The organism is Rhizobium sp. Leaf341 (assembly GCF_001424325.1).
Lineage (GTDB): Bacteria > Pseudomonadota > Alphaproteobacteria > Rhizobiales > Rhizobiaceae > Ferranicluibacter.
This window is the reverse complement of sequence record NZ_LMPE01000015.1, coordinates 617581-732923: the sequence shown is the minus strand read 5'-3', so window position 1 is coordinate 732923 and position 115343 is coordinate 617581. Positions and strand designations below refer to the sequence as shown.

The 115343-nt window shown below is 63.4% G+C and carries 98 protein-coding genes and 1 tRNA gene (2 of these 99 only partly in view); 49 read left to right on the top strand and 50 right to left on the bottom strand.

Going from position 1 to position 115343, the window contains the following annotated elements; translation table 11 throughout:
• On the bottom strand, positions 1 to 1266 hold the 5' portion of the coding sequence (locus tag ASG03_RS18110) for a methyl-accepting chemotaxis protein (RefSeq protein WP_062694945.1). The gene continues 534 nt to the left of window position 1, outside the view; the window shows 1266 of its 1800 coding nt (coding positions 1-1266); its start codon is at positions 1264 to 1266; its stop codon lies beyond the left edge, outside the window.
• A 415-nt stretch (positions 1267 to 1681) separates the two neighbouring features.
• Between ASG03_RS18110 and ASG03_RS18105 the strand changes: the two genes are divergently transcribed.
• From ASG03_RS18105 to ASG03_RS18095, 3 genes are all read left to right on the top strand, one after another.
• Positions 1682 to 3499 (top strand): methyl-accepting chemotaxis protein, encoded by a 1818-nt coding sequence (locus tag ASG03_RS18105; RefSeq protein WP_062694943.1) that lies wholly within the window; start codon positions 1682 to 1684, stop codon positions 3497 to 3499.
• Positions 3500 to 3729: 230 nt separating this feature from the next.
• Positions 3730 to 4464 (top strand): helix-turn-helix transcriptional regulator, encoded by a 735-nt coding sequence (locus ASG03_RS18100; RefSeq protein WP_062694939.1) that lies wholly within the window; start codon positions 3730 to 3732, stop codon positions 4462 to 4464.
• A gap of 413 nt (positions 4465 to 4877) precedes the next feature.
• Positions 4878 to 6599 (top strand): methyl-accepting chemotaxis protein, encoded by a 1722-nt coding sequence (locus tag ASG03_RS18095; protein ID WP_244475303.1) that lies wholly within the window; start codon positions 4878 to 4880, stop codon positions 6597 to 6599.
• 149 nt (positions 6600 to 6748) lie between these two features.
• Here ASG03_RS18095 and ASG03_RS21570 read toward each other — a convergent pair whose 3' ends face one another.
• On the bottom strand, positions 6749 to 6973 hold the full coding sequence (locus ASG03_RS21570; protein ID WP_156381863.1) for a hypothetical protein: 225 nt from the start codon (positions 6971 to 6973) through the stop codon (positions 6749 to 6751).
• A 320-nt stretch (positions 6974 to 7293) separates the two neighbouring features.
• A complete protein-coding gene (locus tag ASG03_RS18090) occupies positions 7294 to 7725 on the bottom strand; it encodes a hypothetical protein (protein WP_062694935.1) in 432 nt (143 codons plus the stop codon).
• 551 nt (positions 7726 to 8276) lie between these two features.
• Here ASG03_RS18090 and ASG03_RS18085 point away from each other — a divergent pair.
• The 5 genes from ASG03_RS18085 (at position 8277) to ASG03_RS18065 (ending at position 16858) form a co-directional block, all read left to right on the top strand.
• Positions 8277 to 9071, top strand: coding sequence for a COG4705 family protein (locus ASG03_RS18085; protein WP_244475302.1), 795 nt, complete (start codon positions 8277 to 8279; stop codon positions 9069 to 9071).
• Positions 9072 to 9565: 494 nt separating this feature from the next.
• Positions 9566 to 10711 carry an NAD-dependent epimerase/dehydratase family protein gene (locus tag ASG03_RS18080; RefSeq protein WP_062694933.1) on the top strand — a complete coding sequence of 382 codons (1146 nt, stop codon included), beginning with the start codon at positions 9566 to 9568 and terminating at the stop codon, positions 10709 to 10711.
• 125 nt (positions 10712 to 10836) lie between these two features.
• Complete coding sequence (locus ASG03_RS18075; RefSeq protein ID WP_062694931.1) at positions 10837 to 13104, top strand: hypothetical protein; 2268 nt, start codon at positions 10837 to 10839, stop codon at positions 13102 to 13104.
• Positions 13101 to 14639 (top strand): hypothetical protein, encoded by a 1539-nt coding sequence (locus ASG03_RS18070; RefSeq protein ID WP_062694929.1) that lies wholly within the window; start codon positions 13101 to 13103, stop codon positions 14637 to 14639. The genes ASG03_RS18075 and ASG03_RS18070 overlap by 4 nt, the downstream gene beginning before the upstream one ends.
• Positions 14636 to 16858 (top strand): glycosyltransferase family protein, encoded by a 2223-nt coding sequence (locus ASG03_RS18065; RefSeq protein ID WP_062694926.1) that lies wholly within the window; start codon positions 14636 to 14638, stop codon positions 16856 to 16858. Before ASG03_RS18070 ends, ASG03_RS18065 begins: the two co-directional genes overlap by 4 nt.
• A 418-nt stretch (positions 16859 to 17276) precedes the next feature.
• On the opposite strand, the gene ASG03_RS18060 is transcribed toward ASG03_RS18065, so the two are convergent.
• Positions 17277 to 17353 (bottom strand) — tRNA-Arg (locus tag ASG03_RS18060).
• A 216-nt stretch (positions 17354 to 17569) separates the two neighbouring features.
• Between ASG03_RS18060 and ASG03_RS18055 the strand changes: the two genes are divergently transcribed.
• Positions 17570 to 18268 (top strand): SDR family oxidoreductase, encoded by a 699-nt coding sequence (locus ASG03_RS18055; protein ID WP_062694924.1) that lies wholly within the window; start codon positions 17570 to 17572, stop codon positions 18266 to 18268.
• A gap of 70 nt (positions 18269 to 18338) precedes the next feature.
• A complete protein-coding gene (locus ASG03_RS18050) occupies positions 18339 to 19892 on the top strand; it encodes a cryptochrome/photolyase family protein (protein ID WP_062695316.1) in 1554 nt (517 codons plus the stop codon).
• Positions 19893 to 19922: 30 nt separating this feature from the next.
• Here ASG03_RS18050 and iolG read toward each other — a convergent pair whose 3' ends face one another.
• The gene (gene iolG / locus ASG03_RS18045; RefSeq protein ID WP_062694922.1) at positions 19923 to 20918 is read right to left on the bottom strand and encodes an inositol 2-dehydrogenase; all 996 of its coding nucleotides are present in this window, start codon (positions 20916 to 20918) and stop codon (positions 19923 to 19925) included.
• 334 nt (positions 20919 to 21252) lie between these two features.
• Between iolG and ASG03_RS18040 the strand changes: the two genes are divergently transcribed.
• On the top strand, positions 21253 to 21537 hold the full coding sequence (locus tag ASG03_RS18040) for a hypothetical protein (protein ID WP_062476358.1): 285 nt from the start codon (positions 21253 to 21255) through the stop codon (positions 21535 to 21537).
• A 21-nt stretch (positions 21538 to 21558) separates the two neighbouring features.
• Here ASG03_RS18040 and ASG03_RS18035 read toward each other — a convergent pair whose 3' ends face one another.
• Entirely contained in the window at positions 21559 to 22083 is a 525-nt protein-coding gene (locus tag ASG03_RS18035; RefSeq protein ID WP_062694919.1) for a hypothetical protein, read from the bottom strand.
• 109 nt (positions 22084 to 22192) lie between these two features.
• On the bottom strand, positions 22193 to 23170 hold the full coding sequence (locus tag ASG03_RS18030; protein ID WP_062476352.1) for a LysR family transcriptional regulator: 978 nt from the start codon (positions 23168 to 23170) through the stop codon (positions 22193 to 22195).
• 278 nt (positions 23171 to 23448) lie between these two features.
• Here ASG03_RS18030 and chvE point away from each other — a divergent pair, with 278 nt between their 5' ends.
• The 4 genes from chvE to araD1 all read left to right on the top strand — a co-directional run bounded on the left by chvE (position 23449) and on the right by araD1 (position 28464).
• Positions 23449 to 24516 (top strand): multiple monosaccharide ABC transporter substrate-binding protein, encoded by a 1068-nt coding sequence (chvE, locus tag ASG03_RS18025; protein ID WP_062476349.1) that lies wholly within the window; start codon positions 23449 to 23451, stop codon positions 24514 to 24516.
• Positions 24517 to 24633: 117 nt separating this feature from the next.
• Positions 24634 to 26169: a multiple monosaccharide ABC transporter ATP-binding protein gene (mmsA, locus tag ASG03_RS18020; protein ID WP_062694917.1), complete on the top strand. Its 1536-nt coding sequence runs from the start codon at positions 24634 to 24636 to the stop codon at positions 26167 to 26169.
• Positions 26169 to 27377 carry a multiple monosaccharide ABC transporter permease gene (mmsB, locus tag ASG03_RS18015; protein WP_062476341.1) on the top strand — a complete coding sequence of 403 codons (1209 nt, stop codon included), beginning with the start codon at positions 26169 to 26171 and terminating at the stop codon, positions 27375 to 27377. The genes mmsA and mmsB overlap by 1 nt, the downstream gene beginning before the upstream one ends.
• Before the next feature lie 97 nt (positions 27378 to 27474).
• Entirely contained in the window at positions 27475 to 28464 is a 990-nt protein-coding gene (gene araD1 / locus ASG03_RS18010; protein WP_062695314.1) for an AraD1 family protein, read from the top strand.
• 152 nt (positions 28465 to 28616) lie between these two features.
• Here araD1 and ASG03_RS18005 read toward each other — a convergent pair whose 3' ends face one another.
• The 5 genes from ASG03_RS18005 to mnmD form a co-directional block, all read right to left on the bottom strand.
• The gene (locus tag ASG03_RS18005; RefSeq protein WP_062694915.1) at positions 28617 to 29447 is read right to left on the bottom strand and encodes a transglutaminase family protein; all 831 of its coding nucleotides are present in this window, start codon (positions 29445 to 29447) and stop codon (positions 28617 to 28619) included.
• A gap of 19 nt (positions 29448 to 29466) precedes the next feature.
• Positions 29467 to 30405, bottom strand: coding sequence for an alpha-E domain-containing protein (locus ASG03_RS18000; RefSeq protein WP_062476333.1), 939 nt, complete (start codon positions 30403 to 30405; stop codon positions 29467 to 29469).
• Positions 30406 to 30410: 5 nt separating this feature from the next.
• A complete protein-coding gene (locus ASG03_RS17995) occupies positions 30411 to 31805 on the bottom strand; it encodes a circularly permuted type 2 ATP-grasp protein (protein WP_082475868.1) in 1395 nt (464 codons plus the stop codon).
• Positions 31806 to 32113: 308 nt separating this feature from the next.
• Positions 32114 to 33658 carry a DEAD/DEAH box helicase gene (locus ASG03_RS17990; protein ID WP_062695312.1) on the bottom strand — a complete coding sequence of 515 codons (1545 nt, stop codon included), beginning with the start codon at positions 33656 to 33658 and terminating at the stop codon, positions 32114 to 32116.
• Positions 33659 to 33956: 298 nt separating this feature from the next.
• Positions 33957 to 34709: a tRNA (5-methylaminomethyl-2-thiouridine)(34)-methyltransferase MnmD gene (mnmD, locus tag ASG03_RS17985; RefSeq protein WP_062695310.1), complete on the bottom strand. Its 753-nt coding sequence runs from the start codon at positions 34707 to 34709 to the stop codon at positions 33957 to 33959.
• A gap of 38 nt (positions 34710 to 34747) precedes the next feature.
• Here mnmD and ASG03_RS17980 point away from each other — a divergent pair, with 38 nt between their 5' ends.
• On the top strand, positions 34748 to 35935 hold the full coding sequence (locus ASG03_RS17980) for an NAD(P)/FAD-dependent oxidoreductase (RefSeq protein ID WP_062694914.1): 1188 nt from the start codon (positions 34748 to 34750) through the stop codon (positions 35933 to 35935).
• 131 nt (positions 35936 to 36066) lie between these two features.
• On the opposite strand, the gene ASG03_RS17975 is transcribed toward ASG03_RS17980, so the two are convergent.
• The gene (locus ASG03_RS17975; protein WP_062477075.1) at positions 36067 to 36456 is read right to left on the bottom strand and encodes a PRC-barrel domain-containing protein; all 390 of its coding nucleotides are present in this window, start codon (positions 36454 to 36456) and stop codon (positions 36067 to 36069) included.
• A 184-nt stretch (positions 36457 to 36640) separates the two neighbouring features.
• Here ASG03_RS17975 and ASG03_RS17970 point away from each other — a divergent pair, with 184 nt between their 5' ends.
• The 5 genes from ASG03_RS17970 (at position 36641) to uraH (ending at position 40073) form a co-directional block, all read left to right on the top strand.
• Positions 36641 to 37447, top strand: a complete 807-nt coding sequence (locus tag ASG03_RS17970) for a DUF1045 domain-containing protein (RefSeq protein ID WP_062694912.1) — start codon at positions 36641 to 36643, stop codon at positions 37445 to 37447.
• A 139-nt stretch (positions 37448 to 37586) separates the two neighbouring features.
• On the top strand, positions 37587 to 38513 hold the full coding sequence (puuE, locus tag ASG03_RS17965) for an allantoinase PuuE (RefSeq protein WP_062694910.1): 927 nt from the start codon (positions 37587 to 37589) through the stop codon (positions 38511 to 38513).
• Positions 38510 to 39064, top strand: coding sequence for a 2-oxo-4-hydroxy-4-carboxy-5-ureidoimidazoline decarboxylase (gene uraD / locus ASG03_RS17960; protein WP_443216630.1), 555 nt, complete (start codon positions 38510 to 38512; stop codon positions 39062 to 39064). Before puuE ends, uraD begins: the two co-directional genes overlap by 4 nt.
• Positions 39061 to 39564, top strand: coding sequence for an ureidoglycolate lyase (locus ASG03_RS17955; RefSeq protein WP_062476314.1), 504 nt, complete (start codon positions 39061 to 39063; stop codon positions 39562 to 39564). The genes uraD and ASG03_RS17955 overlap by 4 nt, the downstream gene beginning before the upstream one ends.
• Positions 39565 to 39710: 146 nt before the next feature.
• The gene (gene uraH, locus ASG03_RS17950) at positions 39711 to 40073 is read left to right on the top strand and encodes a hydroxyisourate hydrolase (protein ID WP_062476312.1); all 363 of its coding nucleotides are present in this window, start codon (positions 39711 to 39713) and stop codon (positions 40071 to 40073) included.
• Here uraH and ASG03_RS17945 read toward each other — a convergent pair.
• From ASG03_RS17945 to xdhA, 7 genes are all read right to left on the bottom strand, one after another.
• Positions 40058 to 41212 (bottom strand): alpha-hydroxy acid oxidase, encoded by a 1155-nt coding sequence (locus ASG03_RS17945; protein ID WP_062694906.1) that lies wholly within the window; start codon positions 41210 to 41212, stop codon positions 40058 to 40060. The two genes, uraH and ASG03_RS17945, sit on opposite strands and share 16 nt — an antisense overlap.
• Positions 41213 to 41304: 92 nt before the next feature.
• Entirely contained in the window at positions 41305 to 42615 is a 1311-nt protein-coding gene (gene guaD, locus ASG03_RS17940) for a guanine deaminase (RefSeq protein ID WP_062694904.1), read from the bottom strand.
• Positions 42612 to 43850 (bottom strand): urate hydroxylase PuuD, encoded by a 1239-nt coding sequence (locus ASG03_RS17935; RefSeq protein WP_062694902.1) that lies wholly within the window; start codon positions 43848 to 43850, stop codon positions 42612 to 42614. The genes guaD and ASG03_RS17935 overlap by 4 nt, the downstream gene beginning before the upstream one ends.
• A 336-nt stretch (positions 43851 to 44186) precedes the next feature.
• On the bottom strand, positions 44187 to 45086 hold the full coding sequence (locus ASG03_RS17930; RefSeq protein ID WP_062694900.1) for a LysR substrate-binding domain-containing protein: 900 nt from the start codon (positions 45084 to 45086) through the stop codon (positions 44187 to 44189).
• Positions 45087 to 45372: 286 nt separating this feature from the next.
• Positions 45373 to 46206 (bottom strand): xanthine dehydrogenase accessory protein XdhC, encoded by an 834-nt coding sequence (xdhC, locus tag ASG03_RS17925; protein WP_062694898.1) that lies wholly within the window; start codon positions 46204 to 46206, stop codon positions 45373 to 45375.
• Entirely contained in the window at positions 46203 to 48542 is a 2340-nt protein-coding gene (gene xdhB, locus ASG03_RS17920; RefSeq protein ID WP_062694896.1) for a xanthine dehydrogenase molybdopterin binding subunit, read from the bottom strand. Before xdhB ends, xdhC begins: the two co-directional genes overlap by 4 nt.
• Before the next feature lie 127 nt (positions 48543 to 48669).
• The gene (gene xdhA, locus ASG03_RS17915) at positions 48670 to 50166 is read right to left on the bottom strand and encodes a xanthine dehydrogenase small subunit (protein WP_062694894.1); all 1497 of its coding nucleotides are present in this window, start codon (positions 50164 to 50166) and stop codon (positions 48670 to 48672) included.
• 254 nt (positions 50167 to 50420) lie between these two features.
• Here xdhA and ASG03_RS17910 point away from each other — a divergent pair, with 254 nt between their 5' ends.
• From ASG03_RS17910 to bacA, 4 genes are all read left to right on the top strand, one after another.
• Positions 50421 to 51479, top strand: coding sequence for an LLM class flavin-dependent oxidoreductase (locus ASG03_RS17910; RefSeq protein WP_062694892.1), 1059 nt, complete (start codon positions 50421 to 50423; stop codon positions 51477 to 51479).
• Between the two features lie 212 nt (positions 51480 to 51691).
• A complete protein-coding gene (gene map / locus ASG03_RS17905; protein WP_062694890.1) occupies positions 51692 to 52441 on the top strand; it encodes a type I methionyl aminopeptidase in 750 nt (249 codons plus the stop codon).
• Positions 52441 to 53640: a YbfB/YjiJ family MFS transporter gene (locus ASG03_RS17900; RefSeq protein ID WP_244475301.1), complete on the top strand. Its 1200-nt coding sequence runs from the start codon at positions 52441 to 52443 to the stop codon at positions 53638 to 53640. Before map ends, ASG03_RS17900 begins: the two co-directional genes overlap by 1 nt.
• A 130-nt stretch (positions 53641 to 53770) precedes the next feature.
• A complete protein-coding gene (gene bacA / locus ASG03_RS17895) occupies positions 53771 to 55045 on the top strand; it encodes a bacteroid development protein BacA (protein ID WP_062694886.1) in 1275 nt (424 codons plus the stop codon).
• A 25-nt stretch (positions 55046 to 55070) separates the two neighbouring features.
• Here the strand turns inward: bacA and ASG03_RS17890 are convergent, their stop codons facing one another.
• Positions 55071 to 56102 carry a polysaccharide deacetylase gene (locus tag ASG03_RS17890; RefSeq protein ID WP_443216637.1) on the bottom strand — a complete coding sequence of 344 codons (1032 nt, stop codon included), beginning with the start codon at positions 56100 to 56102 and terminating at the stop codon, positions 55071 to 55073.
• Between the two features lie 380 nt (positions 56103 to 56482).
• On the opposite strand from ASG03_RS17890, the gene ASG03_RS17885 reads away from it, so the two are divergent.
• Together ASG03_RS17885 and der are read left to right on the top strand one after the other, a co-directional pair.
• Positions 56483 to 57145: a tetratricopeptide repeat protein gene (locus ASG03_RS17885; RefSeq protein WP_062694884.1), complete on the top strand. Its 663-nt coding sequence runs from the start codon at positions 56483 to 56485 to the stop codon at positions 57143 to 57145.
• Between the two features lie 329 nt (positions 57146 to 57474).
• The gene (der, locus tag ASG03_RS17880) at positions 57475 to 58893 is read left to right on the top strand and encodes a ribosome biogenesis GTPase Der (protein ID WP_062694882.1); all 1419 of its coding nucleotides are present in this window, start codon (positions 57475 to 57477) and stop codon (positions 58891 to 58893) included.
• A 71-nt stretch (positions 58894 to 58964) separates the two neighbouring features.
• On the opposite strand, the gene ASG03_RS17875 is transcribed toward der, so the two are convergent.
• Positions 58965 to 59891, bottom strand: coding sequence for a sugar kinase (locus ASG03_RS17875; protein WP_062694880.1), 927 nt, complete (start codon positions 59889 to 59891; stop codon positions 58965 to 58967).
• A 206-nt stretch (positions 59892 to 60097) separates the two neighbouring features.
• Between ASG03_RS17875 and bglA the strand changes: the two genes are divergently transcribed.
• Positions 60098 to 61750, top strand: a complete 1653-nt coding sequence (bglA, locus tag ASG03_RS17870) for a beta-galactosidase BglA (protein WP_062695307.1) — start codon at positions 60098 to 60100, stop codon at positions 61748 to 61750.
• A gap of 292 nt (positions 61751 to 62042) precedes the next feature.
• Here bglA and ade read toward each other — a convergent pair whose 3' ends face one another.
• The 9 genes from ade to ASG03_RS17825 all read right to left on the bottom strand — a co-directional run bounded on the left by ade (position 62043) and on the right by ASG03_RS17825 (position 71782).
• On the bottom strand, positions 62043 to 63740 hold the full coding sequence (gene ade, locus ASG03_RS17865) for an adenine deaminase (RefSeq protein WP_062694878.1): 1698 nt from the start codon (positions 63738 to 63740) through the stop codon (positions 62043 to 62045).
• A gap of 170 nt (positions 63741 to 63910) precedes the next feature.
• A complete protein-coding gene (locus ASG03_RS17860) occupies positions 63911 to 64639 on the bottom strand; it encodes an esterase family protein (RefSeq protein ID WP_062694876.1) in 729 nt (242 codons plus the stop codon).
• Positions 64636 to 65601 (bottom strand): acetylxylan esterase, encoded by a 966-nt coding sequence (locus ASG03_RS17855; RefSeq protein WP_062694874.1) that lies wholly within the window; start codon positions 65599 to 65601, stop codon positions 64636 to 64638. Before ASG03_RS17855 ends, ASG03_RS17860 begins: the two co-directional genes overlap by 4 nt.
• Before the next feature lie 172 nt (positions 65602 to 65773).
• Positions 65774 to 67102 (bottom strand): aspartate aminotransferase family protein, encoded by a 1329-nt coding sequence (locus tag ASG03_RS17850; RefSeq protein ID WP_062695305.1) that lies wholly within the window; start codon positions 67100 to 67102, stop codon positions 65774 to 65776.
• A gap of 364 nt (positions 67103 to 67466) precedes the next feature.
• The gene (locus tag ASG03_RS17845) at positions 67467 to 67808 is read right to left on the bottom strand and encodes an ArsR/SmtB family transcription factor (protein WP_062476261.1); all 342 of its coding nucleotides are present in this window, start codon (positions 67806 to 67808) and stop codon (positions 67467 to 67469) included.
• Between the two features lie 120 nt (positions 67809 to 67928).
• Positions 67929 to 68669: a HugZ family pyridoxamine 5'-phosphate oxidase gene (locus ASG03_RS17840; RefSeq protein WP_062694872.1), complete on the bottom strand. Its 741-nt coding sequence runs from the start codon at positions 68667 to 68669 to the stop codon at positions 67929 to 67931.
• Between the two features lie 94 nt (positions 68670 to 68763).
• On the bottom strand, positions 68764 to 69813 hold the full coding sequence (gene choV / locus ASG03_RS17835; protein ID WP_062694870.1) for a choline ABC transporter ATP-binding protein: 1050 nt from the start codon (positions 69811 to 69813) through the stop codon (positions 68764 to 68766).
• Positions 69810 to 70655, bottom strand: coding sequence for a choline ABC transporter permease subunit (gene choW / locus ASG03_RS17830; RefSeq protein WP_062694869.1), 846 nt, complete (start codon positions 70653 to 70655; stop codon positions 69810 to 69812). Before choW ends, choV begins: the two co-directional genes overlap by 4 nt.
• Before the next feature lie 170 nt (positions 70656 to 70825).
• Positions 70826 to 71782, bottom strand: a complete 957-nt coding sequence (locus ASG03_RS17825; protein WP_062694867.1) for a choline ABC transporter substrate-binding protein — start codon at positions 71780 to 71782, stop codon at positions 70826 to 70828.
• Positions 71783 to 72178: 396 nt separating this feature from the next.
• Between ASG03_RS17825 and ASG03_RS17820 the strand changes: the two genes are divergently transcribed.
• The 3 genes from ASG03_RS17820 to ASG03_RS17810 all read left to right on the top strand — a co-directional run bounded on the left by ASG03_RS17820 (position 72179) and on the right by ASG03_RS17810 (position 74498).
• Positions 72179 to 72760 (top strand): thymidine kinase, encoded by a 582-nt coding sequence (locus ASG03_RS17820; RefSeq protein ID WP_062601113.1) that lies wholly within the window; start codon positions 72179 to 72181, stop codon positions 72758 to 72760.
• 85 nt (positions 72761 to 72845) lie between these two features.
• Positions 72846 to 73244, top strand: a complete 399-nt coding sequence (locus tag ASG03_RS17815; protein ID WP_062694865.1) for a c-type cytochrome — start codon at positions 72846 to 72848, stop codon at positions 73242 to 73244.
• A gap of 120 nt (positions 73245 to 73364) precedes the next feature.
• The gene (locus tag ASG03_RS17810; RefSeq protein WP_062476242.1) at positions 73365 to 74498 is read left to right on the top strand and encodes a DUF2333 family protein; all 1134 of its coding nucleotides are present in this window, start codon (positions 73365 to 73367) and stop codon (positions 74496 to 74498) included.
• A gap of 9 nt (positions 74499 to 74507) precedes the next feature.
• On the opposite strand, the gene ASG03_RS17805 is transcribed toward ASG03_RS17810, so the two are convergent.
• Positions 74508 to 75563 (bottom strand): extensin-like domain-containing protein, encoded by a 1056-nt coding sequence (locus tag ASG03_RS17805; RefSeq protein ID WP_062694863.1) that lies wholly within the window; start codon positions 75561 to 75563, stop codon positions 74508 to 74510.
• 351 nt (positions 75564 to 75914) lie between these two features.
• Between ASG03_RS17805 and ASG03_RS17800 the strand changes: the two genes are divergently transcribed.
• The 3 genes from ASG03_RS17800 (at position 75915) to queF (ending at position 79798) form a co-directional block, all read left to right on the top strand.
• On the top strand, positions 75915 to 78104 hold the full coding sequence (locus ASG03_RS17800) for an anthranilate synthase (RefSeq protein WP_062694861.1): 2190 nt from the start codon (positions 75915 to 75917) through the stop codon (positions 78102 to 78104).
• Positions 78105 to 78368: 264 nt separating this feature from the next.
• Positions 78369 to 79337, top strand: a complete 969-nt coding sequence (locus ASG03_RS17795) for a cation diffusion facilitator family transporter (RefSeq protein WP_062476231.1) — start codon at positions 78369 to 78371, stop codon at positions 79335 to 79337.
• On the top strand, positions 79334 to 79798 hold the full coding sequence (gene queF / locus ASG03_RS17790) for a preQ(1) synthase (protein WP_062476228.1): 465 nt from the start codon (positions 79334 to 79336) through the stop codon (positions 79796 to 79798). Before ASG03_RS17795 ends, queF begins: the two co-directional genes overlap by 4 nt.
• A 60-nt stretch (positions 79799 to 79858) precedes the next feature.
• Here queF and ASG03_RS17785 read toward each other — a convergent pair whose 3' ends face one another.
• Entirely contained in the window at positions 79859 to 80680 is an 822-nt protein-coding gene (locus tag ASG03_RS17785; protein ID WP_062694859.1) for a DUF2076 domain-containing protein, read from the bottom strand.
• A 205-nt stretch (positions 80681 to 80885) separates the two neighbouring features.
• Positions 80886 to 81470, bottom strand: coding sequence for a HupE/UreJ family protein (locus ASG03_RS17780; protein ID WP_062695303.1), 585 nt, complete (start codon positions 81468 to 81470; stop codon positions 80886 to 80888).
• Positions 81471 to 81742: 272 nt separating this feature from the next.
• Here ASG03_RS17780 and ASG03_RS17775 point away from each other — a divergent pair, with 272 nt between their 5' ends.
• The 3 genes from ASG03_RS17775 (at position 81743) to leuA (ending at position 84651) form a co-directional block, all read left to right on the top strand.
• Positions 81743 to 82324: an ATP-dependent Clp protease proteolytic subunit gene (locus tag ASG03_RS17775; RefSeq protein ID WP_062476226.1), complete on the top strand. Its 582-nt coding sequence runs from the start codon at positions 81743 to 81745 to the stop codon at positions 82322 to 82324.
• A gap of 280 nt (positions 82325 to 82604) precedes the next feature.
• On the top strand, positions 82605 to 82730 hold the full coding sequence (locus ASG03_RS22160) for a hypothetical protein (protein WP_274533663.1): 126 nt from the start codon (positions 82605 to 82607) through the stop codon (positions 82728 to 82730).
• Positions 82731 to 82941: 211 nt separating this feature from the next.
• Entirely contained in the window at positions 82942 to 84651 is a 1710-nt protein-coding gene (leuA, locus tag ASG03_RS17770; RefSeq protein WP_062695301.1) for a 2-isopropylmalate synthase, read from the top strand.
• A 144-nt stretch (positions 84652 to 84795) separates the two neighbouring features.
• Here the strand turns inward: leuA and ASG03_RS17765 are convergent, their stop codons facing one another.
• The 4 genes from ASG03_RS17765 to ASG03_RS17750 all read right to left on the bottom strand — a co-directional run bounded on the left by ASG03_RS17765 (position 84796) and on the right by ASG03_RS17750 (position 88277).
• Positions 84796 to 85623, bottom strand: coding sequence for an anti-sigma factor family protein (locus tag ASG03_RS17765; RefSeq protein ID WP_062476225.1), 828 nt, complete (start codon positions 85621 to 85623; stop codon positions 84796 to 84798).
• A 2-nt stretch (positions 85624 to 85625) separates the two neighbouring features.
• Positions 85626 to 86117, bottom strand: a complete 492-nt coding sequence (locus tag ASG03_RS17760) for an RNA polymerase sigma factor (protein WP_062694857.1) — start codon at positions 86115 to 86117, stop codon at positions 85626 to 85628.
• Between the two features lie 186 nt (positions 86118 to 86303).
• Positions 86304 to 87212, bottom strand: coding sequence for a metallophosphoesterase family protein (locus ASG03_RS17755; RefSeq protein WP_062694854.1), 909 nt, complete (start codon positions 87210 to 87212; stop codon positions 86304 to 86306).
• A 78-nt stretch (positions 87213 to 87290) separates the two neighbouring features.
• Positions 87291 to 88277 (bottom strand): glutathione S-transferase family protein, encoded by a 987-nt coding sequence (locus ASG03_RS17750; RefSeq protein ID WP_062694852.1) that lies wholly within the window; start codon positions 88275 to 88277, stop codon positions 87291 to 87293.
• Between the two features lie 269 nt (positions 88278 to 88546).
• On the opposite strand from ASG03_RS17750, the gene ASG03_RS17745 reads away from it, so the two are divergent.
• Both ASG03_RS17745 and ASG03_RS17740 read left to right on the top strand, forming a co-directional pair.
• A complete protein-coding gene (locus tag ASG03_RS17745; RefSeq protein ID WP_062477054.1) occupies positions 88547 to 89047 on the top strand; it encodes a GNAT family N-acetyltransferase in 501 nt (166 codons plus the stop codon).
• Between the two features lie 161 nt (positions 89048 to 89208).
• Positions 89209 to 90075: an alpha/beta fold hydrolase gene (locus ASG03_RS17740; protein ID WP_062476212.1), complete on the top strand. Its 867-nt coding sequence runs from the start codon at positions 89209 to 89211 to the stop codon at positions 90073 to 90075.
• Here ASG03_RS17740 and ASG03_RS17735 read toward each other — a convergent pair.
• From ASG03_RS17735 to ASG03_RS17720, 4 genes are read right to left on the bottom strand one after another with little or no spacing between them, the layout of a single operon-like run.
• The gene (locus tag ASG03_RS17735; RefSeq protein WP_062476210.1) at positions 90072 to 92153 is read right to left on the bottom strand and encodes a hypothetical protein; all 2082 of its coding nucleotides are present in this window, start codon (positions 92151 to 92153) and stop codon (positions 90072 to 90074) included. The two genes, ASG03_RS17740 and ASG03_RS17735, sit on opposite strands and share 4 nt — an antisense overlap.
• A 24-nt stretch (positions 92154 to 92177) precedes the next feature.
• Positions 92178 to 95078 (bottom strand): DUF4159 domain-containing protein, encoded by a 2901-nt coding sequence (locus ASG03_RS17730; protein ID WP_062694850.1) that lies wholly within the window; start codon positions 95076 to 95078, stop codon positions 92178 to 92180.
• Positions 95075 to 95998, bottom strand: coding sequence for a DUF58 domain-containing protein (locus tag ASG03_RS17725; protein WP_162241407.1), 924 nt, complete (start codon positions 95996 to 95998; stop codon positions 95075 to 95077). Before ASG03_RS17725 ends, ASG03_RS17730 begins: the two co-directional genes overlap by 4 nt.
• Before the next feature lie 4 nt (positions 95999 to 96002).
• Positions 96003 to 97016 carry an AAA family ATPase gene (locus ASG03_RS17720; RefSeq protein WP_062694848.1) on the bottom strand — a complete coding sequence of 338 codons (1014 nt, stop codon included), beginning with the start codon at positions 97014 to 97016 and terminating at the stop codon, positions 96003 to 96005.
• 192 nt (positions 97017 to 97208) lie between these two features.
• On the opposite strand from ASG03_RS17720, the gene ASG03_RS17715 reads away from it, so the two are divergent.
• The 3 genes from ASG03_RS17715 to ASG03_RS17705 are packed head-to-tail and all read left to right on the top strand — an operon-like array spanning position 97209 to position 99781.
• Positions 97209 to 97853, top strand: a complete 645-nt coding sequence (locus ASG03_RS17715; protein ID WP_062694846.1) for a DUF1285 domain-containing protein — start codon at positions 97209 to 97211, stop codon at positions 97851 to 97853.
• Between the two features lie 24 nt (positions 97854 to 97877).
• On the top strand, positions 97878 to 98525 hold the full coding sequence (locus ASG03_RS17710) for a CoA pyrophosphatase (protein WP_062476197.1): 648 nt from the start codon (positions 97878 to 97880) through the stop codon (positions 98523 to 98525).
• Positions 98522 to 99781, top strand: coding sequence for a CCA tRNA nucleotidyltransferase (locus ASG03_RS17705; protein ID WP_062694844.1), 1260 nt, complete (start codon positions 98522 to 98524; stop codon positions 99779 to 99781). The genes ASG03_RS17710 and ASG03_RS17705 overlap by 4 nt, the downstream gene beginning before the upstream one ends.
• A gap of 67 nt (positions 99782 to 99848) precedes the next feature.
• Here the strand turns inward: ASG03_RS17705 and ASG03_RS17700 are convergent, their stop codons facing one another.
• On the bottom strand, positions 99849 to 100034 hold the full coding sequence (locus ASG03_RS17700) for a DUF1059 domain-containing protein (RefSeq protein WP_062694843.1): 186 nt from the start codon (positions 100032 to 100034) through the stop codon (positions 99849 to 99851).
• Between the two features lie 190 nt (positions 100035 to 100224).
• On the opposite strand from ASG03_RS17700, the gene ASG03_RS17695 reads away from it, so the two are divergent.
• Both ASG03_RS17695 and ASG03_RS17690 read left to right on the top strand, forming a co-directional pair.
• A complete protein-coding gene (locus ASG03_RS17695; protein ID WP_062476188.1) occupies positions 100225 to 100692 on the top strand; it encodes a DUF4168 domain-containing protein in 468 nt (155 codons plus the stop codon).
• Between the two features lie 139 nt (positions 100693 to 100831).
• On the top strand, positions 100832 to 101377 hold the full coding sequence (locus tag ASG03_RS17690; RefSeq protein WP_062694841.1) for an adenine phosphoribosyltransferase: 546 nt from the start codon (positions 100832 to 100834) through the stop codon (positions 101375 to 101377).
• Positions 101378 to 101565: 188 nt separating this feature from the next.
• Here ASG03_RS17690 and ychF read toward each other — a convergent pair whose 3' ends face one another.
• Positions 101566 to 102669 carry a redox-regulated ATPase YchF gene (gene ychF, locus ASG03_RS17685; RefSeq protein ID WP_062476182.1) on the bottom strand — a complete coding sequence of 368 codons (1104 nt, stop codon included), beginning with the start codon at positions 102667 to 102669 and terminating at the stop codon, positions 101566 to 101568.
• A gap of 230 nt (positions 102670 to 102899) precedes the next feature.
• On the opposite strand from ychF, the gene clpS reads away from it, so the two are divergent.
• Positions 102900 to 103208 carry an ATP-dependent Clp protease adapter ClpS gene (gene clpS, locus ASG03_RS17680; RefSeq protein ID WP_062476179.1) on the top strand — a complete coding sequence of 103 codons (309 nt, stop codon included), beginning with the start codon at positions 102900 to 102902 and terminating at the stop codon, positions 103206 to 103208.
• A 55-nt stretch (positions 103209 to 103263) separates the two neighbouring features.
• On the opposite strand, the gene pth is transcribed toward clpS, so the two are convergent.
• From pth to ASG03_RS17660, 4 genes are all read right to left on the bottom strand, one after another.
• The gene (gene pth / locus ASG03_RS17675; RefSeq protein ID WP_062694839.1) at positions 103264 to 103980 is read right to left on the bottom strand and encodes an aminoacyl-tRNA hydrolase; all 717 of its coding nucleotides are present in this window, start codon (positions 103978 to 103980) and stop codon (positions 103264 to 103266) included.
• A gap of 127 nt (positions 103981 to 104107) precedes the next feature.
• Positions 104108 to 104896 carry a substrate-binding periplasmic protein gene (locus ASG03_RS17670; protein ID WP_062694837.1) on the bottom strand — a complete coding sequence of 263 codons (789 nt, stop codon included), beginning with the start codon at positions 104894 to 104896 and terminating at the stop codon, positions 104108 to 104110.
• Positions 104897 to 104960: 64 nt separating this feature from the next.
• On the bottom strand, positions 104961 to 107333 hold the full coding sequence (locus tag ASG03_RS17665) for a putative bifunctional diguanylate cyclase/phosphodiesterase (protein ID WP_062694835.1): 2373 nt from the start codon (positions 107331 to 107333) through the stop codon (positions 104961 to 104963).
• 220 nt (positions 107334 to 107553) lie between these two features.
• Positions 107554 to 108204 (bottom strand): 50S ribosomal protein L25/general stress protein Ctc, encoded by a 651-nt coding sequence (locus tag ASG03_RS17660; RefSeq protein WP_062476167.1) that lies wholly within the window; start codon positions 108202 to 108204, stop codon positions 107554 to 107556.
• A 255-nt stretch (positions 108205 to 108459) separates the two neighbouring features.
• Here ASG03_RS17660 and ASG03_RS17655 point away from each other — a divergent pair, with 255 nt between their 5' ends.
• The gene (locus ASG03_RS17655) at positions 108460 to 110556 is read left to right on the top strand and encodes a putative bifunctional diguanylate cyclase/phosphodiesterase (protein WP_082475832.1); all 2097 of its coding nucleotides are present in this window, start codon (positions 108460 to 108462) and stop codon (positions 110554 to 110556) included.
• Between the two features lie 7 nt (positions 110557 to 110563).
• On the opposite strand, the gene ASG03_RS17650 is transcribed toward ASG03_RS17655, so the two are convergent.
• Positions 110564 to 111763 carry a benzoate/H(+) symporter BenE family transporter gene (locus ASG03_RS17650; protein WP_062694833.1) on the bottom strand — a complete coding sequence of 400 codons (1200 nt, stop codon included), beginning with the start codon at positions 111761 to 111763 and terminating at the stop codon, positions 110564 to 110566.
• 210 nt (positions 111764 to 111973) lie between these two features.
• On the opposite strand from ASG03_RS17650, the gene ASG03_RS17645 reads away from it, so the two are divergent.
• From ASG03_RS17645 to ASG03_RS17635, 3 genes are all read left to right on the top strand, one after another.
• Complete coding sequence (locus ASG03_RS17645; protein WP_062476158.1) at positions 111974 to 112921, top strand: helix-turn-helix domain-containing protein; 948 nt, start codon at positions 111974 to 111976, stop codon at positions 112919 to 112921.
• A gap of 160 nt (positions 112922 to 113081) precedes the next feature.
• A complete protein-coding gene (gene adh / locus ASG03_RS17640; RefSeq protein ID WP_062694831.1) occupies positions 113082 to 114590 on the top strand; it encodes an aldehyde dehydrogenase in 1509 nt (502 codons plus the stop codon).
• A gap of 281 nt (positions 114591 to 114871) precedes the next feature.
• A complete protein-coding gene (locus tag ASG03_RS17635; RefSeq protein WP_443216627.1) occupies positions 114872 to 115267 on the top strand; it encodes a DUF779 domain-containing protein in 396 nt (131 codons plus the stop codon).
• Between the two features lie 12 nt (positions 115268 to 115279).
• Here ASG03_RS17635 and ASG03_RS17630 read toward each other — a convergent pair whose 3' ends face one another.
• On the bottom strand, positions 115280 to 115343 hold the final stretch of the coding sequence (locus ASG03_RS17630) for a hypothetical protein (protein WP_082475831.1). Its footprint extends 1781 nt past the window's final position; 64 of the gene's 1845 nt are visible here — the last part of the coding sequence; the start codon falls outside the window, past its right edge — the gene reads right to left on this strand; the stop codon is at positions 115280 to 115282.

The window sequence follows — 115343 nt, the reverse complement described above, 5'->3', positions numbered from 1 at the left end:
CTTGCCGGCATCCCCGGCACGGGCCGCCTCGACGCCGGCATTCAACGCCAGCAGATTGGTCTGAAAGGCGATCTCGTCAATCACCCCGATGATGCTGCCGATCTCGCCGGCCGATTGCTCGATCTTGCCCATGGCACGGACGGCTTCCTCGACGACGTGACCCGAATGCTCCGCGCTCTCCTTCGTCCGACGGACCAGGTCTCCGGCTTCCTCGGCGCGCTGGCTGGAATCGCTGACGGTGGTCGTGATCTCCTCGAGCGCGGCTGCCGTTTCCTCGACGGACGCCGCCTGTTGTTCGGTGCGACGCGACAGGTCGTTCGACGCCGACTGGATCTCCTGAGAGGCCGCGGCGATGGCGGCCGCATTTCCCGCGATCGATCCCATGGTCGTGCGCAACTTGGTGCAGGCGCCATTGAAGTCGGTCCGCAGCCGATCCAGTTCCGGCAGGAAGGGCGTTTCGATCGCCTTCGTCAGGTCTCCCTCCGACAGATGCTGCAGCGAGACCCCCAGTCGATCGACATTCTCGACGCGCGCGGTGACATCGGTTGCGTATTTCACGATCTTGTGCAGCTTGCCGTTCAGGTCGAAGATCGGATTGTAGGACGCCTGGATATAGATCTTCTTGCCGCCTTTGCCGAGGCGCAGGAATTCGCCGCTCCGGGGCTTGCCGTCTCCGAGCTGCGCCCAAAACTGCCGATAGGCGTCGCTTGCCGTAAAGGCCGGTTCGCAGAACATCGCGTGATGTTTGCCCTGGATTTCCGACAGCTGGTAGCCGAGCGTCTTCAGGAAATTTTCGTTGGCGGTGATGATGTCGCCCGTCACGGTGAATTCGATGACCGCCTGTACGTGAGACAGGGCCTCCAGCCGTCCGGCGTCTTCCGCGCTCTTCAATCGCTGCTCGGAGATATCGACGGCGAACTTGACGACCTTGACGGGTTTTCCACGGCGGAAGACGGGATTGTAGGACGCCTCGAGCCAGACTTCCTTGCCGCCTTTTCCGAGACGGCGGTACTGGCCGCGCTCGTTCTCGCCGCGTGCCAGCTTTGCCCAGAAGGCGTGGTAGGCGTTGCCGGAGGCTTCGTCGGGGCTGATGAACAGGCTGTGATGCTTGCCGACGAGTTCGGCATGTGCATAGCCGACCAGCTGGCAGAAGTTCTCGTTTGCCGTCAGAATGGTGCCGTCGAGCTTGAATTCGATGATGGCCTGGGATTTGCTCATGGCTTCAAGAATAGCTTTAGCATTTGCCCCGGAAGGAAAGCTCAACATTCATATCTCCAATGATTGACGGCCCGACCCGTAGATCAGGCATGGCCGCCGCATGCCGCTGCCTGATCTAAGAATTAGACATTAATTGCTTAGAAAGTATGAATATCTTGGTGGTCGCCTGTCGCGATCGCCTGCCGACAGAGCCTGCGGCGACGTGCCGACATGCAGGGCAGGGGCTCTGACCGCAGGACAGTTCCGGGTCGGGGTATCTGCTGCCCTCACGGCTTGTTCTACTGGGACCAACACAGCAACAAACGGATGCAACCGTCTGATTGCATTATATTAGTAATTCATTGTTTACGTGACCTTAATGCTTTCGTCGGATAACATGGAATGGCCGCGATGTGGGGCGGTTCCGTTGCGCTTCCCGCGTCATGATGGCGGGGCGGAGGCGCTTGTTCAGCACAGGTGTTTCGTGACGAGGCCATCTATTCGCACATCGCTTATCGCGATCTTCGCCGCTATTGCCGCCCTCACGGCGGTGTTTTCCGCCGTCACGCTGCAGTCGCTGTCCAAGACGCGCACGATTTCCGACAATGTCGTGACGGAAGTCTTTCCTGCCGTTTCCGCCGTCAAGGATATTCGCATCGAACTCGTGTCCATGCGGCTGGGCTACTTCCAATATCTTGCAGCTCTGACGCCGGAAGCAACGAAGAAGGCCGAGACGCTGCTCGGCGAGGCGCGGCTCCGCATCGCCCATTCCGTTGAGGTCTACACGCCCTATGTCGGTTCCGACATCGAGCGGGCGCTCTTGAAAAAGGTGACCGACAGCCTGGACGCCTACGGCAAGGCTGGCGACAACATGATCACGCTGGCCAAGGTCGGCAATTACCAGCAGGCCAACAACATGCTGGAGTCGATGGGGGAGATCATCGTTCCCGCCCAGACCGGCCTCGACGAACTGATTGCCGAGAACACGGCGCAGGTCACCGACGCAACGAAGCGGATGCATGACACGTCTGCCGAAGCGCGGATGATCACCTTCATCCTCATCGGTGTCGTCTCGACGCTCCTGATCGTGTCCACGCTTTACGTGCTGCGGGGCATTGCAAGTCCTATCCGCTCGATCACCACGGCAATGACCGGTCTGGCCAAGGGCGATACGGACAGCGCTATCCCGTATTCGCAGCGCACCGACGAAATCGGCCAGATGGCGGGTGCCGTCGAGGTCTTCCGTGCCGCGGCCGTTTCGAACAAGGATCTGCAGAGCCAGGCAGAAACCCTGCGCCGCGCGGCAGAGGCCGACCGTGAGCGTCTCGCAGCAGAAGCCGAACGTGCCGCCCAAGCCCGGCTCGATCAGGCGACCTCCAGCCTTGCAGACGGTCTGCGTCGTCTGGCGGCCGGCGATCTCTCGTTCCGGCTCGATGTTCCCTTCGCACCCGATTTCGAAGCCCTGCGCCACGATCTGAATGCGGCGGTGTCCCAGCTCAACGAAACGCTGGCAGCCGTTGCCGTTGCTGCCGACCAGATCGACAACGGGGCACGCGAAGTCAGCGAAAGCGCCAACGACCTGTCGCGTCGCACCGAGCAGCAAGCCGCCTCGCTGGAGGAAACCGCAGCGGCGCTCGACGAGATCACGGCGAATGTCGGCCAGTCCTCCATGCGCACCAACGAGGCGCGCGAAGTTGCGGTTCACGCCAACAAGAGTGCGTCGCGTTCGGGCGAAGTCGTGGCCGAAGCCGTCACGGCCATGGGTCGCATCGAGCATTCGTCCAGCCAGATCTCCTCGATCATCGGCGTGATCGACGAGATCGCGTTCCAGACGAACCTGCTGGCGCTCAATGCCGGCGTGGAAGCGGCCCGGGCAGGGGAGGCAGGTCGCGGTTTTGCGGTGGTTGCACAGGAAGTGCGCGAACTGGCGCAGCGATCGGCCAAGGCCGCCAAGGAAATCAAGGATCTGATCCGGAATTCGACGGCCGAAGTCGAAAACGGCGTGAAGCTGGTTCGCGATACGGGCGAGGTGCTGAAGACCATCGAGGCGCATGTCGTCGAGATCAACGGCCACATGGAAGCCATCGCCACCTCGGCGCGCGAACAGTCGACCGGCCTTGCCGAAGTCAACATCGCCGTCAACCAGATGGACCAGGTGACGCAGCAGAACGCCGCCATGGTCGAAGAAACCAGTGCCGCAGGCAGCACGCTGGCCACAGAGAGCGCACGTCTGCGCGAACTCATCTCCCACTTCACGCTGGCTGGCAACTCCTCACACGCCCATCAGCGTTACGCTGCCTGACCGCTAGCCGCGATCGCAGACCAGAACCGGCCGAACATGTTCGGCCGGTTTTGCCGTTTAAGGAAACCTTTCTCCCTCCCGTTTTTCTCCTGCCGTCTCGCCAGAGCCGGCCCAGACCGCCGGCGGCGCAGCCAGGAAACGCCGCGATGGACGATGACAGCGAATGCGGTTAAGGTTTTGTTCATATTCTACCACCAAAAGTGTGTTTATCCTGGAGTTGCGAGAGGCAAATGCTTGTAAGCCCACTTTCGATTATCGAGCCGAACGCGCTTGACGATTATGCCGACCTGAGATCCGTGCCCAAGCATCGGTTCTTCGGCCGGAACGACCTTGTCGACCGGTTCCGGCTGGCTGTGCCTTTCGATTACATCGTCATCAGCGGCCTCGACGTGGACCACTACCGGTTCGGGGCCGGCTTCTCCATCGACACGGATCTTCCGCCGGCCCTGTTGGAAACCTATGTCGCGGACAATCTTCGCTGCATCGATCCGTTCATACAGGCCAGCCGCAACGCGCGAACGGTGGTCGTCGAGCAGGACGTCTACGCACGCCACGAGCCGCCGCAACGCCTGCTCTATCTCCAGCGGACCTTCGGCGTCCACAATCGGACGCTGGTTCCCATCTTCCGCAATGACGTGGTCTATGGCGCGATCTGCTACACGCGGTCGACGCCTTTCACGGCGGCGGAAATCCGGTTTCTGGCGCTCGTTTCAGAGCTGATCCATACCGCGGTCACGAAACCGCTGATGGACCGCTTCGCCGCCGATCAGATCGGGTTGACCAAAGGTGAGCTCACATGCCTGGAAGCCGCCAGCCGAGGCCTGACGAGCGAGGCGATCGCCGTCGAGACCGGATTCCAGAATGACACGGTCAACAGCTACATCAAGTCGTCCGTCAAGAAGCTCGGCGCAACCAATCGGACGCAGGCGATCGTCGAGGCCTTGCGCCGGCGTCTGATCGCCTGACCATCATACCGACCCGCGTCCGGGACGGGTCCCATCGCGCAGCGATAGCATGCGGTTAACGCACCCGGCAGGTGCCGAAAAGCGATGGCTTCATCTTGCGCATTTAGGCCAAAATACATTCAAATCTTACCTACATTAAGAGACTTTTATGTCTTTTATCCTAATTTAGGCGCATGCACGATCTGATGTTGTCGGTGACTGCACTTCAGGCTGCAGTGGATCGATCATTCTATCTCATCCAGGCTTTTCGAGGGCGGAGCTTTGCCCGTCCCGAGACATGCCGGATTGTCGTGGTGGCTTTTTCATCCGGTCCGGCGGCGGCTCGAAGATCGACGTGATCCTCAGATGCAAAGGACTTCGGCATGAGATTTTCATTTTCCAGACGTCAGAACGCGGCTGCGACAATGGCGGCTATGAACAGATCGCAGGCAATCATCGAATTCGATATGATGGGCACGATTCTGGATGCGAATGCAAACTTCTGTAAGACCCTCGGCTATACCCTGCCCGAAATCATCGGCAAGAACCACCGCATGTTCGTCGATCCCGCAGAGGCCGCATCGCCAGCCTACAGCGCCTTCTGGGCCTCGCTGAGGGCCGGCGATTTCGATCAGCGCCAGTACAAGCGGATCGCAAAGGGTGGGCGGGATGTCTGGATCGAGGCCTCCTACAATCCGGTCTTCCGCGGTTCCAAGCCCTACAAGGTGGTCAAGTTCGCGACCGACATTACGGCCATCAGGCTGAAAGCCGTGGAGGATGCCAGCAAGCTTGCGGCGGTCTCGCGCGCCCAGGCCGTCATCGAATTCACGCCGCAAGGCAACGTCATCACCGCGAACGAAAATTTCCTGACGACGCTCGGCTACACGCTGCCTGAGATCCAGGGGCGTCACCACGCCATGTTCTGCGATGCCACCTATGCCGGCAGCGCCGATTATCGCGCCTTCTGGGACCGGCTTCGGGCCGGCGAATTCGTCGCCGAGGAGTTCAAGCGGATCGGCAAGGGGGGCAGGGAGGTCTTTATCCAGGCGTCCTACAATCCGATCTTCGCCGAGGACGGCCACGTCTTCAAGGTCGTCAAATTCGCCACCGACATTACCGGGCGCGTCGAGAACGTCCAGCGGCTGGCCAAGGGACTGCAACTGCTCGCGTCCGGTGATCTCTGCCATACGATCGATACGGCCTTCATCGTTTCGCTCGATCAGCTGCGGTCCGATTTCAACAGCGCGGCCGGCCGCCTGAAGTCGGCCATGGCCTCCGTCGGGGCCAATGCGGAAGCCATCGCCTCCGGCGCGAACGAGATGCGGTCAGCCGCCGACGATCTCGCCAAGCGCACGGAGCAGCAGGCGGCCTCCGTCGAGGAGACGGCCGCCGCTCTCGAGGAGATCACGCAGACGGTCGCCGACTCCAGCCGCAGAGCGGCCGAGGCGGGCAAGCTGGTGGCGGATACGCGGGCCAATGCGGAGCAGTCGGGGGAGGTGGTGAAGACGGCGATCGTTGCCATGGGGCAGATCGAGAGTTCGTCGCGCGAGATCTCGAATATCATCGGGGTCATCGACGACATTGCCTTCCAGACGAACCTGCTGGCGCTGAACGCCGGCGTCGAGGCAGCGCGGGCTGGGGAAGCCGGCAAGGGATTTGCCGTCGTCGCCCAGGAGGTTCGCGAGCTTGCCCAGCGCTCCGCCAAGGCCGCCAAGGAAATCAAGTCGCTCATCAACACATCGAGCGAGCAGGTCAAGACGGGCGTGGTGCTCGTCGGCCAAACCGGCAAGGCGCTGGAGGTCATCGTGGGGCAGGTTCACGAGATCAACATGAACGTCTCCGCCATCGTCGAGGGATCGCGGGAGCAAGCGACCGGGCTTGCGGAGATCAACACGGCGGTCAACACCATGGATCAGGGAACGCAGCGCAACGCCGCGCTGGTCGAAGAGTCGACGGCTGCCAGCCACGCGCTTGCGGGCGAGGCGGATGCCCTGTTCGCCCTGATCCGGCAGTTCAAGGTCGACGAACGGGGGAAACCTCACCGCGCCGCGCCGCCACCGGTGCGACATGCCAAAGCCGCCCGTGCAGCGGTCCGCGCCCCCACGCGCAGTGCCATCGGCGCAACGGCGCTTCAGGAGACATGGGAGGATTTCTGATGCCCGGGCCCGGTTCGGCCCGATAGCGCGAACGTCGGCGATCAGAGGCAGGAGAGCGGCGGCACAAGGGCGGCGACCGGGGCGGTTGGTCGCCGGGCCGGCATCTCGGCGCACGCATCCGGCCCGGCACGTCGGGCCGGGGCCGTGCGTCATGGCCGGGCGGTGCCGATCGCCAGAAGCTGGAGCCGGACGAACATCTGGTCGGCCTCCCGGATCCCCGACTGGTAGCCGTCGATGAGATCCATCAGGACCTGAAGATAAGCGCCGTCCGTTTCCGCTATGCCCTGGCCCTGGCACCAGATGTCGCGCACGGCCATGAGCGTCTCCAGCTCTTTCAGCTCGAGTGGTCGATCGTAGGGGTGATCTGACGACATCGGGGGTTGACCATAAAAAGGAGGATACGACACGACAGCCCGGAGCATGAAAACGTAAAGGCTCCTCTCCAAGGCCGACTCCATTTTTAGGGCGCTAACTTTAAGGATTCGTAAACTTGCACGAACGCAACCACCCCGTGAGGGGCGGGGATGGATAAGGCCACTGGCTCCTTGGACGCTTCGGATGGAACGTCGCTCGCGCCCGACGTGCATCGACACACACCACGCCGACTGCGGCGCGGCGCGAAGATCCGACATAAAAAAGCGCCCGCAGCTTCCGCTGGAGCGCTCGATGGGAGAGTGGGCCGGTTCTCTGGCGGTCAATCGTCCAGCGTGTGTGAGGACACGTTATGATCGTCCGTGTCATGTGACCGGTCGGATTTCTTTCCGGTCTTGGTCGTTTCCCGGGTTGAGGTCTTGCCCGTCTTTGCATCATCCTTGGCGTTCTTTGACGTCGTCTTGTCCGTTTTCCTGTCCGACTTGGCCGTGTCCTTGTTTGTGTTCTTGCTCTTGTCCCTGTCCTTGCCCGTGTCCTTGAGGGTCTTCTTGTCGGACTTTGCAGCCTCCTTGGCCGCATCGTTTGCGTCCTTGGATGCTTTTTTCCACGTCGATGCGCCGGTTGTGGACCTGGACTCCGTCTTTTCGCCCCGCTCCTTGGCCTGCGCGGCGCCTTGCAACGGTGCGGCAGCGCCGCCAAAAATGATACCGCCAGCAACGGCGATGGAAAAAAGTGCGCGCGTCAGTATTGCCATGTCTCATTCTCCGACATCGAGGTGTGCTCGGTAGAAACATAGCGGTCGCGCGCTAACGAGGGTTCGCCAGCAACATTAAGATTGTCGGCAATGCGAGAATTCCGTGTGGTGCGTAAGGTCCGTCCGTCGGTCGCTGCGCCTCGGCGTTGGTGGTAAGGCTGCCAACGCGTTGCCGTGCGTCCGCAAGAGCGACGCGACGTGGTTTCTGCGCGTGAGCCATGCGGCTTGCGGCTTACACGGTATGGATCACCCGGGGTCAGACACCGGACGATCGTTCCTTGCCGGATCGTTCCTTGCCGGACAGGGGTTCGACAGCATCTGCACGCAAAGTGTACGGGCGCAGGATGCGTGCCGATCGACGCCGTGGCAGACCCGGGAAACCGCGTCGGCCGCGGGGATCGCTCAGCACTCAGCGTCACCATGAAGGTGCCAGCCTCCTGTCTCCAAATGATAACTGCAGCCGACAAGGCATCGGATCGGATCGACCGACGGGTATGATCCGGGCGAATGCACCGCTGCATCGCCGACATCTCTAGATCCGAGACGGAACAATGAAACCCAGCACGCAGCGCATGCCCTCGACAACGCGGATTATCGGCAAGGTGGCGGCCGTTACTCTGGCCTTCTGGATCATGAAGATCCTTGCCACGACCCTCGGCGAAACCGCCGGCGACTTTCTCTCCATGACCCTGGACCTTGGCTACTATATCGGCTTCGCCATCACCTTCACGGCGCTCGCGATTGTTCTGTTCTTTCAGATCCGGGCGCCCCGCTACAATCCAGCCCTCTTCTGGCTGGCAATCGTGGCCACGACGACCGCCGGCACGGAAATATCCGACATGATGGACCGGTCGTTCGATCTCGGCTACGCCTGGGGTTCGGTGCTTCTCGTCACCGGCTTGATCGCCAGTTTGGCAGCCTGGTATGCCCGCGCCCGCAACCTCGCTGTCTACCCGATCCTGCGTCGTGACGTGGAGGTCTTGTTCTGGGTCGCCGTCGTGTTTTCCAACAGCTTGGGGACCGCGTTCGGTGATTTCCTCACCGACAATCTGGACCTCAGCTACCTGCAGGGGGCCTTGGTCACGGCCGCCATCATCGGTGCCGTCGTCGCCTGCCATGCCATGACCCGTCTCAACCACGTGCTCTTGTTCTGGATTGCCTTCATCTTCACGCGTCCTTTCGGCGCTACGTTCGGCGACCTCCTGACCAAACCCCTGGAACACGGCGGCATGAACCTTCCGCGCGGCGCGGCTTCGCTCGTCACGCTGGGCCTTCTCATCGCCGTGCTCGTCATTTCCACGATGTCTGCGTCACGGACACGCACGGAACTGGGCGCAGTCGGCTGACACCAACCACGGACAGGGCGGCTTCGGCCGCCCTTCTCCGATCCGGCAGGGGATCCCGGAGCGGTACCCGCCTTGTCGTGCCTGCACACAGTCTTCACGGAACTCCGAAGCCTCCCAAGCCTGTGCTGCAGCGGCTTGCCCGCTTCAATGACGCGGCATCCCGGCATGCTGGAGGCCGTTTGTGGATGCCGGCCGGCGCCAGCCTCAGCATGCATGCGGCCAGGAATTCACGCGCCCAGTGCCGCAGTTCACGCAGAGCGAGACAGAACCTCCGCCTGTGTGGGAAGCCGAAGTGATGGCGCAGGCGCACCATTTCAGCGCGTAGGCTGAAGCGTCATATAATTGGAATCATTGTAAAAAAACTGACATGACGCGCGCGTGTGGCAAGGCTTCTGCCGCGGAGATTGTAGTTTGACAATGCATAGGGCGTGTTCTAAACGAGCGGCTAACGGATCAGAAACGATCGTGTTACGAAGAGTTTAGAGGAAGCCGGCGTGCAAACTATATTAGTGACCGGTGGCGCCGGCTTTATCGGGTCGCATTTGGTACCCATCCTTCTCGGCCAAGGTTTTTCTGTTCGGGTGCTCGATACCCTCGCACCACAAATCCACGGAATGATCCCGGGTCACGGACTCGATTGGCTGGCCGATACGACCAATCTCGAGTTCGTGAGAGGGTCTGTCACAAATGAAGTCGACCTTCGCTCGGCACTAAATGGTGTTGATTCCGTTATTCATTTGGCGGCGGAAACCGGCACCGGGCAATCCATGTACGAAATCGATCGGTATTGCCGTGAGAACGTACAAGGCACTGCGTTGCTGGTTCATCTTCTTGCGAATGGCGCTGCTCCCTCGGTCCGTCGGGTGGTGCTTGCCTCCTCGCGTTCCGTCTATGGGGAGGGGGCCTATGTCTATTCGAACGACCAGAATGCTGCCCGCATAACGCCGCCTTCTCGCACCGCTGACGCGCTGCGGTCCGGGCAGTGGGAGCCTGTGTGCCAGGATACGGGTGCTGCCCTGACGGCGGTTCCAACGTGTGAAAATGATCGTACCGCTCCCGCTTCCGTGTACGCCGCAACGAAACTGGCCCAAGAAGATCTTGTCCGCATCGTCTGCGAGAGTGCCGGGCTGGGGTATGCGATCCTTCGCCTTCAGAACGTGTATGGCGAGGGGCAGTCGCTCAACAATCCCTACACCGGGATCCTCTCCATCTTCTCCACGCGTATCCGTCGTGGCCTCGAGTTGCCGATTTTCGAGGATGGACTCGAGAGTCGTGATTTCGTCCATGTCTCTGATGTTGCAGCTGCTTTTGCTAAAGCCGTCCAAACTCAGGTGCCCCCGAACTGCGTGATCAACGTGGGGTCCGGCGTGGCAACGTCCGTCCTCGACATAGCCAAGTCCCTGTGTCGGGCTTTTGGTGCAGAAGAGCGCGTGCGGGTAAGCGGACAGTTTCGACTGGGTGACATCAGGCACAACATGGCCGACGTAAGCAAGCTTCGCGATCATCTGGGCCTCGTCCCGGCCGTTCGATTGGAGCAGGGTTTGGCGCGCTTCGCCTCATGGGTTCTGGCGCAGCCCCTTCCAGAAGACCGCCTCGGTGAAGCAAACGAGGAGCTTATCAAGCGAAAAATGATGGGGTGATCTTCGTCCGTTCTACGGCTGCGTCAGCGGATTGTGATCGGGGACGCATTGGGGCCGCTGTTTGACGATGCAGGCATCGTCTCACTTCACGTCGATACATACTGGCCGAACACGTAGAGGGTAAGTTGAAGAAGCTGAAGAAATACTTGCGGCAGGCTTTATCGCTGATTTTCCCTTCGTTGAAGAGCAAGCCCCAGGCGGTCAAGAAAAAAGGCGTGAAAAAGGCGCCGAGAAGCGATGCAATCGTTGCGCCTGCGGTCGCCGAGATCAAGCCGAAGAAGCCGAAAGCTGCCGCTAACCCTGAACGCAAAAAGGTCAAGAAGCCTGCTGAGCCGCCGCGCTTTCAGCACGTGCCACCGTCGTTCCCGTTTCATCCGAACGATCTACCGTCTTCCTGGAACAGCGTTGACAGCGCGGACGGCAAAACGCTGCAGGTCCTGGAAATCCGTGGGCGCTCGCTCGGCGAACTGCGAGACGCGCCAGAGATAACGGGGAGACTTGAAGGCGTTTTGGAGCGTTTCGAGCGGCTTAGCTGGCTCAACTCGGTGGCGCTGCCCACAGAGGACGGTGATCACTTTCCGGCAGCATCCCCGGATAGGCTCCTGTTCGGTGCGAGCGCCTGTTTCGATTTGGCCGACCTCTGGTTCGTTGAGCGCGAAACGCTGCGATTGCGCGTGCTTCCGAAAGATCGCGGAGGCAAGACCTTTCAGATCGTACGCGGCTATCAGCGCGACCCCATCCGTGAAGATAGCGTGCGACAGTTGATGGAGCTGCCGGTTGCACCCGATGCGACCACGTTCATCGACGTAAAGCTTGCCAACCCTTATCTGCCGCTGCTGATTTCCGTTTGCGAGCAGGATGGCGAACTCGTCGAGCTGATCACTTTGCCGTTTCCGTCACTCTGCCGAGGTGGGCCACACTATGGCGAATTGCTGGCGAGGACGGGGAAGAAGGCTTATCTGGGCGCGCTCAGCGAGCTCGGTGCCATCTGGGTGCAGTCCGCGCTTCATTGCAACCCCGGTGCCAGGCTTAAAGCACTGAAGATCGATCTCCGTTCTGCCACGGGAACCGAGAGGATTTTTGCGCCTAATCTTCTCTATTGGTTGAAGAACGTCCTGGGGATTGAACTTCTCGCGTCTCATCTGCCGTCTGTCGAGAGCCAGACCGTGCGGAACTATATCCTTACGTCTCTTGGAATAGACCCGGATGCGACCGACTCTGTTGTCGGGGAGGGCGGGAAAGCCCTGCGCCTTTCTGTCGATTCCATACCGGCTGTCGAGGCCTTGATGTCGAACTGGAGGCACGGCCGGGCAAATGGCGAATCCGGTTTTGTCTTGGCATCGGTCCATGACAACATGCCGAAATGGCTTTTCCGTCCGCCAGAGCGCTTGCTTGGCTCTATAGAATCCTTGGAACGGGTAGCCCTCTTTCCAGAGTTCGAGTATTCGGATAGCGCGGTGCCCGGTACGGAAAGCATGCAGCCTGGGACCGCCGTGTCCGCAATTCGTTTCTGCCGCTTCGGCCCGGTCGATGACGTTTGCGCGCTCTATCCGACAATGTCGACGGGCCCAATTGCATCTTCGAGCGCCATGATCGATCGATCCGTTGCCGTGCCTGCGGCGACGGCGGTGTTGAACGCATGCGGTCATGCCACTGCGGCGATTGCCTGCCTCGAAGCCATCGCTCTGCAGCACGGCGTCCAAGATTTTAGCGTTCTGATCGCTGGTGATCTCGCTGATGCAGCGTTGATTGAGAGTCACCTGCAAAGGCGCTTTCCCGGGACGGGCCGATTTGTTGCGGCCGAAGACGGCGAAGGCAGCAACGCCGTACTCAACCGTTTGGCGGCCATGGTCGAAACCGACCTGCTGCTGATCCTGGCCGCACCGATCCTTCTGCATGACCGGCGTTCCATCGGGCGACTGGCGTCCCTCATGAGGATTGACGACGTCGCGTCCGCGAGTTGTTTCCTGATCGGCGAGCGGTCGTCCAGCAAGAACCCGATCAAGATGGAAACGGTGTTTACAGGTTGGTTCGGCGAGATCGGTTCGGATGGTCAGATCTCGTCGGTTACATCCGGCTTGGAGGGGGTCTTGCCCCTTCTGCCGCCGACATCCTGGCCGGTCGCTTCCAGTTCGGGTCGCCTGTTGATGGTTCGGACAAGGGAATGGCAGCAGTTTGGCGGCTTCGACGAGGCCGGCATGACGTTCTCCACGAGGTTCTGGTCGAACATGATTGGCATGGAGCGCTTTCACCTTCTCACCTCGAGCATCACCGCAAGTCTGCAGCCGCGGGATGATGAGCCGGCGGATGTTTTCTCGCTGGAGAGCGAATTTTTCTCTGACCTCCATCAGCTTCAGACGTCGTCTGTGCAGATCAGGAAACTTGTCGCATGAAGATCTGCATCGTTATTCCGTCCGAACGATACCTCAACAATGCGGGCGCAAGGATACGGTATCAGCGCTTGAGGGCGCCCCTGGTCGAAGCCGGGCATAAGGTCTCGGTATCGACGATCGAAGCCTTCAGGAAGCTCGATCATGATGTCTATCTCTTCAGTAAATGTTATGAGGCGACGTCTCTGATCATTGCACGGAGGGCTGCTCAGGCTGGCAAGATTGTCGGCGTCGATCTGTTCGACGACTACTTCAGTCAGTACGACAACGGTCAAACGCAGCGGTTCCGCAGCTGGTTGCAAGAGTTCGTGCCGAATGCCGATTTCGTTTTGTGCTCGACGCCTGCCTTCATTGACATTGTGCGCGATTACGATCCGAAGCTGCCTGTCCATATCATGGGGGACTCGTTCGATAGTTTCGATATCGAGAAGCTCAAGCGCCTGCTGAACGCCAAGCACAGCGATCTCTGGGCTACCAAAACACTCAGAGTGGCCTGGTACGGCCGCGGCGACAACGCCTTGTTCCCGGTGGGACTTGCAGATCTGGCCGCATTCGGTTCGCACTTGAGTGCGTTGCAGGATTACGGTTTCGCTGTTCGTCTGGAGGTCATGACGAACAGCGAAGCGATGACAGGCGATGCGCTGGCCTCGTTGGCGGCTGTCCCGGTACCCTTTGAAGTGCATGAATGGAGCGAGGCCGACGAACAAGCGCTGTTGGAGCGGTCCCATGTCGTGTTCCTGCCCGTTTCGGGACAAAGCTTCAGTATCGCCAAATCATTGAACCGGTGCACGACCGCATTTTCGTCCGGATGCCAGGTCCTGTCCGTCGGTTATCCCCTTTACGAGGTCTTTGATTCCGTCATCTACCGCGACGCGCGCACGCTTGGCGACGATCTGGCGTGCAAGCAGCCGCGTCTGCGATTGGAGACCTTGGAAAGACTTCAGCGTCTTCTTCATCTGCATGCGGACCCGGTTGCGGGAGCGAACAATCTGATCGCGTTTCTGGAGACGTTGGCGCCTAGCACAACGACCGAGTCACAGGAACCGCAGGAACCGCAGCAAGCGGCCCCTGTCATTCTGTTGAACGGCATTGCAAGTACGGGCTTGATCCACAAGTTCGTGCGTCGACAGAAGGGCCTCTCTGTCGCCAGTCCGTTTACGGTGACGAATGTCAACTACGACGTTCGCTTCGAATGGAATGCCGCGTGCACGGGACTCGACGTCCTGCTGTCCGAAAACGCGCGTGGTCACCTGGCGGAACCCTTCATGCCGATGGCTGTCGAACATGGGATGATCAATGAATTCCCGTTCTACAAAATAGCGCAGGAATCTCTCCCTGAACTTTCGCTTGATGTCGCATTCCTTGCAAAAAGCGCGTCCCCTTCCGGAAAATATGCCGCGTATCAGGATGTCATCAAGGTCATGAAGACCGTTCTACAAATGCTGTTTCCCCAGAGCGCCTGCGTTGTGGCCGAACTTTCCAAAGCTGCGCATCGTGCTGCCGTCGACAACCCAGTGGGGCCGCTCGAACTCCAATGATCAATGTTCCATCCGTCGTATTGATAGTTAATCTCGTTCAGGACGTCAGCGTTGCCCGGCCTCTGGCATTCATTGCCTCTCGGGATCTCGGGCTGAAGACCTGCTTCCTGTTGACCCAGGCTTTCGTCAAGAGAGACGGCAGTGGACGTTGGCGCGCGGAGATCGACGAGATCGCGAAGGCAACCGGCGCAGAGGTTCTGATCGTCGAGAGAGAGGCGCATGCCTTACAATACTTGCAGACCCGCTCCGGCATCATCTTCGCGCCCAGCGAATCGGGTCTTTCCGCTCACAAGATCGTGCATGACATCCTTCGTTCGGCGCCTGCGTCCTTTGTCACAGTAACGCTGCAGCATGGGTATGAATGCATCGGATTCCTGCAGAGCAAGGAGCACGATCTCGCCCACGGCAGCGAAAACGTCTTCGCTGCCGATATCATCTGCGGCTGGTGCGAGCCGCAAAGGCTGACGTCCCTGGTCCCGTCGCAACGAAGCAAGCTGTCCGTCACGGGGCCTACGTCCGTGCTCCAGAGAGCGCCACGTGAGGCGTCACTTGGCCGCGGGATCGTCTGCGAGAACTTGCATTCTGTCAGGTTCAATTCCGGGAACGGTTTCCGGGCAGATTTTGGCGAGCTGTTCGGCCAGTTCTGCGCAGAGCTCGCAACAAAAGAGCAAAGCGTGACACTTCGGCCTCATCCCGCCGGCCAGTACACGCTCAAAAACGGCATAACGCTGGCGCAGAATGTGATCATCAACAATGATCCGATCTACAAGGTCAATCTGAGCGGGTTTTCCTATGGCATTTCCGCGCCATCCTCGATCGTCATTGACATGGTTCTGGCAGGTATCCCGACCGCCGTCTGGGTTGACAAGGATGGTGCCCTCGACACCGATAACTATTCCGGCCTCGCCACGGTCAGTGACCTGTCGGACTGGCTTCAATTTGCCGAAGAGGCATCGGCCCATCCTGAACGCTTTCTCGAGCAGCAGAGACAGTTCATCAAGGATCAGAAGATGCTGGTGGAGCCGCGCGATGTCTATCGACGCTACGCTGACCTGATTTGGTCGGCAGCACGTCGGGCATCCCCGGGATTGAGCCGACCGCCGGCACCTCCCGAGCCGGAACGCCGGGTCTTGTTCGTTTCCAACAGCCATCTGCCGACCCTGCAGTTGAGCTTTGTCAAGCCGCTGAAGCCGTTGGTGGATGCAGGGAAAATTGCCAGCGAGTTCCTGACGGAACAGCATCTGAAGGACGCCTTCGGCAAGGATCTTCAGAGGCACGATGTCCGCGCCTGGCTCCTTGAAAAGTTATCGACGGTCGCACCCTCGATGATCGTGTTCTGCCGCTATAGTGGGCCCCATGCGGACCTGATCACAGAGTGGGCGCGGGAGCATGACATCCCGACGATGTTCCATATCGACGACGACCTGCTGAACATTCCCATGGACCTCGGCGCCTCGAAACACGCCTATCACAATGATCCCATGCGCGTCGGGACCGTTCGTCATCTGCTGAATGAAACAGACCTTGTCTACTGCTCCAATCCGAACCTGCGTGACCGGTTGTTCGAGCTCGGGGCTTCGGCTCCCTTGAAGAGCGGCAAGATCTACGCCTCCGGCCAGATCATCGTTCCGGCAACGGAGAAACCTGTCCGCAAGATAGGGTATATGGCGTCGGCGGATCACACGCACAATCTCGAGATGATCAGCGAGGCGCTCATATCCTTCCTCCGGGGTAACCCGGATGTCCGCTTCGAGCTGTTCGGATCCATTCCGCAACTGGGTGTTTTCGACGAGTTCGGCGATCGCGTTTCAAAGCAGCCGCCGATCAGCAACTACGATCAGTTCATGACTACGTTTGCGACGTTCGAATGGGATATCGGCATATGTCCGCTGGTCAAAACGCCATTCAACGTCGTCAAGTCGAACACGAAATGGGTCGAATACACATCTGTCGGTGCAGCCGTCATCGCAAGTGGGGGGACCATCTACGACGAATGCTGCGCTGACGGATGCGGTATTCTTGCAGGCAACGCCGATGAATGGCTGGCCGGACTGAACCGTCTGGCGACGGACCCGTCCTATCGGTTTGAACTTGTGCGAAATGCCCAACAAAAACTCGCGAATGAGTACACGACCGATAAATTGCGGGAGCAGGTGGTTTCCTTCTTCTCCGAAGCAGAAGCGAACAGGATCAAGCACGCCCGGCAAGCCGGGGCGTAACCGGGTCCAGACGGCAAGCTCGGCGGCATCGCCGGGTATCGAAGCCTTGAGCGCAAGCCGAAAGGTCATCGGTCAACACGGAGCAAGCCGCATGGCGAAGACGTCTTGGCGGACGTCTGACGTTTCCGTGTCGGATGGCGACGGAGAATAGTATCGCCCGTGCCTCGGCGAGAATTGCCGGATGGATCGACGCATTGCCGACAAGGCCGGCGTCCGGTGCGGACGACACGGCAATCATAGGCCGAGAATTTCACGTTGCAACGATGGCAGGAGCGCCGTGCAACGTGACCCGGATTTTCTCCCTTCACGCAGCCTTCTTGGCAAACAGCGATGTTGGCGTGTAACGGGTGCAGGCTTCAAGCCGGAAGGGCTCGTTCTCTGGAAACCCGTCCGCTCTCATGTGTCTTGTGAAGGCAAATGGCGCACCCGACAGGATTCGAACCTGTGACCTTTGGAATCGGAATCCAACACTCTATCCAGCTGAGCTACGGGTGCAGCAACCGGCGCTTGCCGGGTGGATGAGGGGTTCATAGCCCAGGTTCGGGCCGGCATCAATGGGCAAGAGAGGGATTGGTGGAAAATCCGCAACGCCCGGCGTGAAGCACAAGAGAGATCCGGTCTGGCGTTCGGGGCGTAGAGATTGCGGTTTCACGGGATGGACCGGTTGAGCCTGATCGGATGATCGGCCGGGCGTCGGGGCGGAGAGGGCGGATGCGGGGATTTGAGGCAGGATACCGGGCGGTGGTTCTCGGGGCGAGCGGCGGGATCGGCTCTGCTGTCCTGTCTGCTCTCGATGCGGATCCGAAATGCAGCGCGGCGGTCGGGCTCTCGCGGCGGGATGACGGGATGGATGTGACCGACGAGGCGTCGGTCGCGGCTGCGGCCCGGCGCATCGGCGACGCGATGGGAACGGTCGACCTCGTCTTTGATGCGACGGGCGCGCTCGAAATCGATGGACACGGTCCGGAGAAGACGATCCGGGCAATCGACCCGGCGGTGATGGCGCGGCAGTTTGCGGTCAATGCGATCGGGCCGGCGCTGCTGATCAAGCATTTTGCGCCCTTGCTGCCGCGGGATCGGCGCTGCCTGTTTGCAACCCTGTCCGCGCGTGTCGGGTCCATCGGCGACAACAGGCTCGGCGGCTGGATTTCCTATCGTTCGGCAAAGGCCGCGCTTAACCAGATCGTGCGCACCGCCGCGATCGAGATAGCGCGAACCGCGCCCCAGAGTGTCGTCGTTGCCCTGCATCCCGGTACCGTGGACACCGGGCTGACCTCCACCCATGGCAAGCACGCGGACAAGATGTCGCCGGCAGAGGCGGCCGCCGCGCTTCTCGCGGTTCTGTCCGATCTATCCCCCGCGCAGACCGGGCAGTTCCTCGCCTATGACGGGACGGCGATCCTGTGGTAGCGGCGCTCGTCGGCGCGGGACGGGGGCAGGCGGGGGTCGTTTCGCTTTGCGGGAGCATGCCATGGCGCCGATGAACGCAGAGAAGGTCCGCCATCTCATCGTCCTTCTCGGAGACCAGCTCTCGCCGGACATGACGAGCCTTGCCGACGCATCCGAAGACGACGTCGTGCTGATGTGCGAGATCATGGACGAGGCGCAGTATGTGCGGCATCATCCCAAGAAGATCGCATTCCTGTTTTCGGCCATGCGCCACTTCGCAGAGGAGCTCCGGGCGAAGGGATTGACGGTGCGCTATGTCCGTCTGGAGGACGAGGGCAATACCGGTTCGTTCACCGGAGAGGTCGGGCGTGCCGTGTCGGTGTTGCGGCCGGACAGCGTCCGGGTCACCGAGCCGGGCGAGTTCCGGGTCCTCGACATGATGACGGGCTGGCAGCGGGCGTTCAATCTTCCGGTCGAGATCCTCGACGATCAGAGATTTCTCTGCTCCCGAGCCGCATTTGCGGCCTTTGCCGGTGGGCGCCGACAGCTGCGGATGGAAACCTTCTACCGGGAGATGCGCGTCAAGACCGGCCTCCTGATGGAGGGGGATGCACCGGCGGGCGGGCGCTGGAACTTCGACGCCGACAACCGCAAGCCAGCGACGCTCGATCTGTTTTCTCAGCCGCGAAAGGGTTTCGAGCCGGATGCGATCACGCAGGAGGTGCTGGATCTGGTGGGTCGGCGTTTTGCGGCGCATTTCGGACGGCTCGAGGGGTTCGACTTCGCGGTGACCCGTCGTCAGGCGGAGACGCTGCGCGATCGGTTCATGGTCGATCACCTGCCGAGATTCGGGGAGCGGCAGGATGCGATGCTGTCCGGAGATCCCGTTCTCAGCCATTCGTTGCTGTCGTTCTACCTCAATGCCGGCCTGCTCGATCCGCTCGATCTCTGTCGTCGGGCGGAGGCGGCCTATCTTGCAGGCCATGCGCCGCTGAATGCGGTCGAAGGCTTCGTGCGCCAGATCATCGGCTGGCGCGAATATATCCGCGGCGTCTACTGGCTGAAGATGCCGCATTGCCGGGAGATGAATTTTCTGGAGGCGGATCGTGCCCTTCCGGATTTCTACTGGACGGCCGAGACGCGGATGGCCTGCCTGCGGCAGGTGATCTCGAAGACCCGCGACAATGCCTATGCCCACCATATCCAGCGGCTGATGATCACCGGAAACTTCGCGATGCTCGCCGGCGTGCGACCGCTTGAGATCCACCAGTGGTACCTGGAGGTGTATGCCGATGCCTATGAGTGGGTGGAACTGCCGAACGTGATCGGCATGAGCCAGTTTGCCGATGGCGGTTTCCTCGGCTCGAAACCTTATGCCGCTGGCGGCAACTACATCAACCGCATGTCGGACTACTGCGAAGGCTGCGCCTACGACGTGCGCAAGAAGACCGGAAAGGACGCGTGTCCGTTCAATGCGCTCTACTGGGATTTTCTGGCACGAAACGAGGACAAGCTGAAGGGCAATCACCGGCTGGGGCCGGTCTATGCCGCGTGGGGCCGCATGAGCCCGAAGCAGAAGGCGGAGACCCGGCAGAGCGCCCAGACGTTTCTTGCGGAACTGGACGCCCTGCCGAAAACCTATTGACGGTTATCCCGTCGGCAGGGACGTCGACGTTTAGATCTCGACGGCGACCTGGCGCTTTTCCTTGACGGACCGCAGCGCGGCTTCGGCCAGCGCCAGTGCCGCGAGACCGTCGGCACCCGACGGCGTGATCGCCGTGCCGGTCTCGATGGCCGAGATGAAGCTTGCGATCTCGTTGGCATAGGCCTGGGTGTAGCGCGTCATGAAGAAGTCGTGCAGCGGCGGACGGGTGTAGCCGTCGCCATTGGCGATCTCGATCGAGACGGCGCGCTGATTTTCGGCAGAGACGACGCCTTTGGAGCCGTGCACCTCGATCCGCTGGTCATAGCCATAGGTCGCGCGGCGCGAATTGGAGATGATCGCCTGCTTGCCGGTCGCCGTTTCCAGGATGACCGACACGCTGTCGTAATCGCCGGCCGTGCCGATATCGGGATCGACCAGCACGGCGGCGTGGGCCGTGACGATGGTCGGCTCTTCGCCGAGCAGAAAGCGGGCCATGTCGAAGTCGTGGATCGTCATGTCGCGGAAGATGCCGCCCGAGCGTTTGATGTAGTCCACGGGCGGCGCGCCGGGATCGCGCGAGATGATCGTGACCATTTCCACATCGCCGATGCGGCCGTCCTCGATCGCCTGGCGCACGGCCATGAAGTGCGGGTCGAACCGGCGGTTGAAGCCGACCATCAGCTTGCCGCCGGTGGCTGCGACCGTCTTCAGGCAGTCGCGAACGCGGCCGACGTCGAGATCGATCGGCTTCTCGCAGAAGATCGCCTTGCCGGCGCGGGCAAAACGCTCGATCAGGTCGGCATGGGTGTCGGTGGGGGTGCAGATGACGACGGCATCGATATCGTCCGCAGCTTCGATCGCCTCGATCGTGCGGACCTCGCAGCCATAGCCATCGGCAATGACCTGGGCGGCCGCAGGAAAGGCGTCGGCAACGGCGACGAGGCGCGCATGCGCGTCGGCGCTCACGGCCTTCGCATGGACCTTGCCGATACGGCCGGCACCGAGGAGACCAAATCTCACAGTCATGTTACCACTTTCGATAGAGCGGCCCGAAAGCCGGGGGACGCGGAATGTTACGCTCACTCCGCACAAGCGCCAGACGATCCGCCCGTGGCAGGCCGCAGGATGTCGAGACGGGACGGTACCGGCAATGTCGCGGTCTTTCCAGACGTCTCCGCGGGTCGACGCCGTCACCGGAACGAAAGGTTGATCTCTCCCGCCGTTTGGAATTTTTATTCCGTCGACCTTGGGCGCGTCAAGCGGGCGGTCTTGCGCTTTGAAGGTTTTTTGCGCATGTGCTGTGGGCAGGCTGCGCCAACCCCACCCACCTTCAGCGCGCGCGACCGCTCCAAGAGGCTGCATGCAGAAGTTCATCGATCCGGATCACCCTTTCTACCGCCCTCTCTGGAGGCGGTTGCTGATCGTGGGAAGCTGCGCGCTCTGGACCGCCGTCGAGTTCTGGAACGGCGCCACGACCTGGGGCATGATCTTTCTGGCGGTGACGGCCTATACCTCGGCAACGCTGATCGTGTTCTTCAAGCCGAAGGCGACGACCGAGGTGGTCGCACAGGAGACGGCGACGGACGCGGAGAAGCCTTTGTCGGCTACGTCAGAGAGATCGGCCCGCGACGAACCGTCCGCCTGATCGACGGACGTCCGGACCCTTTTATCGCGGCCGGCGCGCCGGCGTGCCGATCGGCCGTCCGCGCTTCATGCGGCGCATGGCCTCGTCCACCAGCATGTTGGCGATCGTCATGCGCGTGGTCGCCGCCTGCAGGTCTTCCGGCGCATGGCGATCGGGATGATTGCGGGTGGCAAAGGCGCGGCGTTTCTCGGCGAGCGTCGCCAGCGTATCGACGCTCGAGATGTCCAGATCCTCGGCCACGTCGGCCGGCGACAGCCGGTCGAGATATGCGGGTCGCTGTCTTGGTTGCGGCGGAGGGCTCGTGGAACTTTGGATCTGGATCTGGATCTGGGGCTGGGGTGGCGGCATCGGAGCAGGGTGCTGAACCTCCACCATATCGACATAGGCTTGCCGCACGGCATCGCCGGCCGTCGTCGGCTCGGTATCGAACGCAAAGCCCGCAGGGATGCCGCTGATGCCCGCATGCCGTGGCGTGGCGAGGGCGTCGGGCGGGTTTTCCGCGTCGAGCCGTTCGAGCACGGACTGGAAGAGCGATTTGCCGAACATGGCCGTTCCCGGAAAGGCTTTGGTTGCCGCAGGGCACGGCTGTCCTCATGCCGCCAGCCAAGCACGAGAAGGTTGCGCTGGCCTGTCCACGCGCGTCCAGTGCGGTCTGTCAGGCCTTCGCTTCCTGCAGGATCAGGTCGTGCAGCAGCTTTGCGCTGGGCGGAAGCTCGCGGCCGCGCGGCGTGATGAGGCTGTAGGGACGGATGGTGATGGCGAAATCGATCGGCAGGACGCGGATCTCGCCGATGGAACTGCCCCGGCCGGCCACCAGTTCGGCCACGTCCTTCGCGACCGGCGCGATCGCATTGGTGTTGCGAACGATGGAGAGCGTGAGGATGATCGATGAGGTGTTGATGGTCGTGCTCGGGAGCGGTACGCCGCTTGCCAGAAAGCTGTCCTCGACGGCACGGCGCAGCAGCGTGCCCGCCGGCTGGAAGACCCAATCATAGCCTGGCAGATCCTCGTGCACGATGACCGGCCTTTCGAGAAGAGGGTGTCCTTCGCGAACGATCAGGCACACATCCTCCGATCCGATCTCCACAAGATCGAACTTTCGCGGATCGATATCGTCGGGGATCCGGCCGATGACGAAGTCGTGCCGGGCGGCCATGAGTTCGCGAATGAGGACGTTGCTGTTCTCGATCTGGATGCTGATCTCGATGCCGGGATAGGCCGTCGTCACCTGATGCATGGCCGGCACGGCGAGATGCAGGGCAGGGCCGGTCACCGATCCCAGGGAGACCGACCCGCCGCGGCCCGTCTTCAGCTCGCCGATTTCGCGGGCAGTTTCCCGAAGCTCGAGGAAAATGGTGCGTGCACGCCGGGCGAGCGCCTTGCCGTAGGGGGTCAGTTCCACACCGCGCGCCACACGCTCGCAAAGCGGCGCACGCAAGATCGATTCGATATCGCCGAGCATGCGCGACGCGGCCGGTTGCGAGATCCCGAGAGCGTCGGCAGCGCCGCTGATCTGGCCCCTGTCCTCGATCGCCAGGATCAGATGCAGGTGCACAAGCTTCAGACCGGACTTGAAAACATTGCGTGCAGATGCGCCGACAGGTACAAGCCCTTGATTTTCCGTATCTTCCATGTGACGTGACTCTCCCGGCTCCCCGGGTGGATAAAAATCACATTCTTTTCATTATTTATACCAAATTAAATATGGGACTGATCGAATATTGTATTTGACAGTTATGGAGTTTGATTCCAGTTTGCCGCCATGTGCGCCGGCGCTTGCGGAGGTTAAGCCGGGGGGATTTCTTCATCCATTTTCCCTCCCGACCCGGGACAAAAGCTCGGGTGCGTCTAGCGCTGCACATATCGCGACGGTTCCAGGCCGGCGCGGTCAACACTCCAGGGAGAGACCGTATGAAACTGGTTACATCACTTCTGGCCGCTGCCGCCATCGGCGTCGCGTCCTTCGCATTCCCGGCGTTCGCGCAGGACAAGGGCACGGTTGGCATTTCCATGCCGACGAAGACGTCGACGCGCTGGATCTCGGACGGCGAGACCATGGAAAAGCTGTTCAAGGAAGCCGGCTATACCGCCGACCTGCAGTTTGCTGACGACGATATTCCGAACCAGCTCGCCCAGATCGAAAACATGGTCACCAAGGGTGCCAAGGTTCTCGTCATCGGCGCCATCGACGGCACGACGCTCTCCGACATTCTTGCCAAGGCGCACGAAGCCGGCGTGAAGGTCATCGCTTATGACCGCCTGATCCGCGACAGCGGCAACGTCGACTACTACGCGACGTTCGACAACTTCCAGGTTGGTGTTCTCCAGGCAACGACGCTCGTCAACGGCCTCAAGCTCGACAGCGCAACCGAGCCGAAGAACGTTGAGCTGTTCGGCGGTTCGCCGGACGACAACAACGCCTTCTTCTTCTACGACGGCGCAATGTCGGTTCTCCAGCCGCTGATCGACGCCAAGAAGATCGTCATCAAGTCCGGCCAGATGGGCATGGAACAGGTCGGTACGCTGCGTTGGGACGGTGCCGTTGCACAGGCCCGCATGGAAAACCTGCTGTCCTCGACCTACACCGACGCCAAGGTCGACGGCGTTCTCTCCCCCTATGACGGTCTCTCGATCGGCATCATCTCGGCCCTGAAGGGCGTTGGCTACGGCTCGGGCGACATGCCGATGCCGATCGTCACCGGCCAGGATGCCGAGCTGCCTTCGGTCAAGTCGATCATGGCTGGCGAACAGTACTCGACGATCTTCAAGGACACGCGTGAACTGGCCAAGGTTACCGTTGGCATGGTCGATGCCGTGATCAGCGGCAAGGAGCCCCAGATCAACGACACCAAGACCTACGACAACGGCGTCAAGGTCGTTCCGGCCTACCTGCTGAAGCCGGTTGCCGTCGACAAGACCAACGTCAAGGACGTTCTGGTCGGCGCCGGTTACTACACGGCCGAGCAGATCGACAACTAAGCGATCACGCTATCATGGGGTCCGCGATACCAGTCGCGGACCCTTTTGGCATATGAGGAGCTTGACCTCGGCCGGTCCCACCTCATCGCACGACGGACGGCCACTGGAACGCCTGACATGGACAATTACATTCTCGAAATGCGGGGCATCACCAAGACGTTTCCCGGCGTGAAAGCGCTCGACAACGTCAATCTCAAGGTTCGTGAGGGCGAGATCCACGCGCTCGTGGGTGAGAACGGTGCCGGCAAATCGACCCTTATGAAGGTTCTGAGCGGCGTCTATCCTGCCGGGAGCTACGACGGAGACATTGTTTTCGACGGCTCGGTTCGGCAGTTCAAGGACATTTCCGACAGCGAACACCTCGGCATCATCATCATTCACCAGGAACTGGCGCTCGTTCCGCTGCTCTCGATCGGGGAAAACATCTTCCTCGGCAACGAGGTTGCGTCCAAGGGCGTCATCGACTGGAAGGAAACCTTCGCCCGGACCCGGGAGCTTCTTGCCAAGGTCGGCCTGAAGGAGTCGCCCGCCACCCTGATCACCGATATCGGCGTGGGCAAGCAGCAGCTGGTGGAAATCGCCAAGGCGCTTTCGAAAAAGGTGCGCCTCCTGATCCTCGACGAGCCGACGGCGTCGCTCAACGAAACGGATTCGGCGGCCCTCCTCCATCTCCTGATGGAATTCCGCAAGCAGGGCATGACCTCGATCATCATTTCGCACAAGCTGAACGAGATCAAGACGGTCGCCGACAAGATCACGATCCTGCGCGACGGCGGCACGGTCGAAACGCTCGACTGCCACAACGAGGATATCGGCGAAGACCGGATCATCAAGGGCATGGTCGGGCGCGACATGGACGATCGCTACCCGCCGCGCGAGCCGAAGATCGGCAACACGCTGCTGGAAGTGAAGAACTGGAACGTCTACCACCAGCATCACCGCGACCGGCAGTTCCTGCATGACGTGAACTTCACGGTTCGCGCCGGCGAGGTCGTCGGCATCGCCGGGCTGATGGGGGCAGGGCGCACCGAGACAGCCATGAGCATCTTCGGCCGCTCCTGGGGTCACAAGATCACCGGCGACGTGCTGATGCACGGCAAGCCCGTCGACGTCAGCACGATCCAGAAGGCGATCGAAGCCGGGCTCGCCTATGTGACCGAGGACCGCAAGCATCTCGGCCTCGTGCTCAACAACAACATCATGCACAACACGACGCTCGCCAACCTGCCGGCCGTGGCCAATGGCGGCGTGATCGACGGGCATCGCGAGCGCGAGGTGGCCACCGACTACCGCAAGCGTCTGCGCATCCGGTCGCACTCGATCTACCAGGAAGCGGTCAACCTCTCGGGCGGCAACCAGCAGAAGGTCGTCCTGTCCAAGTGGCTGTTCACCAATCCGGAAATCCTCATCCTCGACGAGCCGACACGTGGCATCGACGTCGGTGCGAAATACGAAATCTATTCCATCATCAACCAGCTGGCTGCCGAGGGCAAAGGCATTCTCATGATCTCGTCGGAGATGCCCGAGCTCTTGGGAACCTGCGACCGGATCTACGTCATGAACGAAGGTCGCCTCGTCGCGGAACTCCCCAAGGGTGAAGCAAGCCAGGAATCCATCATGCGAGCCATCATGCGCTCCGGGGAGAAGCACTAATGGTCCTTGAAACCAGCGCACCAGCAGCAAAGCCGTCCGTCGGCGCCTATCTGAAGGCCAATATCCGCGAATACGGCCTTCTGGTCGCACTCGTCGTGATCATGCTGTTCTTTCAGTTCGTCACGGGCGGCGTTCTGTTCCGCCCCGTCAACATCACCAACCTGATCCTGCAGAACTCCTTCATCGTCATCATGGCGCTGGGGATGCTGCTGATCATTGTCGCCGGCCATATCGACCTTTCGGTCGGGTCCATCGTCGCCTTCACCGGCGGCCTGTCCGCCATCATGCTCGTGCGGTGGGGCATTCACTTCTCCATCGTTGTGCCGCTCTGCCTCGTTCTCGGCGGTCTCGTCGGTGCAGCGCAGGGCTATTGGGTCGCCTACCAGAAGATCCCGTCCTTCATCGTGACGCTGGCCGGCATGCTCGTCTTCCGCGGCCTGACCTACCTGATCCTGCAGAACCGTCCGATCGGCCCGTTCCCCAAGGAGTTCCAGGTTCTCTCCACCGGCTTCGTTCCGGATCTGCTCTGGTTTGCCAATCCGAACCCGGCTGTCGTCACCAATCTCTTTGCGTTGGTCGCCGTCATCGTGCTCGTGGGTCTCGCGGTGTATTTCGGCCTGAAGGAGCGTCGTACGAACGACAAGCACGGCACGGAAAACGAACCCTTCGTGTTCTTTGCCATCCAGATGGCCATCATCGGCGTCGTCGCGATCTTTCTCGGCTTCCAGCTGTCGACCTATCGCGGTTTCCCGAACGTCCTGATCGTCATGGCGCTCCTGATCGCGCTCTACACCTTCATCACGACGCGTTCGACCATCGGCCGTCGCATCTACGCCATGGGCGGTAACGAGAAGGCCGCCAAGCTTTCGGGCATCAACACCGAGCGCCTGACCTTCCTGACCTTCGTCAACATGGGTGTTCTCGCGGCCCTCGCCGGGATGATCATCGCAGCCCGCCTGAACTCGGCAACACCGAAGGCTGGCGTCGGGTTCGAACTCGACGTCATCGCAGCCTGCTTCATCGGCGGCGCATCCGCTTCCGGCGGCGTCGGCAAGATCACCGGCGCGGTCATCGGCGCGTTCATCATGGGCGTCATGAACAACGGCATGTCGATCATGGGTCTCGGCATCGACTACCAGCAGCTCGTCAAGGGCCTGGTCCTGCTCGCCGCCGTGTTCTTCGACGTCTACAACAAGAACAAGGGCTGATCGTTTCCCGAAAGGGTCCGTTCACGTCGTTCACGATCACGCCGCCGTCTGACACGCTCAGATGGCGGCGTTTGCATTCGAGGAAGGGAAACACACCATGCTGATGTCGCAGATCCGCAATGACGACGGTTCGATCACGGTCGTCATGCGCGAGGAGGGGGAGCCGGGGCGTGCCGTCCGCGGCGCGTCGAGCCTTTACGAGCTGGCGCTCGAGGCTGCCAATTCCGGGCGCATGCTGGCCGATGTGGTCACGACGCGCGGTGTGAGCGGTGTCGTCGACCTTCAGGCAGCCTCTGCAGAAGGGCGCTTCCTGCCGCCGATCACCCATCCCGATCCGGCGCATCTCCACCTCACCGGGACGGGCCTCACCCATCTCGGCTCGGCCGCGACCCGCGACGCGATGCATGCGTCGGCCAGGGACGAGGCTGCAATGACGGATTCGATGAAGATGTTCCGCATGGGTCTTGAAGGCGGCAAGCCGAAACCGGGGGAAACCGGCGTTCAGCCGGAATGGTTCTACAAGGGCAACGGCCTGCAGCTTGCAGCACCCGGGGGCGATCTCGTTTCTCCAGCCTTCGCCTCGGACGGGGGCGAGGAGCCGGAGATGGCTGGCATCTACGTCATCGCCGACAACGGCCAGCCTTTTCGCCTCGGCTTTGCCGTCGCCAACGAATTTTCAGACCATGTGACCGAGCGCGTCAACTATCTCTTCCTCGCGCATTCGAAACTCCGGCCGGCCTGTTTCGGCCCGGAGATCCGGATCGGCAACGCCCCGCCCGATATCCGCGGCACCTCGCGCATCCTGCGCAATGGCGCCATCCTCTGGGAGAAGCCGTTTCTGTCGGGCGAGGCCAATATGTCTCACAGCTTCGCCAATCTCGAACACCACCACTTCAAATACGGCCTCTTCCGTGCGCCCGGCGATGTCCACGTGCACATGTTCGGCACGGCGACGCTTTCCTTCGGTGATGGTGTGCGCACCGAGCCGGGCGATGTGTTCGAAATGGAGGCTGCAGGGTTCGGATTGCCGCTGCGCAACCGTCTGGTGGTCGCGGCTGCGGAGGTGGTGACCGTCGGGGTGCTGTAGACGCGATCCGGTCGGCCCGGTCAGCAGGCTGGCGGCAAGGGGCTGGCGGTTCCGCTGCCGGTTCTCAATGCGCGCGCGACGTTGCGTCCGGTGTTACGGCTGCCGTTGCATGGCATCGGGCGCGGGCAGCAGCGAGCCTCGCTTGGCTCGGCTCAGCTTTGGCTCTGGCTCTGGCTTTGGCTTTGCCCTTGTTGTTCGACCGTCAGCGCCACCGTCAGCGTTTCGTTCGCGGCGCCGTGGACCAGTCCGGAGATCGGGGCGGCGTCGCGATAGTCGAGACCGGTGGCGATGCGGACATAGCGGTCGTCGGGGCAGACGTCGTTGGCGGCGTCGAAACCGACCCAGCCGAGGCCGGGAAGATGGGCTTCGGCCCAGGCATGCGTCGCCGTCTGCTCGATCCGGTCGTCCATCATCAGATATCCGGAGACGTAGCGGGCCGGCAGGCCGAGCGCGCGGGCGCAGGCGAGGAAGATATGCGCATGATCCTGGCAGACGCCGATGCCGCGGGTCAGCGCTTCGTCCGCCGACGTGTCCGTTCCCGTCGATCCCGGTTCGAAGGTCACCGCCTGGTGGATCGCGCCCATCAGATTGTGCATCTGCGCCAGAACGCCATCACCGCTCTGCGACTTGGCGAGATCGCGAATCTGCTTCGTCCGCTTGGTCAGCGGCGTGTCGCGCTGGAAGAGCCAGAGCGGAATATAGGACTGATGCGGCCCGAACACGCCGGCGCGGTCCTGCGTCTCGACCTCGCCGCTCGCGACGATGCGCATGCGGATCTGATCGCCCATGACGCTGACAAGGGTGACGCGGTTTGCGAAATGATCCTCGTAGCCGACCTCCACCTTCGCGCCTTCGACCGAGGTCTCCCAGTTCAGCACAGTCTGTCCCGGTTGGGAGAAGGGCGTGAGACGGAGCCGCTGCAGCGAATAGCTCACCGGCTCCGCATAGCTGTATTCGGTCGTGTGCGTGATCTTCAGTCGCATGCGCCTGCTCTGTCCTTGCTCAATAGAACCTGTAGCCGTCGGAGATTTCCTGGCTCAGACGGTTGTTCTGGGTGATGAACGTCTCGATATATTCGTGAAGGCCCTGGTCCATCACATCCTTGATCGAGCAGTTGCGCAGCGATTTCAGCGTGATCTCGGACGTATCGTGCGCGCTGTGCCGCTCACCATACTCCCGTTCGAGATAAAAGAGATTGCTGTTGATCTTTTCGTAGCAATAGGCGAGCGAGCGCGGCATGCGACCGTTCAGAATGAGAAAGTCCGCGATGTTGGCGGCCTTGTACTCGGCCTCGTAGACCCAACCATAGCTGCGATGCGCGGACACCGAGCGCAGGATCGATTCCCACTGGACATTGTCGATGGCGGTGCCGACCTGCGACACGGCCGGCAGAAGGACGTAGTATTTTACGTCGAGAATACGGGCCGTGTTGTCCGCGCGCTCGATGAAGGTGCCGATGCGGGAGAAGTTGAAGAGGTCGTTGCGCAGCATCGTGCCGTGGAAGGCACCGCGGATCAAGCCGGTCTTGCGCTTGATCGCATCGATCACCTCCGGCAGGTCCGCAGCTTTGACCCTTCGGGCGAGCATGGACTTCAGGTCGAGGTAACACTCGTTAACCGCTTCCCACGTCTCGCGCGTGAGCGCCGTGCGCACCATGCGTGCATTGCTGCGGGCGGTCTCGATGCAGGAGAGCACGCTCGACGGATTGGTGGTTTCGCGCAGCAGGAAATCGACGGCATCAGCGCTGGTCGCGCTCTCGTAGCGTTGCTCGTAGATGTCCATCACACCCGAGCTCTGCAGCACGCTTTCCCAGTTGTCTTCACCGAGATGCGAGCGGGTCAGGGACATGCGCAGTCCGGCGTCGACAAGGCGGGCGCTGTTTTCGGCCCGCTCGATATAGCGGAACATCCAGTATAGGCCGTTTGCTGTTCTTCCGAGCATGCCGATCAGTCCTCCAGTACCCAGGTGTCCTTCGTGCCGCCGCCCTGGCTGGAATTCACCACCAGGGAGCCGGCCTTCAGAGCCACGCGGGTCAAACCGCCGGGAATGATCTGTACCTTGTCGGATACGAGCACATAGGGACGCAGGTCGACATGGCGCGGTGCAATGCCCTTGTTGACCATGATCGGGACGGTCGAGAGGGAAAGGGTCGGCTGGGCAATGTAGTTGCTCGGGCGCGCCTTCAGTTTTTCGGCAAACAGTGCCCGTTCCTTCTTGGAGGCCGTCGGGCCGACGAGCATGCCGTAGCCGCCGGAGCCGTGAACTTCCTTGACGACCAGGTCGGCGAGGTTGTCGAGCACATATTGCAGGCTCGACGCCTCGGAGCAGCGCCATGTCGGCACGTTTTCCAGCAGCGCCTTGCGGCCGGTGTAGAACTCGACGATCTCCGGCATGTAGGAGTAGATCGCCTTGTCGTCGCAAATGCCGGTGCCCGGCGCGTTGGCGATGGTGATGTTGCCCGCACGGTAGACATCCATGATGCCGGGAATGCCGAGCGCCGACTCCGGCTTGAACGTCAGCGGATCGAGGTAGTCGTCGTCGACACGCCGGTAAAGAACGTCGATGGCCTCGTAGCCGCGCGTCGTGCGCATGCGGACCTTGCCGTCGATGACGCGCAGGTCGGAGCCCTCCACGAGTTCGACACCCATCATGTCGGCCAGGAAGGCATGCTCGTAATAGGCGGAATTGTAGATGCCGGGTGTGAGAACGGCCACGCGCGGCTTGCCCTCGCATCCCGGAGGCGCCACGGCCGCCAGAGAATGGCGCAGCAGATAGGGGTAGTTCTCCACCGGCTGGACGCGGTTCTGATAGAACAGCTCCGGGAACATCTGCATCATCGTCTCGCGGTTCTCGAGCATGTAGCTCACGCCGGAGGGTGTCCGGGCATTGTCCTCGAGAACGTAGAACTGATCCTCGCCTGTGCGTACGATGTCGGTGCCGACGATGTGGGTGTAGACGCCGCCCGGTGGTCGCATGCCGACCATCTGCGGCAGGAAGGCATCGTTTTTCTCGATCAGTTCACGCGGGATTCGTCCCGCCTTGATGATCTCCTGCTTGTGATAGATATCGTCCAGGAACGCATTGAGCGCGAGCACGCGCTGCTCGATGCCCTGCGCGAGGCGGCGCCATTCCCGCGCGGAGATGATGCGCGGGATGAGATCGAAGGGAATGAGTTTTTCGGCGCTGTCCGCATGGCCGTAGACGGCAAAGGTGATGCCGGTCTTGCGGAAAATGTTCTCGGCCTCTTTCGACTTGGCGATCAGGCGGGCTCGGTCCTGGTTGGCATACCATTCGTTGTATGTTGCGTAAGGCGGTCGCGGAGTGTTGTCCGCATTCATCATTTCATCGAATGCCAACGGCTTGGTCCCCTTTTTAAGCCATTTGATTACAAGCGCTTCGGCAATGCAAGAAGCATGCTCGTTTCCGCCGGAAAGAAATTTTCACTCGTTCCGGCTGTCCCCTCCAAAGAGAAGATGGCTTTTGCAGGCGGAATGGCAAGGCGGCTGCAGGGCCATGAGGCGGAGTTCGCGCCCGGTGCCGTCGCACCTGCTTATTCATTGGGCGGACTGCTTCGCGCCATGCACGCGGCCCAAACGAAAACGGCGGGACTCGCGTCCCGCCGTTTTGTCGTCTTGGAATTCAGACTGTCTTACGCTTCTTCGCGGCGCGAACCTTCGCGGCGCTGGGCGGCCTGAGCCCCCGGGCTGCCGGCAGCAGGGCGGGGACCGCGATTGGCGCGCGGTGCACCGCCCGGACGGCCATTGCGGTTGCCGTTCCGCTTGGCAAGCGCTGCCTGGTGGGCGGCCTGTGCGGCCGGGCCCTGGCCCTTGCGGTGCTCGCGGCGCTGCGCCCCTTCGTCACCGGCCAGAAGGTCGTCGCCCGCAAAGGGGCTCGGCGCCTGTGCCACGCGGGCCGGGCGGTTGTTCTCGCCGCCGCGGTTTTCGCTGCGACCCTGGCCTCCACGGCCTTCGCCGCGGCCCTGCCCGTTGCGACCTTCATTGTTGCTGCCGCGGCCGCCATTGCCACGCGCATTGCGGGGTGCCGGGGCGCGCGAAATGTTCGCAGGTGCTTCGCCGCTCGCGACGGTAATGCTCATGCCCATCAGCTTTTCGATGTCACGCAGCAGGCGAGCCTCGTCGGGCGCGCAGAACGCGATGGCGATGCCGTCGCGGCCGGCACGGGCGGTACGGCCGATGCGGTGAACATAGGCTTCGGCGACCTCCGGGAGATCGTAGTTGTAGACGTGCGTGATGCCTGGAATATCGATGCCACGCGCAGCGACGTCGGTGGCGACCAGAACCTTGATCTCGCCGTCACGGAAGGCCTTGAGGGCGCGCTCGCGCTGGCCCTGGCTCTTGTTGCCGTGAATGGAGGCTGCGGAATAGCCGACCGACTCCAGGTGCTTCATCAGCTTTTCGGCCCCATGCTTGGTGCGCGAGAAGACGATGGCGCGGCCATCGGGGTTTGCGGTCAGCGACTGCTTGAGAAGCGTAACCTTGCCGTCCTTGCCGCTCACGAAATGCACGAACTGCTCGATCTTGTCGGCGGCCTTGCCGGCCGTTGCGACTTCGACGCGCTTCGGATCGGTCAGATAGTCGCCGGCCAGATCGGCGATCGCCTTCGGCATGGTGGCCGAGAACAGCAGGGTCTGGCGGTTCTTCGGGACGAGCTTGGAGATCTTGCGCAGATCATGGATGAAGCCGAGGTCCAGCATTTGATCCGCTTCGTCGAGCACGAGATAGCGCGCCGTCGTCAGCGTCACGGCCTTGCGGTTGAGAAGATCGAGGAGGCGGCCGGGGGTGGCGACGAGAATTTCGACGCCGCGTTCCAGCTGCTGGGTCTGCTTGTTGATGGAAGCGCCGCCGACGACGAGGCCGATGCGCAACGGGCTCTTCTTGACGAAGACCTTCAGGTTGGCAGCGATCTGGTTCACCAGTTCGCGCGTCGGAGCAAGGATCAGGGCGCGCACGTTGCGCGGGTCGGCACGCTTGCCGTCGGCCAGCATGCGTTCGATCATCGGAAGACCAAAGGCGGCGGTCTTGCCGGTGCCGGTCTGTGCAAGGCCGATGAGGTCATGGCCTGCCATGACGAGCGGAATGGCTTCGGCCTGAATCGGCGTCGGCTTGGTGAAACCTTCCAGTGTGAGGTTCGCTACCATCTGCTCAGAGAGGCCAAGGGAAGTAAAATCGGTCAAAATCATGCCTTTCGGGGCGCCAAACGACAGGGGCCGGAACACCGCGTCCTGCGGTTCCGGGTCATCTGGTTTCAAGAACCCCGCGTGAAATGGGATCTTGGTGGGTTGAAAAAGCTGTCTGCGCTGCGGGTGCCGAATCTGGCACGGTCTCATAGGTGCGCTTAGCCTTCACGACGGATTGACAGAATCCGCTTGGCTCGCTCACGCGGCGGCCGGAAGGTGACGCTGGCCCTCATGTCGTTGTTTGCGGCCGAAAAGTCAAGCTGTCTTTTCGCAGGTGCGAGATATGCGCCGGTTTTCAGGGCGTGTCAGTGCGCAGGTCGGGCCGAACGCCGCGCAGCATTTCCCGCTTGCCGGCAAAGCCCTGACGGCGCTCCACCTGGAAGCCCGCGGCCTGCAGATTGCGTCGCACAAAACCGGCTGCGGCGTAGGTGGCAAAGGTCCCGCCGTCGGCCGTGTGGGCGTGGACGGCCGCCATCAGCTCCGCGGACCACATGTCTGGATTGCGCGAAGGCGCAAAGCCGTCAAGGTACCAGGCGTCGAACAGCGTGGGTGCGGCGCTGACCGTCTCCAGCGCAGGGCCGCAGACGATGGCGAGCGTGACGTCGCCCGACAGATCGAGGCGGATCGTGCCGGCCAGCGTCTGCGGCCATGCGGCGATCAGTGCCTCGCGCTCGTCCCGGATTTCCGGCCATGCGGAAAGGGCGCGGGCGATGTCTGCCGCGGTCATCGGAAAACGCTCGAAGGAGGTAAATGCAAGACGGGCGCCGGCGGGTTTCCGAACCAGGTTCCATTGGCGCCACGTCTCGCAGAAGTTAAGGCCGGTGCCGAAACCGAGTTCGCCGATCGAAAAATTTGGCGCGTTCTGCCAGCGTCCGGGCAGATCGTTGCCGTGCAGAAAGACATGGCCACATTCGAGACGACCGTCCGTGCGACAATAAAAATGATCGTCAAACTCCACGGAATACGGCATATCGCCGCTGTGCCAGTCGAGGGTCTGATGGCTGGGCGTTTCGAGATCGGCAGGCGTGGTCGTGTGGCGCGCGGTCATGGACATGCGATAATCAGCCCGGCGAGCAAGGTCAATCGATGGCGGACAGGAAGACGGATCTGGTCGTCATCGGCGGGGGCATCATGGGCCTCTGGACGGCGCTTAATGCCGCGCGTGCCGGGCTTGACGTGCTGGTGGTGGAGCGCGCCGCGATCGGGGCAGGCGCAAGCGGCGGCCTGCTCGGCGCCTTGATGCCGCACACGCCGGATCGCTGGAACGCCAAGAAGCAGTTCCAGTTCGACGCGCTGGTTTCGCTGGAGAGCGAGATCCGCAGGATGGAGGCGGAGACGGGCCTGTCTGCAGGCTACAGGCGCACGGGCCGTCTCATTCCACTGGCAAAACCGCATCTGCGAGGTATCGCGCTCGGGCAGGTTGCCGATGCCGACGCCAACTGGCGGACGGGGCCTGCCGCTTTGCATGCCGCTTTTGCCTGGAAGGTTCTCGATACCGCACCCGAACGCCTGTTCTCTCCCGATGCCGTCGTTGAAGGGGCTGTATTCGACGGGCTTGCGGCGCGGGTTTCACCGCGCGGTCTGCTGCTGCTTCTGGTCGCAATGCTCAGGCCGTTTCGTGGCGTGACGATCCGGGAGCAGTGCGCCGTGCGCAGCATCGATCCGCAGCGCGGGCAGGTGGTCTTATCCGACGGAAGCGTCGTCGACGCTGGGCATATCGTGCTGGCCGCAGGCGTCGACAGTTTCCGAATGGTCGATGCTCTGCCGCAAGCGGCAGGCGATAGCCCGCGGCCACCGAGCGGCAAAGGCGTCAAGGGGCAGGCGGCGCGGCTCGGGGTCGATCTCGATCCGGCCCTTCCAATCCTTTATTCGGACGGAGTCTACGTCATCGCACATGATGCCGGCGGCGTGGCGATCGGCAGCACAAGCGAAATGGACTTTGCCGATCCGCTCTCGACCGACCACCGGCTCGACGAACTCCTTGCAAAGGCGGAAAGACTGGTTCCCGCGCTGGCAGGGGCGCCGGTCCTCGAGCGCTGGGCGGGGCTTCGCCCCCGTGCCGTCGGACGCGATCCGATGGCAGGCCCGCACCCCGACCATCCGCGCCTGCATCTGATGACCGGCGGCTTCAAGATCAGTTTCGGCATTGCCCACCGACTGGCGCACGCCGTGGTGGAGGGCATCTGCGGCCGCTCGGCGGATGATGCGGGCGCCGTCGCGCTACCCGCATCGTTCCGCTGCGAACATCACTTGACGGCACCGCCGCGCACCTAAGTCTCGACCGGCGGGAGATGTTGAGAGCGGCATGATCGGGGGTCATCGATCCGACGCTGATGGCCAGGATGAAAAGGGCGCCGATCCGAGGAGGTGCACCCTTCTCCTTCGCCTTGGCAGGGAGATCGCGCCTACATCCAGTAGGGGGGCACGCCGTAATAGTCGAAGACCTGCCGCCCGTTCTCCCTGTTCCAGGCGTATTCGTCGTCGCTGCGGTATTTGGGTGCCTTCTCGACCTGCTCGCGGGTCAGTTCGGTCCGGTAGCCGCCGAGGTCCTCGTCGTAGCTGAGCTTTGCCCACGGAATCGGATAATGATCCTCGCCGATGCCGAGGAAGCCGCCAAAGCCCAGGACGGCATAGGCAACCTGGCCGGATCGTTTCCCGATGATCAGGCGCTCGATCGAACCGATCCGCTCGCCGTCCGCGCCGTAGACGCGTGTTCCTTCGACCTTGTCGCTTGCGATCAGATCCTGGGTTTCGACGATGCTTGCATCCTGCAGTTTCGAGCTGCCGCCCTGCATGCGGGGGCTGACGTCGTTCAGATTGGGGTTGTGATCGGTCACGTTCCGTCTCCTTTTCTGGCTCTGTCCGTTGATGAACGTCTGGGCAGGGGAGCGGGTTCCCCGGCTTTTGCGCGGGGAAACAGGCCGGCTTCGTCAGCCTGTCATGCAAATCACGTAGCGCAGGGACAGAACGAGGTTTCCCATGCGCTACGCCATCTGCTTCACACCGCCGATCCATGATCCGCTTTCCGTGGCTGCCGCCGACTGGCTGGGACGCAACGTCTATTCGGGCGATCTCTGCGAGCAACTTTCGGTCGCCGGATGCTCGGCGCAGGACATGGCCTACTACACCGCCGTTCCGCGCCGCTACGGTTTTCACGGGTCGATCAAGGCACCCTTCCATCTGGCGGAGGACAAGACCGAGTCGGCGCTGCTGAAAGCCATGATGCGGTTTGCAGGTGAGATCAGCCCGTTTGAAATTCCCGATCTCGAAGTCTCCTGGCTCGGCAGCGCCTTCGGGCTCAGCCCGCGCGTTCCCTGCGAGCCCATGACGCATTTGGCGGCGCAGGTCGTCCAAAGCTTCGACGAATTCCGGGCGCCGTTTACCGAACAGGACATTGCGCGGCTCGATGCCGACAAACTGACGGCAACGCAGTTTTCGAACCTGCACCGCTGGGGAGATCCGTTCGTGATGGAGGAGTACCGGTTCCATATGATGCTGACCGGGCCCATGACGGCCGGCATGCGCAAAAAGATGGAAGGCCCGGTGCGGACGCAGTTCGAGGCCGTGCTCGCGCAGCCCGTGAAAGTCGCAAGCCTCGCCCTGTTCATCGAACCCGGCGCCGGCGCACCCTTGCGCGTTCATTCCCAGCATCCGCTCGGCAAGCTTTCCCCCCACAAGCCGACGGGGCGTTTCGCCCCGCCGTCCGCGTCCGCGACCTCGGCTGCGACACCTGCGCGCGAAGTCCAGATGGCTCGGGCCATGCGCCGGTTGACGACAGGGGCGTGAGGCAGGGGCTACATTCGCCCGGTCGCGCCGGATCTGACGAGCCTCCTTCCGGCTGACCGGTTTCGGCTGTCGATATCGATCTTTATGCCTCGACTTTCCGGCTTCGGATGGTACCGTTCGGCGACAAAGAGGGTTCGACATGACTTTTTCGACACCGCGCGATCTCGTCGGCTATGGCCGAAATCCGCCGGAGGTGCACTGGCCCGGTGAGGCCCGGATCGCTGTTCAGTTCGTGGTCAATTATGAAGAAGGCGGCGAGAGCACGATCATGGACGGCGAGAAGGCCTCCGAATCGCTGCTGTCGGAGATCGTCGGAGCGCAGCCCTGGCCGGGGCAGCGCAATCTCAACATGGAGTCGATCTACGAGTACGGCTCGCGCGCCGGCTTCTGGCGGTTGTGGCGCCTGTTCACACGCCGCAACGTTCCTGTCACGGTCTACGGCGTGACACTGGCCATGGCGCGCAATCCCGACGCCGTCGCCGCCATGAAGGAGGCCGATTGGGAAATTGCCAGCCACGGCTATCGATGGCTCGAATACAAGGATTTTACGGAGGAGGAGGAGCGCCGCCACATCCAGGAAGCCGTGCGGCTGCACACGGAACTGACAGGATCGCATCCGCTCGGGCTCTATCAGGGCAAGCCTTCGGACAATACGCTGAAGCTTGTCATCGAGGACGGCGGCTTCCTTTATTCCTCGGACAGCTACGCGGACGAGTTGCCGTACTGGGTGCCGGGCAGGACGCCACAGACCCCGCACCTCATTATCCCCTACACGCTCGATGCCAATGACATGCGCTTTGCCACGCCGCAGGGGTTCAATTCCGGCGATCAGTTCTTCACCTACCTCAAGGACACGTTCGACGTGCTCTACGAGGAAGGTGCCGAGGGCAGCCCGAAGATGATGAATATCGGCCTTCACTGCCGCCTCGTCGGCCGCCCGGGACGGGCAGCGGCACTGGCGCGGTTTGTGGACTATGTGCTTTCGAAGGAGAAGGTCTGGATCGCCAGGCGAATCGACATCGCGCGCCACTGGCATGCGCACCACAAGCCTAAGGGTGACCTATGACCAACACTATGGACAGCACGGACGAGGCGGCCTTCGTCGCGAGGCTCGGCGGCATCTTCGAGCATTCCGCATGGGTCGCCGAAGAGGCGTTCGGCACTTTGGGCAGCGGGCCGATGACGGCACCGGCCGTGCATGCGGCCATGGTCCAGGCCTTCCGGGCCGCCTCGCCGGAGCAACGGCTGCAGGTGTTGCGTGCCCATCCCGATCTGGCGGGACGCCTGGCAATCGCCGGAGAGCTGACGGCCGACAGCAAGGCCGAACAGGCCTCGGCGGGGCTCGATCGTCTGACACCGGAGGAGCACGCCCGCTTTACCACCTACAACGCGATCTACACCGACAAGTTCGGCTTCCCCTTCATCATCGCCGTGCGCGGCAAGACGAAGGAGGATATCCTCGCGGCTTTCGAGGCTCGGCTGGACAACACGCCCGAGGAAGAATTCGCGACGGCCACGGCCGAGGTCGAAACCATCGCGCGGCTTCGGCTGGACGCGCTTCTTTCGGAATCCAAGGTTGAATCCGAGAGGGGCATCGGGCCCGGATCGGCCACATGACCGGGCAGGTCCTGCCGATCGAGCCGCTGACGGCCGCGGCCTTCGCTCCCTTCGGCAGTGTCATCGAAGCGGACCCGGCAACGATGCGCCTGATCAATGGCGGAACGACGGAGCGGTTTCATGCGCTGAGTACGGCCGAGGCGGCCGGCGAGGACGCCCGCGTCATTCTCAGCATCTTTCGCGGGCAGCCCCGGCTGTTCCCCTATGCCGTGGACATGATGGAGCGGCATCCGTGGGGCTCGCAGAGTTTCATCCCGCTCGACAGCCGGTCGTGGCTTGCGGTCGTCGCCGAGGACGAGGATGGCCGGCCCGGTCGTCCCCGCGTCTTCGCCTGTTCCGGCCGCCAGGGTGTGCAGTATGCCCGCAACGTCTGGCATCATCCGCTGGTCGCGGTCGGTGCCGTCAGCGATTTCCTCGTGGTCGATCGCGCGGGGAGCGAGCATAATCTCGAGGAGATCTTCTTCGAGACGCCCTTCATCATTGCGGCGTCGTCGCTGTAAGGTCTTGTTTTGATGTCTGTCGTTTCCCGAAACCGCGGCACACTTTCGGGCGACATGTGTTAGGGGCACGTCCGTCCGACGACCGCCTTTCTGTTCACCACACGGCCGGCGGCATCGCTCCGGCCAGCCATCGAAAAGAGGTCACCATGACTGCCACCGGCCGCCTGACCACGCATGTTCTCGATACCGCGCTCGGCCGGCCTGCAGCCGGCCTGCAGATTGCGCTGTTCCACATCGAAGGGGAGGCGCGCACGCTTCTGAAGATCGTCACGACGAACAGCGACGGCCGGGTGGATGCACCGCTTCTCGAAGGCGATGCGCTGGCACGCGGACGTTACGAACTTGTCTTTCACGCTGGCGATTACCTCGCGTCACTGGGCACGGCGCTTTCGGACCCGCCGTTTCTCGACATGATCCCGCTGCGCTTCGGAATTGCCGATCCCTCGGCCCATTATCACGTGCCGCTTCTGCTCTCGCCCTACAGCTATTCGACCTACCGGGGAAGCTGAGCGGCTCCGAGATCCAGGATGTCTCTGTCGACGTTGAGAATGTCGCGTTTGCCGCAAAGGGCCATGGTGATGTCGAGTTCCTTGCGCAGGATGTCGAGCGCGAGGCGCACGCCGGTCTTGCCGCCGGCGCCGAGGCCATAGAGGAACGGGCGGCCGATATAGGTGCCGCGGGCACCCAGCGCCACGGCCTTCAGGATGTCCTGGCCCGAGCGGATGCCGCCGTCGACATGGATCTCGATGTCGCCACCGACGGCATCGACGATGCGGGGCAGCATGGCGATCGACGATGACGCGCCGTCCAGCTGACGGCCGCCGTGATTGGAGACGATGATTGCATCCGCGCCGGTTTTCGCCGCCATGCGCGCATCTTCCGGATCAAGGATGCCCTTCAGGATCAGCGGTCCGCCCCAGAGCGCCTTGATCCAGGCGACATCATCCCAGGAAAGTTTCGGGTCGAACTGCTCTGCCGTCCATGCGGACAGGGACGACAGGTCTGAGACGTTCTTGGCGTGACCGACGATGTTGCCGAAGCCGCGCCGCCGCGTCTGCAGCATCTTCAGACACCAGCCGGGGCGCGTTGCCATCTGCCAGATATGCTTGGGCGTGAACTTCGGCGGCGCGGAGAGGCCGTTGCGCAGATCCTTGTGGCGCTGCCCGAGGATCTGCAGATCGAGCGTCAGCACCAGCGCCGAGCACCAGGCGGCCTTGGCGCGTTCGATCAGATTGCGGACGAAATCGCGATCCTTCATGACGTACAGCTGGAACCAGAAGGGTTTCGTCGTGACGGAGGCCACGTCCTCGATGGAGCAGATGCTCATGGTCGACAGGGTGAAGGGAACGCCGAACTCTTCCGCCGCCTGCGCCGCCAGCATCTCGCCATCGGCGTGCTGCATGCCCGTGAGCCCGGTGGGCGAGAGAGCCACCGGCATCGCGACATCCTGGCCGATCATGGTGGTGGCCAGCGACCGGTTGGTCATGTCGACCAGCACCCGCTGGCGCAGCTTGATCTTGTGGTAATCCGTTTCGTTGGCGCGATAGGTGCCCTCCGTCCAGGCACCGCTATCGGCATAGTCGAAGAACATTTTCGGGACGCGGCGCTTGGCGAGAGCTTTGAGATCGGCGATTTCGAGAGGTGGCATGGCAGGCTCCGCAGGGATGGCTGCTCTCGTCTAGCACGCGCAATGACGAGCGTTAAGCGCCAGTCGTGCAACTGGTCAATTAAATTTACCAGTTACGCCAGCGTGGTCTTGGCTGGGCGTCCCGCGACATATGTCTCGACCACGGCCCGGTCGTCGCCCATGGTCTGCAGAAGGAAGAGTTCGTCGGCGAGCGATGCGACGACCTCCGCCTTCAGCGCCATCGCAGGCGTCGCCGTCATGTCGAGCACGATAAGATCGGCGTCCGTTCCCGGCTCCAGCGTTCCGATCCTGTCGGATAGGGAAAGCGCTTCGGCATTGCCGCGCGTCAGGTAGAAGTAGCTCTCGAACGGGTTTAGCCGTTCGCCCAGCAACTGCTGGATCTTGTAGGCCTCGTCCATCGTGCGCAGCATGGAATAGCTCGATCCACCGCCGATGTCGGAGGCGACGGAAATGCGCACCGGCTTTTCCCGCCGCGCCAGTTCTTTCAGCGGAAACAGACCGGAGCCGAGGAAGAGATTGGAGGTGGGGCAATGGACCGCCACCGAGCCTGTGTCGCTCATGGCGTCCCGCTCGCGTTCCGAAAGATGGATGGCGTGGCCGAAGAGGGATTTCGGGCCCATCAGCCCGTAGCGGGCATAGACATCCGTATAGTCTGCCGCATCGGGATAGAGCGAAAGCGTGTAGTCGATCTCCTCGCGGTTTTCCGAGAGGTGGGTCTGGATGTGCAGGTCGGGAAATTCGGCGGCAAGCGCCTGCGCGGCCGACATCTGTTCGGGCGTCGAGGTGATGGCGAAACGGGGGGTGATGGCGACATGGTTGCGGCCCTTGCCGTGCCATTCGGCGATGACCGCGCGGGTCTCGTCATAGCCCATCTCCGGCGTGTCGAGCAGGCCTTGCGGCGCGTTGCGGTCCATCATCACCTTGCCGGCGATCATGCGCATGTCGCGCGCCGTGGCCTCCGTGAAGAAGGCATCGGCCGAAGCCTTGTGGACGGAGCAATAGGCAACCGCCGTTGTCGTGCCGTGACGTATCATCTCGTCGAAAAAATGCACGGAGATGCGCGCGGCATGCGCCCTCTCCACGAACCGGCACTCCTCGGGAAACGTGTAGGTGTTCAACCATTCCAGCAGATTTGCTGCGTACGAGCCGATGACCTGCATCTGCGGAAAGTGGACATGCGTGTCGATGAAGCCCGGCAGGATGAGATGGGGCCGGTGATCGATCTCGACGACATCGTCGGGCGCCTGGTCGCGCACGGTCGCGTAGGATCCGCTGGCCGCGATGCGGCCGTCGATGAGGAGCAGAGCGCCGTCGGTGTCATAGAGATAGGCTTCGGCATCGTCCATCGACACGGGACGACGGCGAAACGTCAGGGTGCGGCCTCGGAGAAGCATCGATGTCATCGTGTCGCGGTTCCTGCGGCGCTCTCGAACCACGCGGCGATCAGCGCGCGTTCGTCAGCCGTCATGTCGGTCAGATTGCCGGGTGGCATGGCATGGCTGCGGCCGGCCTGGAGGTAGATCTCGCGCGCATGCGCGGCGATCTCGCCGTCGTTTTCGAGCATCACGCCCTTGGGCGGGCGCGCCAGGCCTTCATAGGCCGGTTCGGCCGCGTGACACATGGAGCAGCGGGTCGAAACCGTATCGCGCACCGCGGGAAAATGCGCATTTTCGGCAAAGCGGGCAAAGGCAGGTGCGATGGCGGCGGTGTCCTCCGCTGTACCGGGCAGCCTGGGTGCTGTGGACAGCCACATGATGAGGATGAAGAGAAGGACGGTGACAAGCCATGTCCACGTCGGGCGACCCTTGCGGGCGTGGGTGGTGTTGAACCAGTGGCGGATGGTGACGCCCATGAGGAACACCAGCGCCGCGATGATCCAGCTATAGGCCGTCGCGAAGGCCAGCGGATAATGGTTCGACAGCATGAAGAAGATGACGGGCAGCGTCAGGTAGTTGTTGTGCAGCGAGCGCTGCTTGGCAATCGCGCCATATTTCGGATCCGGCGTGCGGCCGGCGATCAGGTCCGCCACGACGATGCGCTGGTTCGGCATGATGATGAAGAAGACGTTGGCCGACATGATGGTCGCCGTGAAGGCGCCGAGGTGCAGAAAGGCCGCACGGCCGGTAAAGACCTGCGTATAGCCCCAAGCCATGGCAACCAGCACGACATAGAGCAGCGCCATCAGCGTCCAGGTGTTCTTTCCGATCGGCGATTTGCAGAGAAGGTCGTAGATCAGCCAGCCGATGCCGAGCGAGGCGAGCGACAGGAGAATCGCTGTCGTGGAGGAAACGTCGAGCACATGGCGATCGACCAGGAACAGGTCGGCACCGCCGTAATAGACCAGACAGAGGAGGGCAAAGCCGGAGAGCCAGGTCGTGTACGCTTCCCATTTGAACCAGGTCAGGTGCTCCGGCATCATGGCGGGTGCGACGAGATATTTCTGGATGTGGTAGAAACCGCCGCCGTGCACCTGCCACTCTTCGCCATAGGCCCCGACCGGCAGGTGGTGTCGCTTGACCAGCCCGAGGTCAAGCGCGATGAAATAGAAGGAGGAGCCGATCCAGGCAATGGCGGTGATGACGTGCAGCCAGCGCACGGCAAAGGTCAGCCATTCCCAGACGATGGCGTATTCATACATGTCGGTCCCCTTTCATGCCCCGTCGGGGACATTGCGAAAATTTTCAAGGCGAGGGAAGGGGCGGCTTCCGAAAGATGCGCGTGCTCGACAAGTTATTTGCCGGCGCAAGGGATGTGGCCGGAAACCAACGGGGATGAGCCCGCGCGCGCCGCGACATCCGGGATGGACTGTCGGTCCCTCGGAATGACCGAGATTTTACGCGCGTTCGCGATCCGATGCGGTCGATCTGCGTCCGACGAACCCAAGGCCGGTCACCATCAACTGCAGGCCGCGAACGACGGATCTGTGTCTTTCGCCAAGGGCGCAGACGGTGTCGTGGGAACACCGAGCCCGCCATCATTCTCCCTGCGTGCGAGCAAATTCTTCCAGGATCCAGTCCCGGAACGCCCGGATCTTCGGGACGTTGCGGCGGCTTTCGGCATAGGCGAGCCAGTAGTCCCGGCCGTCGTTGCACAGGAGGTCGAAAGGGAGAAGGAGGCGCCCGGCGGCGATGTCGTCGGCGTAATGGGCGGGATTGACGATCGCGACGCCCTGTCCGGCCATAGCGGCGGCCGCGTCGAAGGTCTGCACGCCGAAATCGTTCGGTGTGCGGGTGTCGAGCTTGGCGTCAGGAACGCCAGCGGCGGTGAACCAGTGCTTCCACCACGGGTCGGCGGGGCTGATGAGCGGAAGCTCCAGCAAATCGGCGGGCTCCCGAAGTCCGCCATGCGCGTCCGCCAGCGCAGGGCTGAGCATCGGCGCGAAATCGAGACGCATCAGATGATGGCTGACGAGGCCGGGCCAGTCGCCCGTGCCCCAGCGAATGGCGATGTCCGCTGCTTCGGTGTGAAAATCATCGACGCGGGCACCGGTGATGAGCCGCACGGCAATCTGCGGGTGGCGGTACTGGAATGCGCCAAGGCTTCGCGTCAACCATTGCTGGGCGAAGGTGGGCGTGGAGTGGAGAAGCAAGACCTCGCTCGATGAACGTCGCGCCGCTACGACCGCCTCTCTCAACAGATCGAACCCCTGGCTGACCTTCGGCAGAAGCCGTTCGCCGGTTTCCGTCAGCGCAATCTGCCGGGGGCGGCGCAGGAAGAGGGGTTCGCCGATGTTCTCCTCGAGCAGTTTGATCTGGTAGCTGACCGCGGTCTGGGTAAGGCCGAGTTCCTCGCCGGCCCGGGTGAAGCTCGACAGCCGCGCAACCGCCTCGAACACCCGGAGCGCATTGAGCGGGAACTGTCGGGACATCTTCATGGATCAGGTCTCTTGATGGCGGCAGGCGGATGTTCGATTGGATTTCGACCATGGGGAGGCGGAAGATGCAAGCCGTTCCCTGAGACAATGGTGATGCCATGAGCCTGCCGACGACACAGCAACTCCCCCTGCGGACACCGAAAGACACTATCGTTCGTCTGGTCCTGCGCCGAACGCGGGCCGTCCTCGCCCGGTTTAATCCGGCACGCTATCCGCGGCTCGACGTTGAGAGCATGCCGGCGCATCTCCAGCGCGATCTCGGCTTTCTCGATGGACGAGACCCGCGTTACGAACCGAAAGAGGTGGCAGAGCGCCGGTAGGCATCGAGCGCCGTCAGCACCTCGGCCGCCGTCATTGCGGCGATGACGGCGGGGCGTTTGTCACTCACCGTCTTGCCACCGATGGGCAGAACGAGCCTGGATATGGCGGCGGCATCGAGCCCTTCGTCGCGCGCCCAGCTGGCGAAGGTCGCACGCTTGGTCTTGGAACCGATCATGCCGGTATAGGCGAGATCGGCACGCGAAAGCGCTTCCCGCGCGATCAGAAAATCCAATGCATGATCATGGGTGAGGATGATCACCGCACTGCCGGGCGCAATGTCCTTGACGAGGGCCTCGGGCATCGCGGTCAGCCGCGGGCTTGCGCCTGACGACATCAGGTCGAGTTCGTTCCGGCGCGTTTCCACGGCGAAGATGCGCACCGGCAGGAGCACAAGCGCATCGGCCAGCGCCCGGCCGACATGGCCGGCCCCGAACAGCCAGACTTCCGGAAAACCGCTCACGCGGGCTTTGAGCATCGCGTCGAGGTCGTCGCGGGCGGCCGCATCGAGCACCCGGAAGGACAGCGCCACGCGGCCGCCACAGCATTGGCCGATCTCCGGCCCCAGAGGAATGTCGAGGCGGCGATCCGTCGCCATGCCGGCCATGAGGTTGCGGGCATGGTCGATCGCCATGTGCTCCATCTGGCCGCCGCCGATGGTGCCATGGCTGTCCTGCGGCGAAACCAGCATGAAGGCTCCGGTCTCGCGCGGGGTCGAGCCAAGCGCTTCCGCCACTTCGATCAGAACGATCTGCGCCTCGCGGGCGAGAAACGCCTGCAGGCTGCCGACGACGTATTTCATGAAGGAACGCGCATGCGCTCGACCGCCATCAACACGCGTTCCGGCGTGGCCGGCGCATCGAGGCGCGGGCATCGACGGTAGTCGCCGACGCTTGCGACCGCCATGGAGATCGCCTCGAACACGGAGATCGGCAGGTTGAACGGCGGCTCGCCCACGGCCTTGGAGCGGCCGATGGTTTCCTCGCCGTTCTCGCTCCAGTCCGCGAGCTTGACGTTGAAGATCTTCGGCCGATCGGAGGCAAGCGGGATCTTGTAGGTCGAGGGCGCATGGGTGCGAAGGCGCCCCTTGGCGTCCCACCAGAGCTCTTCGGTCGTCAGCCAGCCCATGCCTTGCACGAAGCCGCCTTCGATCTGTCCGATGTCAATCGCCGGGTTGAGCGAGCGCCCGACGTCGTGAAGCACATCCACGCGATCCACCATGTATTCGCCGGTCAGCGTGTCGATCGAGACTTCGGAAACGGCGGCGCCGTAGGCGTAGTAGTAAAAGGGCGTCCCGCGCCCGGTGTTGCGGTCCCAGTGGATCTTCGGCGTCTTGTAGAAACCGGCGGCCGACAGCTGGACGCGGGCAAAATAGGCCTGCTTGACGAGATCGGCGAAGGGCACGCGCTCGTCGCCGATGCGGACGTGGTTCGGTACGAAGGAAATCTTGTCCGGCGTCGTCTGCCACCGCTCGGCGGCGAAGGCGACGAGGCGTTCCTTGATCTGTCGGGCAGCGTCGGCTGCCGCCATGCCGTTGAGGTCGGTGCCGGAGGAGGCGGCGGTGGCGGAGGTGTTCGGTACCTTGCCGGTCGTGGTCGCGGTGATCTTCACCCGTTCGATGTCGACCTGGAAACTGTCTGCCAGCACCTGCGCAATCTTGGTGTAGAGCCCCTGTCCCATTTCGGTGCCGCCATGGTTCAGGTGGATCGAGCCGTCCTGATAGACATGGACCAGAGCACCGGCCTGGTTGAAAGCGGTCATGGTGAAGGAGATGCCGAACTTGACCGGCGTCAGCGCAATGCCCTTGCGGATGATGCGGCTTTGCGCGTTGAAGGCGAGGATGTCGGCGCGGCGTTTCTGGTAGTCGGCACTTTCCTCAAGCGCCGCGACCAGCCTGCCGATGACATTGTCCTCGACCTGCTGGTGATAGGGCGTGAGATCGCGGCCGGACCCCTTTTCGCCGTAAAAATTCTGTTTGCGGATGTCGAGCGTGTCCTTGCCGAGGGCGTAGGCAATCTCCTCGATGATGCGTTCGGCCCCAAGAATGCCCTGCGGCCCGCCGAAACCGCGATAGGCCGTATTGGACACCGTGTTGGTTTTCAGCGGTTCCGAGGTCAGCCGCACATGCGGATAGAAATAGGCGCCATCCGCGTGGAACAGGGCGCGATCGGTCACCGGCCCCGAGAGGTCGGAGGAATAGCCGCAACGCGCGGCGAAGGTGGCGTCCACGGCATGGATGCGGCCGTCGTCGTCGAAGCCGACTTCGTAGTCGACTAGGAAGTCATGGCGCTTGCCGGTGCAGACCATGTCCTCGTCGCGGTCGGGCCGAAACTTGACCGGGCGGTTGAGCTTTTTCGCGGCGACGGCGGCGATGACTGCGAACTGGTTGCCTTGTGTTTCCTTCCCGCCGAAGCCCCCGCCCATGCGGCGCACCTGAACGGTGACGGCATTGGACGGCACGCCGAGAACATGGGCGACCATGTGCTGGATTTCGCTCGGATGCTGGGTGGAGGACCAGACGGTGATGTCGTCGTCTTCGCCCGGAATGGCAAACGCGATGTGGCTTTCGAGATAGAAATGCTCTTGCCCGCCGATCTGCATCGCCGCCTTTACGCGGCGGGGCGCGTGCTGCATCTCGTTGACGGCATCGCCGCGCGACAGGGTCAGCGGCTTGGTGACCAGCTTGCCCCCGGCCTCCCGCGCTTCCTTGACGTCGATGACGTGGGGCAGGTCGGCATAGGTGATCCTGGCGAGGCGCGCGGCGCGTCGGGCGGCGTCGCGCGTTTCGGCGATGACCGCAAAGGCGGCCTGCCCGTGGAACTCGACACGTCCGTCCGCGAGCACCGGCTCGTCATCGAGGTGGCTCGGGCTGATGTCGTTGACGTGCGGCATGTCGCGCGCGGTCAAAACGCAGACGACGCCCGGATAGGTCTCCACAGCGCTCAGGTCCATGGCGACGATCTCCGCATGGGCTCGGTCTGTCAGCCCGAGGGCCGCATGCAGCGTTCCCGCGGGCTCGGGCATGTCGTCGATATAGTCGGCGCTGCCCGCCACATGCTTGTGAGCGCTGTCATGGCGCAGGCTCTTGTGCATGCCGCCGTGAATGATCTTGCGCTCCTCGAAGGTCGAGCTGTCCATGATGCGTCTCCTTGGCCTTGCGGCCTTCTGTCTTTTGCAGCGTGCCTCGCGTCCGCCTGCCGGCAGATTCTTCCCCGTTGTGGGAAGGTTCAGGGCGAGGGTCTCCGCCAACCCGACGCGTTGCGTCTCATTCCGCTGCCTCGAAGCGAACCAGCTCCGACGGCGATCCCGAGGTCTCCAGGTAGAAGCGGAGCAGCAGGTTCTTGGCGGTCAGCGCGCGATATTCGCTTGTGGCGCGCCAATCGCTCAGGGGCTGGTAATCCACGTCGAACGCCGGGCGCGCGGCGGTCACCGTCTCTTCCGTCCACGGCTTGCCGATCAGGGCATCCTCGACGGCCGTGGCGCGCTTCGGCGTCCCGGCCATGCCGCCGAAGGCGATACGGGCGGAGGTGACGAGGCCTTCGCTGGACACGGCCAGACGAAAGGCGGCGCAGAGAGCCGAGATGTCCTCGTCGCGGCGCTTGGAAATCTTGTAGACGGCGACGTGCTCGTCCGCAGGGAGCGCCGGAACGAACACGCTCTCCACGAACTCTCCGGGATGGCGGTCCTGCCGGCCGTAGGCGATGAAATAGTCCTGCAGGAGCAGGGTTCGCGTGCCCGAAACGGAACGCAGCGTCACGGTCGCGTCGAGCGCGATCAGCGGCGGCGGCATATCCCCGATGGGCGATCCATTCGCGATATTGCCGCCGATGGTGCCCATATTGCGCACCTGATCGCCACCCAGCCTGTCGAGCAGCTTTCCGAGCGGTGGCAGGCGACGCGCGAGGGTGGCGAAGGCGCGGGAATACGTGACGCCGGCGCCGATGGTCATTCCCTCCGGCGTCTCGGTGATCACCTGCAGGTCGGACAGGCCGTTGATGAAGACGACGGGGTTGATGGGACGCATCTGCTTCGTCACCCAGAGACCGACATCGGTCGAGCCGGCGACCACGGTGGCATCCGGATATTCCGCGAGGGTCTCGGCCAGCGCCCGTGCCGAGCCGGGCACCACGATGCGGGCCTCGGGCGCGCCGAGGACGATGGTCTCGCCCTCCGGTCGCTCGGACAAAAAGGTGTGAACGCGATCGCGCATCCTGAGGATGGGGTCAAAAACGGCATCCGGCCGGGCGCGGGCGACCGCTTCGGCCGCGCGCACGATCGGCTCGTAGCCGGTGCATCGACAGAGATTGCCCTGCAGGGCCTTTTCGATATCGGCGCGCCCGGGATTGTCCTTCGACAGCCACAGGCCGTAAAGCGACATCACAAAGCCCGGCGTGCAGAAGCCGCATTGCGAGCCGTGGTAATCCACCATTGCCTGCTGGACCGGATGCAGCGAGCCGTCGCGCGCAGCGAGATGCTCGACGGTGACGACATGCGTGGCGTTCAGCGAGCCGACGAAGCGGATGCAGGCATTCACGCCTTCGTAGACGAGGTTGCCCGCCACCAGCCGGCCCACAAGAACCGTGCAGGCGCCGCAGTCGCCCTCGGCACAGCCTTCCTTGGTGCCGGTCAGCCGACGTTCCAGCCGAAGGAAATCGAGCAGCGTCGCGGTTGGCGCCACTGTCGTCAGGTCGATCTCGCGCTCGTTGAGCAGGAAACGGATGCTGCCGGAAGGCGCCTGGGCGGTTCGGGTGGTGCTGGTCATTCGGACCCCTTGTCTTGACGGGCAAGACTAAGCGCAAACACCGTCGACTGACAATTGCTTTTGGCAGAACGCATGCTCCGCATGCCGAAGGTGCTTTCGGCAGCGCATATGCGCGCATGCCCGAGGCTGGCGGTCGGGATGTCTGCTGATGGCTGTAAACGGGGCGGCAACGCTGCGTTTACGTCTTGGACGGTGGGAAAAGGCGCGTGCGATGGTTATGTGTGGGGAAACCCCATCATGAGGACCCGCATATCATGGAACTCGGTCTCTACACCTTCGGCGATGTCGATCCCAAAGCCGCCGACAAAGGCCGCGAGGGCGAGCGTCGCCTGAAGAACCTGCTGGAAGAAATCGAACTTGCCGATCAGGTGGGGCTCGATGTCTTCGGGCTCGGGGAACATCATCGTGCAGATTACGTGGTGTCGTCGCCGGCCGTGGTGCTGGCCGCCGCCGCCGCGCGGACGCGCCGCATCCGGCTGAGCAGCGCAGTAACGGTTCTTTCGTCGGACGACCCTGTTCGCGTGTTCCAGCAGTTTGCAACGCTCGATCTTCTCTCGGGCGGGCGCGCCGAGATCATGGCGGGTCGCGGATCCTTCATCGAATCGTTTCCGCTGTTCGGCTATCCCTTGGAGGACTACGACGACCTGTTTTCCGAAAAGCTCGACCTGCTGATGGCGCTGCGCAGCGGCGAAATCGTGAACTGGGAAGGCGAGAAGCGGGCCGCACTTCACGATCGCGGTGTCTATCCCCGGCCTTTGCAGGCACCGTTGCCGCTCTGGGTGGCCGTTGGCGGGACGCCGCAGTCGGTTGCGCGTGCCGGCGCGCTTGGCCTGCCGGTCGCTCTCGCCATCATCGGCGGCGAGCCCGCGCGCTATGCGCCGCTGTTCGATCTCTACCGCGAAGCCGCCCGCCGGGCGGGGCAACCGGCTGCCGGCCTGAAGACGAGCATCAACGTGCACGGGTTCATTGCCGATACGACGGAGGCCGCCGCCGACCAGTTCTACGGGCCGCAGGCCGAAGTGATGGACCGGATCGGCCGCGAGCGCGGCTGGGGCCCGACCAATCGCCAGCACTTCAACCAGGCGATCGGCCCGCGCGGCAATCTGTTTCTCGGCGACCCCGAAACGGTTGCTGACAAAATCATCCGGCACCATCGAATATTCCGCAACGACCGTTTTCTCCTGCAGATGGCGATCGGCCCGATGCCGCATGATCAGATCATGCGCGGGATCGAGCTCTACGGTACGAAGGTCGCACCACGCGTGCGCGAAGGGATCGCCGAAGATGCGGCCCGCGCGGCGAGCGCCGTGTGAGCCGCCTTTGACATGCGCGGTGCGCAACCTCAGCCCTTGCGCTTCCCGCGCAACCTCAGCCCTTGCGCTTCCCGCGCAACCTCAGCCTTGCGCATCCCGCGCAACCTGCCTTCCCTGCCGGCGGGAAGCGGAGTAGATAGGTTCGCTTTTCCACCCGCGCTTTGCGGCGCTGTGCCTCGCTGCGCCGTGCCAGCCTCCGGAAATGAACGATCATGACACTGGAAAATGCCGACGATCTCGAACGTCTGAAGGAAATTGGCCGGATCTGCGCCAACACGCTGCAGATCATGGGTGCGGCCCTCGAGCCGGGAATGACGACGGCCGAGCTGGACCTGATCGGCCGGAAGGCGCTGGAGGCCGAAGGTGCGCAGTCGGCACCGGAGCTGTCCTACCGTTTTCCCGGCGCCACCTGCATCAGCGTCAACGAGGAGGTTGCACATGGCATTCCCGGTGCGCGGGTGATCGCAGCCGGGGATCTGGTCAATATCGACGTCTCTGCCGAAAAAGGCGGGCTTTTCGCCGACACCGGCGCGTCCTTTGCCGTACCGCCTGTCTCGCGGGCAACCGAGCGGCTGTGCCGTGACGGCAAGCGCGCCATGTGGGTGGGGCTGAACGAGGTCAAGGCCGGCAAGCCGCTGGCGTCGATCGGCAATGCAATCGGCGCCTTCGCCCGCAAGAACCGCTATACGCTCATCTCCAACCTTGCGAGCCACGGTGTCGGTCGCTCCCTGCACGAGGAGCCGACCGAGATCTCGACATGGCCCGACAAGCACGAGAAGCGGCGGATGGAGGACGGGATGGTCTTCACCATCGAGCCCTTCCTGTCGATGGGCGGTCATTTTGCCGAAGGCGGCGACGATGCGTGGACGCTCTACAGCGAGCCGCGCGCCCCGACGGTCCAGTACGAGCACACGGTGGTCGTCACCCGCAACGGTCCTCTCGTCGTCACGCTGCCCGGCTGATGCTCACATGGCGCAGATCGACTGTGCGGCTTCTCGCGACGGCCTTGTCCGGTGCGATAGCGATGGCCGTCGCCATGGGGTTCGGCCGTTTCTCCTATACGCCGATCCTGCCCGGCATGATGCTCGATGTCCCGCTGAGCCCGGGGGAAGCCGGGGTGATTGCGGCCGCCAATTTCGTCGGATACCTGCTCGGTGCCGTGCTTGCCGGCCTGTCCTTTGCGCAAGGACGCGAACGGGTGATCGGACTCGGCATGCTGGTCGCCACGACGCTGCTCCTGTGCGCCATGGGCATGGCGAACGCCGTGGTGGTGTTCGCCGTTATCCGATTTCTGGCCGGCATGGCGAGCGCCTTCACCATGATCATGATATCCCAGATCGTGCTGACACGGGGTGCGGCGGCGGGCAGCACCGCCGTGCAGTCGCTGCATTTTGCAGGCGTCGGCCTGGGGATCGCTGCCTCGTCGCTGATGGTCTGGCTGCTGCCGGCCGGTCAGGGTGAGGCGCTTGCGAACTGGCGGGAGGCGTGGTTTGCCGGCGCCTTTCTTTCCCTGCTCGGCACCGCCTGCGTGGCGCTGCTTCTGCCCGAAGGACCGGTGACCGCCGGGACCGCGCCGGCGGCCGAGCCGCGCCTCGTCTGGACGCGACCTTTCGCGGCGCTGACGCTGACCTACGGGTTGTTCGGCTTCGGTTATGTCATCACGGCGACGTTCCTCGTCGCCATGGCCCGGGCAGGCGCGGTCGACCACACGATCGAGTTTCTCTGCTGGCTGGTCACAGGGCTCAGCGCTGCGGTCTCGGTTGCGGCCTGGCGGCAGCTGGTGCCGCGCTTTGGCATCGTCGGCGTCTATCTCATCGGGCTTGTGGTCGAGGCGGCGGGCCTCGTTCTGACCGTCGTGCTGCCGTTCCCGGCGGCGCCCCTGGCCGGCGGTCTGCTGCTCGGCGCCACCTTCATGATGATCACCGCCTTTGGCCTCCAGATCGGCCGGGCGCTGGCGCCGGCAAGCCAGCGGCGCGCGCTTGCGATCATGACCGCCGCCTTCGGCATCGGACAGATCATCGGTCCGCTCGTCGCGGGCTGGCTCGCCGGATCCACCGGCAGCTTTACGCTGCCGACGCTGATCGCGAGCGCCGTTCTGATCCTCTGCGCCGGTATCATCCTGGTCGAGCGTCGCGGGATTCGTCTCGCCTCGGGGCTATGAGACGCTGCTCATTAAATCGCCGTAACCTTGCCCGGCCGCGATTGTGAAGCTTCGGCATTTGGCCTAGGTTCGCGCCGGTTTCGCGTCTCGGCGCGAATGACGTCGTTGCATCAAGCTGAAGGCGCTCGATTTGTTTGTCTCGTTTTTCCCCTATCCAAGATACTTTTTCCCGTCCGTCGTTATCTGGACCGTGCTCGCGATCGCCGCGTGGTATGCGGGAGCAAGCGAGTTCGGCAATCTGATCGGGCTTCCGTCCTTGCCGCCGGGCACGGAGCCGGTCATCGGTGTCTCCGTCTTCTGGTCGCCGCCGTTTCTCTGGTTCTATCTGTATTATGCGCTCATGGTCGCGCTGTTTGCGGCCTTCTGGTTTACCTACAGCCCGCATCGCTGGCAGAACTGGTCAATCCTCGGTTCCGCGCTGATCATGTTCAACACCTACTTCTCGGTTCAGGTCGGCGTTTCCATCAATGCCTGGTACGGGCCCTTCTATGATCTCATTCAGCAAGCTTTGGCGCGGACGGCACCGGTTACGGCGGATCAGCTCTACATGGGCATGCTTGGTTTTGCCGGTATCGCCTTCGTCGCCGTGACGGTGGGGGTATTGAACCTCTTCTTCGTCAGCCACTACGTCTTCCGGTGGCGGACTGCGATGAACGACTTCTACATGTCGCACTGGGACAAGCTGCGACACATCGAAGGCGCATCGCAACGTGTTCAGGATGATACGATGCGGTTTTCGCGCACGATGGAAGGCCTTGGTGTCAATCTCGTGAGCTCGGTCATGACATTGATCGCCTTCATGCCGATCCTGTTCAAGTTTTCCGCAACCGTCACCGAACTTCCCTTTATCGGCGAAGTGCCGCACGCCCTCGTCTGGGCAGCGATCTGCTGGTCGTTGTTCGGAACGGTGTTTCTGGCAGCCGTGGGCATCAAGCTTCCGGGACTCGAATTTCGCAACCAGCGCGTCGAGGCCGCCTACCGTAAGGAACTGGTCTACGGGGAAGACAATCCGGACCGCGCCGATCCCATCACGGTGGCCCAACTGTTCGCGAATGTTCGCCGGAACTATTTCCGGCTCTATTTCCACTACATGTATTTCAACGTCGCCCGGATCTTCTACCTTCAGGCGGACAATCTGTTCGGGACATTCGTTCTCGTCCCCTCGATCATCGCTGGCAAGCTCTCGCTGGGCGTGCTGAACCAGATCCAGAACGTCTTCGGGCAGGTCCGGGAATCATTTCAGTACCTGGTCAACTCGTGGACGACGATCGTTGAGCTTCTGTCGATCTACAAGCGTCTCCGAGCCTTCGAGTCTGCGATCGAAGGGGAACCCCTGCCGGAGATCGATCAGCGCTACCTTGCCCGCGAAGATGCCGACGGCGAACTGGCGGCCGACAAGCCGTAGCAAGCCGAGGAAGACAGCGGAGACATCAAAAGGCGGAGGGATCCGCCTTTTTCCGTGCCGCGATCAGCGGCAGGGCCTGCGCATAGCTGACGCAGGCGACGTCCTGTTTGCTGCAGGTTTCGGCAAGGAATGTTTCGAGCGCCCGCCAGTAGGCGCCGCCGTTCATCTCGACGAAGTGGAAGCCGAGCTGAAGGGGGATACGGGCGCCGTCGTACTGGGCGGCGAAGGCATCGCGATAGGCCTTGAGGGCGCGGGCCTCGAAGGTGGCGCTGTCCTTGCGGTTCTCGACGCCCATGGAGTGGCGGACGAAGAGATTGTAGTCCATGCCGATGACCCGGCGTCCGCTCGGGCCCTCGGGGATCAGCGGCAGACCGAAGCGCTCCATGCCGCCTTCGCGCGTCGGCCAGGCCGGACCTTTGGTAACGAGGCTGGCATCGTAGGACAGGCCCGCTTTTCGCTCTGCCGGAACGAGGCCGGTGCTGGTCGAGAGATAGGGCGCGCGGAAGCCTTTGATGCCGTCGATCATCGCGCGCCAGCCGTCGGGTTCTTCGGCTTCGATGCCGCCCGCCTTCCAGCCATTGTCGAGCGCGGCATCGAAGGCCACGAATTCGTCGCTCCAGTCCTTTTCGCTCCAGTCCTTGCCGTCGAAATGCCCGCAACCATGGCTGCCGATGTCGTGGCCGTCCTGGTGGGCCTGCCAGATATGGCGCACCCGGGTGGCGATCTCTTCGCGGCTCTGGGCATAACCGACATTCGAGGCACCCTGCTTGTGGCCGCTGGCCCGGTAGGACCGGCCGCCCTCGGCCTTGGTCATCAGGAAGGTACAGGAGAGAAAATAGGTGAAATGCGCACCGACCTTCCGGCCCGTGGCGAGGCTGCGCTCCCAGAGCGTGTTGTCATGCGCGCCGTCGAAGGAGATGATGACGAGCTGCTGGAATTTCGAAGCTGCAGCGGCCGTCGGTCCCGGCTGCAGGGTTCCCCGCATCGACGGCGGCGGATCCGCCCGCGCGATCGTGGGTGCCAGCGCCAGTGGCGACAGCATCAGGAGGGCAGCCAAGGGGGCGGGGGAAACGTGCATGCGGAAACCTGACGTGATGCGTCTGCTGCAGGCGGGACGCGGCGCGCGGGCCTGGAGCAGACAAGGAAGACGTGGCCCCGTCGGGTGTAAAAAGGGGGCGCGCTTGCCCCATGCGGCAGGAATACGGCGATCCTTGGGAGCCATGCCGCAAAGGTGCCGATAAATCCGGCTCATGACGTCAAACATCCAAGGAGGAGATGTTCGTGGCCGGAGTCGCCGAACGTGGTGCGGGTCGTTTGGCCCGATGCGCATCGTCACATTGCCCCGATTTTGCCGTGCCCCCTTACAATATGCGCGAAATAGGCTAGAAGCGCGGCTTTGAGAGAAATGGCAGAGAAGGCCGGTCCGCCGGAACTCGAATGGCGCATCAGAACGACAGTTTCATCCGCGAGGTCAATGACGAGCTTCGCTCCGAGCAGGTCAAGGCCGTCTGGCTCCGCTTCGGCGGCATCCTGGCCATGCTGGCGGTTCTCATCGTCATCGGCACGATCGGCAAGGTCGCCTATGATTACTGGCATGAGACCTCGGCCGCCGCCTCGGGCGACGAGTTCCTCGCGGCCCTGACGCTTGCCAAGGACAACAAGACCGACGAGGCGCTTGCCGCCTTCGACAGACTGGAGGCCGACGGCTACGGCGCCTATCCCGTTCTTGCGCAGATGCGGGCCGCTACGCTGAAGGCGCAGAAGGGCGACACCGCCGCCGCCATCGCCGATTTTTCCGCGATTTCCAAGAACGAGGCGATCGTGCAGCCGATGCGGGATGCCGCCCGGATCCGCGCGGCCTATCTGCTGGTCGACACCGGCACATACGAACAGGTTTCGGCGGAGGTCGAGCAGCTGGCGGTGGATGGGAACGGCCTGCGCAACTCCGCACGCGAGGTGCTGGGTCTTGCGGCCTACAAGGCCGGCGACAAGACCAAGGCCAAGGAGTGGTTTCAGCAGGTCGTCGATGACAGCCAGGCGCCGCGTGGCCTTGCCAACCGGGCCCGCATGGTCCTGGATGTGATGGCCTCCGCGCCGTAGCCTTCAGGCGCATTGCGGGATCACCGATCTGCGCAGGAGGCTTGAGATGCGGGGTTCTATTTCGTGTCGCCCGAAGCCCTTGAAGCTTTTGGGCGATCGTCTTTCATACGTACCGCCGCCCGGAGCCCTTTGAGACCTTCGGGCGACCGTCTTTAATACCTCACCGTCGCTCGAAGCCTTGAGGCTTTCGGGCGACAGGCTTTGATGCCATCCGTTGCCCTGCTTTGCAGCGGCGGAAAGAACCGAGAGGTCGCAACGCATTGCCGGTCATGATGACGGGCTGCGCGGCGGCCGGCACAGCGGCATGAGCGCCGCGACAGGATTTTGAGATGAACTTCACCGTCGCCATCGTCGGCCGCCCCAATGTCGGCAAGTCCACGCTCTTCAACCGCCTCGTCGGCAAGAAGCTGGCGCTGGTGGACGACACCCCGGGCGTCACGCGGGATCGACGGCCCGGCGATGCGAAACTGGTCGATCTGCGGTTCACCATCATCGACACGGCCGGCCTCGAGCAGTCCGGCCCCGAGACGCTGCAGGGTCGGATGTGGGCGCAGACGGAAGCCGCGATCGACGAAGCGGACATCACCCTGTTCGTGGTCGATGCTAAGGCCGGGCTGACACCGGCCGATCAGACGCTGGCCGATCTTCTGCGTCGGCGCGGCAAGCCCGTCGTGCTGGTCGCCAACAAGTCCGAGGCCAAGGGGTCGGACGGCGGCTTCTACGATGCCTTCACGCTCGGCCTCGGCGATCCGTGCCCCATCTCGGCCGAGCATGGACAGGGGATGATCGACCTGCGCGACGCGATCGTCGAGGCGATCGGCGAAGAGCGGGCGTTTCCGCCCGTCGTGGACGAAGCCGAGACGGACATCGATCTGCGCAAGGCAGCGGGCGAGGGCGACGATGACGAAGAGCCCGCCTATGACGAGACGAAGCCGCTCCGCGTGGCCATCATCGGGCGGCCGAATGCCGGCAAATCGACGCTGATCAATCGCTTCCTTGGCGAGGATCGCCTGTTGACCGGTCCGGAAGCCGGCATCACGCGCGACTCGATCTCGGTGGAGTGGGACTGGCGCGGTCGCACGATCAAGATGTTCGACACGGCCGGCATGCGGAAGAAGGCCCGGGTGCAGGAGAAGCTCGAAAAGCTGTCGGTTGCCGACAGCCTGCGTTCGATCCGCTTCGCCGAGTCCGTCGTCATCGTGTTCGACGCGACCATCCCGTTCGAAAAGCAGGATCTGCAGCTGGTCGACCTCGTGATCCGCGAGGGCCGCGCGGCCGTGCTTGCTTTCAACAAGTGGGATCTGGTCGAGGACCCGCAGGCGCTGCTTGCCGATCTGCGTGAAAAGACCGAGCGGTTGCTGCCGCAGGCGCGCGGCATCCGGGCCGTTCCGCTATCGGGACAGACCGGCTATGGGCTCGACAAGCTGATGCAGTCGATCGTCGATACCGACAAGGTCTGGAACCGCCGCATCTCCACCGCGCGGTTGAACAAGTGGCTCGACGCGCAGCAGACCCAGCATCCGCCACCGGCCGTCTCCGGGCGTCGCCTGAAATTGAAGTACATGACGCAGGTGAAGGCCCGTCCGCCGGGCTTCATGATCTCCTGCACGCGTCCGGACTCCGTGCCGGAAAGCTATATCCGCTATCTGACGAACGGTCTGCGCGCCGATTTCCAGATGCCAGGCGTGCCGATCCGCATTCATCTTCGCGCGTCGGAAAATCCGTTCGAAGGCAAGAAGCGCCGCTAGACTCCGGCGGTCTCTAGCGCGGGTTTGTCGAGTCGATCCCGCGGTTTACCTGTCGTTTCTCGCCTAAGCTTTTACGCGAGGTCGAGCGCCTGCGGCAGATGCTCGGGCGGCACGAGCGCTCCGTGGTGGGCGATGACGGCAGCAGCGACGCGGGCGGCGAAGGCTGCGGCCTCGGCGGGGGCGACGCCGGTCAGCAGCCTTGCCAGGAACGCACCGTTGAAGCTGTCGCCGGCGCTGGTCGTATCGACCACGGTCTGAACCCTTGGCGGCGTGATGCGGACGATAGCATCGGTGCCGTTCGAAAGGCACGCCGCGCCGCTGCCGTTCTTGACCAGAACCGTGTCGGCGCCCCACTGCCGGTATCGCGCGATCGTGGCCTCGGGGTCGGCGTCGGCGAAATGCGCCTGCTCGTCATCGAAGCTCGGCACGAGGATGGTCGATGCCCGGGCGCCCGCTTCGACGACGGCGCGCAGTGTCGCGGCGTCTTCCCAGAGACGCGGGCGGATATTCGGGTCGAAGACGACGCGCCGTCCCGCGGCCTTTGCACGCCGCAGTTCGAGGATCAGCGTCTCGCGGGCTTCCGGCGAGAGGATGGCAAGCGTGATGCCGGAGAAGACGATGGTGTCGGCCTTTTCGATGGCGCGCCGGAGATGTGCGGGGTCCTCGGCAAGTCTTCGCGCAGCCGACGCCGAGCGCCAATAGGAGAAGCTCCGCTCGCCTTCTTTGAGATGGATCATGTAGAGGCCAGGGGCCGCACCCTCGATCTCAAGGACATCCTCGGTGAGGATGCCCTTGTCGCCGATGAAGGCGAGCATCTCTGCGGAGAGAAGATCGGTGCCGACAGCGCTGAGATAGGCAACGTCGAACGCGGCCGGGAGATAGGTGCGGGCGTAGTAGGCGGCATTCAACGTGTCGCCGGCAAAGCCCTTGCGGAGCAAGCCGCTGCCGGCATCGCCGAGTTCCACCATGCATTCGCCGATTGCCAGAAGCCGTGCCATCGATGTCCTCCTCGTTGCGTTTGCCCGATAAAGCCTGTGGACGCCGATGGCAAGGCAGGGTGTTCGTTTCGGAAGCGCGTCCTGCGTGACGTCGCCCAACGTCCGGACGCGGCGGCCTGGCCCCGAAAGGCGTTGCCCTGTCATTGCCTCGTCGCGGCCCGAACGCTAGAAGATCGAAGGTCCCCATCATGCAGAAGGAATCGTCCATGGCCTCTTCCCCAAAGACCAACCCGGACTGGTGGCGCGGCGCGGTGATCTACCAGGTCTATCCGCGGTCGTTCCAGGACACGAACGGCGACGGCATCGGGGACCTGCCAGGCATTACCGCGCGGCTGCCGCACATCGCGAGCCTCGGCGTGGATGCCATCTGGCTCTCGCCGTTCTTCACCTCGCCCATGGCGGACATGGGATATGACGTCTCCGACTATTGCGATGTCGACCCGATGTTCGGGACGCTTGCCGATTTCGACGTAATGCTGGAAGAGGCGCACCGCCTCGGCCTCAAGATCATCATCGACCAGGTGATTTCCCACACCTCCGACCAGCATCCGTGGTTCAAGGAAAGCCGGACGAGCCGGTCCAATGCGCGCGCAGACTGGTATGTCTGGGCGGATGCGAAGCCCGATGGGACCTCACCCAACAACTGGCTGTCGATTTTCGGCGGTCCGGCATGGGAGTGGGACGGTGTTCGCCGGCAGTACTATCTGCACAACTTCCTCGGCTCGCAGCCGGACCTCAATTTTCACAATCCCGAGGTTCAGGAGGCCGTCCTCGAAACCGTCCGCTTCTGGCTGGAGCGCGGCGTCGACGGCTTCCGGCTGGATACGGTCAATTACTACTTCCACGACAAGGAGCTGCGTGACAATCCGCCGCTCGGCCACAATGACGACGGCCCCGGGCTCGATGCGCCCGACGTCAATCCCTATGGCATGCAGAGCCATCTCTACGACAAGACGCAGCCCGAAAACATCGGTTTCCTGCAGCGCTTCCGGGCGCTGCTCGAGGAATACGACGATCGGACAGCGGTCGGCGAAGTGGGCGACGGCGGGCGTTCGCTGAAGACGCTGGCGGCCTATGTCAGTGGCGGCGACAAGCTGCATATGTGCTACACGTTCGATCTTCTCGGCCCGGACTTCACGGCCAGCCACATCAAGCACTGCGTTTCCTCGTTTCAGGACTCGGTCGCGGACGGATGGGTCTGCTGGGCCTTTTCCAACCATGACGTCCAGCGCCATGTCTCCCGCTTCATCCAGAACGAGATCGAGCGGGAGCGGATCGGGAAACTTGCCATTTCCGTGCTTGCGACGCTGCGTGGTTCCATCTGCCTCTATCAGGGCGAGGAGCTGGCGCTGCCCGAGGCAGAGCTCGAGCTGCATGAATTGCGCGACCCCTACGGCATTCGCTTCTGGCCGGCCTTCAAGGGGCGCGACGGATGCCGGACGCCCATGCCGTGGGAGAATGCCGGACAGAGCGGCGGGTTCTCGACGGGGCAGCCCTGGCTGCCGGTGCCGGACGTGCACAAGGCCATGGCGGTCGACGTGCAGGATGCGGCTCCGGACTCCGTTCTTGCCCACTATCGGCAGACGCTTGCCTTCCGCCGAACCTATCCCGAGCTTTTCGACGGCGGCATGACGTTCCTCGACACGAACCAGGACATCCTGATCTTCACCCGCGAGAAGGCCGGCGAGAAACTGCTCTTCGTCTTCAATCTGCGGCGCGGCCCACAGACGGTGACCCTGCCGAAGGGCATGACCATCGCCGCGACGCTGCCTCTGCCGGGATTCGACACCGCGAGGATCGAGAAAGACGAGATCGCGCTGGAGGCCCTGGATGCGTTCTGCGGGCGCGTGTCTGGCTAGACGCTTGCCGTCGTCCATGTCCGAGCCGATCGTCCCGGATCAGGTCTTCGTCGTTTCGAACGGCGGGGGCCCTCCGTGATCATCCGACAGGAACGGAGCAGGTCGTTTCCCGAAACCGCTGCGCACGTTCGGGCGACATGCATCAGGGGCAGGGAAGGACTGCCCTTCGACATTAACCCGGTTCGATCGGCAACCGCTCTCCACATGCGGGGGGAGCGCATCCGAGTATCTGACGAACGGGTTGGTCGCGGAAGCTTCAAGGGGCCGGCGCCTGTTGTTGCCGGGATCGCCGTCACCCGATCAGCATGAACCGGTCGACGTCCACCAGTCCCCTGTCCGAAATCTTCAGATGCGGGATGACGGGGAGGGGCAGGAAGGCAAGTTGCAGGAAGGGTTCCTGAAGGGTGGCGCCGAGCGCGAAGGCGGCCTGTCGAAGGTGATGCAGCGTGTCGCGGACACGTTCATAGGGCTCAAGGCTCATGAGACCCGCAACGGGCAGAGCGATCTCGGCGGTGACGCGGCCGTCCTGCACCACGACGAAGCCGCCCTTGATCTCGCCGAGGCGGTTGGCGGCGAGTGCCATGTCGTCGGAATCGACGCCGACGACGCAGATATTGTGGCTGTCATGACCGACGGTCGAGGCGATGGCGCCTTTCTTCAGGCCGAAGCCCTGCACGAAACCGTTGGCATGGTTGCCGTTGATGCCATGCCGCTCGATAACGGCCACCTTGATGATATCCCGCATGAGATCGGCGCCGGTCTGGTTGCCGTCGGCCGGCAGCTGGAAGCGGCGATGTTCAGTGATGATCTTTCCGGGAAGGACCCCGATCACGGAGGTTTCGCCTTCGGTGTAGGGCACGGCGAAGGCAGCGGCGTGAATGTGTCCGGCCTTGACGCTGTCGAGACCGACGGGCACGACGGCACGGCGCGTGGCAAAGAGAGCATCGTCGACGCGCCGGCCGGCCGAGAAGACCATCTGCGCCCTGCAACTTTCCAGACTGTCCACCACCACGAGATCGGCGCGCCAGCCGGGTGCCACAAGGCCGCGGTCGCGCAGGCCGAAGGCGCGGGCAGCGGAAATCGACGCGGCCCGATACACGGCGAGCGGGTCGACACCGTGGGCGATGGCTTCGCGGATCATGTAGTCGAGATGGCCTTCCTCCGCGATGTCGAGCGGATTGCGATCGTCGGTGCAGAGCGCGAGGAAGGGCGAGAGGCGCTCGGTCAGGATCGGCATCAGGGCATGAAGATCCTTGGAGACCGAACCTTCGCGGACGAGGATATGCATTCCCTTGCGGATCTTCTCCAAGGCTTCGTCGGCCGTCGTGCACTCGTGATCGGTGCGGATGCCGGCTGAGAGATAACCGTTGAGATCAAGGCCGCGCAGCAGCGGCGCGTGACCGTCTATATGGCCGTCCTGGAATGCTTCGAGCTTGGCCATGCAGATGGGATCCTTGTGGATGACCCCGGGGAAGTTCATGAACTCGGCGAGGCCGATGACCTTCTCATGGTCGCGATACGGCAGCAGCGCCTCGATCGGCAGGCTGGCGCCAGAGGTCTCGAGATGCGTTGCCGGTACGCAGCTCGAAAGCTGCACCCGGATATCCATGATCGTCTCGCGGGCGCTGTCCAGAAAGAAGTCTATGCCGTCCGTGCCCAGCACGTTCGCGATCTCGTGCGGATCGCAAATGGCCGTCGTCACGCCGTAGGGCAGGACACATCGGTCGAATTCATGCGGCGTCACCAGGGAGGATTCGATGTGCAGGTGCGTATCGATGAAACCGGGAACGACGATGCAACCCGATATGTCGATCTCCTCGACACCCTGATAGCTGCCGCATGTGCCGACGATCCGGTCGCCACACAGGGCAATATCGCCTTCGACGCAGTCGCCGGTCACGAGGTCGAAGAAGCGACCGTTCTTGAGGACGATGTCGGCGGCGACGCGACCCGTGCCCTGATCGATACGGTCGGTGAGAGTGGCGGACATGAGGGCTCCGGTTCTGGCGAGGACTGCGGGTCAGGTGTGGACGAGACGTTGAAGCGCATCATAGAGCGTGGTGCGCGCAGGGGAAGGGCGACGCGCGACATGGCGGGCACGTCACGCAGGAGACCCGCCGGCGGGACCTGTCCACGCCGCCGTCCCTTCACCCGCCATCGTCAGATGTAGAGCGCCGCCATCTTGCGCCAAGACTGCCCGCGATGGGCACGGCCGTCCCAGACATGAAGCTGATGGTGGACGCCCATCTCGTGGAGCAACCGGCTCAGATGCAGGTTGTTGTCGAGAAACGGGTCGGCATTGCCGATGGTCAGAACGATATCGACGGACCGCAGGCGATCGAGACGCCAGGTCTGCGACAGGCCGGGCAGAAAGTGCGTTGGCGTATGGAAATAGACCTCGTCGTCATAATGGCCATCGAGCAGGTCGTCGAAACTCTCGATTTGCAGCGTCAGGTCATAGCGGCCGGAAAACGCCACGAGCTTGGAGAAGAGGTGCGGGTGGCGGAAGACGAGACTGGCGGCCTGGTAGGCGCCGAGGCTGCAACCGTGCACGATCGTGGCGCCCTCCGGGTTCCACTGCGCCATCAGCGGCAGCACCTCGTTCAGGACGTATTCTTCCAGGGCCCTGTGGCGACGGAGGCGGTCAGCGGGAGGAAGGTTGCGGGCGTAAAAGCTTTCGTTGGCCAAACCCTCGACGCAGAAGAGCTGGAGCTGACCGGCACGGACCTTGTCAGCCAGCACGTCGACCAGTCCGAGCGCCTCGTATTCCCAGAAGCGCCCCTCGCGTGTCGGAAACATCAGGACCTTGGCACCGCGATGCCCGAACACCAGCAACTCCATGTCGCGATGGAGCCGCGGACTGTACCAACGCAGATATTCGCGGTTCATGGTGTCCTGAAGAGTTTCCCGACTTTTGCTCTCAGCGCCGACGCCTGTGCGGCCTGACCAGGATAATCGAAATGTCCGGCGTCGAGGATGAATGTTTCATGATGATTTTCCGCCGGAAGCGCATTGGCGATCGTGAACTGACACGGCGGCGCGACGGCGGGGTCGAAGCGGGCGACAGCGCAGAGAAGGGGAACCGCGATGCGCGCGGCGGCCGTCGCCGCGTCGAACAGGCGAAGCGTTTCGCCCACCTCGGGATGGGTGCGACCATAGGCCTGCACGGCACGGGCGCTGCCGATGGTGGGCAAAGCGAGCCAGAGCGGCCGGTTTCCGAAGGTCGGGACGGTGAGGTGGCCCCTGTCGATACGACGATCGAACGGAATGGCCAGCGCGCCGATCCCGCCGCCGAGACTGGCGCCGCTATAGCCGACCCGGTCTTTGGTGCCGGGGAAGAGCAGATTGAGAACGGTGACGGCTGCCCAGACGTCCTCGACGCAGCCTCCGATGATGTAACGGGCGGGCTTGTCGATGTCGTGGAGGACATGCCAGGCCGGATCGGGCGAGATCGGTGCCCGGCTGCTGCGCGAGAGGCCGCGAAAGCACGGGAAGAGGATGGCGGTATTCTCGACGGGAAGGTCGAGATCCGGCTGGTCGCGTCCGCCATACCCGTGGCCGACGACAAGGCCGCGCTCAACCCTGCCATGATGCGGGACAAGCAGCCATCCGCCGATCCGGAACCCGTCTGTCGAGGTGTAGGCGAGATCGTGAACGATCCATTTGCCGTGCTGTTGCGCCGACCGGGTCAGGCTCGGGTTAGGGTCGACCGCCAGCGCTTTCCGGTAGCGTGCCTGCCAGAAGGCGTCGAACCCTGGCACCTCCGGCGGTGGCCGGATGGCGCGGAGGTCATCGAGCGCGAGCCCGTATGTGGGATCGAAATCATAGGGGTGGTCCTTGGGAATGCTCATGCCTCGCGGACCCTGTGCTCAGAGGAAAGGACACACCGCGGGAGCAGGACGACCACAGCCCTGCAGATCGCGCGGCGATCCCGCACCGTTCGGGTGTTTCTCCCCGCGTCCTCGTCCCGTGTCATCGACATCCGCGGGCCATCGACATTTGCGGGACGAGGATGAGGCAATGTCAGATGCCGGTTTCGAGCACCGTCCGGATGCCGCCGATCAGCTCGTCGATCTGCGCTTCGGTGATGATGAGCGGCGGTGAAAGGGCGATCGTGTCCCCCGTGGTCCGGATCAGCAGGCCGTTTTCATAGGCCTTGAGAAACGCCGAGAAGGCTCGCTTCGTCGGCTCTCCGGCGATCGGCGCAAGCTCGATCGCGCCGATGAGGCCGATGTTGCGGATGTCGATGACATGCGGGCAATCGCGCAGCGAGTGGAGGGCCTTCTCCCAATAGGGCGCAAGCGTTGCCGCACGGGTGAGAAGCCCTTCGTCACGGTAAGTATCGAGCGTGGCGATGGCCGCAGCCGAAGCGATCGGATTGCCGGAATAGGTGTATCCGTGAAAAAACTCGATCATGTGCTCCGGCCCCTGCATGAACGCGTCATGGATCTGCGAGGTGACGAACACGGCTCCCATCGGGATGACGCCGTTGGTGAGACCCTTGGCGGTCACGATCATGTCGGGCATGACGTCGAAATACTGGGCCGCAAAGGGCGTACCGAGACGGCCGTAGCCGGTGATGACCTCGTCGAAGATGAGCAGGATGCCATGCTTGGTGCAGATCTCGCGCAGCTTCTGAAGGTAGCCCTTCGGCGGAACGAGGACGCCGGTCGAGCCGGCAACGGGCTCGACGATCACGGCGGCGATCGTCGAGGGATCATGCAGGGTGACGATGCGCTCCAGTTCGGATGCAATGTCGCCGCCGTGCTCGGGTTCGCCCTTGGTGAAGGCATTCTTGTCGGGCATGTGCGTGTGCGGCATATGATCGACGCCGCTCAGGAGAGTGCCGAACATCTTACGGTTGGAAACGATGCCGCCGACCGAGATTCCGCCGAAGTTGACGCCGTGATAGCCGCGCTCGCGGCCGATTAGGCGCGAACGCGCACCATCGCCCTTCACGCGGTGATAGGCCAGCGCCACTTTCAGGGCCGTATCCACCGATTCCGATCCGGAATTCGTGTAGAGCACATGGTTGAAACCGTCAGGCGCGATGTCCACCAGACGGTTTGCGAGCTCGAAGGCCTTGGGATGGCCGAGCTGGAAGGCGGGGGCGTAGTCGAGCTCTCCGGCCTGTTCGCGAATGGCTTCGGTGATCAGGGGGCGGCAGTGGCCGGCATTGACACACCAGAGTCCGGCGGTGCCGTCGAGAACGGTGCGTCCGTCATGCGTCTTGTAGTGCATGTCTTTCGCCGAGACGAACATGCGCGGTTCTTTCTTGAACTGCCGGTTCGACGTGAAGGGCATCCAGAAGGCGCGCAGATCGTTGGGTGTGGCGTTCAGGCGGTTCGACATGACGGTCTCCATGGCCAAGACGGCCATCTGGCGTTTGAGCTGATCGGCGATTTTTATCCGATGGTCAAACTATCAGCGGGCCAGAGGGCGTCAAGGCATGGCGCATGTGTTGCGTCGGGCTTGCGCCGGCTTCCCCGTGCCTGCGCGACCGCGGCGCGCGACGGCGCATGCGGTATCGTTCCTGCGCGACGCGATTGTTCGTGACGAACGAAAAAAGCCAGGAACCTCCCTGATTCCTGGCTTTCATCTGGCTGAATGTGCCATCCCGGAGACGACTGGGATGGGGATCGTTTGGTATCAACCCGTACGCTGCGGGCGGCAACAGGTCGCGGCGTCTGCCGGTCCACGCCGCCCTTGGCGATGATCAGGCCGAGCGCCGACGCGGCTGAGCTTCGTCCTTGGCTTCCGGTGCGCCGTAGATTTCCGACAGCATCGACAAAACCTTCAGAACGGACTCGGACGAAGACGAGTAATAGATCGTCTGCGCGTCGCGGCGCGTCGTGACAAGGCTCTGTGCCCTCAGCTTCGACAGGTGCTGCGACAGTGCGGACTGACTGAGACCGACTTGAGCGGCAAGCGCTCCGACAGCCATCTCGCCCTTGACCAGTTCGTTCAGGATCAGCAGCCGCTTCGGGTTGGCCATAGCCGAGAGAAAATCCGCAGCAACCTCGGCTTTTTCATGCTGGTGGGGAGGAATTGTTTCCATGCCATACTCCATGCGACGTCTTGGCCCCACCCATTTTGGTGCGGCTAGAATGAGACAATTAGGCATGACGCATAAAGGGAACAACAGCCCTATGCGAGATTTCGGGGTACTTCTGGGGAGTTAACGGTAAAGTTTTACGAACATTGCACGGACGTCGTCGGGGTTTTCAACCTCTCGGGGAAAGTCCGCCCGACGAAACGCGTCTCCCTGCACAAGATCGATTCCCTCGGCATCGACCGCGGTCACTTGCCAGGCCGGAGTAACGTCGCTTCGCTCCTCTCCGAGAAAATACGACAGGGCATCCTTGTTGCTGTTGAGTTCGGCAAGAAGAGCATGCTCGGCGGCAGCGATTGCTTCCATAGCCGCAGAGGAGATGAGAAGGTCATCGCCCGTCAGAGCATAAGCCCGCCCGAAACCGGCATTAAAGCTCGCACGGAGCGGATTCAGGCGGAAGAAGAGAAAATCCGGAAAGTCGATGTAGAGTTGTGCCTTGGGGTGGCGCCGCAGGAAACGTTCCCTGAGGCGGGCATGCCGCAGGTCCGTCCGGGCGATCGGTTCGGCGCGGCACTGCACCGTGATTCTCGCATGGGCAAGCGGGTCGCCCTTTCCGCTTCGGCCCGCCAGTACGGAGCATCTGGCATCGGCGAGGAGCGCCTGCGTATGCGTCGCGAGCTGCGACGCCAGAATGATCGGTACGGCATCAATATCGAAACCAAGAAGGGCACGACTCACGAACGGAAAGCCGTCGCTGACCGGCTCGAGAACGCCGATCGCTGCGCTGCGCTGTTCGCGGAAGACCAGACGGGCAAGCTTTCGTGCCGCATCGTCCGTCTCCCGCAGAACCTGTGGTTTCTCTGCCATGCTTGCTGTCCATCCAGGCCGTCGGGCTCGGCGCGCGCGCCATCGATTCGGCCGAGACTAGCGCGGAAACCCTGCTTGTGCAGCTGCGGATGCCTCAGGGACGCTGTCGATGCCGGGTCAGGCCCTCGATGACGTCCTGGGCGTCGATCGTGCCGATGACCGCACCGTTTTCCACCACGCCAATGGCGCCCGGCTGCCGGGTCATGGCGTCGAGGATGTCGATCAGCGGCGTGTCGGGTGCGGCCGTCGCGCTGACGCCCAGGGCCGAGGGCCTTTGCCCGAGACCCTGCTGCATGACATCGGTTGCGGTCAGCATGGTGATCGGGTTCATGTGCTGGACGAAATCGGCGACATACTGATTGGCGGGATTCTTGACGATCTCCTGCGGCGTGCCGCACTGGATGATATGCCCGCCTTCCATGATGGCGATGCGATTGCCGATGCGGAAGGCTTCGTCCAGGTCATGGCTGACAAAGAGGATGGTCTTCTTCAGGCGACGCTGAAACTCGAGCAACTCGTCCTGCAGCCGCGTACGGATCAACGGGTCGAGCGCGGAAAACGGCTCGTCCATGAGAAGGATGGGCGCGCCGGTGGCAAAGGCGCGGGCAAGGCCGACGCGCTGCTGCATGCCGCCGGAGAGTTCCTGCACCTTTCGCCCCGCCCACTGCGTCAGGTTGACCAGTTCCAGCTGCTCCCCGACCCGGCGGCGGCGCTCGCCATCCCGAACCCCCGCCAGTTCCAGGCCAAAGCCGACATTGTCCTCGACCGTTCGCCAGGGCAGAAGCGCGAACTGTTGGAACACCATGGAAACGGTGTGCTTGCGGAAGTCGCGCAGGGCTTTCGACGTGGTGCGATAGGGATCGATCGTGCCGCTGCCCGTCTTCACGCTGACATTGCCGCGCACGACGGGCGCAAGCCCGTTGACCGCGCGCAGAAGCGTCGATTTTCCCGAGCCGGACAGGCCCATCAAGACGAGGATCTCGCCTTCGCGCACCGTCAGCGATGCGCCGGCAACGCCGAGAACGAGGCCGGTGGCACTGCCGATCTCGTCACGTGTCTTTCCGGCGTCGACCATCTGCAGGGCCCGCTCGGGGCGATCGCCGAAGACGATATCGACATTGTCGAAGATTACGGCATCGCTCATGCGCCTTCTCCTTCATCCGAAGAGCGGAAGAGGCGATCAAGAATGATCGCAAGGATGACGATGCAGAGGCCGGCTTCGAAGCCTTTTGCCACGTTGACGGTGTTCAGCGCGCGCAGAACCGGGACGCCAAGGCCGTTGGCTCCGACAAGGGCCGAGATGACCACCATCGACAGCGACAGCATGATGGTCTGCGTCAGCCCCGCCATGATCTGCGGCATGGCGAAGGGAAGCTCGATCTTGCGCAGGACCTGACCGGGCGTCGCCCCGAAGGACACGGCGGCCTCCGTCAGCGACGGCGGGGTAGAGATGATCCCGAGCCGGGTGAGGCGAATGGGGGCCGGGATTGCGAAGATGACGGTGGCGATCAGTCCGGGAACCATGCCGAGGCCGAAGAGGATGAGCGCCGGAATGAGATAGACGAAGGTCGGGATGGTCTGCATGAGGTCGAGCACGGGACGCATGAAGGCGTAAACCCAGGCGCGCCGCGCCGCCGCAATGCCGAGCGGAATGCCGATGGCCATGGAAACCACGCTCGCCGCGAGCACGAGCGCTAGGGTTTCCGTGGTCTCCTTCCAGTAGCCCTGATTGATGATCAGCAGCAGGCCGAGGCCGGTAAAGAGCGTGACGCCGATCGATCGGCGCAGCCACCAGGCCAAAACGGTGACCAGGCCGACGACGACGAGAGGGTGGGGATATTGCAGCACGAAGAGGATCGCGGAGACGACGCTCGACAGGAATCGTGAAAGCTGGTCGAAAAACAGACTGAAATTCGTCGTCAACCAGTCGACGAAAGCTTTCGCGCTCTGGCCGATGGGCACGCGGTGTCCTGTCAGAAAATCCATGCGGGATCCTCTCCTGAAAGAGTGACGGATGAGAGGACATCGATCGCGGAGAACTCAGAGACCGCGAAGCGCGGATCACGAACGCATCTTCAAGGACGCGTCCGCAGGCCCCGATCCCGATGTCGGCACGAAAAAGGCGGGGTCTCCCCCGCCTTTCAAGCGTCCTGCAATCAGAGACCGAGCGCCGTCTTGACGGCGGGCAGGCCCTCCTTGCCGTCCAGCGTCGTGACACCGGCGAGCCAGGGTTCGACGACGGTCGGGTTGGCCTTCAGCCACGCCTTCGCTGCGGTGCCTGGCTCTTCGCCGTCGTTCAGAATCTTGCCCATGATATGGTTTTCCATATCGAGGTTGAACTTCACGTTGGAGATCAGCTTGCCGATGTTCGGGCATTCCGAAACATAACCGGCGCGCGTGTTGGTGTAGACCGTCGCGCCGCCGAAGTTCGGGCCGAAGGTGGAATCGCCACCGGTGAGGTAGGTCATCTCGAATGTCGAGTTCATCGGGTGCGGCGCCCAGCCGAGCCAGACGACCGGCTTGCCGTCTTTTTCCGCCCGCGCGACCTGCGACAGCATGCCCTGCTCGGAGCTCTCGACGATCTCCATGCCGCCCATGCCCATTTCGTTCTTCTCGATCAGCGTCATGACGAGCCGGTTGCCGTCATTGCCGGGCTCGATCCCGTAGATCTTGCCGTCGAGCTCGTCCTTGTGCTTGCCGATGTCGGAGAAGTCCTTGATGCCGAGAGCGGCGCCCTTGGCGTTGGTGGCCAGCGTGTACTTCGCACCCTCGAGGTTGGCCCCGAGCGAGTCGACCGACTTGTCGTCCAGATACGGCTTCACGTCCTTTTCCTGCGCCGGCATCCAGTTGCCGAGGAAGACGTCGATGTCCTTGTTCTTCAGCGACTGGTAGGTAACGGGGACCGACAGAACCTTGATGTCCGGCGTATAGCCGAGAGCCTCGACGACAGCGGCGACGGTCGCGGTCGTCGCGGTGATGTCCGTCCAGCCCACATCCGAGAAGCGGACGGTGGCACAGCTTGCCGGGTCGGCGGCAAACGCAGTTCCGGCGCTCAGCGCACTCAAGGAAACGGCTGCGGACAGCGTGAGGAGGCGGGCGAAGTTTCTGGTCATTGGTTTTTTGTTCCCCTGTTATGACGTCAGAAGCCTGTCGGATCGGCGGCGTGCTCAGGGCCGACAGTTCGGTCAGTGTATTTCGCCCGGGAACTTACGCGGCCCCTAATGCGACAGCCAATGTCGCAAAGTCGCATTCCAGGATCGCGACCGAACTTCGTCGGGCAATGGATCGGACTGCTGTCGGGCCGCCCTCTGTCGGTCGAGCGTCTACGATGACGAACATAAGCCATCCGTCTTCCGAGTCATAGGTGCAACAGGGAAGAATGACGGTAACTCACTGGTCAAATCCCGTTGGCTCAGGCATGAAGCCGCCCGTGCCGCGCAAGCTGGGTTCCGATGGCGAAACGCATCGAGACGGACGACACGCGCTGAAAGCCCGAAAGGATCGTCGATATGGCAAAGCTCTATTTCCACTACGCCACGATGAACGCGGGAAAATCGACGCTTCTGCTGCAATCCTCCTACAATTACGAAGAACGCGGGATGCGGACCGTGGTTCTGATCGCAGCCTTCGACGATCGCGCCGGGGAGGGCCGCGTGTCCTCGCGCATCGGTCTGACGTCGGATGCCATCACCTTCCGCGTCACGGACGATCTCTATGCCCTGGTCAAGCACGCCGTTTCCGAGACGGATGCGGCATGCGTTTTCGTCGACGAGGCGCAATTTCTCAGCGAGGCGCAGGTGTGGCAGCTTGCCCGGGTCGCCGATCGGCTGGGCATTCCCGTGATGACCTATGGCCTGCGCACCGATTTTCGCGGACAGTTGTTTCCGGGATCCGCGGCCCTGCTCGCGATCGCGGACGAGCTGCGCGAGGTGCGCACTATCTGCCATTGCGGTCGCAAGGCGACGATGGTGGTTCGTCTCGACGGGCAGGGCCGTGTCGTGCACGAGGGCGCGCAGGTCGAGATCGGCGGCAACGAGAAATATGTGTCCTACTGCCGCCGACACTGGGACGATCGCATGCGGGAAGACTAGACCCGTTCTCCCTTCTCTGAACGGAAGCCTGCCAACGGAGCCTGCCAACGGAGCCTGCCACTGGAGCCTGCCAAAGGAGCCTGCAATGCGCGTCACGTCTGTCTTCTTCTTCTCGATCTGTCTTTCCATGGCGGCAGGAGCCGCCACGGCAGGGGGGCCTGTCGGCGGCGATATCGCGGCTGGTGAGCGTGTGTTTCGCAAGTGCGGCACCTGCCACACGGCGACCGCGCCGGAAAACCGGGTCGGGCCGAGCCTTCAGGGTGTCGTCGGTCGCCCGGTCGCCCATGTCGAGAGCTATAGCTACTCGGACGCCATGCGTGCCTTCGGCAGCGACGGCAAGGCCTGGGACGAGGCCCGGCTTGCGACCTATCTTCTGGCGCCCCGCGCCATGGTGCCGGGAACGCGCATGAGCTTTGCCGGGCTGAAATCCGACCGGGATATCACCGATGTGATCGCCTATCTCAAGAGTACGGCGGCGCAATAAGCCGTGAGGCGTGCGGGTAGCCGTTGTGGCGGCAGATGATGACGCCTATGTGAGGAAGGCAGCAGGTTGGGTCAGGGCGAAAGCCACGGTCCCGGCCATCATCATAAGGAACACGCCTCCATGCTCGAACCGGTCGTCGCGTTCTTCCAGCGCATCTTCTCAGCGATCGGTCGGGGGTTGGGCATTGCCGTCTCCTGGCTTCTCTTTCCCTTCGTAACCTTCGCGGGCTGGTTCCGGTCGAGCGGCGGCTGGATCGTCAAGGGCCCTGTGGCCGCCATCGTCGTTCTGTTTGTGGGGCTTTACGGCTATTTCGTCCTGACCACGCAGACCTGGACCAACTTCGATCCCGACTACGTCAACCGATACAATTTCGGAGAGCGAAAGACCGATGCCGGGCTGCCGGTCAAGCTTGCGCCGGGTGCAGCGGCTCCGGCGATCGCCACCTGCGAACGCTCGGCCATCGTTGACGTCGCCTCGGACCTCATCGATTTCAACGTCGATCAGAATGCCTGGATTTCCTCCATGCTGCTCTACAAGGTCGGCTTCTTCGGCGTCGACTGGGACCACACGCCGTTTCTCGACAACAAGGCGTCCTTCCAGCGTGGCGTGAACCAGGCGGTTCGCCGCACGACCGTCGAGCTGGTGGATTCGCTGGGACGCGTGCGCGGCACCTCCGGCATCAATGAGAATCTGCAGAAGGCGCGCAGCAACATGCAGTTCGACGAGGGGGCCTGGTATTTCGGCCTTGACCCGTTCGGCCCGAAGACGCCGACGCCGAGCTTTTACCGTTCGGCGAAACGCGACCTGCAGGCGTTCAACGATAGCCTCGTGAAATGTGAGGCGACCTTCGACGGTCGTTCCGACAATCTGATGGAGTTTATCGACCGCATCTCCAACGACATCGGCAACACCTCGGCCATGATCCGCGAGCGCTCGGAAAATCACAATGGCGGCTGGTTCGATACGCGGGCCGACGACCGGTTCTGGTTCGCCTATGGCCAGCTCTACGGCTATTACGGCGTGATGGCGGCGGCCGGCGCCGACTTCGACGGCGTCATTGCCCAGCGCGGGCTTGCGCCCATCTGGGCGGAAAGCCTGAAGCAGCTGCGCGCGGCCCTGCGCATCCAACCGGCCATCATTTCGAATGGTCGCGAGGACGGCTGGATCATGCCGACGCATTTGGCGACCATGGGATTTTACATCCTGCGGGTCCGGTCCAACCTCGTCGAGATGCGCGACATCCTCGCCCGCTGAGGCGCGGTGTCAGCGGCAGTATCGGTAGTTGCCGCGCCGCTGCAGCACGTCGAAATGCAGGTGGTTCTCGTGCGCCTCGTCGCTGCCCGGATCGAGCACCGTCTCGAAATACAGGCAGCCAGTGGCCGTCACCGCGCGCTGGAAGGCGCCGGAGAGGGTTCCGTCTTCGTCCCGCGGCTGGATGGCGATGGACTCGCCATTCTTGAAGGTGAAGGACGCGATATCGATCGCGTTTCCGCGCGCATGCTCGGAGATCTTGCCGGTGGAGGCATTGTTGCGCAGACGGCAGATATAGCTCGAGGCCTGATTGATCGTCTTCAGCGCGCCGTCCTCCGACATCGCCACCCGGGCCGCCGGCAACACCGCTTCCTTCGTCCAGCGCGCCAGTTCCAGAGCCGCCTCGCAGCGCAGTGTCGCTTCCGGCGCGAGCTTGATGCCGGGCAGGATCTCGGTCACGGAAATCGGCTTGTCGATACCGCATCCCTTGCCGTCGTCGATCCGCGGCTTTTCCGAAAAACGCACGCCGAGCGCCTTGAGGTCGGTCAGGCATTGCGCATAGGCGGCCGGTTCTTCCGGCGTGATGACGAGTTCGGCGACAGGCGTCGTGGTCTTCGGCTCGGCCGGTTTGTCTTCTGACGACTTTTCCTCCGCCGGTTTGTCTTCCGGTTTTGCATCACCGGATGCCGGTACTTCCGGCGCCTTTGCTGGGGCGTTGGCCGGTGTCTTGGCCGGGGCCTCGCCCGGTGTCTTGGGCGGCGCGTCAGTATCGGGGTCCACCGGCTTTTCCGCCTTGTCGTCCGGAGCAGCCGGTTTGGGAGCCTCGCCGGACGGGGTGTCCTCGGCGGGCGGGGCGGGTTTGGCTTCGGGCGTTGGCACCGGGTCGGTCGCCGCCGGCTCGACCGGCTGTCCGTCCGTGCTTGTCTGGTCGTTCTCTTTCGCAGGCGCTTCGGCACGTGCGGGCTTGGTCTCGGGTACCGGGCCCGCTTGCGGCATGCCGGCGCCGGAAAGGATCAAAACGGCCGGGAGGAGCATCAGGGGAAAAAGCAGCGGAAGACGTCGACGCATGGGGACCCATCCAGTTTCTGGCGGCGCTTCGGCCGATCTTTCAGAACTAGGTGTCGCACGGCCGGCGGCGAGGGTAGGCCGACGCGTTTGCCGTCAGGTGTCGCGCTTTTGCCACGATGCCACCGACGCCGGGCCCGCTTTTGCAGCGCTTGCCGCTTGCCAGATGCCCCACTGCGCGCTAACAGTTTTCCATGATCAACGCACGCATCCTTTCTGTCTGGTGGTGGGCTCGCTAAAGCGGCCTCGATCAGTCCTGCGTGATGGATTTTGACGATAAGCCGCCCGGAGTTACGAGGCGGCTTTTTTGCATTCTGGCCGCGCTCGTTTTCCGGGCCGAAACGGAGCGAATGAATGTCGACGACCAAGCTTGAAGACGGTGCCGAATCCTACGTCACGCAGGGCGGAATCACGGTCACGCGCCGCCGCCGCGAGGCGTCCTATGGCGATGCGATCTCGACCTATGTCGATCAGCTCGACGAGCGCCGGGGCGCCGTGTTCTCGTCCAACTACGAATATCCCGGTCGCTATACGCGGTGGGACACGGCGATCGTCGATCCGCCGCTCGGCATCTCCTCGTTCGGCCGTTCGCTCTGGATCGAAGCCTATAACGCGCGCGGCGAGGTGCTGCTTGCGATCATCGCCGACCATCTGAAGAGCGTGAAGGACATCACGCTGGGATCGCTGACGGCACGTCGGCTCGACCTGACGATCGACACGCCCGACCATGTCTTCACGGAAGAAGAGCGGTCCAAGATGCCGACCGTCTTCACGGTGCTCCGCGCCGTCACCGCGCTGTTCTTTTCGGCCGAAGATGCAAGTCTCGGGCTTTACGGCGCCTTCGGATACGACCTTGCCTTCCAGTTCGATGCCATCGACTTCACGCTGAAGCGACCGGACGACCAGCGGGACATGGTGCTGTTCCTCCCTGACGAAATCCTGGTCGTCGACCACTATGCCGCCAAGGCCTGGATCGACCGCTATGACTTTGCTCTCGGCGACCGCTCGACATTCGGCAGGGCAGGCGACATTCCGGCGGAGCCCTTCCGGGTCGTGGACAGCATTCCGCCGCATGGCGACCATCGGCCGGGCGAATATGCGGAGCTGGTCACGAAGGCCAAGGAGAGTTTCCGGCGCGGCGACCTGTTCGAGGTCGTTCCGGGGCAGAAATTCTACGAGCGCTGCGAGAGCCGCCCCTCCGAGATCTCCAATCGCCTGAAGGCGATCAACCCGTCGCCCTATTCCTTCTTCATCAATCTCGGCCATCAGGAATACCTGGTCGGCGCCTCACCGGAAATGTTCGTCCGCGTGTCCGGCCGTCGTATCGAGACCTGCCCGATTTCGGGCACGATCAAGCGCGGCGACGATCCGATCGCCGATAGCGAGCAGATCCTGAAGCTGCTGAATTCCAAGAAGGACGAGTCCGAACTCACCATGTGCTCCGACGTGGACCGGAACGACAAGAGCCGCGTCTGCGTGCCCGGTTCGGTCAAGGTCATCGGTCGCCGCCAGATCGAGATGTATTCGCGGCTCATCCACACGGTCGACCATATCGAGGGCCGTCTTCGGGACGACATGGATGCGTTCGACGGCTTTCTCAGCCATGCCTGGGCGGTCACGGTGACCGGTGCGCCGAAACTGTGGGCGATGCGCTTCATCGAGAGCCATGAAAAGAGCCCGCGCGCCTGGTATGGCGGTGCGATCGGCATGGTCGGTTTCAATGGAGACATGAACACCGGGCTGACGCTGCGAACCATTCGCATCAAGGACGGCATCGCCGAAGTGCGGGCCGGCGCGACGCTGCTGAACGACAGCGATCCGCATGAGGAAGAAGCCGAAACCGAACTGAAGGCCTCCGCCATGATTTCCGCCATTCGCGATGCAAAGTCCGCCGCCAAGGGCAAGCAGGCCCGCGACGTTGCGCCTGTCGGCGCTGGCGTCAACATTCTGCTGGTCGATCACGAGGACAGTTTCGTCCACACCCTTGCCAACTACTTCCGCCAGACGGGCGCAACGGTCAACACGGTCCGCTCGCCCGTCGCGGAGGAGCTGCTCGACCGGCTCAAGCCGGACCTCGTCGTGCTGTCGCCCGGTCCGGGCCGGCCGAAGGATTTCGATTGCAAGGCGACGATCAAGAAGGCGCGGGCGCGAGACCTGCCGATCTTCGGCGTCTGCCTCGGGCTTCAGGCACTGGCCGAGGCCTATGGCGGCGATCTTCGGCAGCTCGCCGTGCCCATGCACGGCAAGCCGTCGCGGATTCGCGTGCTGGAACCGGGCCTCGTGTTCTCGGGCCTCGGCAAGGAGGTGACGGTCGGGCGCTATCACTCGATCTTTGCCGATGCCTCGACCCTGCCGCGCGATTTCATGATCACGGCCGAGAGCGAGGATGGCACGATCATGGGGATCGAGCACACCAAGGAGCCGATCGCCGCCGTGCAGTTCCATCCGGAATCCATCATGACGCTCGGCGGAGACGCCGGGATGCGGATGATCGAGAATGTCGTGGCCAATCTCGCCAAACGCGCGAAGGTGAAGGCCGCCTGACAGCGGCGCGCGTGTCCGGCCAACAATTCGGCGGGTCACCCCCTTTGGGTCTTGCATGCCTGCGCCTTTTCCGCGAAAGGGTGCGGGCATTCATGTTCAAGGCTGTTTGCGGCGCGTGATCCCGTAGGATGGACGCGCGGCGATCCGCACAGATCAGGCATCCCACATCATCTGACGTTAAAGGCGTATCGCCCCTATCCAAGGCGTGTTGACCTGCGTCACCGGTCTGAAGGGTCGGCAGCGGTGCCGACCGGAGGTTTTCCCATGACGACGACGAGCACCATCAACCGCGCCCAGCGGCTGGCCTTCTGGACCATTCCGCTGTCGCTTCTCGTGCTCGGCATGAAACTGGCGGCGTGGTGGTTCACCGGGTCCGTGGCGCTTTTGTCCGACGGCCTGGAATCGATCGTCAACGTCGTTGCCGCCGTCGTCGCCTTTGTGGTCATCGGCTATGCGGCAAAGCCCGCCGACGACGACCACCCATTCGGGCACCACAAGGCCGAGTACTTTTCCGCCGTCATCGAGGGGGTCCTCATCGTCGTTGCCGCACTGCTGATCGTCTACGAAGCCGTGCCGGCCGTGCTCTCGCCGCAGCCCATCGAGGCGCCGGTTCTCGGACTGGGAATCAACCTTGCCGCCGGTCTCGTCAATGCGATCTGGGCGACGGTCCTCCTGCGCGCCGGCAAGGCATTGCGCTCGCCGGCGCTGTCGGCGGACGGACACCACATTATGTCGGATGTCGTCACGTCGGGCGGCGTTCTGGTCGGCCTCATTCTCGCGATCGTCACCGGCTACACCATTCTCGACCCGCTTCTCGCCGTCGTCGTTGCCTGCAACATCCTGTTCCAGGGCTGGAAGGTTATCGCGGGTTCCGTCAGCGGCTTGATGGACCGGGCCGTGACGACCGAAGAGGAGGCGGAGATCCGCGCTGCCATCGCCGCCCATGCCGCAGGCTCCCTCGGCGTACACGACCTGAAGACGCGGCAGGCGGCCTCGGTCATCTTCGTCGATTTCCACATGGTGGTGCCGGCGGACATGGCGGTCGGTGCCGCGCATGACATCTGCGACCGGATCGAGGATGCGATCCGCGCCGTCAACGCTTCGGCGAAGATCGCCATCCACATCGAGCCCGAGAGCGAGAAAGCCCACGGCATCCGTGTCAAGGTACCGCCGAGCCGCGAGGATCATGATCTCGCCGGCGGAGCACGGAAAACAGAAGGAACAGACGAATGAGCACGACCGACGTTTCCGGACTGTCCATGCTGGGGCAGGCCGTCTCCGGCGCAACCCATCCGGACGATGCCGTCCTGGAGCGCGTTCCAAGCAACCATGCGGGGACGAACTTCGTCGTGCGCTTCACGGCTCCCGAGTTTACCTCGCTATGCCCCATGACGGGACAGCCGGATTTCGCGCATATCGTCATCGACTACGTGCCCGAAGGCTGGCTCGTCGAATCGAAGTCGCTCAAGCTTTTCCTGCACGCCTTCCGCAATCACGGGGCGTTCCACGAGGATTGCACGCTCGATATCGCCAAGCGCCTCGTCGATCTCCTGTCGCCGAAATGGCTTCGCATCGGCGCCTACTGGTACCCGCGCGGCGGCATTCCGATCGACGTGTTCTGGCAGACGGGCAACCCGCCCGAGGGCGTCTGGCTGCCGGACCAGGGCGTTCAGCCCTATCGCGGCCGGGGATGAGGCCTGCCCGGTTCAGCCTTGTCAGGGACGTCGGTTTCCCGCGCCCCTGACAAGGATCGCTCAGACGTCCATCGTGTCGTCGCCGCCGAAGCCGGCGTCGAAGTCGTCGTTGGGCGACGTGTCGAGGTCAGCCTGCTGCCAGCCGTCCTGATCGGCCGCGTCGTTTCCCTCTGCGATCGTGTTCGGCGCGCCGTCCGACGCCTGCGTCACCGCATCGTCGCCGTAGTAGTTGTTGATCGTTGTCTCTTCGATCGGCGCAACCGTCTCCGTGGCACCTCCCAGGCCGAGCGACGACATGTGATTGCCGAAGATGCCGCTGAGCGAGTTGGCAAGCAGCATGCCGCCGGCGACGCCCGCCGCCGTGCCCATCGCACCGCGCAGGAAGCCGCCGCCGGACGAGGCTTGTTGCGGCGGCTGATAGGAGGGCTGATACGGGGGTTGGTAGGGCTGCGGGGGTGAAGGATACGCCGCGCGCGGCGCGCTTCCCCACGGACCCCCGGTGACCGGACGATCCGCCGGGTAGGCCTCGCCGCCGCGCTCGGCATCGGCTCTCCGCTGCGGCTTTTCGGACGAGCCGAAGAGCGATCCGAGGAACCCGCCAGCCGCGCTGTCGCGCGGCTCCCGGTCGCGTCCGGCTTCCAGTTCGTGGAGCCGGTCCTCGCTGCGTCGAAGCTGGGCTTCCAGCGCTTCGATCCGCTGTGCGGCGGCCTCCAGCCCTTTTTCCTGAACGATGACGGCCTGGGCGAGGTAGTAGGGCGCCGAAGGCTGTGCACGGACCGCCTGCTCGATGAGGGTCTCCGCCTCCCGATCGCGTGGCGTCGTGGATGCGGAGCGGACCCGTTCGAAGAGGCCGCTGAGAAGGGATTGTTCTTCCGGTGACATGGTCGTCTCCCAAGCATGGTGTCATCACGAAATGACGTTGAAGCTTGTGGGTTCCTCATGGATCGGTCTCACGGCAGGGTACCGCCCGATCCATGCTGGCAGGATTGCCATGCCGTCGACTACAGTCCGCAAATCCGGCTTTTCAGGGCCGGATTGCGGCCGGGAGAAAGTATTTTAGCTATGGGCGGCTGACGGCGCGCTGCGGTCAGCCCGCGATGAAGAGGGCAGCCCCTGCAGCGGCGGTCACGACGCCCAGCCCCCGCGCGATCGCCCCGCTCTTTTCCAGGCGACCGACGAGCATGCCGAGCGCGATGCCGACCGTATGAAGCGCGGCGGTGGACAGCGCAAAGCCGAAACCGAACGCCAGCGCTGTCGCGGCGCCGAGCTCGCCGCCATGGGCATAGCCGTGGAAGAGGGCGAAGATGCCGACCACCCCGGCGCCCGCCGCAGCCGGCATGCGGACCGCCATCGCAACCAGCAGGCCGAGGGCGACGATGGAGGCGAGAATGGCGGGCTCGACATAGGCGAGATGCATGCCGGAGAGCGCGAGGGCGAAGCCGATGGCCATCATGGCGACGAAGGCCACCGGAACGGCGAGGCGCGCACGGCCCGCAAGCTGTGCCGCCCAGAGACCGACGGCGACCATGACCAGCACGTGATCGAGGCCCGAGAGGGGATGGACGATACCCGCCATCACCGAGCCATGGGCCGTCGGGTCGATATGCGCGAAGGCCGGAGCGGCGGACAGGGCGAAGGCGGCAGCGGCGGCGGCAAGAAAGCGGCGTGTCATGATGGTCCCCTTGATCAAGGGCGGCGATTGGATCTGCTTGGGAGGCGCGCCGCCGTTCTGGTTCTCGGCGCATCCTAATCGGCGGCGACGCCCTGTCCATACGGCAAATGCCTTAGCGACGGCGGGAAGGCCGGCTTTTAACCATGGCGCGCGGCGATGCCGTCGCGCGGGCCTGTCTCTGTTGCCGCGGCTCTTGTGTTTGTTGCATTGTCATCGCGGTCGAGTCGCCTTATCTGAGCGGGTAGACACTGAAATCTCGCGGGAGACAGCGGATGAACGAAGACGAGGACGACAAGAAGACGGAACTGCCCTTGGGCAAGGAAACAGAGGCGAACCTTTTCAAGTCGCGCTCGATTTTCATCTATGGCCCGATCAACCAGGAACTGGCGCAGAAGGTCTGCTCGCAGCTCGTGGCGCTCTCATCGGCCAGCGACGAAGACATCCGCATCTTCGTGAATTCTCCGGGCGGTCACGTCGAGTCCGGCGACAGCATTCATGACATGATCAAGTTCGTGAAGCCGAAGGTCTGGATCATCGGCACCGGCTGGGTCGCCTCTGCCGGCGCCCTGATCTATGTCTCGGTGCCGAAGGAACAGCGCCTCTGCCTGCCCAACACCCGCTTCCTGCTGCACCAACCCTCGGGCGGCACGCGCGGCATGGCATCCGACATCGAGATCCAGGCACGCGAGATCATCAAGATGAACGAGCGCCTGAACCGGATCTTTTCGGAAGCAACCGGCCAGCCGATCGAAAAGATCGCCAAGGACACGGATCGCGACTACTGGCTCTCTGCAGAAGACGCCAAGAGCTATGGTCTCGTCTCGCGGATCGTTACGAACGTTGCCGACATCTGAGCCTCGTCTCTCCTGAAGGCTTTCTGGACCCCGCCGCTTGCCGGCGGGGTTTTTTGTTATGCGGCCGTGCGTGCCGGGATGGCGGGTCGGCGGTTCTGAACGTCTGGATCGCGCCCCGAAGCGCTCGGTGCTGCAGACAGCAAGCTGCGCGTTGCAGGCGAGCGACGTGCCGCCGCCAGACAGGAATAGCTCCGCGTCGGAATATGCATTCCACAGGCGCAAATGCCTTTTTCTTGGCCTGCCCTTGCCGTTTCTTTCAGCTTTGGCTATAGAGCGTCCCATGTCGAAGAACAGCGCCAAAATCATCGAGCAGTTTTCCCGTGGACGGACCGTCGTTCGCGATCGCTCGCGCGCCTTCACCTCGCTTCTTCTTCTCGGCCTTACGCGCGGTTGCCGGGTTCTTTAAGGAGCGCCCGGTGGCCGACAAGCCAACCGGCACAGCTCCTTAGCCTCCGCTAGAATCCGACGTCTCCGAAGCCTTTTCCAGAATTGGCTCTGCATTGCCATCGTCAACCGGCCTCCGATCGGTTATGGCAGCACGCGCGACGTTTCACCGTGACAGCGATCTGGCCCGCATTCTCCCGATGCCGGACGCTGTGAAGTCGAAGAGAACCGAAATGATCCTGAAATCCCATACCGTCAAACAGGGCATGCCCGCGGCCGCCGAGAAGTACCAGCCCTATCCGCAGGTGCCGATCACCGACCGTACGTGGCCATCCAAGACGATTTCGAGCCCACCCATCTGGTGTTCCGTCGACCTGCGCGACGGCAACCAGTCGCTCGTCGATCCCATGGGGCATGACCGCAAGGCGCGGATGTTCCAGCTTCTGGTCGACATGGGTTTCAAGGAAATCGAGATCGGGTTTCCGTCCGCGTCGCAGACCGACTTCGATTTCGCCCGCTGGTGTATCGAAGAGGGCAAGATCCCGGCAGACCTGTCCCTGCAGGTCCTGGTGCAGTGCCGGCCGGAACTGATCACGCGGACCTTCGAGGCGCTGGAAGGCGCCAACAGGCCGATCGTGCATTTCTACAATTCGACGAGCGAGCTGCAGCGCCGGGTGGTGTTTGCCAAGGATGTTGCCGGGATCAAGCAGATTGCGACCGACGCGGCCAAGATGATCGCCGACATGGCGGCAAAGGCCGGCGGCGACTTCCGGTTCGAATACTCGCCGGAAAGCTTTACGGGAACGGAACTGGAGGTCTCGCTGGAGATCTGCAACGCCGTGGCCGAGATCATCAAGCCGACAGCCGAGAACAAGCTGATCCTGAACCTGCCCTCCACGGTGGAGATGTCCACCCCGAACATCTATGCCGACCAGATCGAATGGATGTGCCGCAACCTCGACAATCGCGAAAACCTCATCATCTCGTTGCATCCGCACAATGATCGCGGGACCGGTATCGCGGCTGCAGAGCTCGGTTTGATGGCCGGTGCGGACCGGGTGGAAGGCACGCTGTTCGGCAATGGCGAGCGAACCGGAAACGTGGACATCGTCACGCTGGCCTTGAACATGTTCACGCAGGGCGTGGACCCGCAGATCGATTGCTCCGATATCGAGCGGATCAAGGACGTCTACGAATATTCCAACCAGATGGCGATTTCCGAGCGTCACCCCTATGTGGGCGAACTGGTCTACACGGCGTTCTCCGGCTCGCACCAGGATGCCATCAACAAAGGCATGAAGGCCATCAAGGTCGCCAACAAGCCGCAGTGGGAGGTGCCCTACCTGCCGATCGACCCGCGCGATGTCGGACGGTCCTACGAAGCGATCATCCGGATCAATTCGCAGTCGGGCAAAGGCGGCATCGCCTATATCCTGCAGGAGGATTACGGCATCAACCTGCCGCGCCCGCTGCAGGTCGAGTTCCGCGAAGACATCCAGCGGATCACCGACAAGCAGGGCCGGGAGATGCCCTCGAAGGCGATCTATGCGCGTTTCCTGGAGCGCTATATCGAGCAGCCGGGCGCCCGCATCCGCTACGTTGATCACACGACACTGCCGCTCGGCGAGCATCGCGGGGCGCGCATCGTGCAGGCCGAGATCACCGATCGCGGCGAGACGAAGATGATCGAGGGTCGCGGCACCGGGCCGATCGACGGCTTCATCAACGCCTTGTCGCTCTATCTCGGTGTCGACATCTCCGTTGCCGATTATTCGGAGCACTCGCTGCAACAGGGGTCGAACGCGGCCGCCATTGCCTATGTCGAGGTGCAGCATCAGGGCGGGCGACTTTTCGGGGCAGGGATCAATACCAATATCGTCACAGCATCGCTCGAAGCGATCGTCTCCGCGGCCAATCGGGTGATTGAGGAGCAGGCGATCTGATCGCCTGCGCCCGATCCTGAGGAAAGACCAACCCTCGGCCGGCAACGTCCGGGGGTTTCGTCTTCATTCTGACGTCGCCATGCGAACCAGGATGTCGGCGCCCGCTACATGACGTCGGCGGCCTCTACATGACGTCGGCGCCCTTTACATCACGTCGGCGATAGCGTCGGCAAGATCCTTGAAGTTGGCCGTGGCCGAAGGTCCGACGACCACATAGGCGGCCCCGGGCTCGTTCCAGGAGACCAGTGCGAGGTCGTCGCGCATGCTCTCGGTCATGCGGCCGCTGTCGTCGGTGGTCGCGGAGCGCTGGAAGCAGACGGCATAGACCTCTCCGTCCTCGTCCTTGAACAGCAGCTGCGCCGTGGGCTTGCCGGCTGCAACCAGCAGGCGCGCGCCCTGAAACACGAGCTTGTTCGCCGTTAGATCGGGAACGGTGAAGGAAACGCCGGTGCTGGCGGTCAGCCAGTTGCGGATTTCCTCGTCGTTTTCGGCGGTGACCTCGACCAGATGGCGCGGCTGGCGCGCATAGACCCGGTGGGCGTCGGTCACGTCGTCGAGCCATGTCCGGGCCTTGACGATCGGCGCCTGTGGCGCATTGTCGTCCACGGTACGGCCGATGAGATAGCCGGTAGACCCACCGATGAGAAGCATGCCGCAGGACGCCGCCACGGCACCGCGCCAAAGCTTGCGCCGCTGCCGCCGGGGTGCGCCGACCACGCGCTCCTGCTTCGGGTTGATATCCGTTCCCTGGCGAATGCGGCGGGCGAGCGACAGGGGAACCGGATCATGCAGGATAGCCTCGAAGCCGGATGCGCCGAAGGCGCTTCCCTGCTTCAGGCGCTCGAGCAGGCGTCGGGCCTCGGCGTCCCGTGCCAGAAGCTGGTCGATCTCCCGACGCTCGTTCTCGTCCGCTTCGCCATCGAGATAGGCTGATAGCCGCGCCTCGATGGAGGGACTTTTCGTGTGCTGCAAGGTCAGGCCCTTCTTTCCGTCGTGTCGGCTGCCATCGTCGCCAGCCGCAGTCGGGCGGCGACGAGTTTCTGGGCAACGACATCCGGCGCGAGACCGAGGATATGGCCCGCGTCCCGGTAGTTTCTCTGCTCGACGGCCACCAGCAGAAAGGCGCTGGCAAGGCCCTCGGACATCGTGATCATCATCTGCTGAACGGCATCGCCGCCGGCGGCTCCGCCCGATGAAGCCGTGCCACCGCGCGGATCTGCCGCCGCCACGCGTTTGCGGCCACCGGCTTCGTCCTGAAGCGTGCGCGCGAGGATATACAAGGCATCGTCCAGCCGTCCATGGCCGTTCCAGACGGGATGACGTCCGGTCGCCCGTTCGCAGATGGCCTGCACGAGATCGTCCGCCTGCAGGCCGTCGCGCGTCAGCGTCAAGGCGAAGCGTCTCAGTCTCGGCAGCAGACTGACGAGATCGCGGCTGATGTCGATCGATTCCTGGGCTGGACGCATGCTTTCACCTGCGGAGGTTTGTTCGGGGTCTCGCCTGTCTGCGCGTCTCGTCGGCGCCAGGCCACGGGCTCCCCGCGATCTCACCAGACGGATATGAAACCATCGGGCGCTGCTTCGCAAGACGAGCCGATGGTCTATCACGGTTTTTTGCCAATCGCGACGTCGTGGATATCCGTCCGGGAAGGATCAGTCGAAAAAGCGCGTCGTTTCCGCAAGATGGACCCCACGGCCGACTTCGTTCAACTCGAAACGCTCCCGCAGAAGCTTCCAGTTCCCGGGAGTTCCGGAGATTGAAAACAGGTTGAAGCCGGCAGGCGGCTTGGAGCCGCCCGGCCCCTGCGATGCCGACGCAATGCCGACGACGGGCACCGGCAGTCTCTGCCCGCGCAGGGAATAGACCGTGTTGAGGTGGGTGTGACCATGCAGCACGAGTTCTGCGCCGCCGGCGGAAATCGTTGCGCCGAAGCGGCGAATGCCGATCATGCGCTTGTGGGTCGGGGTCGCTCCGCGAATGGGCGGATGGTGAATCATGACGACGCGGAAGAGGCCGGCCTCGCCGGCGGCGCGCAACAGGTTCACCGTCTCGCGGGCCTGACGCCGACCGAAATAGCCGCTGGCGGCAAAGGGCGGCGTTGCAAGCGCCGTGGAGCATCCGATGATCGCGACATTGCCGCGGACGCGCATGTAGGGATAGCAGTGAAAATCCTCGTCCCATTCCGCCGGCGCGTCTTCACCGCGCATGAACGGATACCAGGCTTTCGTCGCCTTTTCGTAGGCGCCGGGGACATAGGCGTCATGATTGCCGGGGATGATCGAGATGTTGCGCGGCTCGCCGGCGTCCTTCAGCCAGGCCGTCACCGTCTCGATTTCGCGCGAAGAGGCGAGATTGACCAGATCGCCGGTGATGGCCAGATGATCCGGGTCGATCCCGTCGATCGCATCCATGAGCGTGTTCAGCGTATCGCCCACCATGTGGCTGCGCCTGTTGCGATGCCAGTTGATAAAGCCGGTGATGCGCTTGGAGGCGAGTTCGCGGATGGACAGGCTGGGCAGCGGCCCGAGATGGATGTCGGAGATATGCGCAAGTTTGAACATGGGTTCTACCTAGCGCATATCCCGGGAAAAGCTAACCGCCGCGGCACGCTTTCGCCACATTCCTGCAAGCCGGAGGCGTTACAGGGTGTCCAGCCGTTCTCTCCCGTGCGGGCTCTCCAGATCGAGCTGTGGCCCTTCGGGCACGATGCCGGTCGGATTGATGGTCTTGTGGCTCTCGTAATAGTGGTGCTTGATGTGGCGCATATCCACGGTACCGGCGACGCCGGGTGTCTGGTAGAGGTCTTTCAGGTATCCCTGGAGGTTCGGATAGTCCGCGATACGGCGGATGTTGCATTTGAAGTGGCCGACATAGACAGGGTCGAAGCGCACCAGCGTCGTGAACAACCGCCAGTCGGCTTCCGTTACCCGTGCGCCGGTCAGGTAGCGCCGGGTCGATAGCCGCTCCTCGAGATCGTCGAGCGTGTTGAAGAGCGCCTCGACGCTTTCTGCATAGGCTTCCTGCGTGGTGGCGAAACCGGCCTTGTAGACGCCGTTGTTGACGGTGTCGTAGATGCGGGCATTCAGCGTATCGATCTCGCTGCGCCGTTCGGCCGGATAGAAGTCGAGCGTCGAACCGGTCAATCCGTCAAAGGCGGTGTTGAACATCCGGATGATGTCGGCGGACTCATTGGAGACGAGCTTGTTCTGAGCCTTATCCCAGAGCACGGGAACCGTCACGCGGCCGGAATAGTGGGGATCGGCACGCACGTAGATCTCCGAGAGCGCTTTGGCGCCGAACAGGTGATCCTCCGTATCGCCGGGACCATCCTTGAATTCCCAGCCCTTGGACAGCATGAGATAATCGACCACGGAAACCGAGATGATGTCTTCGAGCCCCTTCAAGGCGCGGAAGATCAGCGTGCGGTGTGCCCAGGGACAGGCGAGCGAAACGTAGAGGTGGTATCGCCCGGCTTCCGCCTTGAAGCCGCCTTCACCCGTCGGTCCGGCTTCGCCACCAGCGGTCACCCAGTTGCGAAACTGCGATTCGGAGCGCTTGAAGTGCCCCTTGGTCGACGCAGTGTCGTACCAGACGTCGTGCCAGATACCTTCGACCAGCATGCCCATGGATCCGTTCCCTCGCTTGTTGCGGTGTTCTCGATGCCACACAAGATAGGAGACCGGCAACCTCGGCACAGGCATGCCGCGGTGAACGCTGCGTTTTCACTTGGTGATGCGTTTTTTTTCTGCTATCGGCGCTCCAACTTTTTCTGGAAAGACGTGACCATGTATTCTGCTGGAAACCCGCGACGACGCTGACGACCATGTTATCGGGCATGCCGCCGCATGCTGCCGTTCCTTCATGTTTCGTTTGCCAATCGGGTTCCCTCATGTTCATGCACAAGCACGACCTCGTCTATCTGACGGAAGATGCCTCTCACGACGCCGCCATCGAACTGATCAACGAGGAAGCCTTCGGCCCCGGCCGGTTTGCGCGTGCTGCTGCGCGCATCCGCGAGCAGGGACCGCACGATCGCGCGCTGTCCTTCATCTGCGCCGATGACGGCGAGACGATCGGATCGGTCCGGATGACGCCTGTCTCTGCCGGTCCCGTCGCGGCGCACCTGCTCGGGCCCCTTGCGGTCCGTCCCTCCCACAAGAACCGGGGGATCGGGCGGGAGCTCGTTCGCATCGCGGTGGAGGCTGCCCGGCGCAAGGGATCGGATGCGGTCATTCTCGTCGGCGACGCCGCTTATTATCAGCCCCTCGGCTTCCAGCCCGTCGCGCGTGGGGCGCTGGTCTTTCCTGGACCCGTCGACATGGCGCGGGTTCTCGTGGCGCCGCTCGGTGCCGATGTTCACGCGCGGCTTGCGGGCGAGATCCGCTGGCGGCCCTGAGAGGTCGCAGGGAACGCGCGGCGGCGGCGTGTGCCGATGTCGCCGTCCCGACGAGGCGGGCGCGTCAATTTTCGGGTTCTGCGTAAGCGTTCCTCAATAGAATGCGTCTAGCTTTAGGGCGTGCCCGGACATCGTGCCGGGCGGAGCCAAGGCGCGCGTTCATGTCCGGTCTGAAAAGTCTCGTTCTCGCGTTTCTTGTCTTCGCGCTCGGCTATCTCGGCGTGGCGGGCGATGAACGCTGGTACCGCTTCAACCCGCCGCCACCGTTGCCGAAAGCCGATGCGAGTGGCTTTGCCGCGGTCAACGGGATCCGCATGTTCTATGCGGTCTATGGCAAGGGTCGGGGATCGCCGATCCTGCTCATTCATGGCGGCATGGGGAGCGCCGATGTCTGGGGCTTCCAGGTGCCGATCCTGGCGAAAACCCACGAGGTGATTGTGGCCGACAGCCGCGGGCACGGCCATTCCACCCGCACCGAGGCGCCCTTTACCTACCATCTCATGGCCGAGGACTACGTGGCGCTGCTCGATACGCTGAAGATCGAGCGGACGGCTCTGGTCGGCTGGAGCGATGGCGGTATCATCGGTCTCGACATTGCCCTCCATCATCCGGATCGCCTGACGAAGCTGTTTGCGCAGGCGGCCAACGTCTCGCCGGACGGGCTTCTGCCGCAGCCGGCCTTTTCGCTCCAGCAACCGGACGGCAATCGGGACGAGACGGATTACCGGCGGCTCTCGTCGACGCCGGACGCGTATCCGGCGTTCCGGGCCGCCATCGAGACACTGTGGGCGACAGAACCCCGCTATTCCCAGGCCGATCTGAAGAGCATCCGGGTGCCGACGATGATCGCGCTCGGAGATCACGACGAGGCGGTCAGCCGCGCGCATTCCGAATACATCGCCCGCACCATCCCCGGCGCCCGCTTCCTCCTGCTCAAGGATGTCGGCCACAAGGCCCTCTACCAGGATCCGGCGGGCTATGCCGCCGCGGTCCTTGCCTTCATCGACGGGACCGGCCCGAAGACCTAGCGACCCTCGCGATACCAGGTGCTGGAGAGAACGAGAAGCAGCGCGGCGAGACCGAGGAAACCCGCAAAAAGCGGCAACGAGTTGACCCCCTTCAGCACCGTCTCGTCCGTCATGCGCAGCGACATGCGATCGGGATCGGCGACGCGGACCTGACCGCGCACCGGCAACAGGGCCGGGATATCGATGGCGCCTCCGGCATCCGCCACGCGGTGGACCAGGCCCTTGGTCTTCTCTGCCCAGGGCGCAAGCAGGTCCTCCGTCGAAACGGTCGCCTTGAATTCCGGGGCGTCGACGCTGCCGACGTGAACGAGCGTCGTCAGGTCTCCGTTGGCAATCTCGAACAGGCCCGTCTCGGCGGTGCGGACGTCGGCGCGATAGAGGCCAGGCTCGCGTTCGCTCAGGGCGACCTCCTGCGTGCCGCCGGAAGGCAGTGTGAGGCGAGCGCTGCCGGGGTCGCCCGCGATGGTCTGGCGGGTGATCTCAAGGGTCCGGCCGCTCGTGCGGGCCGTCAGCGCTTCCTCTTCGAGCGCCGGTTCCTGCATCAGCCAATGGGCCGTGCGGCGATAGAGCGACACGCTCGGGCCGCCGCCTTCGAAACCGCGCGCCCAGAGCCAACCCTGGTCGGACAGCAGCATGGCGACGCGGCCCTTGCCCACACGATTGAGCACCAGGAGCGGCTTGTTGTCGGCCCCCTGCATGATCGTCTGCCCTTCGGGCGGGTCCACATCGACCGTGCGGAACCAGCGGCCCCAGCGGGGCGGCTCGCTGTCGGCCCCTTCGAGGCCCCGGGTGACGGGATGCTTGCGGCCCTCGTCGGTCAGTCTCGGGAAGAAGGCCTTGTCGTTCATCTGCCCGGTCGGGCTGGCGGGCAGGACGGCAGACAGGGGTGTCGTGGCGATGGAGTCGGCACCCGCATGTTCCGGGCCCGCGGCGATCAGCAAGGCGCCGCCGTTTTCGACATACTGGGCGATATTGTCGTAATAGATGATCGGCAGCACGCCGCGATGCTGGTAGCGGTCGAAGATGATCAGATCGAATTCGTTGATCTTCTCGATGAACAGTTCACGGGTCGGGAAGGCGATCAGCGAGAGTTCGTTGATCGGCGTGCCATCCTGCTTCTCCGGCGGACGCAGGATGGTGAAATGGACGAGATCGACCGAGGCGTCCGACTTCAGAAGGTTGCGCCAGGCACGTTCGCCCGAGTGCGGCTCGCCCGAGACGAGGAGCACCCGAAGATTTTCGCGAATGCCGTCGAGCACGTGGACGGCGCGGTTGTTCGCCTCGGTCACCTCGTTGGGCAGCGGCGCGACGGCGAATTCCAGGATGTTGTTGCCCCCGCGCGGCACGGTGAACCGGAAGGGAATGTCCGTGCCCGGCTCTGCCCGCTGCGTGGCGATCTGCTGGCCGTTGAGACTGACGGTGACCTCGGCCGTGCCGGCGGGCGTGCGTCCATCGTCGATGACGCGGAAGGTCACGGTCTGTTCTTCGCCGACAATGCCGAAGCGCGGGCCACTGATGACCTCGATGCGCCGGTCGAACTCGTCGCGCTGGCCGGTGATGAGGCCGTGGATCGGCGCATCGAAACCGAGCGGCTGATTGATGTCGGGCACGTCGTGGATCTGCCCGTCCGTGATGAAGATCGCGCCGCCGACCCGGGCGGGGGGCACGTCCGAGAGCGCGGTCGACAGGGCGGAGAACAGGCGCGTCGACGGTGTCTCCGTGTCGGCATCATCGGCGGCCTCGACGATCCGCGGTTCGATCTGCGGAAAGCGGGCGAGGCGCTCCTTGAGCGTCGTCAGCGCCCGGTCCGTCATCGCACGTCGATTGGCCGCGCCCTGGCCCACATCCTGACTTTGACTGCGGTCGACGACGACGGCCACGATCGTGGACAGCGGTTCGCGTTCCTCCTGGAAGAAAACGGGATTTGCGAGCGCGAGGCAGAGGGCCGCCAGCGCCAGCGCCCGCAGCACGGAGCCACGCATGCCGCGCCATAGCGACAACCCGACGAGAAGGGCGGCGAGAATCGACAGGGCGATCAGGGCCGTCTGCGGAACGAGAGGCGAAAAGTCGAGGGTCATCGCGGGGCCTTCACTGGTCGGCCTTCACTGGCCGAGCCGTTCGAGCAGGGCCGGTATATGGACCTGATCGGCCTTGTAGTTGCCGGTGAGCATATACATCATGATGTTGACGCCCGAGCGGAAGGCGTATTCGCGCTGCATCTCGTCCGGTGGAACGGTCGGCAGGAGAGGCGCACCATTCTCGTCCGTCGCCCAGGCCCCGGCCAGGTCGTTGCCGGTGATCATGATCGGCGAGACGCCGTCGCCCGAGCGGGCCGGCCGTTCGGACCGTTCCCCGTCATTGTGCGGCTGCGCCTCGATCCAGAGCGGGCTGCCGGAATAGCGGCCGGGGAAGGACGAGAGCAGGTAGAAGGACTTCGTCAGCACATTGTCCGTCGGCACGGGCTCGAGCGGGGGGATATCCAGATCGGCCAGGATGGCCTGCAGGCGTTCGGCGTTCGGGCTCGTGCCCGACGCAGATGACAGGGAGGACAGCTGGTCGCGCGTGTCGAACAGCACGGTTCCGCCCGCACGCATATAGGCATCGATCCGGCTGATCGCGGCGGCGCTCGGCATTTCGGCATTGGCGGAGATCGGCCAATAGATCAGCGAATAGAACGACAACTCGTCCTTGGCGATATCGAGGCCGACGGGTGCGCCCGGCTCCAAGGTCGTCCGATATGTCAGAAATTCGGTCAGGCCCGCGAGGCCGCGCTCGGAAATGCGGTCCACCTCGCTCTCGCCGGTGACGACATAGGCCAGATGCGTGTTGTCGAGATGGCTGAGAATCTCCGTGTCGCCGGGACGCGTATCGTTAAACGGCCTTTGCGTGGACGGTGCCTGTGTCTGTGCCTGTGCCTGTACCTGGGCCTGTATCGGTGTCTGCGGCGCCTCCTGCGCACTCGCGGGTCGCGGCGAGATCGCCACTGCAGCCGCGCCGATCATCCCGATCGCCAGCAGGGCGTGTGCCGTCCTCAGCCGGTTCGGCCGGGCGAATGTCCCGGCCATGGCGAGCACGACCAGCGTGTCCACCAGCAGGAGAATGAGCGCGGCAGTGAACAAGGCCGGCTTCAGCGACCAGGCCTCACTGCCGATCAGCGCTTCGCTCGTGTAGGGCATCGGCAGATTGGTGCTCTCGATCGGACGGAGCGTTGCGTCGCGGGGCAGGAGGTTGAGGGCGACGAAGCCTTCTTCGGAACCGTAAAGACCGGGCGGATGCTCGCTGTCGGACACCGGCGTGCTGCCGGCTACGGTTTCCAGCGGACGCGCGCCCCGGGTTTCCGTCACCAGCGTGCCGTCGGCATTCATCAGGCGATAGGGCGGGAGGGCTGCCTGTGCGGCGGCCCCGCCTTCGCTCGTCACGCCGCCGCTGCGCGACAGTTGCACGACGCGGCGCAGCATCTCCACGAAATCACCCGAGATCGGAAGGTTCGACCAGGTCGCTTCCGCGCTGACGTGGAACAGCACGATGCGTCCGGCGCCCAGCGTGCGAACCGTCACCAGCGGCGTGCCGTCGGCCAGGCTCGCCCAGGTGCGTTGCGAGAGATCGGCCGTGGGTTCGGCCAGCACCTGCCGGTTGACGGTGATGCCCTGCGGTCGCGGCATGCCGGCAAAGGGGCTGGTGGCCGGGTAGGGCGCGAGAGGCTGGGGCTCCGACCAGGACAGCGTGCCGCCCAGTGCGCGTTCCCCCTGACGGAGGCGTACCGGCACCAGCGGATCGTCGGCCGGCGCCGCGGCAAGGCGGGGACCGGCAAAGCGCACCAGCGTGCCGCCATTCTGGATCCAGCGCGTCATGGCCGGTGTCGTATCTTCCGGCAGGCGGCCGATGTCGGCCATGATGACCATGGACGGCTTCTGCTCGAGGAGCTGCGGCAGCGCCACGGCAAGATCGGTTTCCGTTGGCTGCACGAGGTCGGCATAGGGCGCCAGGGCCCGGTTGATGTAGTAGAGCGGCGAGAGAAGCGGCTGCGACTGGTCGCGGGCCTCGCCGGAAAGAAGCGCCACGCGCCGGCGGCGGAACCCGTCGTCCAGCAGATAGGTGCTGCCGGCGGTCGCGAAGCCGTCGATCCCGATGCGGGCAAAATCGTTGCGGAGTTCGAACGGCGCGGTCAGGGTGCCGGACGCTGTCGTCTCGCCGGCGGCAAAGGTGATGCGGCCATTCGAAAGGGCGCGTCCGCGCGTGTCGAAGGCTGTCAGGGCGATCGTCCGGGGTGCGGCTTTGTCGAGGCGCGTTGCGGTGATGCGCATCGCGTCGGCCTCGTTGACGGCACCGGTCAGCGCGATCGCATCGCTGCCAGAGCCCTCGATCCGGCGCAGGCTCTGGGGCGACAGACCCGCGAGATCGCGCATGATCGTATCGTCACCGGATGCGATGCCGTCGCTGATGAAGGCAAGCGTGCCGGGGCGGGTATCGCCGAGCCCGGTTCGCAGGGCCGTGACGGCCTTCGTGCGGTCGGGGCGCAGCGGGCGCGGGGCGGCGGCGGCGAGACGGGTTCGCGCAGCGGCCGCCGTCCCCGGCACGCCATCATTTTCGGCGTCCGCCGTCAGCACGAGGGAAACGGGCAGGTCGGCGGATTCGGCCTCCGTGATCAACGCGTCGGCAGTGCGCACGCGGCGCTCCCAGTCGTTCGCGGTGGCCCAGCCATTGTCGATGATCAGGGCGAGGGGGCCGGCGGCCGACAGGGTTCCCACCTTGGGATTGACGACGGGATCGGCGATGGCGAGGATGACCAACGCGGCCATCAGCATGCGCAGTGCCGTCAGCCACCAGGGGCTTTTGGACGGCGTCTCCTCGCGCTTCAACACACTGGCGAGAATGCGCAGCGGCGGAAAGGCTTCGGTCACGGGTTTCGGCGGCGTCAGCCGTAACAGCCACCAGATGGCGGGCAGCGCGACCAAAGCGGCGAGCATCAGCGGGCTCGAGAAAACCAGAGGCAGGACGCTCATAGCTGGCCTCCGTGCGTGGCTCGTCCGGGCATGCCCGAAAGATGCATGTGCACGGCGACGAGGGCTTCGGAGGCCAGATTATCCGTGCGGTGCGGAATGAAGGTCCAGCCCATGTGGCGAAGGCCCTGACCGAGGCTGTCGCGGCGCGCGAGATAGGCGCGACGATAGTCGTCCGCCAGGATCTCGGCCCGGCCGGCCGTGAGTTTTTCCCCCGTCTCGGGGTCAGTGAACTCGGTGCGTCCGGCATAGGGAAAGGTTTGCTCCGCCGGATCGGCGACCTCGACGACATGGCCGCGCAGGCCGCGTCGCCCGAGCGGCCCGAGGCGCTCCATGATCGCAGGCGCGGGATCGAGGAAATCGCCGATCAGCACGAGATCGCTCCAGCCGCGGATCATGCCGGTTTCGGGCAGGCCGGACGACAGGTTGCTGTGGATCAGTGCGGTGGCCAGTCGCTCGGCTGCATTGCGCGCGGAAACGGGTTCCATCACGCCGGGGCAACCGATGCGCTCACCCGAGCGGGCGAGAATCTCGGCGAGCGCCAGCATCAGGACCAGCGCCCGGCTTTCCTTCGACACGGCCCCGAAGCGCGACTTGTACATCATCGATGGCGACAGGTCGGCCCAGAGCCAGATGGTGTGGGCGGCTTCCCACTCCCGGTCCCGGACATAGGTGTGGTCGTCGCGGGCGGAGCGCCGCCAGTCGATGCGCGACAGGCTCTCGCCATCGGAATATGGCCGGAATTGCCAGAAGTTTTCACCGATGCCGCGCCGACGGCGGCCATGCCAGCCGGAAATGACCGTATTGGCGATGCGACGGGCTTCGACCATGCAGTCCGGCACGAGCGCGGCGCGGCTCTGCGCACGCGAAAGAAGCTCACCGGAGGGGGTGCGATCGACGATGTGCCCGACGGCGTTCACCATCCGGTCAGGCCTTGAGGGTCTTGACGAGACCGCCGATAACGTCGCGCACCGACATGCCTTCGGCGCGGGCGGCAAATGTCAGCGCCATGCGGTGTTGAAGCACGGGCTCGGCCAGGGCGACGATGTCGTCGACGGAGGGGGCCAGGCGACCGTCATAGAGAGCACGGGCACGGGCCGTCAACATCAGCGACTGGCCGGCGCGCGGGCCGGGGCCCCAGGCGACATGCCGGTCGGTATCGGCATTTCCGTGGCCCGGACGGGCGGAGCGCACGAGCGTCAGAATGGCGTCGACGACGGTTTCGCTGACGGGCATCTGGCGGATGAGGTTCTGGATGCCCATCAGCTGCGGTGCATCCAGCACGGCCTTGACGCTCTGCTCCTGGGTGCCGGTGGTTTCCAGCAGGATGCGCCGCTCGGCAGCGAGCTCGGGGTAATCCACATCGACCTGCATCAGAAAGCGGTCGAGCTGGGCTTCCGGCAGCGGGTATGTGCCTTCCTGCTCCAGCGGGTTCTGGGTTGCGAGCACATGGAACGGGCGCGGCAGGTCGTTGCGCTGGCCGGCAACGGTCACGTGATATTCCTGCATGGCCTGCAGCAGGGCCGATTGCGTGCGCGGGCTCGCGCGGTTGATCTCGTCGGCCATCAGCAGCTGGGTGAAGATCGGACCCGGCACGAAGCGGAACGACCGGCGTCCGGTTTCGTCTTGGTCCATGACTTCGGAGCCGAGAATGTCAGATGGCATCAGGTCAGGCGTGAACTGCACGCGGTTGCTGTCGAGGCCGAGAACCGTGCCGAGCGTGGTGACGAGCTTGGTCTTTGCGAGCCCGGGCACGCCGACGAGCAGGGCATGGCCGCCGGACAGGACCGCAAGCAGGGTCTGCTCGACCACGCTTTCCTGCCCGAAAATGACTTTGCCCACCTCCGTTCGGATGACGGCGATGTCGGCCAGCGCTCTTTCAGCAGCGGCAACGATCGCTTTTTCGTCGAGCGCGGCATCCGCCGTGTTCATCAGTCCCATCGCTCAACTCTCCGTTCGCCCGGCGCTCGCCATGACCCTGATCCGAACAGAAGTTTCGAATCGTGCCCGCGCCTGTTCCGTCTTTCGTTTCAAACTAGCTATCACCTTCAGGCTGACAAGCCATGTGCGGCGCACTATCTCGTGAGGCTCAGTCTGATAAAATGCAAGATCACGGGCAAACGGGACGGAACGATGGCAGCAGCGAAAACGGACGACACGAGCGACGCGGCCGGTCTCGCGGCGATGATCGCACGGGCGGCGGGGCAGGCTGTCACCATCGAGGGTACGGCACCCCGCGGCGTGCCCCCCGTGGAGCGCTGGAATCCGCCGTTCTGCGGCAATCTGGACATGGAGATCCGCGCCGACGGCACCTGGTTCTACATGGGAACGCCGATCGGCCGCCCGGCGCTCGTCCGTCTGTTTTCCACCGTCCTGCGCAAGGACGAGGACGGCAAGACCTATCTGGTGACGCCCGCCGAGAAGGTCGGCATCCGCGTCGTGGATGCGCCGTTCCTTGCCGTCGAGATGACGGTGACGCAGCGCGACGGAACGCCCGTCCTCGCCTTTCGCACCAATGTCGGCGATGTCGTCGAGGCCGGCCCGGAGCATCCCTTGCGCTTCGAGATCACGGGGGACCATGCCGAGATGAAGCCCTATCTGCATATCCGCGGACGGCTGGAGGCGCTGGTGTCGCGGGCCGTCATGTACGATCTCGCAGCGCTTGGCGAAGAGCTCGAGATCGACGGCGTGCGAACCTTTGCGGTCCGCTCCGGTGACGCGATCTTTCCGATGATGCCGGCGGAAACGCTGGAAGCCCTCACGGCCCTTGCGGAATGATCGCGGCTGGACGATGACGCTGTCATGACGGATGCGACTTCACCTCTGACAGACTTCTCCGCGGCGGCCTTCCGCAGCCGTGCAGCGTCTCAGCGTGGACGACCGATCGATCTTGCCTGGCGGGATCACGCCGACATCCTGCTCAATCCCGATGTCGTCCCCTATCTCGAGACGCTGCCGCTGCGGGATGCAGCCGTCCTTGTGCCGGTGGTGGATGCCGGTGCGGATGCCGGCGTCATTTTCACCGAGCGGACGACGACGCTGCGCAAGCATTCCGGTCAGATCGCCTTTCCGGGCGGATCCGTCGACCCGGGGGACGGCTCGATGGAAGACGCCGCCCTGCGGGAAACCGAGGAAGAGATCGGCCTGGCCCGCGACTTCGTGGAGCCGGTCGCCCGATTGCCGCATTACATGGCGCTGTCGGGATTTCGCATCACGCCGGTGCTCGGCATCGTGCGCCCCGGTTACACGCTGTCTCTGAACCCGGACGAGGTTGCCGGTTCCTTTGTCGTGCCCCTGTCGTTTCTGATGAATCCCGACAATCACGCCGTCGACAGCGGCCTGTGGAAGGGCGCCGAGCGTCATTACTACTCCATGCCCTATGAAGGGCATCGCATCTGGGGCATCACGGCGGGCATCGTCCGGATGCTTTACGAAAGGCTTTACGCATGACCGTCGCCACACCGTCCGTTGCAGACCAGCCCTGGTTCCAGGCACCACCGCTTCGCCGCGTCTTCGCGCTGCTGAATGCGGAGGGCGGCGAGGTTCGGGTGGTGGGCGGCGCGGTTCGCAATGCGCTGATGGGCGCCGACGTCGACGAGGTCGATCTGGCGACGACGCTGACGCCCGACGCCGTGACCGCGCGGGCCGAGGCAGCCGGCATCAAGGCAGTGCCGACCGGGATTGCCCATGGCACGGTAACGCTCGTCGTCGACGGTGTGCCGTTCGAGGTGACCACACTGCGTCGGGATGTCGCCACGGATGGCCGGCATGCCGAAGTCGCCTTCGGAACCGACTGGGCGGTGGATGCGGCCCGGCGGGACCTGACGATGAACGCGCTCTACGCCACCGAATCCGGCGAGGTGATCGACCTCGTCGGAGGGATCGCCGATATCGAAAAGGGCATGGTCCGCTTTATCGGTCCCGCGGCCGACAGAGTTGCGGAAGACTATCTGCGCGTTCTCCGCTTCTTCCGCTTCTTTGCCTGGTACGGCGCCTTCCGTCCGGATGCCGACGGCCTGCGCGCCTCTGCCCAGGCGAAGGGAAAGATCTCGACGCTGTCGGCCGAACGGATCTGGGCGGAACTGAAGAAGCTGCTCTCCGCAAGAGATCCCGGCCGGGCGCTGCTGTGGATGCGAACCTCCGGCGTTCTGACCGAGATTCTGCCGGCAAGCGAGAAATGGGGCATCGATGCCATCCCGGGGCTCGTCGCGGCCGAGCAGGCGCTCGGATGGTCGGCCGATCCGCTGCTGCGTCTGGCTGCAATGGTCCCGCCGGATCCGGACCGGCTGGACGCGATGGCGTCGCGCCTGCGCCTCTCCAAGGCGGAAAGCGCCGTGATGCAGGCTTTTGCGAAGGCCGGTGCGATCAAGGACACCACCGCAGAGACGGCTCTGGACCGGCTGTTGTATCGTGAGGGCAGGAACGGCGTCGTATTCCGGCTCAAACTGGCGCTTGCCTCGGTGCGTCAGAAGGCGGAAGCCGATGGTGACGCGATGGCGGCCAGTGCGCGGCTTGGGCGCCTGCTCGATCGTGCGCTTGCCTGGCAGAAGCCGGTCTTTCCCGTCAGCGGTGGCGATCTGATCGCGAGCGGCATCTCGCCCGGACCTGCGATGGGGGCGAAGCTCGGGGAACTCGAAGAGAGCTGGATCGCCTCGGGCTTTCGCGAGAGCCGGGACAGTCTCCTGGCGCGGCTGGCCGTCGACTAGCTGATATCGCCTGCGTGATTGCGATGGGCCGCAGGCCGAACGCCTGCGGCGCCGATGCCCTGTGCCGTCAGGCCGCCTTGGTTTCTTCGGCGATCCGCGACTTGATGTTGTCGATCATGGTTTCGCGGATCACGCTCTCACCATGGGCCTGCCGCAGGTGTTCCACCGTCCGCCGCACGATCTCCGCGTCGTTGTCGGCCCTTGTATGCCAGTCACATCCGGGGACCAGCGCACCACATTCAAACAGTCGCATGTCTTCCTCCTGTGTTTCCTCCCGTTCTCCGCCGCGGCGGCAGAGAGCCTTTGTCGAACACACCAGACGGACGGATGGTTCCGGAAAACGCCTCGGCGTCACATTCTCGCCAGGTGCATTGGCGAGAAGGGCGCGGGCTGAGAAACGCAAAGGAAGCGGACAGCTTCCCGGAAACACGGAAGGACAATGAATGATCAACCGCCCCACGACAACGTTCCGCACCAGGGTCGCCTCCACGCCCGTCGCCTCGCTGACGGCCGCGCTCCTCGGCGTTCTTGTCGTCCAGTCGCCGGCTTTCGCACAGGGTGCGGCGGAGCCGCAGGCCACGCAGCCACAGACGCCGTCCGCGGGAGCCTCGCAAATCCCGGCGCCGCAAGCGTCCATCACGGATGAGAAACTGAAGGCGTTTGCCGTCGCCTATCTCCAGGTCGACAAGGTACGGCAGGACTACACCCGCAAGATCGGCACGACGACCGACGCGGCGGCGAAGCAGAAGCTGCAGAACGAAGCCAACCAGCAGATGATCAAGGCCGTCGAGACCTCTCCCGGCATGTCTCTGAACGACTACAAGACAATCATCACGGCGGCTCAATCCGACCCGACCGTGGCGCGCAAGGTGCAGGAGAACCTGCAGAAAAGCCCCACTCCCGCCGATTGACGACCTGCAGGGGAACGGCTCGGCGGCAGGCCGGGCCGTTCCCAGCGAAATCCCGAGTGCGTGAAAAAGGCTGTAGGGCCGGACCTTTTCCGGTGCTAAGACTCGGGGGTAACAGACCTTTGCGAGGCCTATCGTTTTCATGACGTTTTCTCTACAGAGCGAGCTTGCTGCCGCCATCCGCACCATCGAGGATTATCCGAAACCGGGCATTCTCTTTCGCGATATCACCACTCTCCTCGGCAATCCGCGGGCGTTCCGCCGGGCGATCGACGAGCTCGTGCATCCCTATGCCGGGACGAAGATCGACAAGGTCGCGGGGATAGAGGCACGCGGGTTCATCCTGGGCGGTGCCGTGGCGCACCAGCTGTCGTCCGGCTTCGTGCCGATCCGCAAGAAGGGCAAGTTGCCCCATGACACGGTGCGGATCGCCTACAGCCTCGAATATGGCGTGGACGAGATGGAGATGCATCGCGACGCCATCACGCCCGGCGAGAAGGTGATCGTCATCGACGATCTGATCGCGACCGGCGGTACGGCGGAAGGGGCCTGCAAACTGCTGCGGCAGATGGGCGCCGATATTGTTGCCGCCTGCTTCGTCATCGATCTTCCCGACCTCGGCGGACGCGCGAAGCTCGAAGCGCTGGGTGTCGAGGTGCGGACGCTGGTCGCGTTTTCCGGCCACTAACGCATGTCACCCGAACCTGTGCAGCGGTTTCGGGAAACGACATGCCGCAAAACAAGAACGTAAAGCGCGTTGCGTGAATCCTTTTTCACGCAACGCGCTAGGGAGAGAGCGGCCCCCGGCATCTCCGATGCGGAATGCGGGGGGTGCGTCTTCTTGCCGATGGCGGTCTTGCCCGCCGATTCGCAGCTTTACGTGTTGAAGCGGAAGTGGATGACGTCGCCGTCCTGGACGACGTATTCCTTGCCTTCGTCCCGGGCCTTGCCAGCTTCCTTGGCACCGCTTTCGCCGCCGAACTGGATATAATCGTCATAGGCGATGGTGTTGGCGCGAATGAAGCCGCGTTCGAAGTCCGAATGGATGACGCCGGCCGCGGCCGGTGCCTTGGTGCCGCGCTCGATGGTCCAGGCGCGGGTCTCCTTCGGTCCCACCGTGAAATAGGTGATGAGGTCGAGCAGCTTGTAACCGGCGCGGATGAGACGGTCGAGGCCGGCTTCGCTGAGGCCCAGCGCTTCGAGGAACTCGCGGGACTCGTCTTCGGGAAGCTGGGCCACTTCAGACTCGATGGCTGCCGAGATGACCACGGTTTCCGCGCCCTGCGCCTTGGCCATCGCCTCGACGGCACGCGTATGCGCGTTGCCCTCGACCGCATCGGCTTCGGAAACATTGCAGACATACAGGACGGGGTGCGACGTCAGGAGATTGAGGCCCTTGAGGATCAGGAGTTCCTCGGCGTTGAGGGTGGACAGGAGCGTGCGGACGGGCTTGCCTTCGTTGAGCAGCTTCAGCGACGCATCCATGATCGGAAGGGCCGCAACCGATTCCTTGTCCTTCGAGCTCGCCCGCTTACGCGTCTGCTCGGTCCGGCGCTCGAGGCTTTCGAGATCGGCCAGCATCAGCTCGGTCTCGATCGTGTCGGCATCGGCAACGGGATCGATCTTGCCTTCGACATGGGTGATGTCATCGTCTTCGAAGCAGCGCAGCACGTGGACCACGGCATCGACTTCGCGGATGTTCGCAAGAAACTGGTTGCCGAGGCCTTCGCCCTTCGACGCGCCGCGCACGAGGCCGGCAATGTCGACGAAGGCGATGCGGGTCGGAATGAGTTCCTTGGACTTGGCGATATCGGCCAGCTTGCGCATCCGCGGATCGGGCACGGCAACTTCACCGGTGTTCGGCTCGATGGTGCAGAAGGGATAGTTCGCCGCCTGTGCCTGCGCCGTCTTCGTCAGCGCGTTGAACAGCGTGGACTTGCCGACGTTCGGCAGACCGACGATACCGCATTTGAAACCCATGGCGTGACGACCCGTCTCTCGTAGTTTTGCAATGCGGTGCCTATGGGCGAAAGCGGCAGAGGGGTCAAGGGGTGGGGGCGGCAGAGGCGCGGGCAAGGGGCGTGCCGCAACCGGTTGTCGTCGGCTCGGCGAGCCCGGGAAATTGTGTGGCCGTGCTTGAAACGCGGCCTGTCCGATGTGATATAGCGGCATGCCTGCACCCGGGCCTTTTCGTCGGAAGGCGCTTGCTCATGAGCGATAGTACCACCACCACGCCGAAGACGGTGACCAAGCCGAAGCTCGATCGGCCGAAACTCTATAAGGTCATTCTCCTGAACGACGACTATACGCCGCGCGACTTTGTCATCATGGTCCTGAAGATCGTGTTCCGGATGAGCGAGGAGACCGGTTACCGGATGATGTTGACGGCCCACAAGATGGGGTCCTGCGTTCTCCTGGTCTGCGCCCGCGACATCGCCGAAACGAAGGCGAAGGAGGCGACCGATCTCGCCAAGGAGGCCGGCTTTCCCATGATGCTGACCACCGAGCCGGAAAACTGAGCACGTCGTCCACGGGTTTCCCCGTCCGGGCCCAAGGGTTTCCCATGCGGGTTGCCTAGTCGTCCTTGTTGCCGAACATCTTCTTCAGCATGTCCGCCATCGGTCCGGTCGTCGGCAGGATTTTCGGCTGGGCATGATTGCGGGCGGCCCTGATGTGCGACTGGCCGGCCGGCTTCGGCTTTGCGGCCGCTTCCGCCGGCGGCGGGCTGCCGGTGGCGAGCGCCAGCTTGTTCATCAGTTGCGAATCCTCGGCGCGGGCAAGCATGTCGGCATTGTCGGCCAAGGCGTCGAGCAGCGGCTCCAGCCAGAGCCGGTCGGCTTTGGAAAAATCGCCGAGGACGTGCCGTTCCACCAGTTCCTTGGAGCCGGGATGGCCGATGCCAAGGCGCAGGCGGCGATAGTCGCGGCCGCAATGGGCGTCCATCGACTTGATGCCATTGTGCCCGCCATGGCCACCGCCGGTCTTCAGCCGCGCCTTTCCGGCAACAAGGTCGAGCTCGTCATAGATCGCAACCACGCCGCCGACCGGAACCTTGTAGAAGCGCATGGCCTCGCCGACCGCTTCGCCGGAGAGATTCATGAAGGTCTGCGGCTTCAGGAGAAGCACCCGCTCGCCGCCGAGATCGCCTTCCGCAATCTCGGCCTTGAACTTCTTCGACCAAGGCGAAAAGGCATGGCGGCGATGGATCGCGTCGAGGGCCATGAAACCGATATTGTGGCGGTTGCCCGCATATTTCGGGCCCGGATTTCCCAGTCCTGCAAAGATCAACATTGTCTCGTCTCGGTTTGTTGCCGGTTCGGGTGCAGGATCGCCGTGCGCGCATGCTGCAGGAAGGCTTCTGCACCTGTCGAGGGCATGTCTGTCAAGCCGGTTCGTGCAGGTGAGGCGTTCGACGGCGTCAGTTGTCGCGTTTGCTGTAGCGATGTTCGATCTCGGCCTGGGTCCCGTCCGCGATCATCCGGTCGAGCGATGTTTGCATCGCGGCGATGGTTTCGTCCGGGACGGCGCGATTGCAGGCGATCCCGGATCGCGTGGTCTCGACCTTGAGGATCTCCTCCAGAGGCTGGCCCTGGCCCTTCAGCTCGGTGAAGGTCTTGCCCGTGAGCAGGGCAAGATCGACGCGGCCTGCCAGCAGCTTCTTCAAGGAAAGCTCGACGCTTGGTGCCGAATCCAGATGCTTGAACCCCCTCGCCAGGGCGATGCGTTCGCCGAGGTCGCCCTTGTGCACCGCGACCGTGAAGCCCGTGGCGTCCTCGATCGTCCGGGGGAGGGCGGTGCCGCCGGTGCGACCGACGAGCAGCATCGTATCGACATTGAGGGGAACCACCCATTTGAATGTCGCGGCGCGCTCGGGAAGAAGCGCTGTCGAGAAAATGCAGGTTGCCGGATCGGACTGCGCCGTTGCAAAAGCGCGGGCCCAAGGGACGATATTCAGCGTGTAGTCGAGATCGACATCCGCCAGAATCCGACGAACCTGCTCGACGGACGAGCCGGATATCACCTGGCCCTTCATAAAGCCGAAAGGCGGATATTCCTCCGTGAGGAACGTCAATGTCTTCGGTGTCTTTGGTGTCTCCGGGGCGACGGCCGGTTGCGCCGCGGCGGGCGTCGCCGCAAGCAGCGCGCACAGGGCGGCTGTTCCGACTGCCGTCGCGCGTCGCGCCTGCCATGGTCCCGTTTGCTGCATGCCGGCCTTCTGCTCCCTGTCGTCTGTCCGTCTCTCGAGAAGCCTGCGGGCCCGCGCGTGTCGCTCAGGCCGTCGTGGCCTTGGCTTCCGAGTGGCTCTCCAGCATCTTCAGCATGTCGCAGATCGCCATCGGCTTGCTGAAGAAATAGCCCTGGCCGTAATCGATGCCGAGCTTCTTCAGGAGCTCCCAGTCTTCGAGCGTTTCGATGCCTTCGGCGACCGTATCATAGCCCATCTGGTTGGAGATCGTGCGAATGCCTTTGATCAGCATGCGGCTCTTGCGCCGGACGTCCACCTCTTCCGCCGTCAGGGAGCGGGTGAAGGACTGGTCCACCTTGACGATATCCACCGGGAAGCGGTTGAGATAGCTCAGGGACGAATAGCCGGTGCCGAAGTCGTCGAGCGCGATGCGGCAGCCGAATTCGCCGAGTTGCTTCAGCACGGCATGAACCTCAGGACTGTCGAGCATCAGCACGGCTTCCGTGATCTCGATGACGATGCGGCTCGGCGCGATATGATTCTTCAGAAGCAGTGCCGCAAGCTTGTGGGGCAAGGTGGTCTCGAACTGCATAGGCGAGAAGTTTACTGCGAGGTAGGTCTCGCCGGTTCCTTCCAGGCGGGAGATCGCGGCGAGATGGCCGATGGCGCGTTCCAGGATGCGTTCGCCGACACGGCCGATCGTGCCGGTTTCCTCCGCGATGCCGATGATGCGGGCGGGAGACAGGACGCCCTTTTCCGGATGGTTCAGGCGCATCAGAGCTTCGAAGCCGACGATGCGGCCATCACTCATGCCCACGATCGGCTGCAGATAGGCCTCGAACCAGTCCTCCCGCAAGCCCGTCTCGATATGCTGGGCGATCTCGTGCCGCTCGCGGGCGGCGTCGAGCATCGAGGTATCGAACATCTGCTTGCCGTTCTTTCCGCCGTGCTTACGCGCATACATGGCGATGTCGGACTTCAGAAGCAGATCCGAGGCGTTCTCGGCATGGACGGGATAAAGAGCGATCCCCACGCTGCAACTGACCGAAAGCTCTGTGCCGCGAACGACAATCGGCTCGGCGAGGCTCGCACAAATGCTGTCGCCGATGTCGCTGGCGAGCATCTCGACGTTTTCGCCATTGATGAGGATCGCGAATTCATCGCCCCCGATGCGCGATATGGTGTCTTCGGGCCGCAGGTTGGCGCGAACGCGGGCAACCACGTGTCGCAGAACCTCGTCCCCGACCGCATGGCCAAAATTGTCGTTGATCCACTTGAACCGGTCGAGATCGATAAAGACGCAGGCGAGCTCTCCAGAGCGCTCGTCGGCCTTGCGGATGCCGGCGTTGAGGGCCGCCTCGAAGCCTTGGCGGTTGAGGAGACCCGTGAGATGGTCGGTCATGGCCTGCATCTGGTTGCGGCTTTCGGCCTGCTTCAGGGCCGTGATGTCGGTCATGACGGCGAGGGCGGCATCCTCCGTCTGCCCATGCTCGAGCGTCATGGTCTCCTGGATCAGAACGGTCATGGTCTCGCCATTCGCCTTGACGAAAGGCACCGTGACCTCGCAGGTGTTCTGAAGTCCGGCGGCGATGCGGCGATCGCGATAGGCTTCGTGCGCCGAGGGATGGATGAATTCCGAAAACAGCCGGTCGATGACGACTTCGCGCGCATAGCCGGTCTTGCTTAGCCAGAAGTTGCTGACGGCAACGATCCTGTCTTCGAGATCGATCGAAAACAACATGGCCGGTGTCAGATTGTAGATTTCGGTCGAGCGCGCATGGGCGCGGCGGAGCGCGTTCTGCTCGTTTTCGAGACGGCTCTGCATCTCGTTGAACTTGAGCACGAGTGCGCCCATCTCGTCGTCCGATTCCCATTCGACCCGCTGACGTGATCCAAACAGGCGGCTCATCTCGATCGCGGCGGTCAGGCGCAGGAGCGGGCGGATGACGGTGATGCGATTTCCGACGATGGCTGCCAGGAAGACGACAGCAATGGCAACGATCAGAATGGAGAAGATGATGAGCTCGTCGGTGCCGAACCGCGAGAACAGGCCGCCGTTGCGCACGTGCAGCTCGACCGTTCCGAGGGATTTCCGTCCGTTTTCGGCGTCGTAGACGATGTCGCGGGACAGGACCGCATGTGAGCCAGCCGCTTCGTCGTCCACGGCCGGGTAGATGGTGGAAAGACCGCCGGGCGCGCCGGTCACCTTGACGAAGGCGATGTTGCCGTCGGCCGTCAGCGCGCGGGCGATGCGGTTGAGGGCCTCTGCGTCGAAATCCCAGAGCGGCTTGGCCAACGCCTTGGCGCCGGCGTCCAGCATGATCTCGGCCGTGGCCATCTGCTCGCGTTCGATGCGGCCGGAGGAGAGGTAGAGGAAGAGCACGATCAGCGGCGCGACGAAGATCAGCATGGCGCCGCACACGATCGCGATGAAACGATGTTCCACGGAGTGCATCATTGTTTCGCCTCGGCATTCGCGTCTGTCATGGCCCGTCCCCGCACCGATCGCGCATCGTTCCGCATGCTGGAACACACCGCACAACCTCCGGCAACAAGACCACAAAAGCATTAAATGTTGTTGAAGCGACAGTCGCCGGACGAGACGCAAAAAGGCCCGCCTGCGCGAGGCAAGCGGGCCTTTCGTAAACCAGTGACGTCAGCTTACCCCGAAGTCGGGATTACTCGGCGTCGCCTTCGTTCTCGGTTTCGCCGGCAGCGTCAGCAGCCGATGCACCTTCTTCTTCTTCCGCCGTCAGGACGTCCGGAGCAGCGATTGTCGCAACCGTGAAGTCACGGTCGGTGATCGTCAGCGTCGCGTTCTCGGGCAGCGTGATGTCAGAAATGTGGATGCCGTCGCCGATCTTGGCCAGGCTGCTGAGGTCGACGGTGATGGCGTCCGGGATCGCGTTCGCCGGGACGACCAGTTCGATCGTGTGGCGAACGACGTTGAGAACGCCGCCGTTCTTGATGGCAGCAGACTTGTCTTCGTTTTCGAAGTGAACCGGCACTTCGACGGTCACGACGCTGTTCTTGGACACGCGCAGGAAGTCGACATGCATGGTGAAGTCGCGCACCGGATCGAGCTGGTAGTCCTTCGGCAGAACCTGGATCTTCTGGCCGTCGACGTCGATCGTGGCAACCGTGGTCATGAAACCGCCGGCGTGAATGCGCTGCGTGACTTCCTTCGTGGGGAGGGCGATGGAAATCGGTGTCTGCTTGTCACCGTAGATGACAGCAGGGATAAGACCGTTACGTCGCAGTTCGCGGGAGGACCCCTTACCAACCCGTTCGCGCGTTTCGGCCTTGAGCTCGTAAGTTGCGTTGCTCATGGCAGTACCTTTCTTGTTGTGAAGCATCCGCTGGCGATGCCGCCGTGCGGATCGAGGTTTTGAGGCCTCATCCGCGTTTGCCTCCAAGGGTGTCTGCGCGGACGCGCGTCCATAACGGAGAATACCCGGAAATGCAATGCTTGCGCGCCTCCGGCCGTTCAGAGGTCGGTAACCGTGCGCAAAGAACATCAGGCGGCGTTAATGGCCTGATGGGACCGCGCATGCGACATCTGCGCTGTCTCTCATAGGTGTTTCATGCTCACAATCCTCTCCTGCGTGGCGCTCGACCATTCCTACCCGCTGCTGGCGGCAGCCTTCGTCATGTGTATTCTCGGCTCCGTCCTGACGATGCGGCTTTACGCCCGGGTGCGGCGTACCCGAGGGGTCCAGAAGCTCCACTGGCTGTTCCTGTCGGGCTCCATCGGCGGCTCGACCATCTGGTCGACGCACTTCATCGCGATGATCAGCTACCGCATGCCGCTCGACCACGCCTATGACCCGCTCATGAGCCTCCTGTCTCTGGCCATCGCCGTCGGCTTCACCCTGTTCGGTTTTGCCGTCACCGCCGGGCGGCAGACGGGCGCGACCATCGAGCTGGGCGGCGGGATCGTCGGTCTCGGCATTGTCGCGATGCACTATGTCGGCATGGCCGCTTTCCTCGTCGCAGGCATCAAGACGTGGGATCCGGTGCTGACCGTTGCCGCCGTCGTCTGCTCGGTGGGTTTCGGAGCCGTGGCCACAAACCGCATCGCGCGGCCGGTCACGCGTTTCTGCAAGTATGGCGGGGCTGTCAGCCTCATCCTGGCGATCGCCTCGCTTCATTTCACGGCGATGGCCGGCATGACCGTCGTGCCGGATCCGACGATATCGATCCCGGCCATGGGCGTCTCGGAAAGCGGGCTTGCGGCCATGGTCCTCCTGATCATGGGGGTCATGCTGGCGCTCGGCGCGTCGGCCTACATCATCGACCTGAACTCCAACCAGATGGCCGCCGAACGCTATCGGCATCTGTCGCTACACGACGCGCTGACGGGGCTGCCGAACCGGAACGCGCTCTACGAGCATGTCGGCGAAACGATGCGCCAGCCGCGCGACGATACGGCCCGCATGGCGGTGGTCGCGATCGGCGTCAACCGGTTCAAGGATGTGAACGACGCGCATGGGCAGGCGGTCGGCGACCGCGTCCTGCGGGAAATCGCCGAGAAGGTGTCCGGCGTCTTGCAGCCCGGCGAATTTCTGGCCCGCAACGGCGACGACGAATTCGTGGCGGTTCGGGATCAGTTTTTCATGAAGGCCGATGCGAAGGATTTCGCCGAACGGATCCTCAGTGCCGTCAACCTGCCGATGGACCTCGAGGGACAGGCTTTTCGCGTGACGGCGAGTGCCGGCATCGCGCTGTTTCCCGGCTCGGGGCAGACCGCGACCGACATTCTGGCGCAGGCGGATCTTGCCATGCAGCGCGCAAAGATGACAGGTCCGACGGTTGTTCGGTTCTACAAGCCGAGCATGGACGCCGCCACCCGCGATCGCAGCCTCCTGTCGATCGACCTGCATCACGCCATCGATCGCGGCGAACTCGAGCTTTTCTACCAGCCGCAGAACGACGTTCTCAGCCGGGAGATCATCGGCTACGAGGTCCTGCTGCGCTGGCGGCATCCGACGCGCGGCATGGTGTCACCCGCCGAATTCATTCCCCTTGCCGAGCGCACCGGCTTCATCCAGACTTTGGGCGACTGGGTGCTGGAAACCGCCTGCCGCGAGGCATCGTCCTGGACCCAGCCGGTGCGAATCGCGGTCAACGTCGCCTCCGCGCAGCTGGCCGACAGGCTGCTGCCGCACCGGGTGCGCGACATCCTGCTGCAGACCGGGCTTGCCGCCGAGCGCCTGGAACTCGAGATCACGGAGTCCGGCATCATCGGCGATCAGCAGCACGCCCTTCACATCATCCGCCAGTTGAAGGCCATGGGCGTGAAGATCGCCATGGACGACTACGGCACCGGATATTCCTCGCTGTCCACGCTGCAGAACTTTCCGTTCGACAAGATCAAGATCGACCGGAGCTTCGTTGACGGGATCGGCCGCAGCCGGCCGGCCGAAGCGATCGTCCGTTCGACGATCATCCTGGCGCGCAGCCTCGATATTCCGGTGCTGGCCGAAGGGGTGGAGACGGAGGAGCACATGACGTTTCTGCAGGGAGAGGGCTGCCTTCAGGTTCAGGGCTATCTCTTCGGGAAGCCGCAGCCGCTCTCCGATATCAAGACGGCGGTCATGACGGCCCTCATGACGTCTGCTGAGATCGATCCGCCGGCCCCTGCCGAGATCGTCGCGCCGACGCCGGCCGTGGCGGCCTGAGGCCGGGTCAGGACAGTCGGCGCGCGGCGGCGCGTCTCGCCCTCAGATGGGCGAGAGACAGCATCAGGCCACCCGCGACGATGCCCCAGAAAGCGCCGGAAATGCCGGCGAAGCTGACGCCGGAGGCTGTCACGAGGAAGGTGATGGCCGCACCGTCGCGGCTTTCGGCATCCTTGAAGGCAGCGGCGGCCGACGTCGCAAACGCGCCGATCAGCGCGAGGCCCGCCACGGCCTGGATGAGCACCGGCGGGGCAAGGCCGACGAGCAGGGTCACGGTGGCCGCCAGAAGTCCGAAGACGATGTAGAAGATGCCGGCGAGGATGGCCGACCAGTAGCGCCGCGCGGGATCGGCATGCGAATCTGGTCCGGCGCACATGGCCGCCGTGATGGCCGCAAGGTTGACGGCATGGCCGCCGAAGGGCACCGCAAAGAGCGAGAAGAGCCCGGTTGCGGCAAAGAGCGGGCCTGGCTCCGGCGCAAAGCCATGGACTTTCAGCACCGCGATGCCGGGAATGTTCTGCGAGGCCATGGTGACGACGAAGAGGGGCAGGGCGATGGAGACAAGGCCCGCTACCGTGAACACCGGCATCACGAAGACCGGCTCGGGAACGAGCGTCGCAGCAAGTCCGTCCAGTGCGCCGGGCGGGATGTCGATGCCGAAGATGATGACGAGCGTGAAGGCGAGGAGAGCGGCGGGCACGGCCAGCAGACGATTGATCGCTCCGGCAAGGGCCCAGGCCAGCACGATCGGCAGGCCGAGGGCAGGATCGGCGCCCACGGCCTTGACCGGCGCAAAGCACAGCGACACCAACACGCCCGCGAGCATGGCATTTGCCAGGGGGGCAGGGATCATGGCGACGAGCCGGCCGAGGGGCCGCCAGAGGCCGGCGATAACGATCATGACGCCACAGAGCGCGAAGCCGCCGGCTGCGGCCGGAAAACCGCTGGCGATCGCGCCCGAACTGGCAATGAGCGCGGCGCCCGGCGTCGACCAGGCGATGCTGATCGGAAGGCGTGTCCACACGCTCAGCAGGATGGCCAGAACGCCCATGGAGACCGAGAGGGCCATGAGCCCGGAGGCCGCTTCGGCTTCGGTCGCGCCGACCGCCGACAGGCCGTGCAGGATGACGGCAAACGAACTGGCAAAGCCGACAAAGGCCGTGAGGAACCCCATGAAGAGGCTCTGGAAGGAAATGTCGCGCAGCATGATGGTCCGTCGAATGAAATGCGAGGGGCGCCGGCCGTCATCGGTCGACTCTCGTCCCGCTGTAGCAAGCGGGAGGCTTTGAGGACACAGGCAGGAGCGATTTTTCCCGGGCGGTGTTTCCGATCGCGGCGGAGTCTCTCGCCCTTGCCATGGACGTTTGAGCAAATCCCGGTATAGTGCCATACTGTCAGCTTTCGGGGAGGAGAGCGGATGAACCATTCGGATCACGTTCAGGCCGTGGCGCATCATGTGTCTGCGGCAGCCAGTTCGCCCGTTGCCGCTTCGTGGCGGCGCTGCGTGACCGTGCACGGGCTTTCGCCCGAGGAAGCCCGGCTTCCCGTACGGCTCGATGAACAGGCCTTTCGCCTCGCGCGCGAACAAAGCGAACCCTTGCTCGAAGAAGCGCGCGGCGAGATCGACAGGCTGTTTGCCACTGTGGGGAAGGCGGGATGCTGCCTGCTTCTGACCGACGGCAACGGCGTGGCGCTCGATCGCCGAGGGGCTGCCGGCGACGACGAGGACTTCCGCGGCATCGGCCTCTGGTCCGGCACCGTGTGGAGCGAGGCGAGCGTCGGCACCAACGGGATCGGCACGTCGATCGCGGACGAGCGGCCGATCGTCATCTTCCGCGACCAGCATTTTCTCAGCCGCAACACGGGTCTTTCCTGTGCGACCGCGCCGATCCGCGATCATTGCGGACGGGTGACCGCGGCGATCGACATCTCCACCTGTCGGGAGGATGCCGGCGAAATGGCGATGTCCATCCTGTCGCAGGCCGTCCGGGATGCCGCCGCGCGGATCGAAGCGAACCTTTTCCACCGGGCCTTTCGCGGCCATCGCATCCTGCTGGTGCCGGCCGAAGGCAAGACGGCGCCGGCGCTGCTCGCAATCGATCGCGACGACCTCGTGCTCGGTGCAACGCGGGCGGCGCGGCTGACCCTGCGGATCGACGATGCGCGGATCGCCGCCGGCATTCCCGCCTCCGACCTGCTGCACGATCGTCCCGCGGGCGAGCAGGAAAACCTTGACGATGCGGAGCGCGCGGCACTGCGCCGGGTTCTGTCGCGGGCTGGCGGAAACGTGTCTGCCGCTGCCGAAAGCCTCGGAATCAGCCGCGCGACGCTCTATCGCAAGATCAAGAAGCTGGCGATCGACTGAACCGTCTCCCGCTTTCGCAATGCAGCGAAGGTTGCAGCGCACGCCTGTCGCAGATGTGAGACAAACGTCGTCTCGATCGGTTCATCGCGCCTTTTGTCCCGGTCTTTTCCAGCGCAGGGTATCGCCAGACAGAGGGAACTGTCCTTTGGAGGAGAACCACATGCTGCACCAGAAAATCGTCGAGAACCCGTTCCGGCAGAAATACGGCAACTTCATCGGAGGCGCCTGGCGCGACGCCGCGAGCGGCCGCACGTTCGACAACACGACACCTGTCACCGGTGGCGTGCTCTGCCAGATCGCGCGCTCGGAAGCGGCTGATGTCGAGGCGGCGCTGGATGCCGCCCATGCGGCCAAGGACAAGTGGGGCCGGACCTCGACCACGGAACGCGCCAACATCCTGATGAAGATCGCGCAGCGCATGGAAGACAACATGGAGCTTCTGGCGCGCGCCGAAACCTGGGACAACGGCAAGCCGCTGCGCGAAACCATGGCGGCCGACATGCCGCTCGCCATCGATCATTTCCGCTATTTCGCATCGTGCGTGCGGGCGCAGGAAGGCACGATCGGTGAAGTCGATCGCGACACGATCGCCTATCATTTCCATGAACCGCTCGGCGTCGTCGGGCAGATCATTCCATGGAACTTCCCGATCCTCATGGCCGCGTGGAAGCTTGCGCCGGCGCTGGCTGCCGGAAACTGCGTGATCCTCAAGCCGGCCGAGCAGACGCCTGCCTCGATCCTCGTCTGGGCCGAACTGATCGCCGACCTGCTGCCGCCGGGCGTCCTCAACATCGTCAACGGCTTTGGTCTCGAAGCGGGCAAGCCTCTGGCGACCAATCCGCGCATCAACAAGGTCGCCTTTACCGGGGAAACGTCCACGGGCCGGCTCATCATGCAATATGCCAGCCAGAACCTGATCCCGGTGACGCTGGAACTCGGTGGCAAATCGCCGAACATCTTCTTCTCGGACGTGATGGCGGAGGACGACGACTATCTCGACAAGGCTCTTGAAGGCTTTGCCATGTTCGCGCTCAACCAGGGCGAAGTCTGCACTTGCCCCAGCCGGGCGCTGGTCAGCGAAAAGATCTACGACCGGTTCATGGAAAAGGCGCTGAAGCGCGTCGCGGCCATCAAGCAGGGCAACCCGCTCGACATGAGCACGATGATCGGTGCGCAGGCGTCGTCCGAGCAACTGGACAAGATCCTGTCCTACATGGACATCGGCAAGCAGGAAGGTGCGGAAGTCCTGATCGGCGGCGAGCGCAACATGCTCGACGGTGATCTGGCCGGCGGCTACTACGTCAAGCCGACCGTGCTCAAGGGGCACAACAAGATGCGGGTCTTCCAGGAGGAAATCTTCGGCCCCGTCGTTTCCGTCACGACCTTCAAGGACGATGCGGAAGCGCTCGAGATCGCCAACGATACGCTCTATGGCCTTGGCGCCGGCGTCTGGAGTCGCGATGCCAATCGCTGCTACAACTTCGGTCGCAACATCCAGGCCGGCCGCGTCTGGACCAACTGCTACCACGCCTATCCCGCCCACGCGGCCTTCGGCGGCTACAAGCAGTCCGGCATCGGTCGCGAGACACACAAGATGATGCTGGATCACTATCAGCAGACCAAGAACATGCTGGTCAGCTACAGCCCGAAGGCGCTCGGTTTCTTCTGATCCAGACAAATGCGCGCCACACATGTGGCTCCGAGAAAAGACAGTCTCCCGGACATTCCGGGAGACTTTGCTGTCCGAGCAGCTGCCGTCGTTCAGCCGTGCCGGGCGACCAGGGCCAGCGCGCTCCAGATGAGCAACGACAGGCTGATGCAACTCAGATAGCACTCCGCGCGATACGACATACCGTGATCCTCCCAAATCCAGGGTGAGAATATGTCACATTCATCCACGAGTCGTCACTCGCTAGATTTAGTAGGATCTCATGGAAGGACGGACTTGTCATGCAGGGTGTTGAGGTCGGCGATATGCCGGACGGGCAGAAGCGCGTGCTTGCAACACAGGCGGCACTCGACCTGATCGAGGAGATCCGACAGGATCATCCCGACATCCTGTTCCACCAGTCCGGCGGCTGCTGCGACGGTTCCTCGCCGATGTGTTATCCTGCGGACGATTATATCGTCGGTGATCACGATGTTCGGCTTGGCGAGATCGGCGGCGTGCCCGTCTATATCAGCGGCAGCCAGTTTGCGGTCTGGAAACACACCCAATTGATCATCGATGTCGTCCCCGGACGGGGTGGCATGTTCTCGCTCGACAACGGCCGCGAGAAGCGCTTCCTCACGCGCTCCCGGCTCTTTTCCGGTGGCGAGGCCTGCGCGGTCCCCACCCGCAGCTGAGATGCCGGAGCTTCAATCACGGACGCGAAAGATCTTCAGCGCCGCTTCGTCCGGCGTTTGAACCGGTGCGAGATAG

Bases quoted from the DNA above. Each gene is read 5' to 3' on its own strand.
- uraD (WP_443216630.1), top strand. From the start codon at position 38,510: ATGACCAACACTATGGACAGCACGGACGAGGCGGCCTTCGTCGCGAGG.
- ASG03_RS18055 (WP_062694924.1), top strand. From the start codon at position 17,570: ATGCGGGGATTTGAGGCAGGATACCGGGCGGTGGTTCTCGGGGCGAGC.
- ASG03_RS17720 (WP_062694848.1), bottom strand. From the start codon at position 97,016: ATGGGACTGATGAACACGGCGGATGCCGCGCTCGACGAAAAAGCGATC.
- guaD (WP_062694904.1), bottom strand. From the start codon at position 42,615: ATGACATCGATGCTTCTCCGAGGCCGCACCCTGACGTTTCGCCGTCGT.
- xdhC (WP_062694898.1), bottom strand. From the start codon at position 46,206: ATGAAATACGTCGTCGGCAGCCTGCAGGCGTTTCTCGCCCGCGAGGCG.
- ASG03_RS17655 (WP_082475832.1), top strand. From the start codon at position 108,460: ATGCTCACAATCCTCTCCTGCGTGGCGCTCGACCATTCCTACCCGCTG.
- der (WP_062694882.1), top strand. From the start codon at position 57,475: ATGAACTTCACCGTCGCCATCGTCGGCCGCCCCAATGTCGGCAAGTCC.
- ASG03_RS17780 (WP_062695303.1), bottom strand. From the start codon at position 81,470: ATGACACGCCGCTTTCTTGCCGCCGCCGCTGCCGCCTTCGCCCTGTCC.
- chvE (WP_062476349.1), top strand. From the start codon at position 23,449: ATGAAACTGGTTACATCACTTCTGGCCGCTGCCGCCATCGGCGTCGCG.
- ASG03_RS18050 (WP_062695316.1), top strand. From the start codon at position 18,339: ATGAACGCAGAGAAGGTCCGCCATCTCATCGTCCTTCTCGGAGACCAG.
- ASG03_RS18100 (WP_062694939.1), top strand. From the start codon at position 3,730: ATGCTTGTAAGCCCACTTTCGATTATCGAGCCGAACGCGCTTGACGAT.
- ASG03_RS17715 (WP_062694846.1), top strand. From the start codon at position 97,209: ATGGCAGCAGCGAAAACGGACGACACGAGCGACGCGGCCGGTCTCGCG.
- choW (WP_062694869.1), bottom strand. From the start codon at position 70,655: ATGGATTTTCTGACAGGACACCGCGTGCCCATCGGCCAGAGCGCGAAA.
- ASG03_RS18090 (WP_062694935.1), bottom strand. From the start codon at position 7,725: ATGGCAATACTGACGCGCGCACTTTTTTCCATCGCCGTTGCTGGCGGT.
- ASG03_RS18000 (WP_062476333.1), bottom strand. From the start codon at position 30,405: ATGCTCGGAAGAACAGCAAACGGCCTATACTGGATGTTCCGCTATATC.
- ASG03_RS17645 (WP_062476158.1), top strand. From the start codon at position 111,974: ATGAACCATTCGGATCACGTTCAGGCCGTGGCGCATCATGTGTCTGCG.
- leuA (WP_062695301.1), top strand. From the start codon at position 82,942: ATGATCCTGAAATCCCATACCGTCAAACAGGGCATGCCCGCGGCCGCC.
- ASG03_RS17885 (WP_062694884.1), top strand. From the start codon at position 56,483: ATGGCGCATCAGAACGACAGTTTCATCCGCGAGGTCAATGACGAGCTT.
- ASG03_RS17695 (WP_062476188.1), top strand. From the start codon at position 100,225: ATGATCAACCGCCCCACGACAACGTTCCGCACCAGGGTCGCCTCCACG.
- ASG03_RS17740 (WP_062476212.1), top strand. From the start codon at position 89,209: ATGTCCGGTCTGAAAAGTCTCGTTCTCGCGTTTCTTGTCTTCGCGCTC.
- ASG03_RS17995 (WP_082475868.1), bottom strand. From the start codon at position 31,805: ATGATGAATGCGGACAACACTCCGCGACCGCCTTACGCAACATACAAC.
- puuE (WP_062694910.1), top strand. From the start codon at position 37,587: ATGACTTTTTCGACACCGCGCGATCTCGTCGGCTATGGCCGAAATCCG.
- ASG03_RS17795 (WP_062476231.1), top strand. From the start codon at position 78,369: ATGACGACGACGAGCACCATCAACCGCGCCCAGCGGCTGGCCTTCTGG.
- ASG03_RS17860 (WP_062694876.1), bottom strand. From the start codon at position 64,639: ATGAACCGCGAATATCTGCGTTGGTACAGTCCGCGGCTCCATCGCGAC.
- ychF (WP_062476182.1), bottom strand. From the start codon at position 102,669: ATGGGTTTCAAATGCGGTATCGTCGGTCTGCCGAACGTCGGCAAGTCC.
- ASG03_RS17660 (WP_062476167.1), bottom strand. From the start codon at position 108,204: ATGAGCAACGCAACTTACGAGCTCAAGGCCGAAACGCGCGAACGGGTT.
- ASG03_RS18005 (WP_062694915.1), bottom strand. From the start codon at position 29,447: ATGCGACTGAAGATCACGCACACGACCGAATACAGCTATGCGGAGCCG.
- ASG03_RS17845 (WP_062476261.1), bottom strand. From the start codon at position 67,808: ATGGAAACAATTCCTCCCCACCAGCATGAAAAAGCCGAGGTTGCTGCG.
- ASG03_RS17775 (WP_062476226.1), top strand. From the start codon at position 81,743: ATGAACGAAGACGAGGACGACAAGAAGACGGAACTGCCCTTGGGCAAG.
- ASG03_RS17875 (WP_062694880.1), bottom strand. From the start codon at position 59,891: ATGGCACGGCTTCTGGCAATCGGCGAATGCATGGTGGAACTCGGCGAT.
- ASG03_RS18030 (WP_062476352.1), bottom strand. From the start codon at position 23,170: ATGGAAGATACGGAAAATCAAGGGCTTGTACCTGTCGGCGCATCTGCA.
- ASG03_RS17955 (WP_062476314.1), top strand. From the start codon at position 39,061: ATGACCGGGCAGGTCCTGCCGATCGAGCCGCTGACGGCCGCGGCCTTC.
- ASG03_RS18095 (WP_244475303.1), top strand. From the start codon at position 4,878: ATGAACAGATCGCAGGCAATCATCGAATTCGATATGATGGGCACGATT.
- ASG03_RS17930 (WP_062694900.1), bottom strand. From the start codon at position 45,086: ATGAAGATGTCCCGACAGTTCCCGCTCAATGCGCTCCGGGTGTTCGAG.
- clpS (WP_062476179.1), top strand. From the start codon at position 102,900: ATGAGCGATAGTACCACCACCACGCCGAAGACGGTGACCAAGCCGAAG.
- ASG03_RS17710 (WP_062476197.1), top strand. From the start codon at position 97,878: ATGACGGATGCGACTTCACCTCTGACAGACTTCTCCGCGGCGGCCTTC.
- ASG03_RS17805 (WP_062694863.1), bottom strand. From the start codon at position 75,563: ATGCGTCGACGTCTTCCGCTGCTTTTTCCCCTGATGCTCCTCCCGGCC.
- ASG03_RS18070 (WP_062694929.1), top strand. From the start codon at position 13,101: ATGAAGATCTGCATCGTTATTCCGTCCGAACGATACCTCAACAATGCG.
- ASG03_RS17705 (WP_062694844.1), top strand. From the start codon at position 98,522: ATGACCGTCGCCACACCGTCCGTTGCAGACCAGCCCTGGTTCCAGGCA.
- ASG03_RS17855 (WP_062694874.1), bottom strand. From the start codon at position 65,601: ATGAGCATTCCCAAGGACCACCCCTATGATTTCGATCCCACATACGGG.
- ASG03_RS17670 (WP_062694837.1), bottom strand. From the start codon at position 104,896: ATGCAGCAAACGGGACCATGGCAGGCGCGACGCGCGACGGCAGTCGGA.
- ASG03_RS17825 (WP_062694867.1), bottom strand. From the start codon at position 71,782: ATGACCAGAAACTTCGCCCGCCTCCTCACGCTGTCCGCAGCCGTTTCC.
- mmsB (WP_062476341.1), top strand. From the start codon at position 26,169: ATGGTCCTTGAAACCAGCGCACCAGCAGCAAAGCCGTCCGTCGGCGCC.
- ASG03_RS17800 (WP_062694861.1), top strand. From the start codon at position 75,915: ATGTCGACGACCAAGCTTGAAGACGGTGCCGAATCCTACGTCACGCAG.
- ASG03_RS17810 (WP_062476242.1), top strand. From the start codon at position 73,365: ATGCTCGAACCGGTCGTCGCGTTCTTCCAGCGCATCTTCTCAGCGATC.
- ASG03_RS17900 (WP_244475301.1), top strand. From the start codon at position 52,441: ATGCTCACATGGCGCAGATCGACTGTGCGGCTTCTCGCGACGGCCTTG.
- ASG03_RS17910 (WP_062694892.1), top strand. From the start codon at position 50,421: ATGGAACTCGGTCTCTACACCTTCGGCGATGTCGATCCCAAAGCCGCC.
- xdhB (WP_062694896.1), bottom strand. From the start codon at position 48,542: ATGGACAGCTCGACCTTCGAGGAGCGCAAGATCATTCACGGCGGCATG.
- ASG03_RS17690 (WP_062694841.1), top strand. From the start codon at position 100,832: ATGACGTTTTCTCTACAGAGCGAGCTTGCTGCCGCCATCCGCACCATC.
- ASG03_RS17760 (WP_062694857.1), bottom strand. From the start codon at position 86,117: ATGCGTCCAGCCCAGGAATCGATCGACATCAGCCGCGATCTCGTCAGT.
- bglA (WP_062695307.1), top strand. From the start codon at position 60,098: ATGGCCTCTTCCCCAAAGACCAACCCGGACTGGTGGCGCGGCGCGGTG.
- mmsA (WP_062694917.1), top strand. From the start codon at position 24,634: ATGGACAATTACATTCTCGAAATGCGGGGCATCACCAAGACGTTTCCC.
- adh (WP_062694831.1), top strand. From the start codon at position 113,082: ATGCTGCACCAGAAAATCGTCGAGAACCCGTTCCGGCAGAAATACGGC.
- ASG03_RS17755 (WP_062694854.1), bottom strand. From the start codon at position 87,212: ATGTTCAAACTTGCGCATATCTCCGACATCCATCTCGGGCCGCTGCCC.
- choV (WP_062694870.1), bottom strand. From the start codon at position 69,813: ATGAGCGATGCCGTAATCTTCGACAATGTCGATATCGTCTTCGGCGAT.
- ASG03_RS17945 (WP_062694906.1), bottom strand. From the start codon at position 41,212: ATGCCACCTCTCGAAATCGCCGATCTCAAAGCTCTCGCCAAGCGCCGC.
- map (WP_062694890.1), top strand. From the start codon at position 51,692: ATGACACTGGAAAATGCCGACGATCTCGAACGTCTGAAGGAAATTGGC.
- ade (WP_062694878.1), bottom strand. From the start codon at position 63,740: ATGTCCGCCACTCTCACCGACCGTATCGATCAGGGCACGGGTCGCGTC.
- ASG03_RS17735 (WP_062476210.1), bottom strand. From the start codon at position 92,153: ATGACCCTCGACTTTTCGCCTCTCGTTCCGCAGACGGCCCTGATCGCC.
- ASG03_RS18040 (WP_062476358.1), top strand. From the start codon at position 21,253: ATGCAGAAGTTCATCGATCCGGATCACCCTTTCTACCGCCCTCTCTGG.
- ASG03_RS17700 (WP_062694843.1), bottom strand. From the start codon at position 100,034: ATGCGACTGTTTGAATGTGGTGCGCTGGTCCCCGGATGTGACTGGCAT.
- uraH (WP_062476312.1), top strand. From the start codon at position 39,711: ATGACTGCCACCGGCCGCCTGACCACGCATGTTCTCGATACCGCGCTC.
- ASG03_RS17820 (WP_062601113.1), top strand. From the start codon at position 72,179: ATGGCAAAGCTCTATTTCCACTACGCCACGATGAACGCGGGAAAATCG.
- ASG03_RS17935 (WP_062694902.1), bottom strand. From the start codon at position 43,850: ATGTATGAATACGCCATCGTCTGGGAATGGCTGACCTTTGCCGTGCGC.
- pth (WP_062694839.1), bottom strand. From the start codon at position 103,980: ATGTTGATCTTTGCAGGACTGGGAAATCCGGGCCCGAAATATGCGGGC.
- ASG03_RS17970 (WP_062694912.1), top strand. From the start codon at position 36,641: ATGCGCTACGCCATCTGCTTCACACCGCCGATCCATGATCCGCTTTCC.
- ASG03_RS18035 (WP_062694919.1), bottom strand. From the start codon at position 22,083: ATGTTCGGCAAATCGCTCTTCCAGTCCGTGCTCGAACGGCTCGACGCG.
- iolG (WP_062694922.1), bottom strand. From the start codon at position 20,918: ATGACTGTGAGATTTGGTCTCCTCGGTGCCGGCCGTATCGGCAAGGTC.
- ASG03_RS17750 (WP_062694852.1), bottom strand. From the start codon at position 88,277: ATGGGCATGCTGGTCGAAGGTATCTGGCACGACGTCTGGTACGACACT.
- ASG03_RS17975 (WP_062477075.1), bottom strand. From the start codon at position 36,456: ATGCAGGGCGGCAGCTCGAAACTGCAGGATGCAAGCATCGTCGAAACC.
- ASG03_RS17980 (WP_062694914.1), top strand. From the start codon at position 34,748: ATGGCGGACAGGAAGACGGATCTGGTCGTCATCGGCGGGGGCATCATG.
- ASG03_RS17815 (WP_062694865.1), top strand. From the start codon at position 72,846: ATGCGCGTCACGTCTGTCTTCTTCTTCTCGATCTGTCTTTCCATGGCG.
- mnmD (WP_062695310.1), bottom strand. From the start codon at position 34,709: ATGACCGCGCGCCACACGACCACGCCTGCCGATCTCGAAACGCCCAGC.
- ASG03_RS22160 (WP_274533663.1), top strand. From the start codon at position 82,605: ATGTCGAAGAACAGCGCCAAAATCATCGAGCAGTTTTCCCGTGGACGG.
- ASG03_RS17650 (WP_062694833.1), bottom strand. From the start codon at position 111,763: ATGCTGCGCGACATTTCCTTCCAGAGCCTCTTCATGGGGTTCCTCACG.
- xdhA (WP_062694894.1), bottom strand. From the start codon at position 50,166: ATGACCAGCACCACCCGAACCGCCCAGGCGCCTTCCGGCAGCATCCGT.
- ASG03_RS18065 (WP_062694926.1), top strand. From the start codon at position 14,636: ATGATCAATGTTCCATCCGTCGTATTGATAGTTAATCTCGTTCAGGAC.
- ASG03_RS17730 (WP_062694850.1), bottom strand. From the start codon at position 95,078: ATGAGCGTCCTGCCTCTGGTTTTCTCGAGCCCGCTGATGCTCGCCGCT.
- ASG03_RS17785 (WP_062694859.1), bottom strand. From the start codon at position 80,680: ATGTCACCGGAAGAACAATCCCTTCTCAGCGGCCTCTTCGAACGGGTC.
- ASG03_RS18085 (WP_244475302.1), top strand. From the start codon at position 8,277: ATGAAACCCAGCACGCAGCGCATGCCCTCGACAACGCGGATTATCGGC.
- ASG03_RS21570 (WP_156381863.1), bottom strand. From the start codon at position 6,973: ATGTCGTCAGATCACCCCTACGATCGACCACTCGAGCTGAAAGAGCTG.
- ASG03_RS17850 (WP_062695305.1), bottom strand. From the start codon at position 67,102: ATGTCGAACCGCCTGAACGCCACACCCAACGATCTGCGCGCCTTCTGG.
- ASG03_RS17635 (WP_443216627.1), top strand. From the start codon at position 114,872: ATGCAGGGTGTTGAGGTCGGCGATATGCCGGACGGGCAGAAGCGCGTG.
- ASG03_RS17665 (WP_062694835.1), bottom strand. From the start codon at position 107,333: ATGATGCACTCCGTGGAACATCGTTTCATCGCGATCGTGTGCGGCGCC.
- ASG03_RS17745 (WP_062477054.1), top strand. From the start codon at position 88,547: ATGCACAAGCACGACCTCGTCTATCTGACGGAAGATGCCTCTCACGAC.
- ASG03_RS17725 (WP_162241407.1), bottom strand. From the start codon at position 95,998: ATGGTGAACGCCGTCGGGCACATCGTCGATCGCACCCCCTCCGGTGAG.
- ASG03_RS17840 (WP_062694872.1), bottom strand. From the start codon at position 68,669: ATGGCAGAGAAACCACAGGTTCTGCGGGAGACGGACGATGCGGCACGA.
- araD1 (WP_062695314.1), top strand. From the start codon at position 27,475: ATGCTGATGTCGCAGATCCGCAATGACGACGGTTCGATCACGGTCGTC.
- queF (WP_062476228.1), top strand. From the start codon at position 79,334: ATGAGCACGACCGACGTTTCCGGACTGTCCATGCTGGGGCAGGCCGTC.